Below are 113,056 nucleotides of genomic sequence, written 5' to 3'. Positions count from 1 at the left end.
CCAGGTAGAACATGACCTCGGAGTCCGTGGTGCCGTGGATGAGCGGGTAGAGCGACGGGTCGACCGCGAACGTCAGGTCGCGCTTCATCTTCGCGAAGCCGCCGAGGAAGCCGTTGTGCATGAACAGCCAGTTCTCGTAGCGGAACGGGTGGCAGTTCGTCTGCTGGATGGGCGGCCCGGCCGCCGCGCGCACGTGCCCGAAGAACAGCGGGCTCGCGATCGAGTTGGTGAGCTCGCGCAGGTTCTCGTCGTTCCAGGCGGGTTCGGTCGAGTGGAACAGCGCGGGAATGTTGCCCGCCTTCGAGCCCTCCGGGTACCACCCGAACCCGAAGCCGTCGCCGTTCACCGTCTCGGCGCCGAGTGGCGAGTTCAGCGATTGGGCGACCAGCGAGTGTTGCGCGTCCAGGATCAGTTCGGCGGGTTTCAGCGCCTCCCCGGAGTACGCGAGCCAACGGCACATGACGTCTTCCCCTCCCGGATCGACGGGCTCGATCCGGGAGCACCATAACGCCGCGGGGCCTCCCCCGGGAATGGTCGCCGCAGCGACTCTCAGGCTTCCCTCACGGTGATATGCCACACTGGAGATACGGCATGCCCGGCGTGTGACCGTACTCCCACCCCGACCGAATGAGGTGCCCCGTGTCCCCGTTCCGACCGCTCTCGCACACCCTGATCGCCGGCGGGCTCGCGCTCGGCCTGGCCGCCACATCGTCCCTCATCGCGTGCGCCGCCCCGGCGACGGCGGCCTCCCTCGCGGGCGACCTCGCACCCGCGCAGGACCTGGTGGTGCCGGCGTCGTTCGGCGCCGACTCCTTCGGGCTCGCCCGCGAGGCGCCGGCCGTGCATGTCGCGCCCGGGGTCGTCTGGCCCGTTCGGGACGGCGCCGCCATCTCGGACGGGTTCGGTCATCGGGACGCTCCGGTCGAAGGGGCGTCCACCGAGCATCCCGGCATCGACTTCGCCGCGCGCGCCGGCGTCCCCGTCCACGCGGCCGCGTCCGGCGTGGTGAGCCGGGCGGTGACCGTGGACCGCGGCGGCTGCGGCATCCAGCTCGCCATCGACCACGTCGTGCGCGGCGAGGCGGTCACGACCGTCTACTGCCACCTCGCGGAGGGATCGGTCCGGCTGCGTCCGGGTCAGCGGGTGGCCGCGGACGAGGTGATCGGGGCCGTCGGCAGCACGGGGGTCTCGACGGGAGCGCACCTCCACTTCGAGGTGCGCCCGGGCGGCGGCGCCCCGATCGACCCGCTGCGCTGGCTGAACGCGCTCGCCGCGTGACCCTCCGCCCGCGGGCCCGGCGTCAGGCGGTCGGCGCCGCCCCCGCGATGTTCACCAGCCACTGCACGCCGAACCGGTCGACCAGCATCCCGAAGCTGTCGCCCCACGGCGCCTTGGAGAGCGGCTCGACCACGGTGCCGCCGTCGACCAGCTTGTCGTAGTAGCCGGAGAGCTGGGCTTCGTCGTCGCCGCTCAGGGACACCGAGATCTGGGAGCCCTCCTTGAGGTCCATGTGGGCGGGCACGTCCGCCGCCATGAGCGTGAAGCCCGCGTCGGTGGTGAGCTGCGAGTGCATGATCAGGTTCGCGTCGTCCGGGTCCTGGCTCATCCCGAACTCGGCGAAGGTGCTCTGCTGCAGGGTGCCGCCGAAGACGGACTGGTAGAAGTCCATCGCCTCGCGGGCCTGCGTGCGGAAGTTGAGGTACGGGTTCAGGATCGACGGCATCGTGGGGACTCCCTTCGTGCGCGCGCACGGTGCGCGGCTCAGGGTTCAGGCTAGCCAGTGGGCCGCCCGGGCGGGAAGGCCGCGGGTGCGGCGGCGCGTCAGGCGAGGTACGCGGCGACGAACAGCTCGCCGCGGATCGCGCCCAGCGCGGCGAGGACGCGCTCCACCACCGCGTCCGTCACCCCCGACGCCACGACGTCGTGGGGGCCGAGAGGCGCGAGCGGCGAGCAGCGCACCCGCACGACCTCCCAGCCGGCGGCGCGCAGGAGGCGGTCCTTGCGTCGGTCGGAGGCCTCCCGCGGGCCGACGTGCTCCAGCCCGTGCCGGCCGATGGTGTCGTATTCGATGGCGACGCGCAGCTCGGGGACGACGATGTCGGGCCACACTTCGAGCTGGTTGTAGAACGGCCGCGCGACGCGCACCGCGTTGAGGCTCAGGTCGACCGCGAGCCTCGCGGCCACGCGGCGCTTCAGCTCCGGCTCGGCCGCCGACGCCGGGCGCGGGGCGAGCTCGCTGAGGAAGGCCTCCCCGACCCGCACGCGGTCCGCCCCGCGGCGAGCGTTCCGGCAGACCGGGCAGCGGCGGCCGCCGAGGATTCGCTCGACGGTGGCGGAGTAGCTGGGATGCCCGTTCGCGCACTGCCACGAGTAGCGCGTGGCGGTGCCGTTCTCGTGCGAGAGGGCGACGCGCGAGCCGGGCGCCGCCAGCGCGATCAGCTCCTCCCTTGTCATCGACGTGCGGTCGAGCCTCCGGCAGAGGTAGCAGCGGTCGTCGTCCGGGTCGTTCTCGATGCGCCGCAGGTCGCGCGCGTGGCCGCAGACGTGCAGGCCGGCGTCGGGCTCCGGCGTCCTGATGCGGCGCGGGACGGCCTCCTCGCTGCACCACGGGCACCAGGCCGACCGCCGGCGCGTTCCGCCCGGACGGGAGCGCTGCTCCTCCGGCGTGGCGATGAAGCGGTGGCCGGCGTCGCACTCCCACTGCACGTAGACGTCGGCGGCGGGCGGGATCTGGCTGAGCACGATCCCGCCGTTGAGCTCGGGATGGAACTGGCGCACCACGGTCGGATAGCGCTGCCAGTCGGCGCGGTAGGCGCCGACGGCGTACGGCACCGGGAGGCCCTTGGACCACTGCCGGCGCGCCCACCACTGCGCGACGTTCTCGGTCACGTCACCCCGTCCTTCACACGCCAACGGTACGGCGGGCCTCCGACAGCGGCGGATTCACAGCACGAACGGCAGCAGGGCACGGCGGTCGGGCGGATAGTCGGGGAAGGTCTCCCGGTACCAGCGGTGGTTCGCCATCGCCCGCGGCGCGAGGTTGGCGACGGTGTAGAGCGCGAAGGCGAGCCCCGCGAGGGACCAGGTGGCGACGGCCCAGCCGGTCCACTCCACCAGCTCGCCGAGGTAGTTCGGGCTCGACACGAACCGGAAGCCGCCGCCGTACGGGATGCGGTAGCCGTCGCCGCTACGCCGCAGCCTCCGGAGGATGCGGTCGGAGCCGACGTTGAGCGCGTACCCCGCCGCGAAGAGGACCACGCCGATCCAGAACCGCGGATCGCGCAGCCAGGACACCGGGTAGTGGCCGTACTCGGAGATCCAGCGCGCGTTCACCCACGCGTTGAGAACGTTGAACAGGATGGCCAGCAGCATGACGAGCACCGGCATCCGGGAGCCGGAGCGCATGAGCAGCGGGTAGACGAAGGCGCGCTGCACGTAGTGCGCCTGCCAGAGCAAGAGGAATAGCAGGGGCACGAGGTCGGCGCGGTGCGAGCCGAGCAGGTAGAAGGCCAGGAAGGCGAGGCTCGCGGGGGCCTCCATCACGATCCAGCCGACGCGCGCGGGGACGGTCGGGCCCCAGCCGGGGCGGCCGTGGCGGCCGCCGTAGGGGGCGACGACGAATTGCAGCGCGACGAAGGTCACGGCGGCCAGGATCAGCTCGGCGACGACGAACCAGCGGTAGGGGCCCGAGGGCATGGGTGGGAGTCTAATTGGTGGGCCCTGCCGGGATCGAACCGACGACATCCACGGTGTAAACGTGGCGCTCTACCAGCTGAGCTAAAGGCCCTGACCTCACCAGCCTAGCGGGCGAGGCGCGGCGCTCACACGTGCGCAGGCAGCAGCTCCAGCGCGGCCCGGTACGACTCGATCGAGCGGGCCTCCCCCGGCGCGGTGATGAACGACGCGCGGATGATGCCGGACTCGTCGATCAGGAACGTCGCGCGGTTGGCGAAGCCCTTCTCCGGCAGGAAGACGCCGTACTCCTTGGCGGTCTCGCCGTGCGGCCAGAAGTCGGCCAGCAGGCTGAAGTCATAGCCTTCCTGCTCGGCCCAGGCGCGCAGCGTGTACTTGGAGTCCACGGAGATCGCCAGCAGCTCCACCCGGTGGTCCTGGAACATCGCCAGGTTGTCGCGCAGCGCGCACAGCTCGCCCGTGCAGGTGCCCGAGAACGCCAGCGGGAAGAAGACGAGGGCGACGGCCTTGGAGCCGCGGAAGTCGCTGAGGCGGACCGAGCGGCCGTGCTGGTCGAGCAGTTCGAAGTCGGGAGCCTGGGTGTCGTTCTCCAGAGCCATGTGACGTGTCCTTTCACGCGCTCCGGGGACGATTCCACCCGGCCGGCGCACGAGGACACAGCATAGACCCGGACGCGGTGAGCGCCAACCCGTGGCCTGGCTCCGAGCGGTCACCGGTCGTCCCGACTTGCGGCTAGGCTGAACGATGGTGCCCGCGGATTTGTCGTGACCCGACAAGCGGATGCGCGCCTTCCACGATCCATCCGACACAAGAAAGAGGTCGAGGGTGACTGTAAACGACCAGGACCCGTACTCGGTGAATAACATCGACTCGGACCCCGAGGAGACCGCCGAATGGCGCGAGTCCCTCGACGCACTGGTTGCGGCACACGGCCATGAGCGCGCTCGCGAGATCATGCTCAGCCTGCTGAAGCGCTCGAAGGAACTCCACCTCGGCGTCCCGATGGTGCCGACCACCGACTACATCAACACCATCTCCCCGGAGAACGAGCCGGACTTCCCCGGCGACGAGGAGATCGAGCGCCGCTACCGCGCCTGGATCCGCTGGAACGCGGCCATCCTCGTGCACCGCGCGCAGCGCCCCGGCATCGCCGTCGGCGGACACATCTCGACCTACGCGTCGAGCGCCGCCCTGTACGAGGTCGGCTTCAACCACTTCTTCCGCGGCCAGGACCACCCGGGCGGCGGCGACCAGATCTTCGTCCAGGGCCACGCCTCCCCCGGCACCTACGCCCGCGCCTTCCTCGAGGGCCGGCTGAGCGCCGACCAGCTCGACGGCTTCCGCCAGGAGAAGTCGCACGCCGGCGGCGGCCTGTCCTCCTACCCGCACCCGCGGCTGATGCCGGAGTTCTGGCAGTTCCCGACCGTGTCGATGGGTCTGGGTCCGATCAACGCGATCTACCAGGCGCAGCTCAACAAGTACCTCACCAACCGCGGCATCAAGGACGCCTCCGACCAGCACGTCTGGGCGTTCCTCGGCGACGGCGAGATGGACGAGGTGGAGTCGCGCGGCCAGCTCCAGGTCGCGGCGAACGAGAAGCTCGACAACCTGACCTTCGTCATCAACGCGAACCTGCAGCGCCTCGACGGCCCGGTGCGCGGCAACGGCAAGATCATCCAGGAGCTGGAGAGCTACTTCCGCGGCGCCGGCTGGAACGTCATCAAGGTGATCTGGGGCCGCGAGTGGGACGACCTGCTCGCCCGCGACACCGACGGCGCGCTGGTCAACCTGATGAACCAGACGCCGGACGGCGACTACCAGACCTACAAGACCGAGAACGGCGCCTACGTGCGCGAGAACTTCTTCGGCCGCGACCCGCGCACACTGGAGCTCGTCAAGGACTACACCGACGACGAGGTCTGGGGCCTCAAGCGCGGTGGCCACGACTACCGCAAGGTCTACGCGGCCTTCAAGGCGGCCGTCGAGCACAAGGGCCAGCCCACCGTCATCATCGCCAAGACCATCAAGGGCTACGGCCTCGGTCCGTCGTTCGAGGGCCGCAACGCGACCCACCAGATGAAGAAGATGACGCTGGACAACCTCAAGACGTTCCGCGACGCGATGCGCATCCCGGTGACGGACGCGCAGCTCGAGGAGAACCCGTACCTGCCGCCGTACTACAACCCGGGGCCGGACGACGAGGCGATCCAGTACCTCCACGAGCGCCGCCGCGCGCTCGGCGGCTACGTCCCGGAGCGCCGCGTCAAGTACACGCCGCTGAACCTCCCGGACGACTCGGCCTACGCCATCGCCAAGAAGGGCTCCGGCACGCAGGAGATCGCCACCACCATGGCGTTCGTCCGCCTGCTCAAGGACCTGCTGCGCGCGAAGGACTTCGGCCACCGCATCGTCCCGATCATCCCGGACGAGGCGCGCACCTTCGGCATGGACGCGTTCTTCCCGAACGCGAAGATCTACAACCCGAACGGCCAGCACTACACCTCGGTCGACCGCGAGCTGCTCCTGGCCTACAAGGAGAGCCCGCAGGGCCAGATCATCCACGTCGGCATCAACGAGGCGGGCGCCCTCGCGGCGTTCACCAACGTGGGCACGTCGTACTCGACGCAGGGCGAGCCGCTCATCCCGGTCTACGTCTTCTACTCGATGTTCGGCTTCCAGCGCACCGGCGACGCGATGTGGGCGGCGGGCGACCAGATGGCGCGCGGCTTCATGATCGGCGCCACCGCCGGCCGCACCACGCTGACCGGCGAGGGCCTGCAGCACGCCGACGGCCACTCGCTGCTGCTCGCCGCCACGAACCCGGCCGTCGTCGCCTACGACCCGGCCTACGGCTACGAGATCGGGCATATCGTCCGCTCGGGCCTGGAGCGGATGTACGGCGAGTCGCACCCGAACCCGAACGTCATGTACTACCTGACGGTCTACAACGAGCCGATCGTGCAGCCGGCCGAGCCGGAGGGCGTGGATGTGGACGGCATCGTCCGCGGCATCCACAAGCTCCGCGACGGCGAGACCGGCGGCCCGAAGGCGCAGCTGCTCGCGTCCGGCGTCTCGGTGCCGTGGGCGCTGGAGGCCCAGCACCTGCTCGCGCAGGACTGGGGCGTGTCGGCCGACGTGTGGAGCGTCACCTCGTGGGGCGAGCTGCGCCGCGACGGCCTGGCGGCGGAGGAGCACAACTTCCTCTACCCGCAGCAGGAGAAGCAGGTGCCCTACGTCACCCGCAAGCTGCAGGGCGCCGAGGGACCGTTCGTCGCCGCGACCGACTACATGCACGCGGTGCCGGACCAGATCCGTCAGTTCGTGCCCGGTGAGTACGCCACGCTCGGCGCCGACGACTTCGGCTTCTCCGACACCCGCGCCGCCGCGCGCCGGTTCTTCAAGATCGACGGTCCGTCGATCGTGGTCCGCACCCTGGAGCTGCTCGCAGCGCAGGGCAAGGTGGACCCGAACGCGCCGGCCTGGGCGATCGAGAAGTACCTGCTGCACGACGTCAACGCCGGCACCACCGGCACCGCGGGCGGCGAGTCCTAGACCGCACGCCCGTGCCGACGACACCGGAGAGGACGAAGTCCGAGACGCTTGCGTGGCTGCGCAAGATCTCGGGCGAACTCGCCACGACCACGCTGAAGCGGCTGGAGGACACGCTCCCCTGGTACCGGGACATGCCCCCCGGCCGCCGCAGCGCGGTCGGGCTGGTCGCCCAGGCGGGCATCTCCTCCTTCATCTCGTGGTTCGACGACCCGCGGTCGACGCCGTGGATCGCGGCCGACGTCTTCGGGGCGGCTCCGCGTGAGCTGCTCCGGAGCGTCAGCCTGCAGCAGACCCTCCAGCTCATCAAGATCACCGTGGAGGTGGTCGAGGAGCGCGTGAAGAGCGGCGGCAACGAGTCGCTCAAGGAGGCCATCCTCCTGTACTCGCGCGAGATCGCGTTCGCCGCGGCCGATGTGTACGCCCGCGCCGCCGAAGCCCGCGGCCTCTGGGATGCGCGCCTGGAGGCCCTGGTGGTCGACAGCATCCTCACCGGCGAGTACGACGACGAGCTGCCCAGCCGCATCGCCGCGCTCGGCTGGCACGGCCACGGCGAGGTCAGCGTCCTGGTGGGCACCGCCCCCAAGATGCTCGATGTGGACCAGCTGCGGCGCACGGCCCGGCACATGTCCGCGGACGTGCTGATCGGCGTGCAGGGCAGCAGGCTGGTGCTCGTCATCGGCCGCGCCGTTCCGGCCGATGCGGCGAACGAGGAGGCCATCGGCGCCGCGCCCGCGGTCAGCTTCCTGGAGATCGCGCAGCAGCTGGAGCCGGGCTTCGGACCGGGTCACCTGGTGCTCGGCCACGAGGTCGCGAGCCTGGTGGACGCCTCCAAGAGCGCGAAGGCGGCGCTGGCCGGCTTCGCCGTCGCCAAGGCGTGGCGCAACTGCCCGCGGCCCGTCCACGCCGACGATCTGCTCCCCGAGCGGGCGCTCGCGGGCGACGGTCTCGCGCGGGCCACGCTGATCAGCCGCATCTACCGGCCGCTGCAGGCGTACTCCACGGAGCTCCTCACCACGCTGTGGTGCTACCTGGACAACGGGAGGTCGCTGGAGGCCACCGCGCGCGAACTGTTCGTGCACCCCAACACGGTGCGCTATCGGCTGAAGCGCGTCTCCGAGGTGATCGGCTGGGACGCCACCGGGGCCAGGGAGGCGCTCATCCTGCAGGCGGCGCTGATCGTGGGCTCGATCAACGAGCCCGACGCGCCGCGACGGCACTGATCTCCGCTCCTTGTAGACATCCACAAAGCTTCGACGCATAGTTCATCCACATCCGACACATCCGCTCGGCGGAAGATTGGCAGACTTGAACCCGTGATCGTCATCGTGTGCCCGGGGCAGGGCTCCCAGACCCCCGGCTTCCTCGACCCGTGGCTCACCGAACCGTCGTTCCGTGACCAGCTCACCCGCATCTCCGACGCGGTCGGCATCGACCTCGTCGCGCACGGCACGGTGAGCGACGCGGACACCATCCGCGACACCGCGGTGGCCCAGCCGCTGATCGTGTCCGCCGGCCTGCTGACCCTGTCGGCGCTCCTGGCCGACGGCCGCCGCGAGAAGGTCGGCGGCATCGCCGGTCACTCGGTCGGCGAGCTCACGGCCGCGGCCGGCGCCGGCGTGCTGTCCGAGACCGACGCTGTCGCGTTCGTCCGGGAGCGCGGCGCCGCGATGGCCCGCGCCGCGGCGGAGGTCCGCACCGGCATGAGCGCGGTGATCGGCGCCGACGAAGACGAGTTGCTCGCGAAGCTCGACGCGCTCGGCCTCTCCCCCGCCAACTACAACGGCGGCGGCCAGATCGTCGTCGCGGGCGACCTCGACGCGCTCGCGAAGCTGGCCGAGGAGCCGCCGGCCCGCGCCCGCGTCATCCCGTTGCAGGTCGCCGGCGCGTTCCACACCCGCTACATGGCCCCGGCCGTCCCGGCGCTGGAGGAGTTCGCCGCGACCCTCGCCACGAACGACCCGACGCTGCGGCTGTGGACGAACAAGGACGGCTCCGAGGTCACCGACGGCGCCGCGTTCCTGCGGCTGCTCGTGGGCCAGGTCTCCTCGCCGGTGCGCTGGGACCTCGACATGGCGGCGTTCCAGGAGGCCGGCGTCACCGGCATCATCGAGGTCGCTCCCGCCGGCGCCCTCGTCGGACTCGCCAAGCGCGGGCTGAAGGGCGTCCCCGCCGTCGCGGTGAAGACCCCCGACGACCTGCCCGCCGCGTTCGACCTCATCGACCAGGCCGCCTAGGAGGACCGCAGACCATGACCCACCCCACCCTGCAGCAGTCCCACGGGCCGCAGTACACCCGCATCCTCTCCATCGGCGCCGCCCGCGGCGACCTGGTGGTGCCGAACGACGACCTGGTCGGGCCGATCGACTCCTCCGACGAGTGGATCCGCCAGCGCACCGGCATCATCACGCGCACCCGGGCCAGCCACGACGTGTTCGCCGTCGACCTCGCCACCGAGGCGTCGAAGGAGGCGATCGAGAAGTCCGGCGTCGACCCGAAGCTGATCGACGCGGTGATCGTCGCGACGATCTCCAACCCGCAGCAGACCCCGTCGCTGGCCGCCGTGCTCGCCGACCGCGTCGGCGCCAACCCCGCCGCCGCCTACGACATGAACGCGGCGTGCGCCGGGTACGCCTACGCGGTCGCCCAGGCCGACGCGCTCATCCGCACCGGGCAGGCGCACTACGCGCTCGTCGTCGGCGCCGAGAAGCTCTCCGACGTGGTGGACCCGACCGACCGGACCATCTCGTTCCTGCTCGGCGACGGCGCGGGCGCCGTGGTCATCGGCCCGAGCGAGTACCCCGGCATCGCCAAGACGGTGTGGGGCTCGGACGGCTCCAAGGCCGGCGCGGTCGGGATGGACAGCACGCTCACCGCGTTCCGCGACGGCGAGGCCCCGTGGCCGACCCTGCGCCAGGACGGCCAGACCGTCTTCCGCTGGGCGGTCTGGGAGATGGCGAAGGTCGCCAAGCAGGCGCTCGACGCCGCCGGGGTCACCCCGGACCAGCTCGCGGCCTTCATCCCGCACCAGGCGAACATGCGGATCGTGGACGAGTTCGCCAAGCAGCTCAAGCTGCCGGAGACGGTCGCCATCGCGCGTGACATCGAGACGACGGGCAACACGTCGGCCGCCTCGATCCCGCTCGCCACGCACCGGCTCCTGCAGGAGCACCCCGAACTGTCCGGCGGCCTCGCGCTGCAGATCGGCTTCGGCGCCGGTCTGGTATTCGGCGCACAGGTCGTCGTGCTCCCCTAGGGCCTGCCCTAGACTGATCAACGGTCAAAACGACACCCCCTCAAGGAGAAAACAATGGCATTGTCCACCGAAGAAGTTCTTGCCGGCCTGGCCGAGCTCATCAACGACGAGACCGGCATCGCGACCGACACGGTTGAGCTGGACAAGTCGTTCACCGACGACCTCGACATCGACTCGATCTCGATGATGACCATCGTGGTCAACGCCGAGGACAAGTTCGACGTGAAGATCCCGGACGAAGAGGTCAAGAACCTGAAGACCGTCGGTGACGCCGTCGAGTTCATCGTCAAGGCGCAGGACGCCTAAGCACCGCACGAAGAAACTTCCTACGCGCGGGCGGGCCTCCCCCGAGGTTCCGCCCGCGCGGGTGGCAGCGCGCTGCGCGTTGCACCGTTGTTCCTACCACACGGAGTTGCCGTTATGACCAAGAAGATCGTCGTCACCGGCGTGGGCGCATCCTCCCCGCTCGGTGGCACCGCCCCCGAGAGCTGGGCCGGCCTGCTGGCCGGGAAGTCCGGCGCCCGCAGCCTCACGCACGAGTGGGTGGCGGAGCTCGAACTGCCCGTCACGTTCGCCGCGGAGGCGCTCGTGCGGCCCGACACCATCCTCGACCGGCCGACCGCCAAGCGCCTCGACCCGTCCAGCCAGTTCGCGCTGGTCTCGGCGATGGAGGCCTGGGCCGACGCCGGCTCGCCCGAGGTCGCCCCCGAGCGCCTCGGCGTCGACTACGCGACCGGCATCGGCGGCGTGTGGACCCTCCTCGACGCGTGGGACACGCTGCGTGAGCGCGGCCCGCGCCGCGTCCTGCCGATGACGGTTCCGATGCTCATGCCCAACGCCGCCTCCGCAGCGGTGTCCATGCACTTCGAGGCCCGTGCGTTCGCCCGCACCGTCGCCTCCGCCTGCGCGTCGAGCACCGAGTCGCTCGTCAACGCGTACGAGCACCTCCAGGCCGGCCTCGCCGATGTGGTCATCGCCGGCGGCACCGAGTCCGCCATCCACCCGATCACGATCGCGTCGTTCGCGTCGATGCAGGCGCTGTCGCGTCGCAACGACGACCCGGCGACGGCCTCCCGCCCCTACAGCGTCGACCGCGACGGCTTCGTCATGGGCGAGGGCGCGGCCAGCCTGGTGCTGGAGACCGAGGAGCACGCGCTCGCCCGCGGCGCCCGCATCTACGCGGAGATCGTCGGCGGCGGCGTGACGGCCGACTCGTACCACATCACCGCGAACGACCCGGAGGGCCGCGGCGCCATCCGTGCCCTGCGGCTCGCGCTGGAGCAGGCGGGCGCCTCCCCGGAGGAGGTCACCCACATCAACGCGCACGCCACCAGCACCCCGGTCGGCGACCCGGCCGAGTACGTCGCGCTCCGCGAGGTCTTCGGCGACCGCGTCCACGACATCCCGGTGTCGGCCACGAAGGCGTCGACGGGCCACCTGCTCGGCGGCACCGGCGCGCTGGAGGCGGTCTTCACGATCTTCGCGCTGCGCGACCGCGTCGCCCCGCCGACGATCAACATCACCGAGATGGACCCGGCGATCCCGCTCAAGGTGTCCAGCACCCCCCAGCCCCTCGGCGACGCGCCCCAGCTCGCCGTCAGCAACTCCTTCGGCTTCGGCGGCCACAACGCCGTCGTGGCCATCCGCTCCGTCTGAGCGCCGGCGTTGAAGAAGGCCCCGGTCGCATGACCGGGGCCTTCTTCTGTCACCGCGTGCGGACGGCTGGGCCTGGCCCGTCGCGGGAGCTCTGCTAGCCGACCTTGTGCAGCCAGATGACCGAGGTGTCGTCGTGGGCGCGCCGGAACGGCTCCAGCTCGTCGTCCCACGCCTGGCCGAGCGCCAGGCGCAGCTCGCGCTGCAGTTCGAGCGGGTTCGGGCCGGCGACCTCCATCGCATAGCGGATACGGTCCTCCGGCACCACGGTGTTGCCCGCGGTGTCGGTCTGGACGAAGAAGATGCCGAGATCGGGGGTGTGCATCCAGCGGCCGCCGTCCGTGCCGAGGCCGGCGTCCTCCGTCACCTCGTAGCGGAGATGCTCCCAGCCGCGGAGCGCCGTCGCCAGGCGTGCTCCGGTGCCCTGGGGGCCGTCCCAGAAGAACTCGGTGCGCTGGGCGCCCTTCAGCACCGGCTGCGTCTCCCAGGTGAAGTTGACGGCGCGACCGAGAGCGCGTCCCGCCGCCCACTCGATGTGAGGGCAGAGCGCGCCTGGAGAGGAGTGCACGTAGAGCACTCCTCGAGCTGCGTGAGCCGTCATGGTTTTCCTCCTTCGTCGGTACGTCTTCCCCTACGACCGCGAACGAGTGCCATGACTCCTATGAAGTTGACTACCGCGATTATGCCGGACAACGCGCACGAGTTACAAGATTGTGATTCGGCGATTCCTGCGTGCCACACGGGAGGGAGCGGAATAGCATACCGGGTATGTCGGTCCAGTATGGTTTCCTCGCGGTGCTGACCCAGGGCCCCGCCTACGGCTCGCAGCTCCAGAACGAGTTCCTCCTGCGCGCGGCCAACCGCCGCACGCTCAACGCCGGGCAGGTCTACTCCACGCTCGACCGGATGACCGAGCAGGGGCTGATCGAGTCGGCGGGTGAGACCGACGACGGCCTCCCGCTCTACCGGCTCACCGACGCGGGAGCGGAGGAGGCCACGGCCTGGCTGACCGCCGGCCCGCGGGACGTGCGCCCGGACTGGGACGAGATGCAGGACCAGGTACTCGTCGCCGCCTCGCTCGACGGCGCGGACGCGGCCGTGGTCGTCGCGGACTACCGCGCGGCGTTCGCGGAGCGCATCCGGGAACTGACGCACGACGCGGACTCGCGGGCGGTGCTCGCCGCGAACCGCGCGGCCGAGCTCGGTGCGCGCGCCGCGATCGAATGGCTGGACGAGGTCGCCAAGGCCCTCGCCGCGCACCCCGGCGCGCTGGTGCAGCCGCGCTGCCCCGAGCGCCCGCGCCGCGGCCGGAAGCCCGCCGCCGCCCTCGACTGAGCGCGCCTCCCCCCAATCGCCGAAGGGCACGTAAACGCCCCTAAAACCGCGTTTTAGGGGCGTTTACGTGCCCTTCGACCGATGGGGTCAGTGCAGGAGGGCGCCGTCCTTGTTCAGGACGTTCTTCTCGCCGGCCTCGATCGGCACCGCGAAGCGGTTCTGCGCGGGAGGCAGCGGGCAGTTGAAGTTGTAGCTGAACGCGCACGGCGGCAGCACGGCGAGGTTGAAGTCGAGCGTCACCGTGCCGTCCTCGTTCGGGACGACGAACAGGAAGCGGCCGACCGAGTAGGTGCTCTCGCCGTTCGTGGTGTCCGAGAACACCAGCTGCAACGCGCGGCCCGCCTTGAAGGCGGCGAGGTTGTAGTCGACGCCGTCCTTGCTGAAGGTGATCTCGCCCGGGATGACCATGTCCCTGGTCGCGCCGTCATCCTTGAGGTGCTCGAAGCCGACCGTCTTGCCGCCCTCGATCGGCGAGAACGTCGCCGTGATGATCCACTCGGGGTTGAACGGGAAGGCGTCGATCGAGCCGAAGTTCTGGATGTCCTCCGACTGGGCGTCCCACACCCGCAGCGCGTACTCGCCCTGCTCGTTCGCGATGACGAAGCCGGTGACCGTGTCGCTGAACCGGATGGCGGACGGGTTCGGGTCGTCCTTGCCGCGCACGATCGCGGAGCCGTCGACCAGCACCTCGTCCACGAAGACGTTGTCCGTCGCAGCCGCGGTGACCTTCAGACCGGACTGGCCGGCCGGCAGCGGCGACCAGAGGCCGGGAACGCCCCAGACCGGCTGCTCGGAGCCCGGCTCACCCGTGATCCACTGGGTGTTCACGAGCGCCAGGTTGCCCTGCGGCGCCGTGACGGCCTGCTCGCGGCGGGAGTGGTAGCGCGCGAGGACGGCGTCGGGATCGGCGGGGGCTGCGATGTCGGTCATGGTCTCCATCCTCTGTCAGGTCGGTGGATGCAACCAAGCGCGACACTCCCCCATTCCCGCCGCCCGCCGCTCACTTGGCCTCGCCGTAGCTGTCGACCACGGCTGCCGTGACCGGGAAGTCGACGGGGAACCCGCCGAAGAGCAGTCGCCCCGCGGCCTCGGCCGAGGCGCGGACCTCGGCGGCGACGGCCTCCGCCGACTCCGCGGGGGTGTGGACGATGACCTCGTCGTGCAGGAAGTACACCAGATGCGGTCCGGCGGTGAACTCCGCGCCCTCCGGGGTCAGCCGGGCGAGCCGGTTGCGCAGCTCGGCCATCCAGCACAGCGCCCACTCGGCGGCGCTGGCCTGCACGACGAAGTTGCGGGTGAAGCGGCCCCAGTCGCGGGCCTGGCTGCGCGCCCGGCGCTCCTCGGCGGCCGTGGACTCGGCTCCGGAGGCCGCCGACTGGGTGGCCTGCCAGCTCCCGCCAGGCCGTGGCGAGCTGCGGCCGAGCCGGGAGGTCACGATGTCGCCCCGCTCCCCTGTGCGCGCCGCGTCCTCGACGAGCCGCACGGCACGCGGGTAGGCGCGCGCCAGCCGCGGCATCAGCCGGCCGCTGTCGCCCGTCGTCGCGCCGTACATGGCGCCGAGCATGGCCACCTTGGCCTGGGCGCGCTCCTCCACCGCCCCGCTCGCCACGATGCCCGCGTAGAGGTCCCGGCCGCGCCCGGCCTCGGCCATCGCCGTGTCGCCGGCGAGGCCGGTGAGGATGCGCGGCTCAAGCTGGGCGGCGTCGGCGACCACGAGCTTCCAGCCCGGGTCGGCGACGACCGCGCCGCGGACCTCCTTCGGGAGCTGGAGGGCGCCGCCGCCGCGCGTGGCCCAGCGCCCGGTGACGACGCCGCCGGGGATGTAGTCGGGCCGGAAGCGCCCGTCGCGCACCCAGGCGTCGAGCCAGCTCCAGCCGTTCGCCGCGTGCAGCCGGGCGAGCTTCTTGAACTTCAGCACCGCCGGGATCGCGGGGTGGTCGAGCTCGCGCAGCTCCCACGACCGCGTCGAGGTCACCATCAGGCCCGCGCGCTGCAGCGCCTTGAGGAGCTCAGGCGGGCTGTCGGGGTTGAGGTCGGGCGCCTCCAGGGCCGTGCGGATCTCCGCCGCAAGCGTCTCCAGCGCCTCCGGTCGGCCGTAACGCGGGCGCGGGCCGAGGACGGCGCGCAGCAGCTCGTCGTGCCGCTCGACGCTGTACGGGAGGCCCGCGTGCTGCATCTCGGCCGCGATCAGCGCCCCGGCCGACTCGGCGGCGAGCAGGAGGCGCAGCCGGCCGGGCTCCGCGCTGCCCGCGACGGCCTCCTGCTGCGCGGCGTACTCGTCCTCGCTGGAGGGCCGGGTCGTCTCCGCGGGATGGTCGAGGTCGAACAGGGTCGCGGCCGCCGGCTCCGGCGCGTCCTCCGGCACGCGGGCGGCGTCCCACGGTCCGGGCGCGGCGGTGGCGAGCGTGGAGCCCGCGCTGAGCGTGGAGGCCCGCAGGATCGCGTGGCTGAGCCGCAGGTCCACGCAGCGTTCAACGCGGACGCCCGCCTGCAGCAGCCGGGGGTACCACGCGCGGGTGTCGTCCCAGACCCAGCGCGGGCGCGACGCCGCCTCCTCGCGCCGGACGAACTCCGGCAGCTCGGCCTCCGCGAGCTCCGTGCGGCCGGGGTCGTCGCCGTCCGGACGGATCGCCGCGACCCGCCCGGGAGCGACGCGGTCGAGAAGGAGCTGCACGCCTCAATTCTGCATGCGACGGACGACACTTCCCGCTATAGTGAGAAAACGTCACTTTAAGCGATGCCGACCCGAAAGGCGAGCGACGATGACAGAGTACCTGCACGACTCCCAGGGAGTGTGGATCGCATACCGAACCGATCCGCAGTCGCGCTGGCTGTTCAACTCCGAAGGCGACTGGATCGGCTGGTTCCCCTGGTCGGACGACATCGCGGTGACCCCGGGCGGCTCCTACCTCGGCACGGTGCACGGCGACCGTCTGTTCATGGACGACGAGCACCCGTACCGCGGGAATCCGGGCTACCCGGGCGCGCCGGGCTACCCGGGACAGGCGCCGTATCCGGGAGCAGGGCCGTACGTCGGGCTGCCGGATGGCTGCGACGACGTCGCACCCGCGCTGCTCTGGCCGCGCATCGCGTCCTGAGCGGCCGTCAGCCCGCCAGCGCCGCCAACCGCGACCGCAGCTGCGGCCACGCCGCGCCGAAGCCGGGATGCAGCGGCAGGTCCGCGACCTCCGGCACCGACACCCAGCGCAGCTCGATGCTCTCCACGTCGGCCATGTGCGGCTCGAACGCGCGCACCGCCTGTGCGACGACGGTCGTGTACGACCAGAAGCCGAGGTCGAGCACGCTTTCGAACAGCACCTGCACCGCGTCCGCGGGCACCGCCGCCTCCTCCGCGGCCTCCCGCAGCGCGCCCTCCACCGCCGTCTCGCCCTCGTGCCTGGCGCCGCCCGGGAGGCCCCAGGTGCCCCCGAAGTGGCTCCAGTCGGCGCGGTGCTGGAGCAGCACGCCGCGCCGCAGGTCGTGGACGAGCAGGCCCGCGGCGCCGAAGCGGCCCCAGAACCGCTCGCCGTTCGGACCTTCCACCCATGCGTCGCCGGAGTTCACGTCTCCACGTTAGCCGCACGGCCGAACCCGGTGACGCCGCGTGACGGTTCTCGCAGACGGTCCTACTGTGTGGACATGACACTCCAACGCTGGCGCCACCTCACCGAGTGGCCACTCACCGCGGCCGCCGCGGTGTTCCTCGTCGCCTACGCCTGGGAGGTCATCGGCGACCTCCACGGGCCGCAGCTCGTCGTGGCGGAGACCGTGATCTGGATCACCTGGGCCGTCTTCCTGCTCGACTACTTCGTGTGCCTCGTCCTCGCCCCGCAGCGCTGGCGCTGGTTCTACACGCACCTGTTCGATCTCGCCATCGTGGTGCTGCCGATGCTGCGGCCGCTGCGGCTGCTGCGGCTGGTGACGATCCTCGCCATCCTGCAGCGGAGCGCGGGCGCCGCGTTCCGCGGCCGCGTGATCGTCTACGTCGTCGGCGCCGGCAGCCTCTTGATCTTCACGGCCGCGCTGGCGGCGCTGGACGCCGAGCGCGGGATGCCGCACGCGCACATCGAGACCTTCCCGCAGGCCGTCTGGTGGGCTTTCGAGACCATCTCGACGGTCGGCTACGGCGACTACGTGCCCGTCACCGAGGTGGGCAAGCTCGTCGCGGTCGGCCTGATGATCGGCGGCATCGCGACGCTCGGCATCGTGACGGCGACGCTGGCCTCCTGGATCGTCGAGCGGGTCGCGCAGACCGAGATCGACATGCGGGCGGCCACCCGCGGCCAGATCCGCGAGCTGTCAAGCCAGGTGGCGGAGTTGAAGGCCCTGCTCGAGAAGCGGTCGGCCTGATGGCGGTGCGCAGCGCGGCGATCCTGCTGCACCGCCGAGGGGCGCGCGGCAGGGAGGTCTGGATCGCGCACATGGGCGGCCCGTTCTGGGCGCGCAAGGACGAAGGCGCCTGGACGCTGCCGAAGGGGCTGGTCGAGGAGGACGACGTCGACGACCTCGCCGCGGCCCGGCGCGAGTTCGCCGAGGAGATGGGCGCGCCCTCCCCCGACGCCGTGTACGTCCCGCTCGGCGAGTTCCGCGCCTCCGGCAAGACGTTCGTGGTGTTCGCGGCGGAGGCCGACTTCGAGCTCGCGGAGCTGGTCAGCAACGAGTTCGAGGTGGAGTGGCCGCCGCGCTCCGGCGTGATCCGGACGTTCCCCGAGGTGGACGACGCCGGCTGGCATCCGCTCGCGGTGGCGCACACGAAGCTCGCAAAAGGCCAGCGGCCCATTCTGGACGCGCTCGTGAGGCTCCTCGACGAATACGGATCCGACTAGCGCGCAGGGCACCTCCTCGGTCGTATCGTTGGCTGCACGTGCCGGACGGGACGAAGGAGGAGCAGGTGGCGAAGAAGAAGGCGGAGAAGGACGCCGAGAAGGCCCTGATCACCGCACGAGCCGCAGTCGACGAGGCGCAGCGGCTGGTCAAGAAGCTCGACAAGAAGACCCGCAAGGAGGCCGAGGACCTCGCGGCCGCGCTGGAGCAGGCGGCGAAGGACGCGAAGAAGGCCTCGCAGCGCGCCCGCAAGACCGCGGAGGCGGCGGCGAAGGACGCCAAGGAGAAGGCCCAGGCGGCCCGCGAGCGTGCGCGCACGGCCGCGTCGGCCCCGGCGGCGAGCACGGGCATCCCGACGTTCCGCGACCTGCGCGACCGGGCGAAGGCGCAGGGCATCCAGGGCTACTCCCGGATGAACAAGGCACAGCTCCTGCACGCGCTCGGTGAGGGCTGATGTTCACCGGCCGGTAACCGGCTGCTTCTACGGTTGCCGCCGTGACTGACACCACCGCCGAGCCCGCGATCCTCTCGGCGCTGGACCGCGCGCCCGCGCCGCGGACGCTCATCGACATCCTGCGGGAGTCCGCCGCCGCCAACCCGCAGGGTTCGGCGATCGAGGACGCCCGCGGCGCGCTCAGTTACCGCGAGCTGCTCGCGCGCGTGCTGGCCACGGCGGCGCGGCTGCGGGAGGCCGGGGTGCGCCGCGGCGACCGCGTCGGTGTGCGGATGACGTCGGGCAGCCGGGATCTCTATCTGGCGATCCTCGGCGTGCTCGCCGCGGGAGCCGCCTATGTGCCCGTGGATGCGGACGACCCGCAGGAGCGCGCCGACCTCGTCTTCGGCGAGGCGGAGGTGCGCGGGGTCATCACGGACGACGGGTATCTGGCCACGGCCTCCGCGGAGGGCGAGGACGCCGTCGACGTGCCGGCCGGACCGCTCGCCGTGCAGGGCCAGGAGCCGCACCCCAGCACCTCCGGCCTCCCGGTCGTCGACCCGCCGACACCCGAGGACGACGCCTGGATCATCTTCACCTCCGGCTCGACCGGGACGCCGAAGGGCGTGGCGGTGCGGCACCGGTCCGCCGCGGCGTTCGTGGACGCCGAGTCGCGGCTGTTCCTGCAGGAGGAGCCGATCGGCCCGGGCGACCGCGTGCTCGCGGGACTCTCGGTGGCCTTCGACGCGTCCTGCGAGGAGATGTGGCTCGCCTGGGGCCACGGCGCGTGCCTGGTGCCCGCGCCGCGCTCGCTGGTGCGCACGGGCATGGACCTCGGCCCGTGGCTGGCGGCGCGCCGCATCACCGTCGTCTCGACCGTGCCGACGCTCGCGGCGCTCTGGCCGACCGACGCGCTCGACACCGTGCGGCTGCTGATCTTCGGCGGCGAGGCCTGCCCTCCCGAGCTGGTCAACCGGCTCGCCGTGGAGGGCCGCGAGGTCTGGAACACCTACGGGCCGACCGAGGCGACGGTCGTCGCGTGCGCAAGCGTGCTGACCGCGGGCGAGCCGGTGCGGATCGGCCTCCCGCTCGACGGCTGGGACCTCGCGGTCGTCGGTCCGGACGGGTCGCCGGTCGCGAGCGGCGAGTCCGGCGAGCTGATCATCGGCGGCGTCGGCCTCGCCCGCTACCTCGACCCGGCGAAGGACGCCGAGAAGTACGCGCCCCTCCCCTCGCTCGGCTGGCAGCGCGCCTACCGCAGCGGCGACCTGGTCCGTTTCGATCCGGGCGGGCTGTTCTACCTCGGGCGCGCCGACGACCAGGTCAAGGTCGGCGGCCGGCGCATCGAGCTCGGCGAGGTGGAGGCCGCGCTTCAGCAGCTCCCGGGCGTGTCGGGGGCCGCGGCCGCGGTGCGCAGGAGTGCGGCGGGGAATGACGTGCTGGTCGGCTACCTCGCCGTCCCGGAGCGCTCGGCCTTCGACCGCCGTGCCGCGCTGGCGGAGCTGCGCGCCGAGCTCCCGGCCGCCCTCGTGCCGCTGCTCGCGGTGGTGGACGACCTCCCGGTGCGCACCTCCGGAAAGGTCGACCGCGCTGCGCTCCCCTGGCCGCTGGAGGAGGTCGACGAGGACGCGCCGGTCCTCGACCCCGTCTCCGAGCAACTCGCCGCCGACTGGCGCAGCGTGCTCGGCCTGCCGGTGAGCGGCCTGGACGACAACTTCTTCGACCTCGGCGGCGGCTCGCTCGCGGCCGCGCAGATCGTCTCGCTGGTGCGCAGGCGGCACCCGGACATCACGGTCGCCGACATCTACGCGCACCCGCGCTTCGGGTCGCTCGCCTCTGCGCTGGCGGAGAGCTCGCCGTCGGCCTCCGCCGCCTCCACGCACGTCGTGCCGCCGACGCCGCGGCGCATGCAGGTGCTCCAGACCGTGCTCGCCGTGCCGCTGTTCATCCTGAACGGCGTCCGCTGGCTGCTCTACCTGCTGACGGCGGCGGCCATCCTGCGACCGTTCGGCGGGTTCGGGTTCCTCCCCGACGTGAACCTGGTCTGGCTGATCGTCGGGCTGATCGTGTTCGTCACGCCGTGGGGCCGGATGGCCATCGCCGTGGCCGCCGCCCGGCTGCTGCTGCTCGGCGTCGCGGCCGGCGACTACCCGCGCGGCGGCGGCGTGCACCTGCGACTCTGGCTCGCCGAGCAGGTCGCCCACCAGATCGGCGCGGCCAGCCTCGCCGGCGCGCCCTGGATCAGCTACTACGCCCGGGCGCTCGGCGCGACGATCGACCGCGGCGTGGACCTCCACGCGCTGCCGCCGGTGACGGGCATGCTGCGGATCGGCGCCGGCGCGTCCATCGAGCCGGAGGTCGACCTCGCCGGGTACTGGATCGACGGCGACCTCGTGCGGATCGGGGAGATCCGCATCGGCGCGGGGAGCTCGGTGGGCGCGCGCAGCTCTCTGATGCCCGGCGCGAAGATCGGCCGGGACGCGACGGTGGCGCCGGGCTCCGCCGTCTTCGGGCGCGTGCCCGCAGGTCAGAACTGGGCGGGCTCCCCCGCCGTCCGCGTCGGCAAGGCGCGGGAGTGGTGGCCGGGTGAGCGGCCGCCGCGGCGCACCAGGTGGGTCGCCGCGTACGCCGTGGCCTCCCTCGTCGTCTCGCTGGTCCCGGTGGTCGCGCTGGGCGTCGGCGGGCTGATCGTGGCGGCGTTCACGCGCGGCGCGACCACGATCGCCGCCGCGATCCCCGGCGCGGCCGCAGCGCTCGTCCCGGCCACGCTGGCGGCGGGCGTCGTGCTCGCGGGCGTCGTCGTGGTCCTGGTGCGCCTCCTGGGCCTCGGCCTGAAGGAGGGCGTCTACCCCGTGCGCAGCCGCGTCGGCTGGCAGGTGTGGTCCACCGAGCGGCTGCTCGACATGGCCAGGACGCTGCTCTTCCCGCTCTACTCCAGCCTGTTCACCCCCGTCTGGCTGCGGATGCTCGGCGCGCGCGTCGGGCGCGACGTCGAGGCCTCCACCGTGCTCCTGCTGCCCGCCATGACCCGGATCCGCGACGGCGCGTTCCTGGCCGACGACACGCTGGTAGCGTCCTACGAGCTCGGCGGCGGTTACGTGCGCGTCGCGGAGGCGGAGATCGGCGCGCGCGCCTTCCTCGGCAACTCGGGGATGGCCGGCGGCGGCAACCGGGTGCCGCGCGACGGCCTGGTCGCCGTGCTGTCGGTCGCCCCGCGCAAGGCCAAGGCCGGGTCGTCCTGGCTGGGCTCGCCACCGGTCAAGCTCCGGCGGCGTGCGCAGGACGCCGACCTCTCGCGCACCTTCGAGCCGAAGACCTCGCTGCGCGTCGCCCGAACCGCGTGGGAGCTGCTGCGCATCGTCCCGGTGTTCGTGACCTGCGCCATCGGGCTCGCCGTGCTGCTGACGCTGGCGGCGCTCTCCGAGGCCTGGGGCGTCGGCTGGGCGATCGTCCTCAGCGGTCCCGTGCTCCTGGTCGCCGGCGCGGTCGCCGCGGCCGTCAGCACCGCGGCGAAGTGGGCGCTGCTCGGGAGGCTGAAGCCGGGCGAGCATCCGCTCTGGTCGTCGTTCATCTGGCGCAGCGAGGTGTCGGACACCTTCACCGAGATGGTCGCGGCTCCGTGGTTCGCCTGGGCCGCCGCCGGCACGCCCGCGCTGGTCTGGTGGCTGCGCAGCCTCGGCGCACGCATAGGGCACGGGGTCTGGATCGACAGCTACTGGCTCCCGGAGGCCGACCTGGTCGAGCTGGGCGACGCATCCACCGTCAACCGGGGCTGCGTCGTGCAGACGCACCTGTTCCATGATCGAATCATGAGCATGGACCAGGTGATCATCGAGCGCGGCGGGACCCTCGGCCCGCACAGCGTCATCCTGCCCGCGGCCGCGATCGGCTCCGACGCGACGGTCGGGCCGGCCTCCCTGGTGATGCGCGGCGAGACGGTGCCGGACCGCAGCAGGTGGAGCGGGAACCCGATCGGCCCGTGGCGGGACGTGGTGGTACGCGAGTACCGTGCGGTGCGATGACCGAGGCCACCCCTGACACCGACACCGGCGCCGCCGACGCCGCCGTCTCCGCCGCGTCCCACGTCTACCTCCCGCGCTCCGGCACCCATGACTTCTCGGTGCTGTCCTACGACCTCGACCTGTCGTACAAGGTCGCCACGAACCGGCTCGACGGGACGGCCGTCATCCGGGGACGCGCGAACGTGCCGCTCTCGGCGGTCTCGCTCGACCTGGTGCACCTGCGCGCCAAGCGGGTCAAGCTGGACGGCGACAAGCGCACCCGGTTCACGCAGTCCCCGACCCACGTGCGGGTCAAGGCGGCAACGCCGATCCCGGCGGGCGCGGAGTTCACGGTCGAGATCGCCTACGACGGCTCCCCCGTCCCACGCCGGACCCGCTGGGGCACCCTCGGCTGGGAGGAGCTGAGCGACGGCGTCATCGTCGCCTCGCAGCCCTCCGGAGCGCCGACCTGGTTCCCGTGCAACGACCGGCCGGACGACAAGGCCGCGTACCGGATCACGATCACGACCGAGCAGCCGTACACGGTGCTCGCGACCGGAGAACTCGCCGAGCACAGCGTCAGCGGAGGCCGCGGCACCTGGACGTTCGAGCGTCCGGAGCCGACGGCGACCTACCTCGCGGCTGTGCAGATCGGCCGCTACGTGCTGGAGCCCCGGCGCACCGGCGGCGTGGAGTGGGTGATCGCCTATCCCCCGGCGCTCGCACGACGCGTGCTGGCCGACTTCGCGCCGGTCGGGCGGATGATCGAGTGCTTCCAGGAGCGCTTCGGCCCGTACCCGTTCCCGTCGTACACGGTCGTGGTGACCGAGGACCCGCTGGAGATCCCGCTCGAATCGCAGGGCATGGCCACGTTCGGCTCCTCGCACGTCGACGGCCGCGGCGGCTCGGAGCGCCTGATCGCGCACGAGCTCGCCCACCAGTGGTTCGGCAACAGCGTCGGCGTGGCCGGCTGGTCGGACATCTGGCTCAACGAGGGCTTCGCCTGCTACGCCGAATGGATCTGGTCGGAGTTCTCCGGGAGCCACTCCGCGAACACGCTCGCGCGCACCCACCACGCCGTCCTCCGCGTGAAGCCGAAGGACCTCGTGCTCGCAGATCCGGGCGTCGACAGCATGTTCGACGACCGGGTCTACAAGCGCGGCGCCTGCCTCCTCCACGCGCTGCGGCGGAGGCTCGGCGACGACACGTTCTTCGACCTGATGCGCGGCTGGTCGGCCGCGCACCGGTTCGGTACGGCCTCCACGGCGGACTTCGAGGCGTTCGCCGCCGGGTTCTCCGAGGAGCCGCTGGACGCGTTCTTCGACGCGTGGCTGCGCGACACGGCGCTGCCGTCGCTCAGCGACTGACCGGCCGGCGGCTGACGGCTACGGGCGGTCCTGCGGGCGGCGCTCCTCGCCGGTGATCCCGTCGATGCGCGGCCGGTCGTGCGCAGGAGTCGCAGTGGCGTTGGCCGGCGCGGCGGACTCGGCGGCCGGGCGGGGCGGCGGGACGTCGTCGCGGCGGGTGTCGTCCACCGCGCCGTCGGCGACCACGCGGTTGCCGTGCCGGTCGGTCTCGACGTCCGGGTCGACGTCGTCCGCGCGGCTCAGCTTCTCCTGCTGCTCGCCGCGTGCGGCCGCGGCGGCGCGCTCGCGCTCGTCGGCCTCCCGGCGCAACCGCTCCGCGTCGACCTCGGCCTGCTTGGCGTCCGCGGCGGCCCTGGCGGACTTCGCCTCCCGCTCGCGTGCGGCCAGCTCGTCACGGGAGGCGGCCTCCCTCAGCTCGGTCGCCCGCTGCCGGTCGGCCTCCAGCTTGCGGCGGCGTCCCATCGTGGAGACGACGATGACGATCCCCACGACGATGACCACGATGACGACGATCAGCACGATCCATCCGATGGTGTTCATGCCGGGGCATGGTACGCGCGGCACGCGGCGCCGGAAGGGCCTTGCGCTCGGGGGCGGGAGGTGCAGGGCGGTCTAGCCGTCAGCCTCCAGCGACCGCAGCCCGGCCAGCAGCAGCCCCACCATCCGCTCCGCGCGCCCGGAGGCCGCCCCGTCCGTCCGGACCCCGTGGCACAGGTCGGCCACCGCGCCGAGGAACTCCCCCGCGTCGACGTCCTGGACGATGTCGCCGGACTCCCGCGCCGCCGCGAGCAGCCCGGCGAGTGTCGGCGTGAGGTGGGTCGAGAAGTAGGCGGCCAGTGGCTCGTACGCGGGGTCGCCGGAGTGCAGGGCCGCCGCCAGTCCGCGCTTCGCGGCCACGAACTGGGTGTAGCGCATGATCCAGCGGTCGAGGGCCTCCCCCGGTGGATACGCCGCTGCGAGCGGTGCGGCGGCGGCGACGCAGGCGTCCAGCTCGCGCCGGAACACGGCCGAGATCAGGTCGGACCGGAGCGGGAAGTGCCGGTAGAGCGTGCCGACACCGACACCGGCGCGCACGGCGATCGCCCGTGCGGGCACGTCCACCCCGGCCTCGGCGAACAGTGCGGTGGCGGCCTCCACGAGCGTATCGGCGTTCTGGCGGGCGTCGGCGCGGCGGGGCCGGCTCGCCGTCTCCCCGGCGCTCAGGCTGCTCGTGTTCGCGGGCATGCGGCGGTCCCCGATGTCCTTCCTCTGGCGGATCGACGGCGATCGGTGTACCGTCGAAGATGTAAGCGGAACACTGTTCCGCTTAGAGATCCACCGATCCGGAATCATGTTCCGATTGCTCGATCTTAGGCCTGCCGTCGTCCCGGCGCCAGACCGCGAACCCCTCGACTCAGGAGAGAAGTCATGCAGTACCGCACTCTCGGCCGCACCGGCATCAAGGTCACCCCGTACGCGCTCGGCGCGATGATGCTCGGCTCGCTGGGCAACCCCGACCGGGCGGAGGGCGTGCGTATCATCCACCGCGCGCTCGACGCCGGCATCAACTTCGTGGACACCGCCGACCGCTACGGCGACTCCGAGGAGGTCGTCGGCGAGGCGCTCAAGGGCCGCCGCGACGACGTCGTGCTCGCGACCAAGTTCTGGGGGCCGGTGGACGACGACATCAGCCACCGCGGCGCCTCCCGCCGCTGGATCATGCAGGCGGTCGAGCGCTCCCTCCGCCGGCTGCAGACCGACCACATCGACCTGTACCAGCTGCACCGCCCCGACCCGGACACCGACATCGACGAGACGCTCTCCGCGCTCACCGACCTCATCCGGCAGGGCAAGATGCGCGCGATCGGCTCGTCCTCGATGCGCGGCTCCGAGATCGTGGAGGCGCAGTGGATGGCCGAGCGCCGCGGCTTCGAGCGGTTCCGCACCGAGCAGCCCAACTACTCCCTCCTCGACCGGGAGATCGAGCGCGAGATCCTGCCCGTCGCGCAGCGCTACGGCATGGGGACGCTCGTCTACAGCCCGCTCGCCGGCGGCACGCTCACCGGCCGCTACCGTGCCGGAGGCGAGAACGACAACTTCCGCTCCACCCGGACCGGGATGCGCCACTTCCGCGACGAGCGCAGGCTCGCGGCCGTGGAGGAGCTGATCGCGCTCTCCGACGAGGTCGGCGTCCCGCTCACCCACCTCGCCATGGCCTTCGTGATCGCGCACCCCGGGGTCACCTCCGCGATCGCCGGCCCGCGCACGATGGAGCAGCTCGAGGACACCCTCGCGGGCGTGGACGTCTCGCTGTCCGACGAGGTCCTCGACCGCATCGACGCGATCGTCCCGCCCGGCGAGAGCATCGGGGCGATGGACATGGTCTACCGCGGGCCGGAGGTCGGCGACCCGGCGGCGCGGCGGCGTCCGGCGGCGGAGCGGTCGGCGGGCTGAGAGGGTGCCGCCCCGCCTCATCCTGATCAACGGCGTCCCCGCGAGCGGCAAGACCACCCTCGCCCGCGCTTGGTGCGCCCGGCACGCCCCCGGGCTGCCGCTCGCCCTCGACATCGACGCGCTGCGCGCGATGCTGGGCGGCTGGCACGACGACCTCCCCTCCGCGGGCCTCGCCGCCCGCGACCTGGCCGTCGCGGCGATCACGGCGCATCTCGCCAGCGGGCGCGACGTCGTGGTGCCGCAGTACCTGCGCCGCGTGGAGTTCATCGAACGGCTGGAGGCGACGGCGGAGCGGTGCGGGGCCGTGTTCGTGGAGACGGCGCTGCGGATCGACGCGGCCGTCGCGGCGGAGCGGTTCGCGGGGCGGGCGGCGGAGCTGCGCTCCGGCGACATCTACGCGACGCTGCCAGGTGAGATGGGGGCGGTGGTGGCGGAGTTCGAGGAGTTCCTGGTGTCGCGGCCTGGGGTGCTTCGGATCGCGAGCGGCGACGGGGCGCTGGAGGCGCTGGATGTCGCGGTCACGGCCGCGACGGCAGGGTAATGCTCAGGCGGGTGCGAGCACCTGGATGCCTGCCGCTCGGGCGGCGCGTGCCAACTCGTCGTCGTAGGTCACGAGCTCATCTGCACCGATACGCAGGGCGGTCGTGAGGTGGATCGCATCGTTGGACCGGAGTGGAGTCTGCGTGCCGGCAGAGAGCAGATCACCCCGTGTGACATCGACCAGGACCACCGCGTCCAGCACCGCGGTGATCGCCTCGACCGGGACGAACGCGGGATTCCTTCCTGCAGCGCAGTGCAGTTCAGTGTGAAGCAGCCACGAGGATGCCAGCCGGCGACTCGGGTCCGAGAGGGCGACGACGAGCTTCTGGGACTCCCGTTCCTCGACGACGAGCTTCATCGCTGCAGAGGTGTCCAGGTAGGCGACGGTCACCAGCGGCCCCTGCTGTCCTCGATGATCTGCTCGGAACTCAGCGGCGAGACACCGCGCGAGATCCTCGCCAGAGCGTCGGCAGCGGTGCGTGCGGCGCGAGCCTCTCCGCGCGCTACGAGGCTGTCAAGCGGATCGCCGGTCGCAGGAACGATGATGGCGGCTAGGTGGCCGTTGTTGCTGACCCGCACCGACTCGCCCGCCTCCACGCGCCGCAGGATCTCGCCACTGCGGTTTCGCATCTCACGGTGAGTCACGGTTTCCATGCATCCGAGCGTAGCACGCCGTAGCACGCGTTAGTGAGAGTGTTCGAATCAACCCCGTTGTCGTCTCCGTAGGGCGGACGGGACTTGAACCCGTGACCGGCGGATTATGAGTCCGATGCTCTAACCAGCTGAGCTACCGCCCCGTGTCCTCCCCGGTCACTCCGGGGCGGGCACGCCGGGGGCCGCCGCCGTCACCGGGTCGGCCACCGGCTCTCCACGATACAGGCTCTCGAAGGTGCTGATCGTGGTCTGGATATCGTGCGTCGCGACGATCCGCAGCGACGCGTTCTTGAGGACGTCGAGCTCCTCCTGCGGGAGGGTGAGCACGCTCTCCAGCTTGTCCGCCAGGTCCTGCGCGTCGCCCGGGCGGAACAGGTGGCCGTTCTCGCCGTCGTGCACCAGGTGCGGGAGCGCCATCGCGTCGGCCGCGACCACCGGAAGTCCGGAGGCCATCGCCTCCATCGTCGCGATGGACTGCAGCTCGGCGATCGACGGCATCGCGAAGACCGTGGCGCGGGTGTACGCCTTGCGGAGCTCCTCGTCCGTGACGTAGCCGAGGAACTTCACCCGGCCGGCGATGCCGAGGCTCTCGGCGAGCGACTGGAGGTTCCGCAACTGGTCGCCGCCGCCCACGATCTCCAGCTGCGCGTCCAGCGACTCCGGCAGCAGCTTGATCGCGTTCAGCAGCACGTCGATCTGCTTCTCGCCCGTCACCCGGCCGACGAAGAGGATGCGGTTGCCGGTGCGCGGCGTGAAGTCGGGCGTGTAGTTGTGGGCGTCGATGCCGCACGAGATCGCGTGGACGCCGCGGAGGCCGGTGGCCTTCTCCAGGAACTCGGCCGCTCGGCGCGTCGGGGTCGTGATGGCCTCTGCACGGTCGAAGCTCTTGCGCGCGTCCCGCCAGGCGATGCTCACGAAGGTCTTGTGCAGGAACTTCGGCAGGCGGGTGAACTCGATGATGTTCTCGGGCATCACGTGGTTCGTCGCGACGATCCGGATGCCGCGCTTCTGGGCCTCGTAGGCGAGCCCGCGCCCGATGACGATGTGCGACTGGAAGTGCACGACGTCCGGTTTCACCTCGTCGAGCACCCGGCGGGCGTTCGCCTTGCTCATCCACGGCAGCGCGAACCGCAGCCAGTCGTGCGGGTACCAGCGCCAGCTGCGCAGGCGGTGCGCCGTCAGCTTCTCGCCCTCGTGCTCCTCGATCCAGGTCCCGTGGCGGCGGCCGGCGGCGGGGGCGACGATGTGCAGGTCGTGGCCGCGCTCGACCAGTCCGGCTGCGAGGCGCTCGGCGAAGCGGGCGGCGCCGTTCACATCCGGCGGGAAGGTGTCGCAGCCCATGAGGATGGTCATCGGCCTGTGCGCGGCCGGGGCGGGCGGGAGGTCGTTCGTTCCGCTCGTATCAGGCACGTGGTGAGTCCCTCACGGTCTTCGGCCGGGGCGGGTCGCCCGGCGACGGTCTGAGCGCGCCGGACGGGTCGGACCGGCGATTCATCGCTTCAGTCTAGGCCGGATTCCGGGACGGAGCCCGCAAGCGTGCCGGTGAGTGGCGCCTCCCCGTTGGTCTGCGGGTGGTGCTTGGCGAGCTGGAACACGCCGTAGATCGCCACGGCGCCGGTGATCGCGAAGCCGAGCATCGCCCACCACGGCGCCCCCGCGGCCTCGTTGAGGACGACGATGCCGATGGTCACGGCGACCAGCGGGTCGATCACGGTGAGGCCCGCGATGACCAGGTCGGGAGGCCCGGACGAGTAGGCGTTCTGGACGAAGTACGCCCCGAGCCCTGCGGCCGCGAGCAGCGCCACGATGCACAGCACGAGCAGCCAGTCCCACTCCTGGTTGGAGATGCGGTCGATGACCACCTTGGCCAGCGTGGCGACGAAACCGTAGAGGACGCCGGCCCCGACGATGTACATGATCGCCTTGAACCGGTGCCGCAGGAACGCGAACAGCAGCCCGAACACGATGAGGACGACGGCGAGGATGATCAGGATCACGACGAGCGCCTGGGTGGTCACCGGTTGGTCGCGCGCGAAGATCGCGGCGATGATCACGAACGCGCCGACGCCGCCGACGCACAGCGAGATGGCGACGATGGACTGCCGGTTGAGCTTCACGCCGCTCACCCGCGCGTTCAGCACGCTCGTGATGACCAGCCCGACCACGCCGAGCGGCTGCACCAGGATGATCGGCGAGAGCTTCAGGCTGACGAGCTGGAACACGATCGCGAGCCCGAGCAGCAGCGTGCCGATCACCCAGGAGGGCCGCGCGAGCAGCAGCCCGAGCTGCCGGACGCTGAGCCCGGCCTTGGCATCCTGGGTCTGCGCCTCCACCTTGGCGACGCCGTGGTGCTGCAGCTGCGCGCCCAGCGACAGGAACACCGCGCCGACCAGCGCGACCGGGATGCCCAGGAGCTGACTGGGCTGATAAGCCAGCTCGAGCGCGTCCATCAGTTCCGTAGCCACGCCACGACCCTACCCAACATGATCCCGATAGTCTTGCCGAATGGCCGTCCTTCCCATCCGGATCACCGGAGACCCCGTCCTGCACACCCGCGCGGCGGAGGTGACGGAGTTCGACGACGACCTGCGCACACTGGTCGCCGACATGTTCGAGACGATGGACGAAGCGCCCGGCGTCGGACTCGCCGGCCCGCAGGTCGGCGTGCCGCTGCGCCTGTTCGTCTTCGGCTGGACGGACGACGACGATGTGCTGCACCGCGGCGTCGCGATCAACCCCGTCCTGTGGCTGAGCCCGCTGGCTGTCGGCGAGCCGGACGAGGACACCGAGTCGGAGGGTTGCCTGTCGTTCCCGGGCGAGCGCTTCCCGCTGCGCCGCGCCGAGAGCGTCATCCTGGAGGCCACCGACCTGGAGGGCGAGCGGTACACGATCCGCGCCCGCGGCTGGCTCGCGCGCATCTTCCAGCACGAGTACGACCATCTGGACGGCGTGCTCTACGTCGACCGGCTGGAGCACCCGTACGGCAAGGCGGCGCTGAAGGCGCAGCGGAAGAACTCGTGGGGCGTGCCCGGGCTGAGCTGGCTGCCGGGGCGGGACCACCTGGAGGACTGACCTCCTTCGCGGCGGGCCGTCGCGCTCAGCGCAGCGGCACCCCGTGCACGCCGTTGTGGTGCCGCAGCGCCGGGAACACGACGGACAATGAGAACCCGACGCCGGGTACGGTCTTGGCCTCCAGCACTCCCCCGAACAGTGCCGCGCGCTCGCGCAGCTCGTTGAGGTCGGGGCCCTCCACGTACGCGGTCATGGCCCGCAGGTCGTCGTCGGCGCTGTAGGCCGTTGCCTGGTCGACGCCCGCGCGGTCGAGGCCGCGGCGACGGGCAGCGGCGCGGAGGCCGTCGTCGTCGACGGTGACCTGGAGGCCGTCCGGCGTCCACGCCATCGCGACGGCGGCCGTCGTGCCGGGGCCGCCGTGGTCCCGCGCGTTGCCGAGGCTGGTCTGCAGGATGCGGAAGACGACGAGCTCCGCGCCCTGACGGAGCTCGTACGGCTCACCCGTCTCGGAGAACGTCACCCCCAAGCCCACCTCGCGCATCACCCGGAACAGGTCGCGCGCGGAGTGGAGGCCGGGCGCGGGCAGCACGTCGCGGCTGCCGTCCGCCACGGCGTTCTGCAGGCGGCGCAGGTCGGCGAGGGCGTCGCGCGCGGAGGTCTCCATCGCAGCGGCCGAGCGGGAGGCGGCCTCCGGGTCGGCGCCGGCCGCGTAGCGCAAACCCTCCGCCTGGTTCACGAGCCGGGAGACGGCGGCGACCGCCACATCCCCGAGCTCCCCGATGATCCGGAACCGACCGGACTGCTCCGCCAGCTCCAGCTCGCGGTCGATGCGGTCCCACTCGCGCTCCTCCCGCGCGTTCTGCGCACGGCGGCGGAGGGTGCGCTCCCGAATCCAGAGGATCGCGAACACGACGACGGCCGCCAGTGCGGCGGCCGTGAGAGCGAGGGAGAGGGGGGTCATGCTGGTCCTTCCGGGCCGGTGGCGGACCGGTGCGCGGCCCGGACGATCATATCCGGGCCGCGCAACAGGGAGGACCTCAGGGGTCAGGCGCCGTCGCCGCGGTTTGCGCGCAGCACCTCCAGGCGGGCGCGGTACTCCTTCTCGTCGATGTCGCCGTTGGCGTAGCGCTCGGCGAGGGTCTGCTCGGCGGCGCGGGTGGCGCCGTGCGGGCCGTTCGGTCCCCAGCCGTAGCCTCCGCGCGCTGCGGCGGCGCGACGCCAGCGGTGGCCGAAGACGCCGAAGATGAGGAAGAAGATCCCGATCCAGAAGAGCGGGATCAGGAACCACCACCAGCCGAACCAGGGGCCGCCACCCCAGGCGACGACGGCGCAGGGGGCGGCGGCTGCGAGCGAACTGAACATGGTGCATCCAATCGGTGAGCTGTCCGCGGCTTTCGCGGAACCGTATCCAGCCTCGCCGTGCTGGCCGCCGGGCGAATCCGCCACCGGGAGACACTTCCACTACTCCGCCGGGAGCAGCGCGCTCAGCGTTGGCCCGGCTGCACCAGTCCCGTCTCGTAGGCGACCACGACGAGGTGCACGCGGTCGCGCGCCGCCAGCTTGGTCATGATCCGCGAGACGTGCGTCTTCGCCGTCAGCGGGCTGAGGAACAGCCGCTCCCCGATCTCCGTGTTGGTCAGGCCGTGGCCCACCAGCGCCAGCACCTCCCGCTCCCGCTCGGTCAGGTCGCGCAGCGCCTCCGGGTCCGGCGCCGGCCGGAGCCCGGCCGCCACGCGCTCGATCAGCCGCCGCGTCGCGCCGGGCGACATCAGCGCGTCGCCCGCTGCGACCACGCGCACGGCGCGCAGCAGCTCCACGGGCTCGGTGTCCTTGACGAGGAAGCCGCTCGCGCCGGCGAGGATGGCCTGCGCGACGTAGTCGTCCAGCTCGAACGTGGTGACCATCACGATCCGGGTGCCCGCGAGCGCCGGGTCGGCGGTGAGCTCCCCCGTCGCCCACAGGCCGTCGCCGTCCGGCATGCGGATGTCCATCAGGACGACGTCGGGATGCGTCCGCCGGGCGAGGTCGACGGCCTCCCGCCCGGTCGCGGCCTCGCCGACCACCTCCAGGTCGTCCTCGGCCTCCAGCAGCGCGCGGAACCCCGCGCGGACGAGATGCTGGTCGTCGGCCAGCAGCACGCTGATCATGCCGTCCTCGGTCATGCGTCCTCCGCCTTCCGCAGCGGGATGCGGGCCTCCACCGTCAGGCCGCCGCCCTCCGTCTCGCGCGTCTCGAACCGGCCGCCGAGCAGCTCCGCGCGCTCGCGCATCCCGATCATCCCCTTGCCGTCGGTCTCGCCCTCGGGGAGCCCGCGGCCGTCGTCCGCGATCGTCAACACGTACTCGCCGCCGTCCTCGCCGAGCCGGATGGCGACCGTGCGCGCCTGCGCGTGCCGGCCGATGTTGGTCAGGGACTCCTGCACGATCCGGTAGAGCGCGAGCTGGGAGGCGGCGGACGGCGCCGTCGTCAGCGCGTCGTCGTAGCGCACGTCGAGCCCGGCGCGCCGGTAGGTCTCGACCAGCACCGGGATGCGCGCCAGGTCCGGCTCGGGCGCCCGCGCCGCGGGATACCCCTCGGCGCGCAGGAAGCCGAGCACGCCGCGCACCTCCTCCAGCGCCTGACTGCTCACAGATTTGATCGCCTCCAGGCTCTCCCGCGCCTTGTCGGGCCGGCTGTCGAACAGGTGGAGGCCGACCCCGGCCTGCACGCTGATCTGGGACAGCGAGTGCGCGAGCACGTCGTGCAGCTCGCGCGCGATCCGCAGCCGCTCGGCCTCGGCCGCGGACTCCCGGCGCGCGGCGATCTGGCGGGAGACCTCCCGGTAGCGCTCGCGTCGCCCGCGGATCGCCTCGCCGACGCCCACCAGGAGGGTGAGCACGAGCGCGATGACGAGCGGCCGGATGACGGCCTCCGGCCTCCCCACCAGCAGGTACGCGCCCAGCGGCCCGACGACGGCGACCCCCGCCACCGTCCACCAGGCCCACGCCCGCGCCGAGCGCACCACCGCGCCGACGACGGCGAACGCCAGTGGAACGGCCGCGAGCGGCGGCCCCATCGTGAGGGCGATGGCCGGGGTGCAGAGCACCGCGATCGCGACCAGCACCGGGCCCGGGTACGCGCGGGCGAGCAGCAGCAGGAACGACGCCGCGAACGCGACGAGGACCGCGGCCAGCGTCAGCGGGTCGGCCGCCGCGGTGTGAGCGGCGATGAGGACGCCGGGGAACTGCAGCAGGACGGACAGGACCACCGGGAACCAGATCGTCCCGCGCGGCCGCCGCCCCGGCCGGCCCCGGCCCTCGGCCCAGCCCGGCCCGTGCTGACGGGAGTCGGCGGACGGGTTCCAGGGCATCTCCTCATGCTAACGAGCGCACGGGGGCGTGGCGTGGCCCGAGAGGAGTCTTGCGGCTACTCCCCCGGGAGTACCCGGCCGGCGATCACGGATTGTGCTCGGCGTCGAAGATCTCCCCGTCGTCGCCTTCGCTCTTCCCGAACAGCGGCCCGAAGGCAGGGCCGCCGAAGCTCGTCAGTCCGGCCTCGCGCTCCAGCGAGGCACGCCGTTCGGCGTCGTCGTTCTCGTACTCCTCGACCGCGTCGTCCGGCTCCTCGGAGCCGTGCTGGTCCCGTCCCCTGTGTTTCATGGCCGCATCGTAGCGAGTGTCGGGCGGGATGTGGTGTATTCCGTTCGGGGCATGTTGACGCCCGACCGAACGACGAAGGCCCGGAGGTCTCAACCTCCGGGCCTTCGCCTGTTTTTCCGCTCCCCGACTTGGACTCGAACCAAGAACCTGCCGGTTAACAGCCGGCTGCTCTGCCAATTGAGCTATCGAGGAATGCTTGATCAGCGAAGCTACTCTAGCAAGACTTCGCGCACCGAGTGAAATCCGCTCCGCATCCCGCGCGCGTCGCCGTCAGTACCCGGCCTCCGGGTCCACGCGGCCCACGAAATCGCCGTCGCCGAGGAACGCGCGCACGTTCGCGCGGACCCGCTCCGCGAGCAGGGGAGCGACCATCTCGGACGTGTCGGCCTGGTGCGGCGTGATCAGGCAGGCCTCCTCCGACCACAGCGGGTGTCCGTCCGGGAGCGGCTCCGGGTCGGTGACGTCGATGCCTGCCCCGGCGATCTCCCCGGTGCGGAGGGCGCGCAGCAGCGCGTCGCTGTCGACCAGGCCGCCGCGGGCGATGTTCACCAGGTACGCCGTCCGCTTCATGGCGGCGAACTCCGCGTCGCCGAACAGGTGGCGGGTCCCGCCGGTGAGCGCGGCGGCGACGACCACCACGTCGGCGTCCGGGAGGACCTCCAGCAGCCGGTCGGAGCCGACGGTGCGCTCGGCGCCGGCCACGGGGTCGGGCGAGCGGCGCACGATGGTCACGCGGACGCCGAACGGCGCGAGCAGCACCATCAGCTCCAGCGCGATCCCGCCCGCGCCGATGATCACGACGTTCCTGCCGTAGAGCGAACGGCCCTCCTCCACGGTCGACCAGGAGGTCGCGCGCACGCGCTTCGGGAGGACGCGCAGCAGTGCCAGAGTGAGCGCCAGCGCGTGCTCGGCAACGGGCTGCGCGTACGCGCCCTTCGCGCTGGTCCAGATCAGGCCGGGGCGGTCCTCCGACGCGATGATGCCGGAGAAGGCGTCGACGCCCGCGAACGGGAGCTGCACCCAGCCGATGCCGGGATGCGCCTCCAGGACCGGCGGGAAGGCGGCGGCGTCCTTGTTGGACAGCCAGACGACGCCGCGGGTGCGGTCCGAGAGCGGCTCGACGGTCCCGCCCGCGGCCTCCACGGCGGCGACGAAGGACGGTTCGGCGGTCGGCAGCACGGCGATGGGCCCGGGCTCCGGGCGCTCCCCGGCCGCGAGCGGGGCTCCGCCCGGCGCGAGGACGGCGCGGTGCTGAGGCGTGGATTCGGTCATGGTTCCTCCTGTCGGGACGCCCGGCTACTTCGCCGCGGTCTGCGGCCGCCGCTCCCGCCGGCGCTGCGGCGGCTTCAGCGCGTCCGCCAGCCCGCGCACGAACGGGTGCGACGGGTCGGCCAGCACGTCCTCGATCGGCCCGTAGGCGATGGGACGGCCGCCCTGCAGCACCAGCGAGTTGTCCGTCGCGCGGCGCAGCACGGCTAGGTCGTGGCTGACGATCACGGCCGTGAAGCCCTCGTGCGTCCGCAGCTGGGCCAGGAGGTCGATCACCGCGTCCCGGACCGTCGCGTCGATGCCGGCGGTCGGCTCGTCCACGATCAGCACCTGCGGGCCGAGCACCAGGGCCTTGGCGAGGGCGACGCGCTGGCGCTGCCCGGCGCTGAGCTGGTACGGGTATTTGCCGAGCACGCTGAGCGGGAGGTGGACGGTGTCCAGCATGAGCGCGGCCCGCTCCCCCGCCGCCCGGCGGTTGTAGTGCTCGTCGCGCTCGAAGATCGGCAGCGTGACGTTGTCCTGCACCGACAGCGACGGCTCCAGCGTGGCCGCGGCCTCCTGCGGCAGGTAGCCGACGTGGAAGGTCACCTCGGCCAGGTCCCGCTTGCGCGCGTGCCGCAGCGAGTGGCCGAGCACCGTCGCGTCGCCGCCGCTGATCCGCGGGCCGGGCTCGCCGGAGCGGAGGGGAAGCCCCCGCCCGGCGAGCACCGCAGCCAGCGTGCTCTTGCCCGAACCCGTCTCGCCCAGGACCCCGAGCGACTGTCCGGCCTCCAGCTGGAAGCTCACCCCGCGGAGGGCGACGCACGAGGGGCTGACGCCCCTGGCGGGATATTCGACGGACAGGTCGCTGACGAGGATGGCGGGTTCGGAACTCACATGATCGACCCTAGGCGCTCTCGGCTTGGAGAGCGCGCAGCGCCTCCCGCCGGTCGGCCTGTTCCACCGGATCCGGCACCGGCAGGGAGGCCAGCAGCCGCTGTGTGTACGCCTCGCGCGGGTTGCCGAGCACCTCGGCGCCCGTGCCCTCCTCCACCAGCTTGCCGCGGTGCAGCACCGCGATCCGGTCGGCGAGGAGGTCGACCACGGCCAGGTCGTGGCTGATGAACAGCGCCGCGAAGCCGAACTCGCGCTGGAGGTCGGAGAACAGCTCCAGCACCCGGGCCTGCACCGAGACGTCGAGGGCCGAGGTCGGCTCGTCCGCGATCAGCAGGGTCGGCTCCAGGGCGAGGGCGCGCGCGAGGCTCGCCCGCTGCCGCTGGCCGCCGGAGAGCTCGTGCGGGAACCGGTCGCCGTAGCTGCGCGGCAGCTGCACGGCCTCCAGCAGCTCGTCCACCCGGCCGCGCGCGGCGGCGGGCGAGGACGCCCGGCCGTGCACCACGAGCGGCTCCGCCACGCAGTCCGCGATGGTCAGCAGCGGGTTGAAGCTCGACGCCGGGTCCTGGAAGACGAAGCCGATGTCGCTGCGGACCTTGCGGAACTGGCGCTCCTTGACTCCGTTCATCTCGATCCCGAGCACCTCCAGCGAACCGTCGGTGACCTTGCCGAGACCGGCGATGGCGCGGCCGATCGTGGTCTTACCCGAGCCGGACTCCCCGACGAGGCCGAGGACCTCGCCCGGGCGGATGTCGAAGCTCACGCCGTCGACCGCCACGAAGCCCGGACGTCCGAGCCGGCCGGGGTACTGGATGCGCAGGTCGCGCGCCTTCACCACCGGCGCCTCCTGGGGACGCTCGGCGCGGGCGATCGCCCGGTCCTGCGTGGCCACAGCGCCCATGCCGATGCGCGGCACGGAGGCCAGGAGCTTGCGCGTGTACTCGGCCTGCGGCGCGGCGAACAGTGTGCGCGCGTCGGCCTCCTCCACGACCTTGCCCTGGTACATGACCGCGACCCGGTCGGCGAGGTCGGCGACCACGCCCATGTTGTGCGTGATCAGCACGATGGCCGCGCCGAACTCGTCGCGGCAGCGCCGCAGCAGGTCGAGGATCTCGGCCTGCACGGTCACGTCGAGCGCGGTGGTCGGCTCGTCGGCGACGATCAGGCCCGGGTTCAGCACCAGCGCCATCGCGATGACGATGCGCTGCTTCTGGCCGCCGGAGAACTGGTGCGGGTAGTACTTGACCCGCTTCTCCGGCTCCGGGATGCCGACCCGGCGGAGGATGTCGACCGCCTGCTGCTGCGCCTCCTTCTTGGAGAGCTTGCCGTGGGCGCGCAGGCCCTCGGCGATCTGCCACCCCACCTGGTAGACGGGGTTCAGCGCGGTGGACGGCTCCTGGAAGACCATCGCCACATCGGTGCCGCGCACCTCCCTGAGCTCCTTCTTGCTCAGCGTGACGATGTCCGCCTCGCTGGCGCCGTCCTTGCTGCGCAGCACCACGGCGCCCGAGGCCGTCGCGGTCTCCGGCAGCAGGCCGAGGATGGTCTTGGCGGTGACGGTCTTGCCCGAACCGGACTCCCCCACGATCGCCAGCACTTCGCCGGGCGACACGCGCAGGGTGACATCGTCGACGGCCTTGACGGCGCCGGCGTCGGTTGAGAAGGTCACCGACAGGTTGTCGATGGTGACGACGTCGCTCATGGCTTGACCTCGATTCCGTGCTCGTCGAAGGACTCTCCGCCCTCCAGGCCGTCGATGCCTCCGGGTCCCGCCTCCAGCGGACCGCCGGGGACGACCGACGTCTCGGCGACCAGACCCGACGCCTCTGCGGCGCGGCGCCGGCCGCGCAGGCGCGGGTCGGCGAGGTCGTTGAGGCTCTCGCCGACGAGCGTGATGCCGAGCACGACGAGGACGATCGCCAGACCCGGGTAGATGGATGTCCACCAGATGCCGCTCGTGACATCCGACAGCGCCTTGTTGAGGTCGTAGCCCCACTCCGCCGCCGCGGTCGGCTCGATGCCGAAGCCGAGGAAGCCCAGCGCCGCGAGCGTCAGGATGGCGTCCGACGAGTTCAGCGTGAAGATCAGCGGCAGGGTGCGGGTGGAGTTGCGCAGCACGTGGCGGAACATGATCCGGCTGTTGCTGGCGCCGACGACCTTGGCCGACTCGACGTAGGCCTCCGCCTTGATCCGGACGACCTCCGAGCGGATGACCCGGAAGTACTGCGGGATGTAGACCACGGTGATCGAGATCGCGGCGGCGAGGATGCCGCCCCAGAGGCTGGACTGACCTCCCGAGATCACGATCGCCATGACGATCGCCAGCAGCAGCGACGGGAACGCGTAGATCGCGTCGGCGATCACCACGAGGACCCGGTCGACCCAGCCGCCGAAGTAGCCGGAGACCAGGCCGAGGATGACCCCGGCGAAGATCGACAGGATGACCGCGACGACGATCACCAGGATCGCGGTCTGCGCTCCCCAGATCACGCGGGAGAACACGTCGTAGCCGCCGACGGTGGTGCCCCAGATGTGCGCCGCGCTGGGCGGCTGCTGGGAGCCGAACTGGCCCTGCGCGTCCTTGAGCTGCGCGAAGCCGTACGGCGCGATCGCCGGGGCGAAGATCGCGACCAGGATGAACAGGGCGGTGAGCACGAGTCCCGTGACCAGCATCCCGCGCTGCAGCCCGACGGACTGGCGCAGCTGGTGGACGACGGGGAGCCGGCTCCAGATGGTGCCCTTGCGCGAGGCCATCTCAGTACCTCACTCTCGGGTCGATGAGCGCCGCGATGATGTCGACGATGAAGTTCGTGACCGCGACGATGACGGCGAGCAGGACGACCATGCCCTGCACCGCGACGAAGTCGCGCGCCTGAAGGTAGTGGGAGAGCTGGAAGCCCAGGCCCTTCCACTCGAAGGTGGTCTCAGTCAGGATCGCGCCGCCGAGCAGCAGGGCGATCTGGAGGCCCATGACCGTGACGATCGGGATGAGCGCCGGGCGGTACGCGTGCTTGCGCACCAGGCGGCTCTCGCTGACGCCGCGCGAGCGGGCCGCGTCCACGTAGTCGGTGGAGAGCGTGCCGATCACGTTCGTGCGCACCAGCCGCAGGAAGATGCCCGCGGTCAGGAGGCCGAGCGTCACGGCGGGCAGGACGGCGTGCAGCAGCACATCGCCGACCACCGCGGGGTCGCCCGTCATGAACGCGTCGATCAGGTAGATGCCGGTCTTGTTCGGGAGGGTCTGCATCTCGATCTCGGAACTGGTCGAGGCGCGGCCCGCGACGGGGAGCACGTTCAGCCAGATCGAGAAGATGAGCTTGAGCACCATGCCGACGAAAAACACCGGCGTCGCGTAGCAGAGGATCGCGAAGATGCGCAGCGACGCGTCGCCCCACTTGTCGCGGAAGTAGGCCGCGAGCAGGCCGAGCGGGATGCCGACGATGAACGCGACGATGAGGGCGTAGAACGCCAGCTCCAGGGTCGCCGCGCCGTACGTGATCAGCACCTGGGTCACGGGCTGGTGGTCGGTGAAGGTCGTGCCGAAGTCGCCGCGGAGGATCTGTCCGAGGTACTCGAAGTACTGCACGATGAGCGGCCGGTCGTAGCCGGCCTCGTGGATGCGCTGCTGGAGCTGCGCGGGAGGGAGCTTGCCGCCGAGTGCCGCCGTGATGGGGTCGCCGGTGGACCGCATCAGGAAGAAGACGACGGTGACGAGGATGAAGATCGTCGGGATGATGAGAAGCGCACGGATGAGGATGTAGCGGCCCAGGCCGCCTCCCGTCCGTCGACGCGCCTTGGTTCGTTCGGGCCCGGCAGTGGGGGCTGCCGGGGTACTGACCATCGCTGTCATGGGAGCAATGGGGGGGGGTAGGGGGGGGGGGGGGGGCGCGCGCAAGACGCGAGCCGCCCCCTTTCGGCCGTGAGGTGCGGCCTAGCCCTTCGAGAGGGCCGCGTAGCGGAACTTGAACGACGGGTCGAGCGTCTTGTCGGCGCCGTTCACGTTCTTACCGACCACGGCGACCTGCGAGCCCTGGAGGAGCGGCAGGGTGGACAGGTCCGCCCCGACCTTCGCCTGGATCTCCTCGATCAGCTTGGTGCGCGCGGCCTTGTCGGTGGTGCCGAGCTGCTGGGTGATCAGCGACTGCACCTCGGGGTTGTCGTAGTGGTTCGCGAGGAAGTTGTCCTTGCTGAAGAACGGCGACAGGTAGTTGTCCGCGTCGGAGTAGTCCGGGAACCAGCCGAGCTGGTAGGCCGGGTACAGGTCCTTGACGCGGTCCTTGGAGTACTGGACCCACTCGGTCGACTGCAGGTTGACCTTGAACAGGCCGCCGTTCTCGAGCTGCTCCTTCACGAGCGCGTACTCGTCACCGGAGGACGGGCCGTAGTGGTCCGGGTTGTACTGCAGGTTCAGGGCGACCGGGGTGGTCACGCCGGCGGCCTGCAGCGCAGCCTTCGCCTTGTCGAGGCTCGGGCCTCCGTTGCCGTCGCCGTAGAGGTCCTTCAGCACCGTGGTGGCGCCGGTCAGGCCCTGCGGAACGTAGGAGTACGCGGGGGTGTAGGTGTCCTTGTAGACCTGCTTGGCGATGGTGGCGCGGTCGACGAGGTCGGCAGCGGCCTGGCGCACGGCGAGGGCCTTCTTGGCGTCGGCCTGCGGCGTGGTGGCGCCGTAGGGCTGCGTGTTGAAGTTCCAGACGATGTAGCGGAGCTCACCGCCCGGTCCCTTGACGACCTTGACGTTCTTGTCCGTGCCGAGGCTCTCGATGTCGGTCGCCGACAGGCTGCGGAACGCGACGTCGATCGCGCCCTTCTGGATGTCGAGCTTCATGTTCGACGACTCGGCGTAGTACTTGACGTTGACCTTCTCCGTGGCCGGCTTGCCGAGCAGGCCGTCGTAGTTCGGGTTCGCCTTGTACGCGATCAGGTTGTTGAAGTCGTAGCTCGTGATGTCGTACTGGCCGGCGAACGCGTGGCCCTTGACGATGGTGTTGTCCGGGGTGACCTTGTCGGCCGAGAAGACCTGGTGGTCGACGATCGGGCCGGCGGGGCTGGACAGCACCTGCGGGAAGGTCTGGTCGTTCGGGACCTTGAGCTTGAAGACCGCGGTCGTCTTGTCCGGCGTGCTGACGCTGTCGAGGTTGCCGAGCAGCGACGCGGGACCGTTGGGGTCGTTGATCTTGAGCTGGCGGTCGAAGGTGAACTTGACGTCCTCGGAGGTCAGCGGGTGACCGTTCGCGAACTTCAGGTTCGGCTTCAGCTTGACGGTGTACTCCGTGGGCGACGTGAACGCGGCGCTCGCGGCGATGTCCGGCTTGACGTCCGGGCTGCCGTACGGCGAGTTCAGCAGGAACGGGTACACCTGGTTCATCACGGCGAACGAGCCGTTGTCGTAGGAGCCGGCCGGGTCGATCGACGTGATCTTGTCGGTCGTGCCGATGGTCAGCGTGCCGCCGCCGCCGCTGGAGCCGTTGTTGGCCCCGGAGCAGCCCGCGAGCACCAGCGCCGCGGCCGCGAATGCGGCCGACACGGCGAGCAGGCGCCGTCCGCCGATCTTTACGGATCTCATATCCGATTACCTCTTCCTTGGTGGGGTCACCGATCGACGGAGCGCACACGCGTGCCACATCGCCGAATCGCGTAGCCACAGTCCTAGCACGAATGCCGCGCCGAGTACGCATCTTGCCGCGGATCGCGGCGCAATCTTTACAACGGCGCAACAATTCCGCGCGCATTTGCGCACACTGCCCTGGATTCCGTCGTCGGACGGTGGCGATGATCTATTGTGCCGCGTTACTCGCCGCGCAGCCGCATCCGCTCACGATCGATCGACGCCAGCGCCACCTGCAGCGACCGCCGCAGCTCGGCGTTCTGCGGGTCGGTGCGCGCCAGGCGGGAGGTCAGCTCGGCCTTCTCGCGCAGCAGATCGCGGTCGATCAGGCCGTCCAGGATGGAGCGCGCGTAGCGGCCCACATCGGTCCCGGCCTGAGGGAGGGCGCCGACCGCCAGGGCGTTCACGGTCGGCGCGTACGCCTGCGGCACCTCGGCGAGGATGCGGTCCACCCAGCCGGGGTCGGCCATGGACGGCAGTTGGATGGCGATCGCGTCGCGGACGACCGCGTGGGTCGGGTTCACGAACGGCACCTGCACGACGCGGGCGGCGCGCTCGGCTCCGACCTCGGCCGGGAGCTGGAGCAGCACCATGAGGCTCTCGCGCTCGGTGCGCTGCGTGAGGTCGGTGGGGTCTGCTTCTCTTATCGGCGCGGGCGCGTCGGGCGGCGCGGGAGTGGAGGCCGGCCCGGCCTCAGGTCGCCGGCCCCCCGCACGGACCGCCTTCCAGACATCGCGCTGCTCGGCGCCTGTGAGCTTCGCGAACAGCCGCACGTATCCGTCACGGGAAGCGTCGTCGCGGATGCTCGCGAGGATCGGCGCACCTGCGCGTACGGCGTTCGCCTTGCCCTCAATGGTCTCGAGGTCGTGTTCGGAGGCGATGCGACGGAGCATGAACTCGAAGAGCGGGCGCTTCTGCTCCACCATCGACACGACGGCCGAGTCGCCTCCCTTGAGCCGCAGATCGCAGGGGTCCAGCCCATCCGGAGCGATCGCGACGTAGGTCTGGGCGACGAAGCTCCGCTCTTCGGCGAAGGCCTTCGCAGCCGCGTTGAGACCGGCCGAGTCGCCATCGAAGGTGAATACCACCGACCGCTGCGTGCTGTCGTAGTCTTGGTCGCCCAGGACCCTCCGCAGGACCCGGATGTGCTCGCTTCCGAAGGCCGTTCCACAGGTGGCGATCGCAGTTGTCACCCCGGAGAGATGACACGCCATGACATCGGTGTATCCCTCTACGATCGTCGCCGTCCCGTTGCGGGAGATGTCCCGCTTGGCGAGGTCGAGCCCGTAGAGCACCTGCGCCTTCTTGTAGACCGCGGTCTCTGGCGTGTTCAGGTACTTCGGGCCGTTGTCGTCCTCCAGCAGCCGGCGGGCGCCGAAGCCGATCGTCTGCCCGGTCACGTCGCGGATCGGCCACACCAGGCGGCCGCGGAAGCGGTCGTAGACGCCGCGGTCGCGCTGCGAAACGAGGCCGGCGGCCAGCAGCTCGTCCGGGCTGAAGCCCTTGCCGCGGAGGTGCTTGGTGAGCTCGTCCCAGCTCTTCGGGGCGAAGCCGACGCCGAAGTGCGAGGCGGCCGCGGCGTCGAAGCCGCGTTCGCCCAGGAACCGGCGGCCGGGGTCCGCGTCCGGCGCGGCCAGCCGCTCGCGGAAGAACTCCTCCGCCGCGTTGTTCGCGGCCAGCAGCCTGGCGCGGTTGCCGCTCGACTCGCTCGGGCCTCCCCCGCCCTCCTCGTAGTGGAGCTGGTAGCCGATCCGGCCCGCGAGCCGCTCGACCGCCTCGGTGAAGGAGACGTGGTCGAGCTTCACCAGGAACGCGTAGACGTCGCCGCCCTCGCCGCAGCCGAAGCAGTGGTAGCGGCCGACGCCCGGGCGGACGTTGAAGCTCGGGCTCTTCTCGTCGTGGAACGGGCACAGGCCCTTGAGCGAGCCGACGCCGCCCGGCTTCAGGCTGACGTAGTCGCCGATGATGTCGGCGATGTTGGTACGGGCCTTGACCTCTTCGATGTCGCTCTGTCGAATCCGGCCTGCCATGCAGTCGATTCTAGTGAGCGCAGCCGACGTCAGTCGCGCGGAGGGCGCCTGCGCCGCGTGTTCTGGGCGATCTCGATGATCGCGCAGAAGACCTCGATGGTCACCCGGAGCAGCAGCACGCTCAGGATGGCGGCCACGAGCGTCACCAGGATGCCCAGCAGGAACGCGAACGCGCCGGCCGGGGAGTGGGTGGCGATCGCGATGCCGAGGCTGTTGGCGAAGCCCACGACGATACCGAGGCCGATCAGCACGAGCCCGACGACGTAGACGGGACCGGCGAGCTTGCGCGTCACGTAGCTGGTGAAGGTGAAATCGAACAGCGACGAGAAGAACCGCGAGTCGTCGAGGCGGTCGGCGAGGTCGTTCATGGTGCGGCCGGGCCGCGGGGCGTGCGGGCCGGCGGCGGGAGGCGGCGGGGCGTCCTCGCCGACGGCGGCGCCGTTCGCGTGCGAGGCGGCCGCAGCGGGGGCGTCCGCGGCGGCGGCATCGGCCGTGGCGTCTTCGGAGACCGCTCCGACCGGCACCGGCTCGGCCGCTGGCGACGTGGGCAGCAGCTCGGTCTCGGCCGGCTCCTCGCCCGCCGCAGCCGCAGGGTTCAGGAGCTCCGTCTCGGCGGTCGGGACGCGGTAGAAGTCGTCGGCGGTCGGGAGGACCGCGGTCGTGGCCTCCGTCTCGTGCGGCTCGGCTGCGTCCTCCTCGACGGGAGGCTCCACCGGCGACGTGGAGGTGTCGGGCGCCGTCGTAGTCTTCGCGCGCGATGCGGCCGGGCGACGGCGCGGCTTCGCAGGCGTCGTCGCCTCCACCGTGTCCTCCGTCGCGGCCTTGCCGAGCATGGCGTCCAGGATCTCCGGGGCCTCGCCGTTCGGCGAGATGGGCTCCGTCTTCGGGGTGCGCTTGCGCGGGGCCGGCGTGCGCTTCGCAGCCGCGGGCCGCGAGGCGGGCGCGGATCCGTCGGGGGCGGGCGCGTGCTCCGCCGCCGCGCCGGACTCGGCCTCCGTGGGCCGGTCACCGTCCGCCGGTGGCTGTGGGCTGCTCATCGTCTCTCCTCCGTCGCCGTCCCTCAAGCATTCTGCACCCGGGCTGTCTATTCAAGCCCAGGCCCGGCGCGCCGGATCAGTGCTGCACGAGACGCTCGAACCAGCTCAGCGCGGACTGGTCGGTCAGGCTCGCGACCTGGTCCACCACCACGCGCTTGCGCTCCGCGTCGCTGCCGGCGAGCCGCCAGTCCTCCTGGAATCCCGGGTCCAGCTCCTCCGGACCGCGCGAGAGCAGCACGTCGGCCAGCGCCATCAGCACCTGCCGCTGCTGCGCGTAGATCGGCTGGCGCGTGTTGCGCGACATCACGAACGTGGCGACGATGCCCTTCAGCACCGCGATCTCCGCCCGGATGGCGTCCGGCACGACGACGTCGGCGCCGAACCGGCGCAGCTCCACGCCGCCCGCGCGGTGCTTCGTCTCGTGGACGGCCGCGTGCGCGAACCGGCCGATGAGCTGGCTGGTGAGGTTCTTCAGGTGCGCCTGCGCGCGCCGCGAGCCGTCCCAGCGGTCGAGCCAGATGTCGAGGGTGTCCAGCCGGTCGAAGGCCGCGATCAGCTCGTCATGGCTGAACTCGCCGCCCACCCACTCGTACATCGAACGGACCAGGTCGTCGTGGTCGACGCGGCTGCCGAGCGCCGCCACGTCGATGTAGCCGTTGACCACGGCGTCCTCGAAGTCGTGGACGGAGTAGGCGATGTCGTCGGAGAGGTCCATCACCTGCGCCTCGATGCAGCGCTGGCGCTCGGGCGAGCCGTCCCGCATCCACTCGAACACCGCGTGGTCGTCGGCGTAGAAGCCGAACTTGGCGCGCCCGCTCGGGTCGGCGACCGAGCTGGTCTCCGGCCACGGGTACTTGCAGCTCGCGTCGAGACTGGCGCGGGTCAGGTTGAGCCCGTAGGGACGGCCGTCGCGGCCGAACACCTTGGGCTCCAACCGGGTGAGCAGCCGCAGCGTCTGCGCGTTGCCCTCGAAGCCGCCGATGTCCTCCGCCCAGGTGTTGAGCGCGCGTTCGCCGTTGTGACCGAACGGCGGGTGGCCGATGTCGTGCGCCAGGCAGGCGGTGTCCACGATGTCAGGGTCGAGCCCGAGGCTCGCCGCGAGCTCGCGGCCGACCTGCGCGACCTCCAGGGAGTGCGTCAGCCGGTTGCGCGCGAAGTCGAGGCCCGCCGTGGGGCTGAGCACCTGGGTCTTCGCCGCCAGGCGGCGCAGCGCGCTGGAGTGCAGCAGGCGCGCCCGGTCGCGGGCGAAGTCGCTGCGGCGGCTCGAGTGGTGCTCGGGGAGCCAGCGCTCCCGGTCGCGCTCGCTGTAACCGTCGGCCGGGACGCTGTCGAGCGTCGCCGTCGCGCTATCCGCCACTGTTGTGCACCTCCGCCTCGGCGACCTCCGCACGGGCGCTGCCCGCGAGCTCGCGGCTGTCGAGCCAGCCTTCGGGGAGGGCGGGACGCTTGGGCGAACCCGCTCGGCCACGCTGGCCCTCCGCCGCCTCCCCCGGGTACACCTGGCTCCAGTCGAGCGTCGCCAGCAGGTCGTCCAGGTGGGCGAGCGTGTCGACCGTCGCGAGACTGGCGCGCAGGTCGCCGCCGACCGGGTAGCCCTTGAAGTACCAGGCGACGTGCTTGCGGATGTCGCGGCAGCCGCGCTCCTCGCTCTCGAAGAACTCGACCAGCAGCTCGGCATGCCGGCGGAACGTCGCCGCCACCTGCCCGAGCGTCGGGTGGGCCTGCGCGAGCGCGGCCTCCTCGGCGCTGATCTCACCGGCGCGGGCGCGGAACGCCGCCGCCAGGTCGCCGAACAGCCACGGCCGGCCGAGGCAGCCGCGGCCGACGACGACGCCGTCGCAGCCGGTCTCCTCCACCATGCGGATCGCGTCGGCCGCCGACCAGATGTCGCCGTTGCCGAGCACCGGCGTGCCGGTGATGGTCTCCTTGAGCTTCGCGATGGCGGACCAGTCGGCGTGGCCGGAGTAGAACTCGGCCGCCGTGCGGGCGTGCAGCGCGATCGACGCGACGCCCGCGCCCTCCGCGGCCTTGCCGGCCTCCAGGTAGGTGAAGTGGTCGCCGTCGATGCCCTTGCGCATCTTGACGGTGAGCGGGATGTCGCCCGCCGCCGCGACGGCGCCCTCCACGATCTCCCGGAAGTGGTTCAGCTTCCACGGCAGCGCCGCGCCGCCGCCCTTGCGGGTGACCTTGGGCACCGGGCAGCCGAAGTTGAGGTCGATGTGGTCGGCGCGGTCCTCCGCGACGAGCATCGTGACGGCCTCGCGGACGGTCTTGGGGTCGACGCCGTAGAGCTGGATGCTGCGCGGCGTCTCCGACTCGTGGTGGGTGATGAGGCGCAGCGACTCTGGCGTGCGCTCGACCAGCGCGCGGGACGTGATCATCTCGCTCACGTAGAGGCCGGCGCCGAACTCGCGGCAGAGCCGGCGGAAGGCGGTGTTCGTGATCCCCGCCATGGGCGCGAGGACGACCGGCACGTCGAGCGCGAGCGGCCCGATGCGCAGGGCGGGGCTCGTCTCCGTGCGGGGAGCTAGGGTGGCGGTAGTAGACATCTGTGTCGATTCTCCCAGAAAGCGTGCTGATACATGGCCGAGAGCCCCGAAGCTGTGGAAACCGGCGGTGGACGCCGACGTGTGGAGGAGGATGCCCGGGCCCGCGGCATCCCCGTGCGGATCGTCGAGCGGCCCGCCGCCCGGAGCCTGGAGGAGGCTGCTGCGCTGCTCGGCATCCAGCCCGGCGACATCGTGAAGACGCTCGTGGTCAAGCGCAGCGACGACACCTTCGTGTTCGCGCTGGTCCCGGGTGGCCGCAAGATCTCCTGGCCGAAGCTGCGCGCCGTCCTCCACGTCAACAAGCTGCAGCTCCCGGACGCGTCGGTGGCGTTCGCCGCGACCGGCTACGAGCGCGGAACCATCACGCCGTTCGGCAGCTCGACCGCGTGGCCGGTGATCGCGGACACGACCGTGGCCGGCCGCACCGTGTCGATGGGCGCCGGCGAGCACGGCTACTCCCTCTTCGTGGACGCCGACGCGCTCCTGGCCGGCTTCGCCGCCACCCTCGCCGACATCACCGACCCCGAGTAACCGAGACCGGGGTCGCAATACGCCGTTACCGCCGCGCGTTCGCGGCATGTTGCGACCCCGTTCCGCGACGGCGCCTGTGGATAAGTCGGAGGGCGCGTCGGGCGCCTGGCAAGGTGTGGGGATGCGTCGTCCTGAGCCCCTTCCGCCTCTGCTGCGTTCGCCCGCGTTCTCCGTCGCGGCGGCGACCGCCGCCGGGGTACCGTCGGCCCGGCTACGCAGGTCGGATCTCGTCGCGCCTTTCCACGGGGCGCGGGTCCCGGAAACCGAATACGACGGTGGCTTTCGGTCGCGATGCGTGGCGTACCGGGCGGTCATGGCACGGTCTCAGTGCTTCAGCCACCAGACGGCGGCGATCATCTACGGTCTGTCGCTCCCCCGTCGACTGCACGAGAGCATCGAGCTCCACGTCGCGTCCCTCGAGGGGCGCCGTGCACCCCGCGGTCAGGGCGTCATCGGCCATAAATCCAGCCTGACCGCGGACGATCTCCGACTCCACACGGGCCTGCGCGTGCCCGGAGTCGAACACGTGTTGTGCCAGCTCGCCGCAACGCTGACCGTCGATGAGCTCATCGTCGCGGGCGACTCCTGCCTGCGACGTAAGAGCCCGCTCTCCACGTCGGCCATCCTGCGCGCTACCGCCGACGCCGCCCGGAATCGGCCGGGTGTGAACAGACTCCGCGGCGCGCTCGCGCACGTGCGCCCGGACACCGACTCCGCGATGGAGACGGTGCTGAGGATGTCTCTCGTCGGCGCCGGGCTCCCTGAGCCGGTCGTGAACCGTCCCATCCGCGTCGCATCCGGAAGGGAGCTGCACGGCGACCTTGTCTATGCGGAGCCGCAGATCGTCGTCGAGTACGACGGCGACCACCACCGCACCGACGCCCGCCAGTACTACGGCGACATCGATCGGATCTGGGCGCTGGAAAGCTCCGGCTGGCGGGTCGTCCGCATCAACCGCTCTCATCTCGACAACGGAGCCGCCGTCGCTATCGCCCGCGTCCGCGCCGCCCTGGCGGAACGGGGACGCAACACGACGTTCTGACCCAAACGTTACGGCGTGTCGGGACCCCGGTCCTGCACGCCACCGGGGAGGACGCACGCGTCGCCGTCGCAGGCAGCGGCGGCCGGGTCGCCGAGGACGGCGAGCGTCGGGCGCGGCGCAGGCGCCGGCGCGTCGGACGCGGCGCTCACGCGTCGACCTCCGCCGGAGTCGCGGCGCGCTCGGACCAGACCTGCTCCAGCACCTGCGCGAACGTCGCCGCGTCCTGCGCGCCCGAGACGCCGTACTTCCCCTCGATGACGAAGAACGGGACGCCGTTGATGCCGTACTCGGCGGCCGTGCGCTGATCCTCACGCACGGCGTCCAGGTACTCACCGGAATCCATCGCGGCCAGCGCCGCCTCCCGGTCGAGCCCGACCGAGGCCGCGAGGTCGGCGAGCGACTCGGCGCGGCCGACGTGGCCGCCCTCGATGAAGTAGGCCTGGAACAGCCGCTCCGCCAGCTCCAGCTGCTTGCCCTCCGCCTTGGCGAAGTGCAGCAGCTCGTGCGCCTTCACCGTGTTGGTGTGCTGGAGGGCGCCGAAGTCGTAGTCGAGGCCGACCGAGGAGGCGATCGCGGTCACCCGGTCGAGCATCTGGTGCACCTGCTCGGCGGGGATGCCCTTGTGCCCGGCGAGGAAGTCCACCTCGCTGCCGTCGAAGTCCACCGGGGTATCCGGCGACAGCTCGAAGGAGTGGTACTCGACCTCCACCGCGCGGCCCTCGCCGGCGCCGGAGAACAGCCCGCTGCCCGCCTCGAACTTGCGCTTGCCGATGTAGCACCACGGGCACGCGATGTCGGACCAGATGTCGATCTTGATGGGTTCGCTCACGTCAGGGGACAACGGTGCAGCGCTGCAGTTATTCCGCGGCTACAGCGCCACGTCGTCCGGCGTGTCCACCGCTCCCCCGAACCGCCGGTTGCGCCGCGCGAAGATCTCGACGGCGTTCCACAGGTCGGTCCGCGAGAAGTCCGGCCACAGCGTGTCGAGGAACACCATCTCGGCGTACGCGCTCTGCCAGAGGAGGAAGTTGCTGGTGCGCTGCTCCCCCGAGCTGCGCACGAACAGGTCGACGTCCGGCATGTCCGGCAGGTAGAGGTGCCGCTGGATGGTCTTCTCCCCCACCGCCGACGGCTTCAGCCTCCCGGCGGCGACGTCCTCCGCGATCGACCGCACGGCGTCGGCGATCTCGGTGCGGCCGCCGTAGTTGACGCACATCGTCAGGGTGAGGACGTCGTTGCCCGCCGTCAGGCGCTCGGCGTACTGCAGCTCCTTGATGACCGACGACCAGAGCCGCGGCGTGCGGCCGGCCCAGCGGACCCGCACGCCCCACTCGTTGAGCTGGTCGCGCCGGCGGTGCAGCACCTCCCGGTTGAAGCCCATCAGGAAGCGCACCTCGTCGGGCGAGCGCTTCCAGTTCTCGGTCGAGAACGCGTAGACGCTGAGGTGCTTGACGCCGACCTGGATGGCGCCGGCCACCACGTCCAGCAGGGAGGCCTCCCCGGCGCGGTGCCCCTCGATGCGCGTGAGGCCCTGGCGGTTCGCCCAGCGGCCGTTGCCGTCCATCACGATGGCGACGTGCTCGGGCACCGCCTTCGCCGGGAAGGCGGGCGGGTAGAGGCCCGTCCAGTCGACCGGCCGGTAGGCGACCGCGTCCTTGTGCGTGTAGGGCTTGGGCGTCATCCACTCGCCTTCTGATCGTGCTGGACGTGCTGCAGGGAGCGCAGGCCGCGCTCCAGATGCCATTGGGTGTACGCGGCGACGAGGCCGTTCGCCTTCGAGCGGGTGGAGTCGTCGGAGGCGTCGGCCAGCTCCCAGTCGCCGGTGAGCAGCGCGCCGAGCAGCGCGATGGTCCCGGCGTCGATCCGCGGGGCGCCCTGCGGCGCGCAGTCGTCGCACACGACGCCGCCGAGCTGCACCACGACGTGGTCGTGCGGGCCAGGGGCGCCGCAGCGCGAGCAGTCCAGGAAGCTCGGCGCCCAGCCCGCGAGCGACAGCGCGCGAAGCAGGTACGAGTCCAGGGTGAGCTGCGGTCCGTGCTCGTGCCGCGACAGCGAGCGGAGGGCGCCGACGAGCAGGAGGTACTGCTGCAGGGACGCCTCGGCCTCGGTCAGCCGGTCGGCGGCCTCCACCATCGCGTTGGCGGCCGTGTAGCTGGCGTAGTCGTCCGCGATCAGCGCGCCGTACGAGCCGATGGTCTCCGCCTGCGTCACGATGTCGAGCGTGCGGCCCTCGTAGAGCTGGACGTCGGCGACCATGAACGGCTCCAGCCGCGACCCGAACTTGGAGGCGGTGCGCCGGACGCCCTTCGCCACCGCGCGGATCTTCCCGTGCTGCCGGCTGAGCATGGTGACGATGCGGTCGGCTTCACCCAGCTTGTGGGTGCGCAGCACGACGACTTCATCACGGTAGACAGGCACGACTCCAGTATCCCGCGTGATACAAGTGACTGGTGACATCCGCGGCCTTCACGATCCCCCTCTGGGGCGACCTGGTCGCCGTCGGCGTCGGCAGCCTGCAGGGCGCCATGTTCGCCTCCGGCTTCCGCGACCGGAGGCTCGACCTGCTCGGCATCGCGATCATCGGCGTGGCCACGGGTCTCGGTGGCGGCCTGCTGCGCGACATCCTGCTCAACGTCACGCCCGTGGCGCTGCAGTCCAACTGGTACCTGCCGGCCACCGTCGTCTCTGCGCTGCTCGGGATGCTGCTGGTGCGGCTGTTCCGGAGGCTGGACCCGATCATCACCTTCCTCGACGCGCTCACGATCGGGCTGTTCGGCGCGATCGGCGCGACGAAGGCGCTCGCGCTCGGGCTCCCGGAGGTGCCCGCGGTGTTCGTCGGCGTGGTCTCGGCGGTCGGCGGGTCGATCCTGCGCGACGTGCTGCTCACCCTCCCCATCGCGCTGATGCATGTCGGCTCGCTCTACGCGGTCGCTGCCGGCGCGGGCACGATCGTGCTCGTCGTGCTGGTCGACCTGAAGGTGCCCTTCGCCGTCGCCGTGCTGGTCTGCGTGATCGTGACGCTGATCATCCGCCTCCTCGCCGTCCGCTTCGGCTGGAGCCTGCCGGAGCAGCGCGAGCTCGGCCGCCTGCGCGCGCCCGCCTGGATGGCGTTCGGGCGCCGCCCGAGCCCCGAACGGACGATCGAGCGGACCGACACCGGTGCCATCCCGCGGTATCGCATCGAGGACAGGCCTGTGGACAACGGAGGAGATCTGCGCGCGTGACTGCTTGAACGGCGGTTAACGGAGGAGATCCCGGTCGGTTGGACCGGGATCTCCTCCGTTGTCTGCGGGTCAGGCGCCGACGAGCTCAGCCTTCTCCGCGGTGTGGCCGGCCGACGCCCGCACCGCACGGTTCACGGCCGACACGACTGCCTTGAACGACGCCGTCGTGGTGTCGCCGTCGATGCCGACGCCCCACAGCCGGACACCGTCCACATCCACCTCCACGTAGGCCGCCGCCTGCGCCGACTCGCTCGCCGACAGCGTGTGCTGCGAGTAGTCGTAGAGGTGCACGTTGATCCCGCGGGCGTTCAGGATGTCGAAGAACGCGGCGATCGGGCCGTTGCCCTCCCCTGTGGCCTTCGCGACCGTGTCGCCGTCGCGCAGCGCCACCGTGAGGGTGACGTGCTCGCCGGTCTCGTTCGTGGTGCTCGTGCTGCCCAGCTCGAACCGTCCCCACTTGGCGTCGGGATCGGTGGCCGGGGCCGGCAGGTACTCGTCCTGGAAGATGTCCCAGATCTGCGCGCTCGTGACCTCGCCGCCCTCGGCGTCGGTCTTGGCCTGCACGACGCCGGAGAACTCGATCTGCAGCTTGCGCGGCAGGTCCAGCGCGTGATCGGTCTTCAGCAGGTACGCGACGCCGCCCTTGCCGGACTGCGAGTTCACCCGGATGACCGCCTCGTAGCTGCGGCCCAGGTCCTTCGGGTCGACCGGCAGGTACGGGACGGCCCACACCAGGTCGTCCACGGAGACGCCCTCGCGCTCGGCCCGCGCGGCCATCGCCTCGAAGCCCTTCTTGATCGCGTCCTGGTGGGAGCCGCTGAACGCGGTGAAGACCAGGTCGCCGCCCCACGGGCTCCGCTCGCCGACCGGCAGCTGGTTGCAGTGCTCGACGGTGCGCTTGATCTGGTCGATGTCGCTGAAGTCGATCTGCGGGTCGATGCCCTGCGTGAACAGGTTGACGCCCAGCGTGACCAGGTCGACGTTGCCGGTGCGCTCGCCGTTGCCGAACAGGCAGCCCTCGATGCGGTCGGCGCCGGCCATGTAGCCCAGCTCGGCCGCGGCGACCGCGGTGCCGCGGTCGTTGTGCGGGTGCAGCGACAGGATGACGTTCTCGCGGTGGTTCAGGTGCCGCGACATCCACTCGATCGAGTCGGCGTAGACGTTCGGCGTCGCCATCTCGACCGTGGCGGGCAGGTTGATGATGACCTTGCGCTCCGGCGTCGGCTCGAAGACCTCCAGCACCTGGTTGCAGATGTCGGCGGCGAACTCCAGCTCGGTGCCGGTGTACGACTCCGGCGAGTACTCGTAGTAGATCTCGGTGCCGGGCACCAGCGACTCGAACTGCCGGCACAGCCGCGCGCCGGCCAGCGCGATGTCGACGATGCCCTGCTGGTCGGTGCGGAACACGACGTCGCGCTGCAGGATGCTCGTGGAGTTGTAGAGGTGCACGATCGCCTGCTTGGCGCCGACCAGCGACTCGTAGGTGCGCTTGATCAGGTGCTCGCGCGACTGCGTCAGGACCTGGATGGTGACGTCATCGGGGATCGCGCCCTCTTCGATGAGGCTGCGGACGAAGTCGAAGTCCGTCTGGCTGGCCGACGGGAAGCCGACCTCGATCTCCTTGTAGCCGAGCCGCACCAGCAGGTCGAACATGATGCGCTTGCGCTCGGGGCTCATCGGGTCGATGAGGGCCTGATTGCCGTCGCGCAGGTCGACGGCGCACCAGCGCGGCGCCTGGGTGATGCGCTTGGACGGCCAGGTGCGGTCGGGCAGGTCGACGGTGATCTGCTCGTGGAAGGGCCGGTACTTGTGGATCGGCATGGCGCTCGGCGCCTGCGTGTTCTTCATGGTCTGTCTTCTCCTCGCGGTGTGGTGTGGAGAGCCAACGACGAACTCCGCGACGAGGGAGGCCCGGAACTAGGACTCGTCGCGGCAGCTAAGAAGGAGCAGACCGTACACAGAAACCACGGTACCACGACGCCGCATCAGCCGCGTCCCACCGCCAGCGCGGCAGCCTGCCGCACGGAGAGGTCGGGCAGGTAAGCGCGGACCAGGCCGACGCCGATCGCCGGGAGCGCGACCGGATCGGGGTAGGCCATGATCAGCGGGTGCAGCTCGGGCTGGAACTTCTGCTTGAACTTGAGCAGCGAGCGGAACCCGTACACCGGCTCCAGTGACGTGCTGAGGTAGCCGAGCACCCGGTCCATCCCGCTCTTGGCGTCGTCGGGCGTGCCGGCGGTGTGGGCGAGCGGAGCGGCGGAGAGGCTCATGAACTCGACGCCGTCCTCCTTCATCCGGGTGGCGGCCTCCGCGATCAGGAACTCCATGACGCCGTTGATGCTGCCGGGGCGGCGGCGCATGAAGTCCAGCGTCCAGCCCACGACGTGGCCGTCCCGGTAGCTCGGCAGCCAGGACGTCACGCCCTCGATACGGCCGGACTCGTCCACCGCGAGCATCAGCCGCACGGCCGGGTCGCGCAGCTCGTCCAGCCCACCGAGGGTGAAGCCCATCTCGGGCAGGTCCTTCTCGGCGACCCACTGCTCGGAGATGTCCGAGAGCTGCACGGCGGCGCTCAGCGGCAGCGCGCCGAAGCTGGTCCACTCCGAGCGGATGCCCGCGCGCTGGGCACGGTTGATCGAGCTGCGGACGTCCTGCCACTTCTTGCCGGTCGTCGCCCACTGCTGCGGGCGGATGACCGTCTCCTCCGCGACCGTCATCGTCGACCAGCCCATCCGGTCGAAGACCGGCTGGTACGCGGCGTCCACGCTGTAGAAGGTCGGGATCCAGCCGCTGTCGTCGCAGAACCGCGCGAAGCGCTCGATGACGCCGTCGTGCACGGCCTCGTCCGCGCCGAACGGCGCGCCGGTCGTGAGCGCCACGCGCCCGACGATGCGGTACGCCACGGCGCCTCCCGTCGCGGAGTCGAACCAGTAGCTGTTGCCCGGCCAGGTCACCATGAACGAGATGGCGTCGCCGCCGCCGCGCTCCAGCAGATTCCGGACGCGCCCGGCGTCGCCGATCGAGCGCCGCCACGCGCCGCGGCCGACCATGAACGGGACGGCGGCGAGGATGACGACCAGCCAGAACACGGTGCCGATGTTGTGGTAGACCACGGTCGCCAGCGGCGTCGTCGGCAGATACTGCAGCGGCTCGCGGCGCAGGAAGCTCACAGGGATGAACCGCTCCAGCACGTCGTTGAGGAGGTCGGTGATGTCGATCGGCCGGGTGAAGCCGGTGTCCTTCTGCAGCCAGCCGACCAGAACGTACAGCCCGATCAGGCCGACGCCGGTCAGCGCCACGGTGAGCACGTAGCGCCGCACCGACCGGGCGGTGGCGAGCACGGTGAAGTGCCGGCGGTAGGCGACCAGCAGGATCGCCATTGTGACGGGCACGAGCGCCGACAGCGCCAGGATGAAGGTGACCTCCCAGTACCGCGGCGACACCGTCGGGCGCGGGTCGGCGAACGGGAGGATGCCGAAGTAGAGCCCGGAGAGCACGGCGAGCAGCGCGTTGACCGACACGGCCATCCAGACCGCGAAGCGTCGTCCGCGCAGGAGGCCGTACGCGGCGACCAGCAGCGCGAGCAGCGGCAGCACCGAGATGAGGACAGGCCCGATGCCGTTGATCCGCTCCAGGGTGAGGTCGTGAACGCAGTCGCGGGTGACCGCGAACGCCTGGCAGCGCTCCAGCACGCTGCCGGTGGCCGGGACGTCGTTGGAGAACAGCAGGCCGATCGGCGACAGCATCCCGTAGCGCGACTGGCTCAGCAGGCCGATGACGGGGCCGAGTGCGCTGATCGTCACGGCGGACGCGAGCAGCACCCTGACCTCGTGATGGGACGAGCGGCGCCAGCCGAGGCGGAGGTGCTCGTGCGGCCGCAGCAGCACGCCTAGGCCGAAGCCCGCGAGCACCGCGAGAAGCCGGTACAGGTCGGACGGGTCGCCCGAGTACAGCAGGTACATGATCGCGATGAGCATCGTGATGACGCGGATGCGGCGGCGCCAGAACGCGCCGGCGAACGCGCTCGCAGTCATGATCGTGCCGGCGATTCCCGTGAACACGTCGAGGACGACGAGGTGGTGGACGTTGCGCGACCACATCTCCCCCGTCTGCGAGCCGAGGAGCTGGACGGCGACGCCGGCGGCGATCCCCACGGCCGACGTCGCGAAGAAGGCGAGCGCCGTGCGCCACGCGCCCATCAGCTGCTCGGAGACGCCGACGAGCAGCACGGTGAGCACGAGCACCACGATCAGCTCGGCGAGATTGTTCGTGAACAGCACGGCGGTGACCGGCGCCCACCAGTGGCCGTCGATGAGCTGGTCGGGCCCGACGCCGAGCCAGACGCGCAGCGGTCGGTGCGGGCCGTGGATCGGGCCGGTGACCAGCGCGAGCACGAGGATCAGCGCCGTCAGGCCGGCAGTGAAGGGGTGCGTCGCGATCAGCCGGCCGAGGCGTCCCATCGCGCCGGCGAAGCCGCCGGCGCGCGCGGGAGGCTCCGGCGGGCGTGCAGGAGGCTCCTGCGTGCGCACAGCGGCGTCCTCCGGCGCGCCGCCGTTCGCCGGCGCGCCGCCCCCCGTTGTCACGGCATCGGTCACGGAGCCAGCCCCATGTGAGCGGCGACCGCGGGGAAGCCGTCCGTCAGCGTGTAGCGCACCGTGTTCCAATCGTGTGCCGTCCCGGGCGAGATCAGGAGGTCGCTGCGGATCCCGGCGGAGACGGCGTCCGAGTGCAGCGTCTTCGCGAATGCAGTGTACTTGGCGTCGTTCTGACCAGCGCCGAAGACGATCAGCGTGTTCTTGTAGGGGGCGTGCGCCTTCATCGTAGGCCCGAGCTGGGCGTCCTCGAAGGCGCTGTGCGAGCCTGCGAAGCCGGTCGCGATCGTGAGGGTCACGTTGCCGAGCGTCGGGCCCAGCTCGCTGGAGGAGGCCAGGGCCGAGCCGAACAGGTCCGGCCGGCTCACTGCGAACTGCGCGGCGCAGGTGGCGCCCTGCGAGTAGCCGAACACGCCCCACGCCGCCGGGTCGCTGCTCACCCGCAGGTGCGTGGTGATCCAGGAGCGCACGTCCTTGAGCAGGTACGTCGCCGAGTCGCCGAAGGCCCGGGAGTCGATGCACATCGGGTTGCGGCCGGGGCCGCCGAGCTGGTCGGGCGCCACGACGATCGGCGCGTAGCCGTTGTGCTTGGCCGCGTAGGCGTCGAGATAGCTGCCGATCCGGCCCGCCGTGAACATGTCGGCGGGAGCGCCGGGCTGGCCGGAGAGGGCGTAGAGCACCGGGAGCGCGGGCGGGTTCGGGCCGAGGGCGACCGGGGGGAGGTAGACGACGGCCTCCCGCGCCGGAAAGCCCGACAGGGTCGCGGGGATGGTGACCTTGCCGATCTCGCCCTTGACCGGCGGGTCCGCCTGCGTGGTGGAGGCCGACCACGCGGTCCCGGCGATGACCTCGCCGCGCTCGTGGTGCAGGTTGAGCGCCTTGTACGGCACGACGCCGATGGCGTCGTTGAGGTTGCGGTACGCGCCGAAGTCGACGTTCACGCCCGCGAAGGCGGCGATCAGGAACACCGGGATGCTGACGCCCGCGATCACCTTGCGCCACCACCGCGACCGGAAGAAGTTGGCGATCGCGAGGCCGATGCCGGCGAACCCGAGGGCCACCCACATCGTCGTCACCGGCGTGAGCCCGACGCCGAAGAGGTTGTAGACGTCGTCCGTCAGCCACACCAGGAACCAGCCGACAAGCGCGCCGCCGACGGCCGCGATCGCCCCGGCGAGCACGCGCTTCCACGTCGGGCGCACGAGCAGGTACACCGCCAGGATGACGGCGACGACGTCGATCGCGATGAGGAACGGCGGTTTGTCGATCCTCAGGGTCATGAGCCAGTTCAGGGTGGGTCCTCTCGAAAGTGCAGGAGGCGCTCCGGCACGGATGGTGGGCACGTCACCGGTGCGCCAGTCCCTCAGTATCGGATACCCAGCCTGCGGATAGCTGAGGCTTGATGAGCGTCCAGGAAACCTGGAGGCTCGCTACTCGACCGCGAGGGCCTCCACCGGGGCGACGCGGGTGGCCCGGCGGGTCGGCGCGACCGAGGCGCCGACGGCGAGCACGGCCGCCGCCGCGACGATCAGGCCGATGAACAGCCACGGGATCGCCGGCGGGATGAGGCCGCCGCCCGGGAGCTGCCCGAGCAGGGTCTGAGCGCCGATCCAGCCGTACAGCGTGCCCAGCACCAGCCCGGAGAGCACGGCCGCGACGGTCAGCTGCGCGCTCTCGGCCAGGATCATCCGGCGCACCTGCGCGGCGCTCAGCCCGAGCGCCCGGAGCAGGCCGAGCTCCCGGCGGCGCTGCAGCACGCTCAGCGACAGGCTGTTGACGACGCCGACCGCGGCGATCACCGCCGAGAAGCCGACCAGCCCGCTGAACACCAGCATGATGACCGTGAGCACACTCTCAGCGCCCTGGTAGAGCTCCGGGTCCTTCGCAGCCGCGCCGCGGATGATCGTGAGCCAGGTCTGCGTCGCGACGACGAACATCGTGATCAGGGTGACGCCGATGACGAGGCCGATCGCGGTGCGCGAGCTGCGCTCCGGGTTCCGCACCGCGTTGGCCGCCGCGAGCCTCCCGGCCGCACCCGCGCCGAACAGCAGTCCGACGCCGCGCAGCACGGCGGGCAGGAAGAGCGGCGCGGCGACGATGACCCCGGTGAAGGAGAGCAGCCCGCCGAGCATCGCGATCAGCACACCGTAGCGGCCGAACTCCACGAGCCCGGAGTCGCCGGACTTCGCGAAGGCGCCGAGGCCGAGCAGGAGGCCCAAGCCGAGCAGCGCCGCGCCCGGCAGGATGAGCAAAGCAGCGGCCACGATCCGTCCGGTGCTGCGCACGGCCGCGGACGGCCGCTCCTGTGCCGCGCCCAGCGCCTCCACGGGCGCGACCGTCAGCACGCGCCGGCTGCCGATCCACGACGCCGCCCAGGTGGTGAGCACCACGACGACCGGAGGCGCGAGCAGCGACGGCGTGATCACCGGGTACAGCGTGTTCGGGAGGACGCCCCACCAGATGAACGCGCGCACCGCTACGAGCGCGAGCACGGCGGCGATGACGCCGCCCGAGAGCGAGCCGATGACGCCGACGCTGAGGCCCTCCCCCGCGACCGAGCGGCGTTGCGCCTTCGACGTCGAGCCGAGCAGGCGCATCAGCGCGATGGTGCGGGTGCGCCCGGCGATGACCGTCGCGAACGTGTTCGTGGTGACGATGGCGCCGACGAACACGGCGATCACGAAGAAGATGCCGGCGACGAGCGCGAGCGCGAACCGCGCCGAGCCGTGCGCGCCCATCGGCGACGCCGCGATGTACGCGCCGAGCACGTTGGTGCAGGCCAGCAGAGCGACGCCGAACGCGGAGCTGAGGGCCGAGACGAGGACGCTGGCGCGGTGGTCGCGCGCGTTCGCTCGGAACGCGCGGATCACGCGCGCGCCTCCGAACCCTGGACCCGGAGTCCCTGGGCCTCCATGCCGAGCATGAACGCGGAGATCTCCTCCGCGGTCGAGCGCTCCCGCTCGGCGACCACGCGCCCGTCGGCGAGGAACACGATCCGGTCCGCATAGCTCGCCGCGACCGGGTCGTGCGTGACCATCGCGATGCTCTGGCCGTAGCTGCGGGAGGCCTCCTGCAGGACGCCGAGGACCTCCCGGCCGGTGCGCGAGTCGAGGTTGCCCGTCGGCTCGTCCGCGAACACCAGGTCGGGGCGGGTGGCCAGCGCGCGCACGATCGCGACGCGCTGTTGCTGGCCGCCGGAGAGCTCGTGCGGACGGTGGGTGAGGCGGTCGGTCAGGCCGAGCAGGTCGATCAGGCCGTCGATCCACTCGCGCTGGACGAGGGTCGGCCGGCGGCCGTCGATCTCGAACGGGAGGAGGATGTTGGCCCGCACATCCAGTGTCGGGACGAGGTTGAACGACTGGAAGACGAAGCCGACCCGGCGGCGGCGCAGGACGGTCAGCTCGCCGTCGCCCATCCCGCTGATCTCGGTGTCCCCGAGGAAGACGCGCCCGCCGGTGACCGTGTCGAGCCCGGCCATGACGTGCATGAGCGTCGACTTGCCGGAGCCGCTCGGCCCCATGATCGCGGTGAACCGTCCGGCCGGGATGCCGACCGTCACGTCGTCGAGGGCGATGACCCGGTTGGTGCCGGAGCCGTAGGTCTTCGTCGCGCCGTCGACGCGAGCCACCATGATGTCGGGGTTGTCCATACGCTCAGGCTAGGAAGCCGGCGGCGCCGCCGGATCGGGCTGAGGAGCCACAGGGGATCAGCCCAGAGGATGATCTGCGGGTGACATCCCCGCCGCCGTCACTCCGCCCGCTCCGGCGCTCCCCCGGTCAGCCCGTGCTCGAACGCATACACCACCATCTGGACGCGGTCGCGCAGCCCCAGCTTCGCCAGGATGCGGCTGATGTGCGTCTTGACCGTCGCCTCGCTGAGGAACTCGGACCCGGCGATCTCGGAGTTGCTGAGCCCGCGCGAGGCGAGCACGAAGATCTCCCGTTCGCGGCTGGTGAGCGTGGCGAACGCCGGCGGCGTCTGCTTCGCCCGCTGGGTGTCTGAGAAGTACTCGAACAGCTCCCGCGTGGCCCCGGCGGCGATGACCGCGCTGCCGGCGTGGACGGTGCGGATCGCGGCGAGCAGGAACTCCGGCTCGGCGTCCTTCAGCACGAAGCCGCTGGCGCCGCTGCGGATCGCGCGCGCCGCGGCCTCGTCCAGGTCGAAGGTGGTGAGCACGATGATGCGCGCGGGCGCCCGGCCCTCCCGCTCGGCCTCCTCCATGATCCGGGCGGTGGCGGCGATGCCGTCCATGACCGGCATCCGGATGTCCATGAGCACGACGTCGGGCCGCTTCTCGCGCACCAGCGCAACGCCCTCCCGGCCGTCCGACGCCTCGCCCACGAACTCCAGGTCGGCCTGCGAGCCGATCAGCATGCGGATGCCCGCGCGGAACAGCGCCTGGTCGTCGACGAGGGCGACCGTGATCGGGGCCGTCATGCGCGGACTCCCGAGACCACCGGCAGGAACGCCGTGACCACGAACCCGTCGCCGGCCGGCCCCGCGGACAGCGAGCCGCCCGCCAGGGTCGCGCGCTCCCGCATCCCGGGCAGGCCGTGCCCGATGCGCGGGAGGCCGCCGGTGGCGAGTGGTTCCGGTGTCGGTGTCTTCATGCTGTTCCTCACGGTGATGACGATGCCCGGTCCCGCGTCGGCGCCGCCCGCCTGGGCGAGCACGACAGAGACCGGGCGGGTGGTGTCCCCGTGCCGGAGGGCGTTGGTCAGCGCCTCCTGCACGATGCGGTACGCGGCGATCTGCTGCGCGGAGCCGAGCCCGTCGAGCTCGCCGCGACGCTCCATGACGACGGGGAGGCCGGCCGCGCGCACCTGCTCGACCGTCTGGTCGACGTCGGCGAGCGACGGCTGCGGGCCTTCCGGCTGACTCTGCCGCAGCTCCGCCAGCAGCACCCGCACGTCGACCAGCGCCGAGCGCGCGGTCGCGGCGATGGTCTCCAGCGCGGTGTCGACCGCGTCCGGGTCGGCGTGCCTGGCGTAGCGGGCGCCGTCCGCCTGCGCGATGACGACGGCGAGCGAGTGCGCGACCACGTCGTGCATGTCGCGCGCGATGCGGGTGCGCTCCTGCTCGACCACCACGACCTCCTCGGCGCGGTTGCGGTCGAGCTCCGCCGCGATCTGCGCGTGCCGGGAGGCCCGGGCGTTGCGCCAGGTGCGGACCAGGAGGCCGAGCACCCAGGACAGCCCGAGCACGGTCGCGCTCACGACGAAGAGGAACGCGAACTGCAGCGCCATCCCGGTGAGCTGGGACGACAGCAGGTCGAAGTAGCCCTGCGCGAGCGCGGAGGTCAGCGTCAGGTACAGCGAGGCGACCAGCGCGCCGACCCCGGCCGAGATCAGCCCGGCATAGCGGACCACCTTGTCGCCGTACAGCGCCGTCGCGTAGAGCACGATGAGCACGGCGATGTCGCTGACCAGGATGTTGTGCCCGGTGGTCATCTGCACCGCGGCCGCGAGCCACGCGATCGCGAGCGAGACCGCGGGCGACATCCTGCGCAGCGCGACGGCGACCGCGAACACGATCAGGACGAGGAACGTCGACCGCCCGCTCGCATCCGGCACCAGGCTGGACGTGAAGTCGGTCACCAGGCAGAAGAAGACGTAGGCCACGGCGCCGGCGATGTCGAACGTGAGCTGCGGCCGGGTGAGCCGGCGCACGAGCCGCGGGCTGTCGCCCTCCTCCGCCGCGGCCTCCGCGCCCCCGCCGGGCGACGCGAGCCAGACCAGCAGCGACGGGACGGGCCCGGAGGTCGCGGTCGCCCGCTGCCGCGCAACGAGGTAGCCGAGCAGCCAGGCGCTGACGAACACGACGGCCAGCAGCAGGCTCATCATCAGCAGGCCGACGCCCTGGCTCGTGTAGTAGCCGCCGATCACCGGCCCGAACTGCGGGAACTTGAGGTCGCCGCGCACGGTGAAGAGGTAGGCCATCGCCGGCGCCCACAGGATGGCGGAGCCGAACCCGAACCACCGGACGACCCTTCCGCCGTGCGACGCGATCCCGAACAGCGCGATCGCGACGGCGACGGCGGAGATGATCCGGTGCGGCAACGGCAGCGCTGACGACTCGCTCAACTCGGCGACGACCGCGAGCCACGCGATCTCCAGCGCCACCACCGGCAGCACCCGCGAGAGCGCGACGGCCGCGCAGTACAGGAGCACCGCCAGCGCGCCGGCCAGGTCGAACGGGAGGCCGGTGACCAGCCACACCCCGAACAGCACCACGGCCAGCGCGGGCTCGAGCACCCAACGGTGCGGCGCGAGCGCGCTCAGGACGCGGGTGCGATCTGGCATATCTCTACGTTACGGGGCCGGAGGGCGCTCGCACGTATCCGCGGGGCGGAATCATCCTGGGGATGTACGCCGCTCCTCCCTAGAACCCCAGCCGCCCCAGCTGCTTCGGGTCCCGCTGCCAGTCCTTCGCCACTTTCACCCGCAAGGACAGGAACACCTTCCGCCCGAGCAGCTCCTCGATCGGCTTGCGGGCCTCGGCGCCGACGTCGCGGATGCGGGAGCCGCCCTTGCCGATGACGATCGCCTTCTGGCTGTCGCGCTCCACGAACAGGTTCGCGTAGACCTCCACCAGATCCTTGTCGTCGCGCTCGATGATGTCGTCGATGGTCACCGCGAGCGAGTGCGGCAGCTCGTCCTCCACACCCTCCAGCACGGCCTCGCGGATGTACTCCGCGATGCGGTCCTCCAGGCCCTCGTCGGTGATCGCGTCGTCCGGGTAGAGCGGGCCGGGCGAGACCGGCAGCAGCTTCATCAGTTCGGACGTCAGGGTGTCGAGCTGGATGCGGCTGGTCGCGGAGAGCGGGATGATCGCCTCCCACTCGCGCAGCGCCGACACCGCGAGGAGCTGCTCGGCGACCTGCGTCTTGCTCGCGGCGTCGATCTTGGTGACGATCGCGACCTTCTTCGCGTTCGGGTAATCGTCCAGCTGGTCGTTGATGAAGCGGTCGCCCGGGCCGATCTTCTCGTCCGCGGGGACGCAGAAGCCGATCACGTCCACATCGCCCAGCGTCGACTGGACGAGGGTGTTGAGCCGCTCGCCGAGCAGCGTCCGCGGGCGGTGGATGCCGGGGGTGTCGACCAGGATGAGCTGGCCGTCGCGCTGGTGCACGATGCCGCGGATGGCGCGGCGGGTGGTCTGCGGCTTGGAGCTGGTGATCGCCACCTTCTCGCCCACGAGCGCGTTGGTCAGGGTCGACTTGCCCACGTTGGGGCGCCCGACGAACGAGACGAATCCGGCGTGGTACTCGCTCATGCGCGGGCCTCCTTGTGCTGGCGGTCGGATTTGGGATGTTTCGGCGACTTGTGCGGCTTGTCGCGCCGGTCGTGCTTTTCCGCCGCGTCCTCGTGCGGCTCCGGCAGCAGCGCGGTGTCGCGCTCCACGAGCACCGTGCTCACGTGCTTGTGCCGGCCGTCAATCCGGTCGACGGTGAAGCGGAGGCCGTGCACGGCGACGGTGGAGCCGACCTCCGGCAGGCGGCCGAGCGCCTTCGCGACGAGGCCGCCGACGCTGTCCACGTCCTCGTCCTCGATCTCGATGTCGAACAACTCGCCGAGGTCGTCGATCGGCAGCCGGGTCGCGACGCGGAGCCGGCCGCCGCCGAGCTGCTGCACCAGCTCGACCTCGTGGTCGTACTCGTCGGAGATGTCGCCGATGAGCTCCTCGATGAGGTCCTCCAGCGTGACCAGGCCGGCGATGCCGCCGTACTCGTCCACCACCATCGCGAGGTGGTTGGACTCCAGCTGCATCTGCCGCAGCAGCGCGTCGGCCTTCTGCGACTCGGGCACGAACAGCGCGGGCCGCGCCAGCTCGCCCATCGTCAGCGCGTCGGCGCCGAGCGCGCTCTCGTAGCTGAGCTTGGCGACGTCCTTCAGGTAGAGGATGCCGGCCACCTCGTCGGGGTCGCCGACGATCACGGGCATGCGCGAGACGCCGGTGGAGAAGAACATCCCCATCGCCGTGCCGAGCCCCGCCGAGCTGTCGATCGTGATCATGTCGGTGCGCGGCACCATCACCTCGCGCACGACCGTGTCGCTGAACTCGAAGATCGAGTGGATGAGCTCCCGGTCGTCCTCCTCCAGCACGTCGAACTCGGTCGCCTCGTCCACGATGCTGAGGAGCTGCTCCTCGCTCGTGACCGGCGCCGACCGGGCGCGCGACGGGGTCACCCGGTTGCCGAGGGCGACCAGGCCGCCCGGGATCGGGCCGAGCACGACGCGGATGCCGTGCACCAGCGGCGCGGTGAGCTGCAGAAGGATGCGCGAGTTGGCGCGCCCGACGCTGCGCGGGCTGGCGCCGACCAGCACGAAAGAGACGCCGGTCATGATCGCCGCCGACAGGATCAGCGAGATCCACCACTCCGCGAAGATCTGCGTGAAGGCGAGTGTCACGAGCACGGCTGCCGTGGTCTCCGCGATGATGCGGCTGAAGTTGATCGCGTTGAAGTACGCTCCGGGATCCTCCGCAATCGCCGCGAGGGACTTCGTGGCCCGGGAGGTCTCGGCCAGGTCCGCGATGTCGCCGCGCGACTGCACCGCCAGCGCCGAGTCGACGGCGGCCATGAGCCCGCCGAACGCGACCAGGAGGAACGCGACGATGAAGAACAGCGTTGCGAGCATCCGGCGCCTAGCGCTGTCGGTCGTAGCGGGCGAAGCCCACCAGGATGTCGCGCTGGATGCCGAACATCTCCCGCTCCTCCGCCGGCTCCGCGTGGTCGAAGCCGAGCAGGTGGAGGATGCCGTGCGTGGTGAGCAGCAGCAGCTCCTCCTGCAGGGTGTGCCCGGCGGTCTCGGCCTGCACCTGCGCGACCTGCGGGCAGAGCACGACGTCGCCGAGCAGCCCGGCGGGGGCCGGCTCCTCCTCGGTGCCGGGGCGCAGCTCGTCCATCGGGAAGCTGAGGACGTCGGTGGGGCCGGGCTCGTCCATCCACTGCACGTGCAGCTGCTCCATCGCCGCCTCGTCCACCAGCACGATCGCGAGTTCGGCGTCGGGGTGCACGTGCATGATGTCGAGCGCGTAGCCCGCCAGCCGCTGCAGCGCGGACTCGTCCACCTCGATGGAGGACTCGTTGTTGATCTCGATGCTCATCGTGTCGGGCCCTGTCGTTTCGGGAGGTGGTCGCGCGGCATGCCGGAGCGGCGTTCGGCGCGGTTCGCGAACTCGCGGGCCTCCTCGCGCTCGTACTGCCGGGCCTGCTGCTTGGCGTCGTACTCGGTGTAGGCGTCCACGATGCGGCCGACGAGGCTGTGCCGCACCACGTCGTCGCTGGTGAGCCGCGAGAAGTGGATGTCGTCGATGTCGTTGAGCACGCGCGTCACCAGCCGCAGGCCGCTCGCGGCGTTCGGGAGGTCGATCTGCGTGATGTCGCCGGTGACGACCATCTTGGAGTTGAAGCCGAGCCGGGTGAGGAACATCTTCATCTGCTCGGGCGTGGTGTTCTGCGCCTCGTCCAGGATGATGAAGGAGTCGTTGAGCGTGCGGCCGCGCATGTACGCCAGGGGCGCGACCTCGATCGTGCCGGCCGCGAGCAGCTTCGGCACGAGCTCCGGGTCGAGCATCTCGTTGAGCGCGTCGTAGAGCGGGCGCAGGTACGGGTCGATCTTGTCGGTGAGCGTGCCGGGCAGGTAGCCGAGCCGCTCGCCGGCCTCCACCGCGGGGCGGGTCAGGATGATGCGGCTGACCTCCTTGCGCTGCAGCGCCTGGACGGCCTTCGCCATCGCGAGGTAGGTCTTGCCCGTTCCGGCCGGCCCGATGCCGAACACGATCGTGTTGTGGTCGATCGCGTCGACGTACTGGCTCTGGCCGAGCGTCTTCGGGCGGATGCTCTTGCCGCGCGCGGTGAGGATCGCCTGGCTCAGCACGTCGGACGGGCTGAGGTTCAGGTCGCTCCGCATCATCCGCGCAGAGCTCGCGACCTCGGCCGGGCCGAGGTCCTGGCCGTTGCGGACCATCTGCAGCAGCTCCTCCAGGAGCGCGCGGGCCGCGGCGACCTGCGTGGGGTCGCCGGTGAGGCTGATCTCGTTGCCGCGCACGTGCACGTCGACGAGCGGGTACTGCCGCTCGAGCGTGGTGAGCAGGCGGTCCTGGGGGCCGAGCAGCCGCACCATCTGGATTCCGTCGACGCTCAGGCGCGCCTCGGCCGAACCTCCCGGCGTGGTCGTTCCATCCGGGGTCGTCGGGTCACTCGCTGCCAAGGCTTCCTTCCTCGAGCCCGCCGGAGGGCGAGCCCAGAATGTGGGCGTGGACGTGGAACACGGTCTGTCCCGCTCCGGCGCCGGTGTTGAAGATCAGGCGGAAGTCGCCGTCCGCGTGCTCGTCGGCGAGCTTCTTGGAGGTCGCCACCAGCTCCGCGAGCAAGGCGGGGTCGCCCGCGGCCAGCTCCACGACGTCGCGGTACTCCTCGGTCTTGGGCACGACCAGCAGGTGCACGGGCGCCTTGGGCGCGATGTCGCGGAACGCGATGATGCGTTCGCTGTCGTACACGACGTCGGCCGGGATCTCCCCCGCGATGATGCGCGAGAAGATCGAGCGCTCCCCTGTCTCCATGTGGTCCATCCTATTCGTCCGGTGCGACGCCGTAGCGGGCTACCAGCGCCCCAGCGCCGCATTGAGCACCGCAAGCGCCGCCGGCCCCGCCGTCGACGTGCGCAGCACCGTGTCCCCGAGCCGCACCACATCGGCCCCGGCGGCGCGGAACTCCTCCAGCTCCTGCGGCGCGATCCCGCCCTCCGGCCCGACCACCAGCACAAGCGGCCGCCCGTCCGGTCGCACCTCCGTCAGCGCCTCCGTCGCGCCCGGCTCCAGCACGAGCACCCGGTGCGTCGCCGCCAGCGCCGCCACCTGCTTCGTGGTCGCCAGCTCGCCGACCTCCGGCGTCCAGGCCCGGATCGACTGCTTGCTCGCCTCGCGGACGATCGCCGCCCAGCGGTCGCGGCCCTTCGCCACCTTGGCGCCCTCCCAGCGCGAGACCGACCGGGAGGCCGACCACGGCAGCACCGCGTCCACCCCGAGCTCGGTCGCGGCCTGGACGGCGAGCTCGTCGCGGTCGCCCTTCGCCAGCGCCTGCACGAGCGTGATCGCCGGCTCGGTGCGCGGGACGCGCTCCACGGCCTCCACGTCGATCGTCAGCTCCGTGCTGGTCGCGACCAGCACCTCTCCCGACGCGACCAGGCCGCGGCCGTTGCCGATGAGGACGCTCTCGCCGGGGCGCGTGCGGTTCACCGTCGCGGCGTGCTTGGCCTCCGGGCCCGTCAGCGTGAGGCGGGCGCCCACCTCGACGTCGGCGAGGTCTTCGCGCAGGTAGAGCGAGCTCATCCGTCCGCCCGTCAGAGGTTGAGGAACCGGTCGCGGAGCTTCGCGAACAGGCCCTGCTGGAAGCGCGCGAGCGACGGCTCCGGGTTGTGGTGGGTGGAGGCGAACTTCTTGATGAGCTCCTTCTCCTTGTGGTCGAGCTTCGTCGGCGTGACCACCTGGATGCCCACCCGCAGGTCGCCGCGGCCGCTGCCGCGCAGGTGCGTGATGCCGCGATCCTTCACTGAGACGATGTCCGCGCTCTGGGTGCCGGGCTTCAGCTCCAGGCGGATGTCGCCGTCCAGCGCCTTCACGGTCGCGGTGGTGCCGAGGATGGCGTCCGTCATCGAGAGCTCCAGCGTGCAGAGCAGGTCGTCGCCGTCGCGGCTGAACACCTCGTGGTGCTTGACCTTGATCTCGAGGTACAGGTCGCCGTTCGGGCCGCCGGCGGGACCGGCCTCGCCCGAGCCCGGCATCTGCAGCCGCAGGCCGGTGTCGACGCCGGCGGGGATGTCCACCGGCACCGAGCGGCGCGCGCGGACGCGGCCCTGGCCCTGGCAGGTGACGCATGGCGTGGCGATGACGGTGCCGTAGCCGCGGCAGCTCCCGCACGGGCTCGAGGTCATCACGTTGCCGAGCAGCGAGCGCACCGAGCGCTGGATGCTGCCGGTGCCGTGGCAGATGTCGCAGGTCACAGGCGCCGTGCCGGGCTGGCAGCAGGAGCCGCCGCAGGTCTCGCAGACCACCGCGGTGTCGACGTCCAGGTCGCGGTGGGTGCCGAAGACGACCTCCTCCAGGTCGACCTCCACGCGCAGCAGGGCGTCCTGGCCGCGCTCGCGACGGGAGCGCGGGCCGCGGGTGGCGCCGCCCCCGCCGCCGAAGAAGGTCTCGAAGATGTCGCCGAAGCCGGCGAAGTCGCCCGCTCCCCCGCCGCTGAAGCCGCCGGAGCCGCCCAGGTCGTACTGCTGCCGCTGCTGCGGGTCGCTCAGCACGTCGTAGGCGTGAGTGACGAGCTTGAAACGCTCCTGCGCCTCGGAGCTCGGGTTGACGTCCGGGTGCAGCTCGCGCGCGAGCCGGCGGTACGCCTTCTTGATCTCGTCGGGGGTGGCGTTGCGGTCAACGCCGAGTACTTCGTAGTGGTCGGCCACGTAAGGCTGTTCCTTCTGTTCGGTGCGTCGGAGTTCGTGAGGTCTGGGGTCAGTCGCCGAGGAGGCGGGAGAGGTAACGTGCAACGGCGCGGACCGCCGCCATGTTCCCCGAGTAATCCATTCGGAGCGGGCCGAGCAGGCCCACGCGGGCCAGGTCGGAGCCGGAGCTGTACCCGCTCGACATGACGGAGGTCTCGGTGAGGCCGATGACGGCGTTCTCGCGGCCGATGCTGACCGCGACGCCGTGCTGGTCGAGCGCCATCTCGTCGAAGAGCCGCAGCAGGACGACCTGCTCCTCGATGGCCTCCAGGACGGGTGTGATGGATCCGGGGAAGTCGGTCTCGGTGCGCGCGAGGTTGGCGGCGCCCGCCATGACCAGCTTGTCCTGCCGGTTGGCGGCGATCTGGTCGAGCAGGGCGCCGGCGACCGGCGCCACGAGAGCGCGGGTGCGGTCGGTCAGGTGCTCCGGGAGGTCGCGCAGCCGCACCGCCGCGTCGGTCAGCGAGAGGCCTGCGGCCGCGCCGTTGATCGCGCCGCGGATCTCGGCGATCTCGGCGTCGTCCAGCTCCTCCTGCAGCTCGATCACGCGCTGCTCCACCGCTCCGGAGTCGGTGATCAGCACGCTCAGCAGCCGGCGGGAGCCGAGCGCCACCAGCTCGATGTGCCGGATGCGCGAGCGCGCCACCGACGGGTACTGCACCAGGGCGACCTGGTTGGTGAGCTGGGACAGCAGCCGGACCGTGCGCGAGAGCACGTCGTCCACGTCGACCGACTGGCCGAGGAACGCCTCGATCGCGGTGCGCTGCGCCGCCGACAGCGGCCGGGCCTCCGCGAGGTGGTCGACGAACAGCCGGTAGCCCTTGTCGGTCGGCACCCGGCCGGACGAGGTGTGCGGGGCGACGATCAGCTCCTCCTCTTCCAGGAGGGCCATGTCGTTGCGGATGGTCGCCGCCGAGACGCCGAACGCGTGCCGCTCCACGATGCTCTTGGAGCCGACCGGCTCCCGCGAGGCGACGTAGTCCTGCACGATGACGCGGAGCACTTCGAGACTGCGTTCCGAGACCATGCGAACCGCCTCCTGTCGTCGCTTCGGCACCCGAGGATCGAGCACGGGAGGACATCGGGCGCGCTGGCACTCGATGAACCTGAGTGCTAATCATATCGCGTCGTCGTGGGAGGGCGGTCATGACGCGACACGGATCATTTACCGCGCGGCTCCCGAGCAGTACCCTGTGCGCACCGGCTCAGGAAAGCCCCCGCAGCCGCCCACGAAAGGGTTCTCCTCATGTCAGACCCGAACCAGCCCCCGGCCGACGGCCAGGGCGAACAGCCTCCGCAACAGCCGTACGGGCAGCAGCCGTCCGGAGCCGCTCCCGGCCAGCCCGGCGCCGTGCCTCCGCAGCAGCCCTACGGAGCCCCGGCCGGTCAGCCCGCCGGCGCCGTCCCGCCGCCGCAGCAGTACGCGAGCGCCGCGGCCGCGCCCCTCGACCCCGCACAGGACAAGCAGTGGGCGTCGTTCGCCCACCTCGGCGGGATCCTCTGGTTCCTCCCCTCCCTCATCATCTGGCTCGTGTTCAAGGACAGGGGCCAGCTGACCAACCAGGAGGCGAAGGAGGCGCTGAACTGGCAGATCACCTGGATCCTGGCCTGGGTCGTCTCCCAAATCCTCGGCGTGATCATCGGCACGTTCACGTTCGGCATCGGGTACCTGCTGTTCAGCCTCCTCATCCCGTGGGTGCTGTACATCATCAACCTGGTGTTCTCGATCCTCGGCTTCGTGCGCGTGAACAGTGGAGGGACCTACCGGTACCCGCTGAACTTCCGCTTCATCAAGTAGTGCGCCGCAGCGACGGGCGCGGGCGGCCGATCCCGGAAAAGGCTCTCGGCTCCTTCTCAGGATCACCGTCCGCCCCCTAGGCTGAGACCCGTCATTCCCACTCACCGGAGGAGAACACGACCATGTCCGCAACGCCCCCGCCCCCGCCGCCGCCCCCGCAGCAGCCGTACGGAGGTCAGCAGCCGCAGTTGAGCCCGGCAGACGAGAAGCTGTGGGCGACGCTCATCCACGTGGGCGGCATCCTGTTCAGCTTCATCCCCGCGCTCGTCGGCTACCTCGTGCTGAAGGACCGCGGCCCGTTCATCCGCTCGCACACCGCGACGGCGCTGAACTTCCAGATCACGCTCGCGATCGCGTACGTGGTCGGGCTCATCCTGAGCATCGTCGGCATCGGCGTCATCATCCTGCTGGCCGTGTGGGTGCTGAACATCGTCTTCAGCATCATCGCTGCGATCAAGGCGAACCAGGGCCAGTTCTACACCTACCCGATCGCGATCCGCTTCCTCAGCTGACGCGCTCGTCCTCGGCGAGCAGCCGTCGCACGACGGCGTCCGCCAGCAGCCGCCCTCGCAGGGTCAGCACCACCGACCCGGCGAGGGCGGCTTTCGCGTCCACCAGGCCGTCGGCGATCAGGCCGGCGACGGAGCGGCGTCCCTCGGCGGTGAGCTCGTCGGTGCGCAGCCCCTCGCGGATGCGGGTGAGCAGCAGCACGCGCTCCACCCGCCGGGTCTCGGCGTCGAGGGTCTCGCGGCCGGCGGCGGGCGACTCCCCCGCCAGCACGCGCTGCGCGTACGCGGCGGGATGCTTCACGTTCCACCAACGCACGCCGCCGACGTGGCTGTGCGCGCCGGGTCCGACGCCCCACCAGTCGTGCCCGAGCCAGTAGGCCAGGTTGTGCCGGGAGCGGTGTGCTTCATCGGTCGCCCAGTTGCTGACCTCGTACCAGCCGTACCCCGCCGCGCCGAGCCGGGCGTCGGCGAGCTCGTACATGTCGGCCTCCAGGTCGTCGTCCGGCTCCTGGATCGCGCCCGAGTGGATCTGCCGCGCCAGCTTCGTGCCGGGCTCCACGATCAGCGCGTACGCCGAGACGTGGTCGGGCTCGCACGCCAGCGCGGCGTCGAGGGAGCGGGACCAGTCGTCGAGGGTCTCGCCCGGCGTGCCGTAGATGAGGTCGAGGCTGACCTGGAGGCCGGCCTCCCGCGCCCAGCGCACGACGAGCGGGACGCGCTCGGGATCGTGCGTGCGCTCCAGCGTGGCGAGCACGCTCGGCACCGCGGACTGCATCCCGAACGACACGCGCGTGAAGCCGGCGTCGGCCAAGCGCCGGAGGTCGTCCGCGTCGACCGAGTCGGGGTTGGCCTCGGTGGTGACCTCGGCGCCGTCCGCGATGCCCCACGCGTCGCGCACCGCGCCGAGCATCGCGCCCAGGTCGTCGGGCGGCAGCAGCGTCGGAGTGCCGCCGCCGAAGAACACGGTGGACACCTCCCGGGCCGGGACCCTGCTGCGCTCCAGCGCCTCGCGCGCGAAGCCGACCTCCCGGACAGCGTGGCCGGCGTAGTCGGACTGGGCGACACCGCGCAGCTCGGTGGCGGTGTACGTGTTGAAGTCGCAGTAGCCGCAGCGCACCCGGCAGAACGGGACGTGCAGGTAGACGCCGAAGTCGCGCCCGGCGGCGCCGTCGGCCGTGCTCGCCGGGAGGAGGCCGTCCGCGGGAGCCGGATCGCCGAGCGGGAGGGCGCCGGGCATCAGGCCGCCCGCGCGGGCAGCAGCGAGCGCAGGTACCGCTTGGTGAACCGCGCCTGAACGGCGCGCAGGACGGGAGAGGTGAGCCGGTAGAACGCGTTGGACGGCCGGGAGAAGGCACGCAGCACGAACCACACGGTCCCGTCGTCGCGCATCTCGACCAGGAAGGCCTCCTCGCCGCTCTCGGGGTGCCCCTTCAGCGTGCCGTACGCGAACCCGCGCCGGTGCGGCTCGTCCACCACGTACACGACGCGGCAGGGCGCGGACACCTTGAACGGCCCGAACGGCACCTTCAGCACGGCGGTCATCCCGTTCTGGATGAAAGGGGTGCCGTCGTCGGCGAACACCGCCTCCGCCTCCTTGTGCTCCCGCATCCGCTTCGGGGTGCCGTCCGCGTCGAACTCGATGCCCTCATACTGGACGCCGGTGCCCTCGTTGACCTCGGTGACGCGGATGCCGCTGTTGCGCTGCACGCCCCAGGTCATCAGCACGGCCGCCGCGGTCTCGAACCGCTCCTCGCCGCTTCCCAGCCGCACCTTCCGCTCCAGCGGCCGGTAGCCCTTCGGCGGATAGTAGAGCAGGTCAGCGGCCTGCGTGCCGCCGATGAACCCGTACGTGACGGGCTGGTCGGTGAAGCTGGTGCGGCGCATGCCTTCTATCCTGCGGCAAACGTGCCCCAACCGCGAACCCGGGCTACTTCTTGTCCTTTTTCTCGGTGTCGCCGGAGAGGGCGGCGATGAAGGCCTCTTGGGGGACTTCGACGCGGCCCACCATCTTCATGCGCTTCTTGCCCTCCTTCTGCTTCTCGAGGAGCTTGCGCTTGCGGGTGATGTCGCCGCCGTAGCACTTGGCGAGCACGTCCTTGCGCATCGCGCGGATGTTCTCGCGCGCGATGATCCGGGCGCCGATCGCGGCCTGGATGGGGACCTCGAACTGCTGGCGCGGGATGAGCTCCCGCAGCCGGCCGGCCATCATCGTGCCGTACGCGTACGCCTTGTCGCGGTGGACGATCGCGCTGAACGCGTCGACCGTCTCGCCCTGCAAGAGGATGTCCACCTTCACCAGGTCGGCCTCCTGCTCGCCGAACGGCTCGTAGTCCAGCGACGCGTAACCCGCGGTGCGGCTCTTGAGCTGGTCGAAGAAGTCGAAGACGATCTCGCCGAGGGGCATCGTGTAACGGATCTCGACGCGATCCTCGCCGAGGTACTCCATGCCGAGCAGAGTGCCGCGGCGGCCCTGGCAGAGCTCCATGATGACGCCGACGTAGTCCTTCGGCGCGAGGATGGCTGCCTTCACGACCGGCTCCTCCACCTTGTCGACCTTGCCGCCGGGGAACTCGCTCGGGTTGGTGACGGTGACGACCTTCTTGTCCTCGGTCGTCACCTCGTAGACCACGCTCGGCGCGGTGGTGATCAGGTCGAGGCCGAACTCGCGGGACAGGCGCTCGGTGATGATCTCCAGGTGCAGGAGGCCGAGGAAGCCGCAGCGGAAGCCGAAGCCGAGCGCGACCGAGGTCTCCGGCTCGTAGACGAGGGCGGCGTCGGACAGCTTGAGCTTGTCGAGCGCCTCGCGGAGCTCCGGGTAGTCGCTGCCGTCGATCGGGTACAGGCCCGAGAAGACCATCGGCTTGGGCTCGGTGTAGCCGGGGAGGGCGTCGGTCGCGGGCTTCGCCGCCGTGGTGATGGTGTCGCCGACCTTGGACTGGCGGACGTCCTTCACGCCGGTGATCAGGTAGCCGACCTCGCCGACGCCGAGGCCCTTCGAGGGGGTCGGCTCGGGGGCGGATACGCCGATCTCCAGGATCTCGTGCGTCGCCTTGGTCGACATCATCTGGATGCGCTCGCGCGGGCTGAGCTTGCCGTCGACCATCCGGACGTACGTCACCACGCCGCGGTAGCTGTCGTAGACGGAGTCGAAGATCATGGCCCGGGCGGGAGCGTCGGCGACACCGACGGGCGCGGGGATCTCCTGCACGACCCGGTCGAGCAGCGCCTCCACGCCCATCCCGGTCTTGCCGGAGACGCGCAGCACGTCCTCCGGGCGGCCGCCGATCAGGCTGGCGAGCTCCTGCGCGTACTTCTCCGGGTCCGCGGCGGGGAGGTCGATCTTGTTGAGCACCGGGATGATCGTGAGGTCGTTCTCCAGCGCCAGGTACAGGTTCGCGAGCGTCTGGGCCTCGATGCCCTGCGCCGCGTCCACGAGCAGGATGGCGCCCTCGCACGCGGCGAGCGACCGGGACACCTCGTAGGTGAAGTCCACGTGCCCCGGAGTGTCGATCATGTTGAGCGCGAACGTGCCGCCCTCGACGGCCCACGGCATCCGCACGGCCTGGCTCTTGATCGTGATGCCGCGCTCGCGCTCGATGTCCATGCGGTCGAGGTACTGCGCCCGCATGTCACGGTCGGAGACCACCCCGGTGATCTGCAGCATCCGGTCGGCCAGCGTCGACTTACCGTGGTCGATGTGCGCGATGATGCAGAAGTTGCGGATGGAGGCCGGGTCGGTCGCGGCGGGCTCGAGGGGCTTCAGGGCTCGTGGTGACATTGTGCGCTCATTCTCCCACGAACCGCACCCGCGCCCCGAACCGCCGAGTACGCGCGAAATCAGCCGAGAACCGCCGAGTACGCAGAGAATCCGCGTACTCGGCGGGTGGGGTCAGGCGAAGCGCTCGGTGACGTGCGGGGCGCCGTCCTCCCAGCGGTAGACCTCGGCGCCGTCGATGACGACCAGCTCGGCGCGGGAGTTCACATCCAGCGGGTCCCCGGACCAGACGACGATGTCGCCGTCCAGGCCCGGCTTCAGGGCGCCGACGCGGTCGTCCAGGCCGAGGAACGACGCCGGATTCACGGTCAGGGCCTCCAGCGCGGTCTCCCGGGGCAGCCCCTCCTTGACCGCGAACGACGCCTGATGCACGAGGAAGTTGATCGGGACGACCGGGTGGTCGGTCGTGATCGCGACGCGGACGCCGGCGGCGGCGATGTGGGCGAGGTTGCCGATGGCGCGGTCCCGCAGCTCGACCTTGGAGCGGGAGGTGAACATCGGGCCGAAGATGACCGGGATGTCGCGCTCGGCGAGCACGTCGGCGATCTTGTGCGCCTCGGTGCCGTGGTTGACGACGAGCTTGTAGCCGAACTCGTCGGCGAGCCGGATCGCGGTCGCGATGTCGTCGTGACGGTGGGTGTGCTGGTCCCAGACCAGCTCGCCGTCCAGGACGCGGGCCAGGGTCTCCTTGGTGAGGTCGCGCGCGAACGGCTTGCCGTCCCGCTCGGCCTCGGCCCGGGACGCGGCGTAGTTCTGCGCCTCCACGAACGCCTCGCGGATGATCATGGCGACGCCGAGACGCGTGCTCGGGGTCTGGTTCTTGCCGCCGTAGACGCGCTTCGGGTTCTCGCCGAGCGCGGACTTGACGCTGACGGCCTCCTTGATCACCTGCTCGTCGATCGTCCGGCCGCCCCAGCTCTTGATCGCGACGGTCTGGCCGCCGATCGGGTTGCCGGAGCCGGGCTTCACGACGATCGCCGTCACGCCGCCCGCGAGCGCGTCGCGGAAGCCCTCGTCGTCGATGTTGACCGCGTCGATCGCGCGCACGGCAGCCGTGTTCGGCGTGGTCATCTCGTTGGTGTCGTCGCCGGCCGGACCGTTGGCCTCCTCGTGGATGCCGACGTGCCCGTGCGCCTCCACGAAGCCAGGGAGCACCCACTTGCCGCTCGCGTCGACCACCCGGACGCCGTCCGGCACGGCGACCTCGGCCGCCGGGCCGACCGCGGTGATCGTGCCGTCCTCGACGAGAACCGTGCCCTTCTCGATCGGGTCTCCGGCGACCGGGACGACGTAGGCGTTGACGATGGCGATGCTGGCACGAGTCATGGGGTCGAGCCTACGCTCCGCGGGAGGCCCGGCGCGGGCGTCGGGAATGGGCGCGGGCCCGCTGCGTTGTCCCCTGACATGACCATTCTCCTGACCGGCTCGACCGGCTACATCGGATCCTCCGTCCTCCCCCGCCTCCTCGAAGAGGGCCACGGTGTCACCGCGCTCGTCCGCGGCGAGGCGAAGGCCGACGCGGTGCGGGCCGCCGGCGCCACCGCCGTGGTGGGTGACGCGACCGACGTGGAGCTCGTGACCCGGCTGGCGCGCGAGAGCGACGGGGTCATCCACCTGGCCTCCGGCCACGACGTCGACCCGGTGTTCATCCCGGCCGTGCTGGAGGGGCTCGCGGGCTCGGGCAAGCCGTTCGTGCACACCGGCGGCGTCTGGACGTACGGCTCGAACGCCGACATCGCCGAGGACTCCCCCGCCGCGCCTCCGGCGATCACCGCATGGCGCGGTGCGACGGAGGCGCTGGTGCTCGGCGCGGCCGGCGTCCGCGGGACGGTCGTCGTCCCGTCGATCGTCTACGGGCACGGCGCTGGGCTCGCCCGCGTGATCGTGGACGCGCCGCGCGACGCCGGCGACGACGCGCCCCTGCGGCTGATCGGCGACGGGACGCAGCACTGGCCGACCGTGCACGTGGACGACCTCGCCGCCCTCTATGTGCTCGCGCTGGAGAACGGGACGGCAGGCTCCGTGTACATCGGCGCGAGCGGCGCCAACCCGACCGTGCGGGAGCTCGGGGAGCTCGCCGCGGCCGCCGCGGGGGCCTCCGGGGTCGCGGCGGAGACCGTCGCCGAGACCGAGGCACGGCTGGGCGCGGGCCTCACCGAGGCGCTGCTGCTCGACCAGCAGGCGCGCGGCACGAAGGCGCGGATCGACCTCGGCTGGGAGCCGAACGGCCCGGCGCTGGTGGACGAGATCGCGACCGGGAGCTACGCGCCGGAGTTCGCGCGCTCCTGAGCGGCGAGGCTCTCCTCTCAGGCGTTTTGGTGGAACTGTCGGCCGCTGGTAAAGTGGTTTGTTGGCTTGCGTGTGGGTGTCCCGCACGAACGCCGCAAGGCGCCCTCTCTCGCTGAGCGGCAACATCCGATTACTCACTTCGAACGAAAGTAACCATTCGTGGCAAACATCAAGTCGCAGATCAAGCGCAACAAGACCAACAAGAAGGCGCAGGAGCGCAACAAGGCGGTCAAGAGCCAGCTGAAGACCGCCATCCGCGCCACGCGCGAGGCCGTCGTCGCCGGCGACAAGGAGAAGGCGACCGCGGCGCTGCGTGTCGCGGCCAAGCGCATCGACAAGGCGGCCAGCAAGGGCGTCATCCACAAGAACCAGGCGGCGAACCGCAAGTCGGCCATCGCCAAGCAGGTCGCCGCGCTCTGACGCAGTGACCGCTCGCGGGACCTGTCCCGCGCCGCGACGAGCCCCCGCCCCGTACCCACGGGAGCGGGGGCTCGCTGCATGTGCGGGGTGGGCGCGGGCTCGCGCCTCAGGCGCGGCCGCGGGCGCTGACGATGCGGATCATCCGCTCCAGTGCGAACACCGGGTCGCGGCCGCCGCCCTTCACGTTGGCGTCGGTCTCGGCGAGCACCTCGATGCAGCGGCCGAGGCCGTCCTCGGTCCAGCCGGACAGGTCGCGCCGGGCACGGTCGACCTGCCACGGCGCGAGTCCGAACTGCTGTGCGAGCTGACCCGATCCGCCGCGCGCGCCCGAGATCTTCGCCATCGTCCGGATCTTGCTCGCGAACGCGGCGACCATCGGAACCGGGTCCGCGCCGGAGGCCAGCGCGTGACGCATCGTCACCAGCGCCTCGCCGTAGCGGCCGGCGATCGCCTGGTCCGCGACCTGGAACGCGTTGGTCTCGACCCGTCCGCCGTAGTACTTGTCGACCGTGGCCTCGGTGATCTGCTCGGCCGCGTCGGAGATGAGCTGCTGGCAGGCCGCGGCGAGCTCGGCCAGGTCGTCCGTGAACGCGGATGTCAGCGCCCGGAGGGCGCCCGGCGCGATCTTGCGGCCGGCGGCGGCGAACTCCGCCTGGGCGAAGTCGTACTTCTCGGTGTCCTTCTTGAGCTCGGCGCAGACGACTTCCACGCCTCCGCCGCCTCCCGCGCGGATCGCGTCGAGCAGCTTCTTGCCGCGGACCCCGCCCGCGTGCCGCAGGACGACGACCGTACCGTCGGCCGGAGCCTCGAGGTAGTCGAGCATCTCGGTGAGGAACCCGTCCCCGGTCTTCTCCACCGCGTCGACCCGGATCAGCCGCGGCTCGCCGAACAGGGAGGGGCTCGCGAGCGTGAGCAGCTCCCCCGGCGCGTAGTCCGCCGCCGAGATGTCGCTGACCTCCAGGCTCGGGTCCTCCTGCTTGAGGCGGTCGCGCAGCAGCCGCGTGGACCGGTCGGCCAGGAAGCCCTCCGTTCCGGAGACGAGGACCACCGATGCCGGGCGGATCTGGTTCCAGGCGAGCTGCGGGATCGCGCTCTTGGCGGGGGCACCGCCCGCCCGGCCTCGCGAGCCGCCGGAGCCGCCCCTGCTGTTGCTTCGTGTCGCCACGTTCCTCCTCGTCCGTATAAAGGATAGAGGGGACCACCGGCAGAGGCCGTCGTGGCGGAGTCCTCCCGCTCGCCCCAGAGCCGCGGGCCGTCCGTGCCGGCGGACACCAGCAGGAGGCCCGACCGGTCGGTGCGGGCGGTGACGGTGCCGGACTGGGCGAGCAGCTCGAAGGCCCGGCGCGTCGGGTGGCCGTAGCCGTTGTCCTCCCCGACCGAGAGCAGACCGAGGCGCGCCTGGATGGCGCCGTAGAGCGCCGCGCTCTGGTCGGCGGACCCGTGGTGGGCGACCTTCACCACGTCGACCGTGCCGAGCGCGCCCGTCGCCTGGAGCTGCTCCTGCTCGGGTTCGCCGAGGTCGCCGAGGAACAAGCCGGTCAGGCCGGTCCCCTCCGTGCGGACGACGAGGCTCCCGGGGTTCCCGCTCAACGCGGTCTCCCCCGGCCCCGGCGATGGAGGCCAGACGATCCGCCAGCGCAGCGCGCCGAGCGCGCCTCCCGTCCCCGCGTGGGCGTGCTCCACCGCGAGCCCGGCTGCCGCCAACCGGTCGATCAGGGCGTGGTCGGACGGACGGCCGGCCTGGCCGACGATCGCGCGGCGGGTCCGGCCGAGCACCGCGTCGGCGCCGCCCACGTGGTCGATGTCGAAGTGCGTCAGGAGGACCCAGTCGAGCCGGCCGATTCCGAGCGTGTCCAGGCAGTCGGTCACCGGCTGGGGATGCCGCCCGACGTCGATGAGGCCGATGTGGTCGCCGTCGCGCAGCAGGAGGGCGTCGCCCTGGCCGACGTCGCACGCGGCGTACACCCAGTCCGCCGGGCGTCCCCAGGCGCGTCCTGCGCCGATCCCGCCGAGCGCTCCCGCGTAGACGGTCGCGCCGCCGAGGAGTCCGGCCGCGGCCACGGCTACCACGGCTCGCGGAAGCCGAGCACGGGCGGCGAGGAGCGCGACCGCGACGAGGGCCAGCACACACAAGGTCACGCCCACGATCCCGTCGGGCCACGGCAGCGCCGCTCCGGGCAGGCCGGCCGCGAACCGGGCGACGGCCGCGATCAGGGCGGAGGGCAGCCACGCCAGCCACACGACGACCTGGCCGAGCGCCGGCGCCCAGGTCAGCGTCAGGCAGGCGACGCAGCCCAGCACGGTGGCGACGGGCGCGGCAGGCTCGGCCACCAGGTTGGCGAGGACCCCGAACAGCGGAAGAGTCGGCGTCAGGAGGATCAGCACCGGCTGGCACGCGAGCTGCGCGGCCAGCGGCACCGCGAGCGCGAACGCCGCGCCTCGCGGCAGCCACCTCCCGAGGATGCCGGCGAGCGGCCGGGCGAGGACCAGGAGACCCGCGGTGGCGAGCACCGAGAGCGCGAAGCCGTAGTCGCGCGCGAGCCAGGGGTCGTGGACGAGCAGTACGACCACCGCGAGGGCGAGTGCGGGGAGGCCGTCGGCGACGCGGCCGCGCGCGAGGCCCACGAGGACCACGGCGGCCATCGTCGCGGCACGGATCACGCTCGCCCCCGGCCCGACCAGCACGACGAACGCCGCCAGCGACGCACCCGCCACCAGGATGCGCCCACGACGGCCGACGCCGGCCAGCCGTGCGAGCAGGAAGACGAGCCCGGTCACCAGCGCGCAGTTGGCCCCGGAGACGGCGGTGAGGTGGCTGAGCGCGCTCACTTTCATGGCGTCGTCGAGGTCGGGGCCGACGTTCGTCTCGTCGCCGATGGCGAGTCCGGGCAGGAGTGCGCCGCCGTCGCCGGGGGTCTCGGAAGCCGCGGCGGCGAAGGCGGCGCGGATCGGCGCCGGCCAGGCGAGCCACCACGGCGGGGGCTCGCGGACGTCGGGCGCGGCGGTGGCGCGGAGGGTGAAGGTGGTGGCCTCCCCTGGCTCGTTCGGGCGGACGCTCATGCTGCCGGCGATGATCGTGCCGAGGGTGAAGGCGCGGACGGAGTGGGACGTGCCCGGGATGAGGACGGAGACCGGGACGCCGGCGTGGATCGGGTCGGGATCGGCTGCGGTGTGTGACGGGGTGGCGCCGGCGACGGTGGTGCCGCGCAGGCGCCAGCGGTCTGCGCCGTCCAGGCCGGGAGCCGCGCGCTTCGGGGCGCTTTCGACGCGGAGCGCCACGTCGACGGTGCCGTGGCGGGTGGAGGCGGCTTCGAGCGTCGGGTCGGTGCGGCCGGGTGCGAGTGCTGTGATGGAGGCGGCGCCGAGTGCGACGGCCACCAGGGAGATGGCGACGGCGGGCCAGGGGCGGCGGGAGGCTCGCCGTGGCCGTCTCCCCGGGATGCTATCCACGCTCCGTCTCCCACCCCGGCGGCCACCCACGATCGCCACCGCCAGCGCGGCCACTGCACCCATCCCGGCCACCAGCGCCACTCCCGGCATCGCCCCCGCGACCCCCACACCCACCCCGCAGCACACCCACAAGGCGGCCGCCGGGATCGCCAACCGCACGTCCGGCATCAGACCGTCACCTTGTCCTTGAGGCCGTCGAAGAGTTTCTGGCCGATGCCGGTCACCTTCAGGAGGTCGGTCACTGCTGCGAAGCGGCCGTTCGACGTTCGCCAGTCGATGATGCGCTGGGCCATCGCGGGGCCGATCCGTGGGAGGGACTCCAGCTGGGCGGTGGAGGCCGTGTTCAGGTCGACCAGGGCGCCATCGCTCGCGGGGCCGCCTGCCGTGTCGGAGGCGGGGCCTTCCGCGACGGCCTCCCCGACCAGTGGCGCGCGCAGCTGCTCGCCGTCATGGAGACGGCGTGCGAGGTTCAGGCCGGCGGGGTCGGCTCCGTCAGCGAAGCCGCCCGCGGCCTCCACCGCGTCGACCACCCGTGCGCCGGGGGCGAGCCGGATCAGGCCCGGCTTGTTCACGGCGCCGGAGACGTGCACGAAGAGTTCAGTTGAGGAGCCGTCCGCGGCGGCGCCGGGCGTCGTCGCGGAAGAGGGATACGACGACGCCGGCGATGTGCCCGCCGCCACCGGCAGCTCCCGGCCGCCGCTCAGTCCCGACACGATCGCCGCCACCACGAACGCGCCGACCAGCAGCACCGTCGCCGCTCCGATCCCGACCTTCAGCCGGCGCGACGGCGCCCGTTCCGTGTCCTCGTCCCGATGTCGCATCCCCTCACGCTACGAACGCGGCAGGCGCGTGAACGGGCGAAGTACGAATCAGTGGATAAACGGCGGCGGCGGCCCTCCTGTGGAGGACCGCCGCGCAACGAGAAACCGGGACTCAGCCCCGCGTCGCGATGTTCACCAGTCGCGGCGCCCGCACGATCACGTTCACGATCTCGCGGTCGCCGATCGAGCGGACCACGGCCTCAGACCCGCGGGCCAGCGCCTCCAGGTCGTCGGACGCGATCTTCGGGGACACCTCGGCGCGGTCGCGGACCTTGCCGTCGACCTGGAAGACGGCGGTCACCGACTCCTCGATCAGCAGCGTCGGGTCGGGCTTGCGCCACGGCACCAGCGCGACCGACGGCTCGTAGCCCAGGGTCGCCCACATGTCCTCCGCGGTGTACGGCGCGAAAAGGTTCAGCGCCATCGCGGTGACCTCTGCGGCCTCGCGGACCGCGGCGTCGGCCGGGCCGGCGGCGCCGTCGATCGCCTTGCGGGTGGCGTTGACCAGCTCCATCAGGCGTGCGACGACGACGTTGAACTTGAACGCCTCGATCAGGCCGGGGGCGTCGGCCAGGAAGCGGTGCGTGACGCGTCGCAGCGCCGGGTCGCCGGTCTTCCAGACCACATCGGGCGCGCTCGTGACGTCGTGCGCCACGCGCCAGGCCCGCGCCAGGAACTTCGCGCTGCCGGACGGCGAGACGTCCGCCCAGTCGATGTCGTCCTCCGGAGGCCCGGCGAACGCCATGGTCAGGCGGACCGCGTCGACGCCGTGCTCGTCCAGCTGCTCCGCCAGCTTCACCAGGTTGCCGCGGGACTTGCTCATCGCGGAGCCGTCCATCAGGACGAGGCCCTGGTTCAGCAGCGCGGTGAATGGCTCGGTGAAGCTGATCGAGCCCAGGTCGAACAGCACCTTCGTGATGAACCGCGCGTACAGCAGGTGCAGGATGGCGTGCGTCACGCCGCCCACGTACTGGTCGACCGGCGCCCACTTCTCCGCCTCGCGGGGGTCGAACGCCTGGGTGGCGTCGTTCGGGTTCAGGAAGCGCAGGAAGTACCACGAGCTGTCCACGAAGGTGTCCATCGTGTCCGTGTCGCGCTTGGCCGGGCCGCCGCAGTTCGGGCAGGCCACGTTGACCCAGTCGGTCGCGCCGCCCAGCGGGCTGGTGCCCTTGGGCTGCAGGTCCAGGCCCTCCGCCGGCGGCAGCAGCACCGGCAGCTCGGACTCGGGCACCGGCACCTCGCCGCACTCCTCGCAGTGGATGATCGGGATGGGCGTGCCCCAGTACCGCTGGCGCGAGATCAGCCAGTCGCGCAGGCGGAAGTTCTTCGCCGGCGCGCCCAGGCCGGAGCCCTGCAGCGCCTCGGTGACGCGGCGGATCGCGTTCGACTTGCTCAGCCCGTCGAACGGGCCCGAGTTGATCAGGCGGCCCTCGCCCGTCAGCGCGACGCCGGTCTCGGCCGGGCTCTCCAGCGGTGCGTCCTCCGGCAGGATCGGCTCGCCGGTCTCCGGGTCGGTGTGGATGATCGGGATGGCGCCGGTGACCGGCTGCGTCGTGTCCACCACGACCCGCACCGGCAGATCGAAGGCGCGCGCGAAATCCAGGTCGCGCTGGTCGTGCGCGGGCACCGCCATGATCGCGCCGTGGCCGTAGTCGCTCAGCACGTAGTCGGCGGCCCAGATCGGGATGCGCTCCCCGGTCAGCGGGTTGACCGCGTGCCGCTCCAGGAAGACGCCCGTCTTCTCGCGATCGGTGCTCAGGCGGTCCATCTCGGTGGTGCCGCGCACGGCCTCCAGGTACTCGTCGAAGCGCTCCTTGACCTCCGGGCGCACGTCGGCGACCAGCTCGGCGGCCAGGTCGGAGTCGGGAGCGACGACCATGAAGGTCACGCCGTACAGCGTGTCGGGGCGGGTCGTGTAGACCGTCACCGGCTCCTCGCGGCCCTCGATCGCGAACTGCACGTCGGCGCCGGTGGAGCGGCCGATCCAGTTGCGCTGCATGGACAGCACCTTGGACGGCCAGGCGCCCTCCAGCTGGTTCAGGTCGTCCAGCAGCCGGTCAGCGTAGTCGGTGATGCGGAAGTACCACTGGGTCAGCTTCTTCTTCGTGACCAGGTTGTCGCAGCGCTCGCAGCGCCCGTTCACGACCTGCTCGTTCGCCAGCACGGTCTGGTCGAAGGGGCACCAGTTGACCTGGGAGGCCTTGCGGTAGGCCAGGCCCTTCTCGTGCAGCTTCAGGAACAGCCACTGGTTCCAGCGGTAGTAGCCGGGGTCGCTGGTCTGCAGGACGCGGTCCCAGTCGAAGCTGGGCGCGTAGCGGCGCATCGACGCCTTCTGCTGGGCGATGTTGTCGTTGGTCCAGCCGGCCGGGTCGAGCCCGCGCTTGATCGCGGCGTTCTCGGCGGGCAGGCCGAAGGAGTCCCAGCCGATCGGGTGCAGGACGTTGAAGCCCTGGTGCCGCCAGTACCGGGCGATGACGTCGCCCAGCGCGTACGCCTCGGCGTGACCCATGTGCAGGTCGCCGGAGGGGTACGGGAACATGTCGAGCACGTACTTGCGCGGACGCTTGTCGTCGGGGTCGGCCGTGGAGAACGGCTTCAGCTCGTCCCAGACCGGGAGCCAGCGGTTCTGGATCTCGGTGAAGTCGTAGTGCGCGCCGGCCTCGCGGACCGGTGCGGGTGCTGCATCGTGCTCGTGTGCCACTGGACTCTCTCTCGGATGTCGCCGCGGCCCGGACGGGCGTCGCGACGAGAAGGCATCGGGCGCGCGGCCCGAGCTTCCAGGTTACTAAACGTTGGAGGGGTCCGGTCCGTTCCCGGGAGGGCGGAGGCCGGCGGCGCGGAACAGGGCGGCGGCCTTGATGGCGACCTCCTCCAGCTCCTCGGCCGGGACCGAGAGCGCGGTGATCCCGCCGCCCGCGCCGATCGTGACCAGTCCGTCGCGGAACCGCAGGCTGCGGATCACCATCGCGACGTCCGCGGAGCCGTCGGCCGCGAGCACGCCGAAGCAGCCGGAGTAGACCCCGCGCGGGCCGTCCTCCAGCCCGGCGAGGATGCGCATCGCGGACAGCTTGGGCGCGCCGGTCATCGAGCCGGCCGGGAAGGCAGCCGCCAGCGCGTCGACCGCGGTCAGGCGGGGGCGCAGCCTCCCCTCGACCGTGCTGACGAGCTGGTGCACCTGCGCGTAGCTCTCGACCTCCAGCAGGTGCCGGACGCCGACACTGCCGACCTCGCACACCCGCCCGAGGTCGTTGCGCATGAGGTCCACGATCATGACGTTCTCGGCCTGCTCCTTCTCGCTGGCCTCCAGCTCGGCGCGCAGCCGGAGGTCCTCCGCGATGGTCGCGCCGCGAGGGCGGGTGCCCTTGATCGGCTTGGTGCGGACGTGGCCGTCGGGGGTGACGAGGAGGAACTGCTCGGGCGAGGAGCTCACCATGGACTCGCCGGCGATGCGGAGGAACCCGGCGTGGTGGGCCGGGCTGTCGCGGCGCAGGCGGAGGTGGACGGCGAGCGGGTCGGCGGTGGTGGCGGCGGTCGCGGTGTTGGTGAGGCAAAGCTGATAGGCGTCGCCGGCGCGGATGGCGTCCTGGCAGGCGGCGATCATGGCGAGGTATTCGGGGGCGGAGTGGCGCCAGGTGGGGGCGGCGTCGTCCACCACCGGATGCGCGGTCGCATACCGCGCCGCCGCTCCCTCCGCGTCGGCCAGCACAGCGACCGCCTCCCGCAGCCATTCGCCCTCCGCCGTCGCGTCCACTACGGTCGCCGAGCCGTCCGTGTGGTCGAACACCACGAGCCGGTCCACGTGCAGGAACGCCGCGTCCAACCCCGGCCCCGCCGCGTACGGCACCCCGAGCGCCGCGGCGCCGGTCTCGTAGCCGAGCCAGCCGATCCAGCCGAGCGGGTAGCCGTGCGTTGCGGTCGGCTCCGCGCGCAGCGCCTCCAGGATGCTTGCGTCGACACTCCGGCCGTCGACCGTCACCCTCGCCCCGGCCACGGACGCCGTGGCCATGCGCGTTCCCGTGCCGATGACGCTGCGGCCGGTCTCCGCGTCGGGGCCGCTGTCCAGCCAAACCGCGTCGCCGGTCGCGAACAGCGCCGCGAAGGCGTCGGCCGGGTCGACGGGGGCGCGCAGGCGGTGTGTTCGGGGGGACGGAAGCACCCGACCAGTCTGCACCAGGCCGCATCGACAGCGCGGCTGGCGTTAGCCTGAGCGGATGGACACCACGGCCACCCTCTACGACTGGGCCGACGGCGCGCTCACCGTCCGCGACGACTGCGAGGTCGTGGAGACCGAACTGCTCGCGGCCGACTCCTACCTGGTGGCGGAGGGGCGCGTCCTGGCCCTCGGGCTCCACCGGGAGCGTTTCGCCGAGACGGCGCGCGAGCAGGGCTTCCGCGACGCCGGCGCGCTTGCCGCGTTCTGGGAGGCGGGGGTCGGGATGCTTCCCGGCGACGGACGCTGGTTCCCGCGCTTCGAGCTGGTGCGGGCGCGGGACGCCCTGCGGCTCCGCTTCCGGCTCCGCACCGCGCCCCCGCTCGGCTCCGACCTGGTGGTGGCGACCGCCGCGACCGACCCGCGCAAGATGCCGCACCTGAAGGGCCCGGACATCGACCGGCTGAACGCGCTCCGCCAGCAGGCTCAGAAAGTGGGGGCTCAGGAGGCGGTCATCCTGGACGACGGACGGGTGTCCGACGGCACGACCACGGCGCTGCTCTGGTGGCGCGGCAACACGCTCTGCGCGCCGCCGTTCTCCCTGGCGCGCGTGGACAGCGTGGCCGCGCGGACCGTTCGCGGGATCGCCGCCGCCGTCGGCGTGCCGGTCGAGGAGGAGGCGGTGCGGCCGTCCGAGCTCGACGGCGTCGCGCTGTGGGCGGTCAACGCGCTCCACGGGATCCGCGACGTGACGGTGTGGGTGGACGGCCCGGCGCTCGGCCACGACCCGGCGCGCACGGCGGCGTGGCGGTCGCGCTTCGGGGCGCTGGCGCGGCCGATCCGCTGACGGGCGGGCGCGCTCACACGAGCGTGCCCGCCTCCATCCGGATGCGCCGCGTCACCAGCCCGTCCGGCACCGCGGTGTGCGAGATCAGCAGCACCGTGCGGCCGTCGTCCGCGGCCGTGGTGAGGATGTCGCGCACGATCCGGCCGGCGACGGCGGCGTCCACGTTGGCTGTCGGCTCGTCGACGACCAGCACCGGGAAGTCCGCCAGCAGGGCCCGCGCGAGCGCGATCCGCTGCGCCTGACCTCCCGAGACCAGTGCGCCGCGCTCGCCGACCGGGCTGGTGAGGCCGCCGCGGGCGCGGGTCCACTCCCCCAGGCCGACCCTGTCGAGCACGGCGAGCAGTTCCTCGTCGGTGGCGGTGTCGCGCGCGAACAGGAGGTTCTGCCGCAGGTCGGAGTCGAACAGGTACGGCTGCTGCTCGACCAGGCCGACCACGCGCCGCACGTCGTCCTGGCGCACGCCGCTCACCTCCACGCCGTCGATCGCGTAGCCGCCGTCCAGATCGAGGAACCGGGTCAGCACGTGCGCGAGCGCCGTCTTGCCCGCGCCGGTCGGGCCGGTGAGCACCACCCGCTCCCCCGCATGCAGCACGAGGTCGATGTCCCGGAGGACCGAGGTGTCCTCTCCCGGCCAGTGCGCCGTGCGGAGGCTCAGCGCCACGTCGGGCGCAGACGTCACGGTCAGCGCAGCCGCGTCGGGCGCGTCCACCGGCACGCCCTGCGGCACCGTCGCGGGCACGGTGTCCGCGATCCGCTCGGCGCTCGCCCGCACCCGCCGCAGCGCGCCGAAGGCCAGCGGGAGGGTGCCGAACACCTCGAACACCGCCAGCGGCAGCAGCGCGACGACCGCGAGGGTCGGCGCGTCCAGGTGGCCGGCCTCCAGCGCGCGGATGCCGGTGGCGAGCGCCAGGACGGTCGCGACGCCCGCGAGGAGCGACACGGCGCCCGCCGTCAGGCCGAGCCCGGCCGCCCGGGTGCGCGCCGCCGCGGTGAGCCGCGCGCTCGCCGCCCGGACGCGCTCGCGCGCCTGGGGCAGCGCGTCGAAGGCGATCAGGAGGTCGAGTCCGGTCACCAGCTCGTGCAGCGCGGAGGCGAGCGCGGCGCGCAGCGGGGCGATCCGGCGCTCGGCCGAGCCGGCCGCCCAGCGGTTGACCAGCGTGCCGACCACGAAGGCCGCTGCGAGGGTGAGCAGCAGGGCGACCCCGGCGGCGGGCAGCAGCACGAACGCGGCGACGGAGCTCGCCAGTACGACAACGCCTCCGGACACCAGCGGCTGGACCACCCGGAGCGCGTAGTCGGGGAGCTCGTCCACGTCGTCCGCCAGCCGCGCGAGCAGCTCGCCGCCGCGTGCCTGCCCGTCGCTCCGGTCGCCTGCCCCCACGCCGTCCGGGCCGAGCGGCACCAGGCGGGCGAACAGGTCCGCGCGGATGTCGCCGAGCCGGCGGAAGGCGGCGTCGTGGCCGGCGAGCCGCTCCAGGTAGCGGAAGAACGCACGGCCGAGCGCGAAGGCGCGCACGCCGACGACGGCCATCGAGATGTACAGCAGGGCGGGCTGCTCGGAGGCGCGCGTGATCAGCCACGCCGAGACGCCGAGGAGGGCGACCGCGCTTCCTCCGCTCAGCGCGCCGAGGGCGATCGCCGCCCACAGCCGTCGCGCCGGAGGCAGCGCGAGCCGGAGGATCCGGCGGGTCCGGTCCCGGTCGGTCGGCACGGTGTCAGAGCCGGACATCGGACAGCACCCCCACCGTGAGAACGTCATCGGCGGCGGCCACGACCGCCTCCCGGTGGCTGACCACCAGGACGGCCACCCCGTCGTCGGCGACCGCCCGCAGCGACGCCAGCAGCGCCCGCTCCGTCGCCGCGTCGAGGGCGGAGGTCGGCTCGTCCAGGATCAGCACCCGACAGGACCGCGACCGCAGCCGGTACAGCGCCCGCGCGACGGCGACCCGCTGCGCCTGCCCGCCCGACAACCCCGTGCCGCCCGCCCCGACCGGGAGGTCCGGGTCGAGCTCCGGCGCGGCGGCCGCGCGCAACGAGGCGACGACGAGGGCGTGGTCCGGCGCCGGGTCGCCGAGCGCGACGTTCTCCGCGATGGTGCCCGCGTGCAGCCCCGGCTTCTGACCGGCCCAGGCGATGGCCTCCCGTCGCCCCGCGGCGTCGGCGCGACCGCCCGCCGCGATCGTCCCGCTGTGCGCTGCGAACCCCAGCGTCGCCGCGACGAGGCTGGACTTGCCCGCCCCGCTCGGCGCGCTCAGCACCGCGAGCGTGCCCGGCCGCACCGCCGCGGAGAACGGCCCGACCACCGCCCGTCCGTCGTACGACACCGCGACCTCCGAGAACACCAACCCGGTCGCCTCCGCGCGCGCGGCCGGCTCCGGAACGACGTCCTGCGCCGCGTCCAGCACCTCGAACGCCTTCGACGCGGCCTCGATCCCCTCTGTCGCCGCGTGGTAGCTCGCGCCGACGTTCCGCAGCGGCAGGAACGCCTCCGGCGCCAGCAGCAGCACGAACAGCCCGACCGACAGGTCGAGCGAGCCGCCGAGCAGCCGCAGTCCGATCGCGACGGCGATCAGCGCGACAGAGAGGCTGGCGGCGAGCTCCAGCACGAACCCGGACAGGAACGACATCCGGAGCACCTTCATCGTGCGCGCCCGGTACGCCTCGCTGACCTGCCGGATCCGCGCCTCCTGCCGGTGCTGCCGACCGAACAGGGTGAGCGTCGGGAGGCCGGCGACGACGTCGAGGAAGCCGCGCGAGAGCGTCGAGAGCGCCGTCCACTGCTTCTTCTGCGCCGCCTGCGTCGCCCAGCCAACCAGGACCATGAACACCGGGACGAGCGGGAGGGTGAGCACGAGGATGATCCCGCTGGTGAGGTCCTGCCAGCCGATCACGAGCACGAACAGCGGCATCGCGACCGCCGTGCCGACGAGCTGCGGGAGGTACTTGGCGAAGTAGCCGTCGAGCGCGTCCATCCCCCGGCCGGCGACGAGCGTCAGGTCGGCGCTGCTCCGTCCGGCGAGGCCCTGCGGCCCGAGCCGTCCGAAGGCGTCGACGAGTTGCTCGCGGAGCTGCCCGACGACCGTCGCACCGCCGCGCGCCGCCACCGACTCCGCCAGCCAGAGCAGCACGCCGCGCACGACCACCACCAGCACGAGCCCCGCGAAGAGGGCGCTCAGCTCCGCGAACGGCGCCCCGGCGATCGCGCGCACGACCAGCCGGGTGACCAGCCAGGCGAACGCCACCACGGCCGCGGTCTGCAGCACCGTGACGAGCGCGCCGGTCGCGAGCGTGACGCGGGTGGCGGCCGCGTAGCGGAGGAGGCGGGGATCGAGCGGGCGCACGTCAGGCGGCCGCCGGTTCGGGATCGACGGGCTTCGCGGGCTCGGCCGGGATGCTCGCGCGCGTCACCCGCTTGCGGAACACCCAGTAGGTGAACGCCTGGTAGGCCAGGATCAGCGGCAGGAAGATGACCGCGACCCAGGTCATGATCGTCAGCGTGGTGTCCGTGCTGGACGCGTTGGCGATGGTCAGGCTGTTCTGCGGGTTGGGCGAGGACGGCATCACGTTCGGGAACAGCGCCACGAACAGCGACACCACCGCGAGCGCGATCGTGGCGGCCATGAACCCGAACGACCACCCTTCCGCCCCGCGCAGGTTCAGGATCCAGGACACCACGAGGGCGACGGCGGTCACCACCGCGAGCACGACCAGCGCCACCGAGAAGTGCGCGATGACGGTCCAGAGCAGGAAGGCCGCGGCCACCACGATCGCGGCGAGCCCCGCGCGTGCCGCCAGCGTCCGCGCCCGCGCCCGGATCTCCCCGTCCGTCTTCAGCGACACGAAGACGACGCCGTGCGTGAAGAACAGCAGGAGCGTGGTCAGGCCGCCGAGCAGCGCGTACCCGTTCAGGAGGTCGAACAGCGTCCCGGTGTAGTTGTGGCCGTGGTCGAGCGCGACGCCCTGCACGATGTTCGCGAAGGCGACGCCCCACAGGAACGCCGGCAGCGCCGAGCCGACGACGATCATCCCGTCGAACCAGCGCTTCCACTGCGACTCCGGCCGCTGGTGCCGGTACTCGAACGACACCCCGCGCACGATCAGGGCGAGCAGGATGAGCAGGAGCGCCAGGTAGAAGCCGCTGAACAGCGTCGCGTACCACTCCGGGAACGCCGCGAAGAGCGCGGCGCCGCCGACGATCAGCCAGGTCTCGTTGAGGTCCCAGACCGGGCCGATGGTGTTGATGAGCACGCGGCGGTCGGTCTCGTCCCTGCCGAGGAACGGCAGCGACATCCCGACGCCGAAGTCGAACCCGTCGAGCACGAAGTAGCCGATGAAGAAGAACGCGATGATGCCGAACCAGAGGACTGCGAGATCCATGTCGATGCTCCTAGTAGACCGTGGCGACCGGGACGTGGTTGCCCTCGTCGTCGAGGTGCTCCTCGGCGGGGGCGGGTCCCTTCTGGGCCGCGCGTTTGATGAGCTTGAACTCGACCACGGCGAGCGTGCCGTAGACCGCGGTGAAGGCGATCAGCGAGATCAGGACCTCCAGCCCGGTCGTCCCCGGCGAGACGCCGTCCTGGGTCTTCATCAGGCCGAACACCAGCCAGGGCTGCCGGCCCATCTCGGTGAAGATCCAGCCGACGATCATGGCGGCGAGCGAGAGCGGCATCGCCCAGATCGCGACCTTCCACATCCACGCCCACGGCGGCGTCCGGCCCTTGCGCGTGAACCAGAGCCCGACGACGGCGATCAGGACGTGCAGGAGGCCGAGGCCGATCATCCAGCGGAACGCCCAGTAGGTGACCCAGATGACCGGGGTGTAGTCGCCGGGGCCGTAGAGCTGCTGGTACTGGGCGTTGAGGTCGTTGATGCCCTCGACCGTGCCGGTGAGCGTGTGCGTCGAGAGGAACGACAGCAGGTACGGGATGCGGATCGAGAACAGCTCGTGGACGCCGTCCGGCGTGCCGAGCGTGAAGATCGAGAAGGAGGCGTCGGCGCCGGTCGAGGTCTTGTAGAGCGCCTCCGCCGCCGCCATCTTCATCGGCTGTGTCTGCACCATCGCGAGGCCCAGCTGGTCGCCGCTGATCACGCTGCCGATGCCGGCGACGACCATCATCCAGAGCCCGAACTTCAGCGCGGGGCGCATGGTCTCCAGGTTCCTGGTGCGCGAGAGGTGCCAGGCGGCGACCGCGATGATGAGGCCGGCCGACACCATGAAGCAGCCGAAGATCGTGTGCGGGAACGCGGCCAGGGCGACCTTGTTCGTCAGCACCGCCCAGAGGTCGGTGAGCTCGGCCCGGCCCCGCGCGTGGTTGAGCGTGTAGCCGACCGGGTGCTGCATGAACGCGTTGGCCGCGAGGATGAAGTACGCCGACAGGATGGAGCCGATCGCGGTGATCCAGATGCAGGCCAGATGGATGCCCCTGGGCAGCTTGTCCCAGCCGAAGATCCAGAGCCCGATGAAAGTGGCCTCCAGGAAGAACGCGAGCAGGCCCTCCAGCGCGAGCGGCGCGCCGAAGACGTCGCCGACGAACCGCGAGTAGTTCGACCAGTTCATGCCGAACTGGAACTCCTGCACGATGCCGGTCACGACGCCCATCGCGAAGTTGATCAGGAAGAGCTTGCCGAAGAAGTGCGTGAGCTGGAGGTAGTGGACCTTGCCGCTGCGGTACCACGCGGTCTGGAAGATCGCGACGACCGTGACGAGGCCGATGGTGAGGGGAACGAACAGGAAGTGGTAAATCGTCGTCAGTCCGAACTGCCAGCGTGCCAGCAGCAGCGGATCGAGGATCTCGTTCACGCAGCCCACCTTTCCGGTCGATGTTCTACAGCTTGTAGAAGACTACTTCTACAGAGTGTAGAACATTCACAGCCTTCTCGCGCTACCCTGGATCCGTGGCCAATCTCGGAGAGCTCGAACGTGCGGTGATGGACGCCCTCTGGTCGGGCGACGCCCCGATCACCGCCAACGAGTTGCGCGACAAGCTAGCGGCCACCCGCGACGGCGGCAAGACCCCGGCTCTGACCACCGTGCTCACGGTGCTCTCCCGCCTGGAGCAGAAGGGCTTCGTCGACCGCGACCGCGACGCCCGCCCGCACCTCTACTTCGCGAGCCTCACGCGGGCCAACCACGTCGCCGACCTCATGCGCGAAGTCCTGGAGACCTCCACCGACCGCACCGAGGCCCTCGCCTACTTCGTCGGCTCGGTCGACGAGTCGGAGGCGGCCATGCTCCGCCGGCTGCTCGACGCGCGCAGCTGACACCGATGGCCGTCGACTCGACCGCCGTCCTCCTCGGCGTCCTAGCGGTCGCCCTCGCCTGGCCCGTGCCGCTGCTGCTGGCGCGCGCGAAGTGGCCGCCCGCCGCGCCCGGGCTCGCGCTGGCCCTCTGGCAGTCGATCGCGCTGGCCGGAGGCATCTCGATGATCGGCTCGCTGCTGCTGGCGGGGCTGGAGCCGTTCGGGTACGACCTCTCGAGCCGGATCGCGGGCGCTGCCGCCACGCTCTTCAGCGGACCGCTCCCCGCCGGGGTCTCGCTGCTGCACACCTTCTTCCTCAGCGCCGCTGTGCTGCTGACCGCACACCTCGTGCTGAACCTCGCGCTCACCTCGGTCCGCAGCCGTCGCCAGCGGCACCGGCACATGGAGCTGCTCCGGCTGCTCAGCTCGCCGCTGCCCGACGAGCCGGCCACCCGGATCATCGACCACCCCGCGCCCGCGGCCTACTGCCTCCCCGGAGCGCGCAGCGTCACCGTGCTGTCGGAGGGGATGATCGAGCTGCTCACCCCCGAGCAGCTCGACGCCGTGATCGCCCATGAGCGCGCCCACCTCCGCCAGAAGCACCACCTCCTGCTCGACGCCTTCCGGTCCTGGAAGCGTGCGCTGCCGTGGTTCCCGATCGCGACGCGCGCGCAGGACGCCGTGGCGCTCCTGGTGGAGATGCTGGCCGACGACACCGCCCGTCGCACCTCCGGCGACGCCGTGCTCGCGGACGCCATCCGCATCGTGGACGCGACCGGGTCGGCCGGCGCCGCCCTCGGCGCCCCCAAGGACCCGCGCACACCCGAGCAGCGCCGGTCGGCCCTGGTGGCCCGCGAGGAGCGCCTCACCTCCGGCCACCGCACGGTCGGCCCGGGCCTCCGGCTCCTGGTGGTGGTCGCCGCCGCGCTGCTCGTCATCGTGCCGCCGGTGCTCGTGCTGACGAGCTGAGCGGCCGCCGCCCAGTAGCCTGGCTACATGCCGGAGAAGCGCGGATACGCCAAGGGAATCGCCAAACGCGAGGAGATCCTCGCCCGCGCGCTGGAGGTGTTCGCCGACAAGGGCTACCGGAAGGCGTCGCTGCGCGAGATCGCAGCGTCCGTCGGGCTCAGCCAGGCCGGCCTCCTGCACCACTTCTCCTCGAAGGAGGAGCTGTTCGCCGAGGTGCTGCGCAAGCGCGACGAGGTGGACTCCGCCGGCGGCGAGCTCGGCGCGGAGTGGGCCGGGGCGGCCGACGGCCTGGTCCGCATCGTGCGGCACAACGCCGAAGTGCCGGGGCTCGTCCAGCTCTACGCGACCATCTCCGCGGAGGCGGCCGACGCCGACCACCCGGGTCACGACTACTTCGTGTCGCGCTACCAGCAGATCGTCGCGGGCCTGGAGGGGTACATCCGCTCGGAGCAGGAGGCCGGCCGGGTGCGCGAGGGCGTCGACGCGCGCATGCTCGCGCGCCTCGCGGTCGCCGTCGCCGACGGAATGCAGGTGCAGTGGATGCTCGACCCGTCCGCCGACATGGGCGACGCGATCGAGGCGTTCTGGTCGCTCCTGCGCACGCCGTAAGGTCCCGCACACACGGATGCGGCGGCCCGGTCGCCCGAGCCGCCGCACGCGGAGTCCGTCAGGAGGTCGCCCTCCCGTCGATCTGTCAGCCCTTGATCGGGTGCTCCTGCAGCCACTTCTTCGCCACGGCGTCCGGCTGGGTCTTGCTGGCGCCCTGGTTCTCGCTGTTCATGGTGATCAGGTCGTCCGTGGTCAGCTCGGCCGAGACCTTATTGAGCACCGACTTGACCTTGTCGGAGGCCTTCTTGGTGTTGATCAGCGGCACGATGTTCTGCGCGGCGATCAGGTTCTTCGGGTCCTTCAGCACGACGAACCCGTTGTCCTTGATGGCCGGGGTCGTGGTGTAGATGTCCGCGAGCTGAACGCTGCCGTTCTTCAGCGCCGCGACGGTCAGCGGGCCGCCCGAGTCGCTGATCGGGGTCAGCGACGCCGTCACGCCGTAGGTCGACTTCAGGCCGGGAATGCCGTACGGCCGCGTGCCGAACTCGGGGTTCGCGCCCACGGTCAGCGGCACGGTGACCTTCTTGAGGTCCTCCAGGCTGGTGACCTTGTACTTGTCGGAGAACTCCTTGGTGACGTTGTAGGCGTCGGCGTCCTGCGCCTTGGCCTGGTCGAGCACCTCGAAGCCCTTGGGCAGGGCGTCGTTGAGCGCGGCGTAGACGTCGTCGCTGGAGGAGGCCGTGCTGGTCTTGTTGTAGAACTGCAGCAGGTTGCCGGAGTACTCCGGGACCAGGTCGATCGAGCCGTCCTGCAGCGCCTTCAGGTAGACGTCGCGCTGGCCGATGCTCGGCTTGTAGCTGACCTTGACGCCGTTGGCCGCGAGGGCCTGACCGTAGATCTGCATCAGGATCTCGGACTCGCCGAACGCGGCGGACCCGACGGTCACCGTGTCGCCCGAGGAGCCGCTGCCGCTGCTGCTGGTGTTGAACGCGCCGCCGCCGCCGGACGAGCACGCGCTGAGGGCGATGAGCGCCCCCGCCGCGAGCACACCGGCCGCGATACGGCCCTTCTTGGATCCGAACATGTGATTCTTCTCTTTCTACTGTGTGCGTTGGGTCTCGGGTGAAACGGACAACCCCCGGAGGGGTGGATCAGGGAGCGGGCTGCCGCCCGGGAACGGCGGCGCCGACCGTGCGCCGCGGCTCGGTCGCCACGTCGGCGCGGACCTTGCCGGCCGTTACACCGCGCGGCACGACGAGCTTCTGCGTGATCGCGAACAGGCCGTCGACGACCAGCGCGAGCACGACCACGATGATCGAGCCGCCGAGCATCTCGGGATAGTTCTGCACGGCCAGCCCGTCGAACAGGAACCGCCCGAGGCCGCCGACCGGAAGGATCGCGGCCACCGTCCAGGTCGCGATCACCTGGAGGGCGCCGGAGCGGATGCCGCCGATGACGAGGGGCAGCGACAGCGGCAGCTCCACCTTGGCGAAGATCTGCCACTCGGTCATCCCGACCGCGCGCGCGGCGTCGATCGTGCTGCGGTTGACCGACTCCAGGCCCGAGTACGCGCCCGCCAGGAGCGGAGGGATGGCGAGGATGGTCAGCGCGATCAGCGGCGGCAGGATGGTGATGTTCGCCATGATGAGCGCGAGGTAGACGACCAGTCCCAGCGTGGGCAGGGCGCGCAGGGCGCCCGAGACGCCGACCGCGAGGCCGCGGAAGCGCCCGGTGTGCCCGATCGCGAAACCGATGGGCAGCGCGATCGCGCAGGCGATCAGAAGGGTCAGCAGCGTGTAGAGGATGTGCTCCCCGGTGCGCGCCGGGATGCCGCCGGGCCCGGCCCAGTTCACCGGGTCGAAGAGCCAGCCGAAGGCGGCCGCGAAATCGGTCATCCGCCGGTCACCGCCTTCATGGCGGCGGAGCGGCGCAGCCGGCCCGTGCGCTTGTCGAGTCGCGACCAGGGCAGCAGCAGCCGGCCGAGCAGCACGAGGATGAGGTCGAACACGAGGGCGACGACCATGATCAGGACGATGCCGACCGCGACCTCCTCCGGGTAGTACCGGTTGAGGCCGTCCGTGAAGAGCTGGCCCAGGTTCGGGACGCCCAGCAGGGCGCCGACGCTCACCAGGCTCACCGTCGACACGGACACCACGCGCAAACCCGCGAGCAGCACGGGGCCGGCCAGCGGCAGCTCCACGGCCCAGAACCGCCTCCAGCCCGAGTAGCCGATCGCCGTGGCGGACTGCACCACGTCACCCGGCACCGACGCAAGGGCGTCCGTCGTGGTGCGCACCAGCAGCGCCACCGCGTAGATGCTGAGGGCGACCACCACGTTCGCCGGGTCGAGGATCTTGGTGCCGATCAGCGCCGGCATCGCGAAGAACAGCGGGAGCGACGGGATCGTGTACAGGATGCCGCCGATCGTCAGCAGCACGGGACGGCTCACCGAATACCGGTTCGCCACCCAGCCGATCGGCAGCGACACGACGAACCCGACCACGATGGGGATGGCGCTCAGCCACACGTGGGAGACCGTGAGATTCCAGACCAGGCCGAGATTCGACCACAGGAAGTTCACTGCGGAAGCCGTGGAGGGGCGCCACCCTGCGTTACGGCGTCCGCACCACCCGCGACGGACACCGTCGCGGCCTTTGAATCTTCGGATGGGGAGCGCTCGTCGCTGAGGACGCCCGCTGTGCGCCCTTCGCTGTCGACGAGCACGGAACCGGTCTCGGTCCGTTCGATGTGCAGTGCCCGCTTGCCGCGGTCGGCGCCGACGAACGACGCCACGAACTCGTCGGCGGGCGACGCGAGGATCTCGGCCGGCGTGCCCTGCTGGGCGACGATCCCGCCCTTGCGGAAGATCACCACCTGGTCCCCCAGCCGGAACGCCTCGTCGATGTCGTGCGTGACGAACAGCACCGTCTTGCCGAGCTCGCGCTGGAGGCGCAGCAGCTCGTTCTGGAGGTCGTCGCGCACGATCGGGTCGACGGCGCCGAACGGCTCGTCCATCAGCAGGATGTTCGGGTCGACCGCGAGCCCGCGCGCCACTCCGACGCGCTGCTGCTGGCCTCCGGAGAGCTGGCTCGGGTACTTGTCGGCGAGCGAGCGCTCCAGCCCGACCGTGTCCATGAGCTCCAGGGCGCGCTCCTGAGCGGCCTTGCGCTTGACGCCGGTGAGGAGCGGCACGGTGGCGATGTTCTCGACGACCTTGCGGTGCGGCAGCAGCCCGGAGTTCTGCATGACGTAGCCGATGCGCCGGCGCAGGTGCACGGGCTTCAGGCTCTGCACGTCCTCGCCGTCGATCGCGACGGTGCCGCTGGTCGGGTCCACCATACGGTTGACCATGCGCAGGATCGTCGTCTTGCCGCTGCCGGACGAGCCGACGAGCACGGTGATCTGGCGGGACGGGATGACGAGCGAGAAGTCATCGACCGCCACGGTCCCGTCGGGGAATCGTTTCGTGACCGAACTGAATTCGATCATCGGTCCTCAGCTCTCGGTCGATACCGCAGGGTGGTCTCAGTATTCGGGGCCATCGTTCCTACCCAAACAGCGTTTCGATCAATCCGCAATGAATTGAGTCGGTTTGTGGCAGGAAACCCAGTCACGATGAACCCGGACACCATGAGACAACCCTGTCCCATACCGCCGACATTCCCCGAAGAGCCTCAGCTCTTCGGGTCGTACCGCCGCTCCAGGTACTCGCGGGCCACGACGCGCGCCTCGTCGATGTAGCGCTCGTCTCCCATCGGGTCGTCGAGGAAGGCCCGGTTGATCAGGCCGTCCATGATCTCCACGACGATCCCGAGGCGGAAGGCCAGGTCCTCGCCCGCCGGGAGGCCGTACTCCTCGGACAGGATGGAGGCGAACTGTGACGCGAACGACACCGTCTGCTCCGGCTCCTCCTCACCGGGCAGCCCGGAGCGCTCGGCGTCGGTGAACCGGATGATCCGGAAGCCGGGCTCGGTGCGGAACATCGCGACGAACGCGTCGATCGCGCACTCCACGGCGTTCCACCAGTGCTCGGGGCTCTCGGCGTGGATCGCGGCGACGACCGAGTGGCGGTAGCGCAGCAGCGCACGGTCGCGCAGCGCCTGCAGCAGGACGATGCGGTCCGGGAAGTACCGGTAGACCGTGCCGATGGACGCGCCAGCGCGCTCGGCGACCATCGCGGTCGTCAAGCGGTCGAATCCGATCTCGTCCACCACCTCCGCGGCGGCGTCGAGGAGGGCGTCGATCCGGGCGGCGCTGCGCTCCTGGATCGGCTCCGTACGGACGAGCGGCGCTCCGGCAGTGTTCTGTGCAGCGACCAGGTCGTTGATGGGCACGAGGGCGACTCCTTCTTTCTGTGTTCCACGATACGCGTGCGGGTCCCCAGCCCGGCGATGGTCCATTCCATCGCTCTCATCGGATCATATTGTGGAAATCTCACCTTTGCTGGGGAAATTCCTCCGACACACCGAAGAATCCTCACCCCAGATTTGGGGGCTGCGTCTGAGAGGCCCCTCACTCCGTGAGAAACTGGTACCTCTATGACTGCCACCCGAGCCAAGCGCGGCGCGAGCGTCGAACCGATCATGCACCGAGCAGCGCGCGTCGAGGACGCGTTCCACCAGTTCCGCGCACGCCGAGCACGCAAGCGCGGCTTCCTGGCGACGGTCGTCCCGTACGCCGGTTACGGCTCCCCCACCTGGGTGCGCATCCTCGGCAGAGTGGTGCTGGCGAAGGAGCCGCGGCCGGGCAGCCGCGCCGAGCGCAAGCACCGCAAGCGCGAGGAGTCCATCCGCGGCTGGCGCTCGTTCATCAGCGTCCCGGTCGGCGACGTCACCGTCACAATCACGGTCGACGGGGCCCACCACGAGGTGCAGCCGGACCGCGGCGGCGTCATCGACACGGTCCTCCCCGTCCAGCTCAAGCCCGGCCTGCACACCGTGCGGCTCACGACGCCGGAGTCCGCCCGCGTGTTCGAGGCGCCGGTCTACATCGTCGACCCCAAGGCCACCTTCGGAATCATCTCCGACGTGGACGACACGGTCATGGTCACCGCGCTCCCCCGGCCCCTGCTCGCCGCGTGGAACACGTTCGTCCTGGACGAGCACGCCCGCGTCCCCACGCCGGGGATGTCGGTGCTGCTGGAGCGCCTCGCGACCGCGCACCCGGGCGCCCCGGTCATCTACCTCTCGACCGGCGCCTGGAACGTCGCGCCGACGCTCACGCGCTTCCTCTCGCGCAACCTCTTCCCCGCGGGCCCCCTGCTGCTCACCGACTGGGGACCGACCCATGATCGGTTCTTCCGCTCCGGCCGGGAGCACAAGCGCACCAGCCTCGCCCGGCTGGCGGACGAGTTCCCCGGGCTCCAGTGGCTGCTGATCGGCGACGACGGGCAGCACGACGAGGCGCTCTACCGCGAGTTCACGACCGAGCACCCCGGGAATGTGGCGGGCGTCGCCATCCGGCAGCTCTCCAACGGGGAGGCCGTGCTGGCCGGTGGGCGCTCGAAGGCCGAGAAGCACAGCGAGATCTCCGGCGCGCCGTGGGTGTACGCGCCGGACGGTGCCGGCCTGAGCGACCAGCTCAAGGAGCACGGCCTGCTGCCCTGAGTCCGTCGCCCGTCGCCCGTGCTCGGCATCGAGGACGGAAACTGTCCGCTTTCTGGGCCAGACTGGCTCCATGACCTCCCGCGCCGACCTGCTGCGCCTCCGCCGCCTCGCTCACGCGATCGACGGCGACCGCGAGGCCTCCCCCGCCGACGTCGCGCGCCGGATGCTCGCCGTTCAGGCCCAGGACTTCGCCGCGGGCTCGTGGGCGCTCGGCCTCCGCACCACCGGCTCGACGCGCTCCGACGTCCTCGCCGACCTCGACGCCGGCCGGATCGTCCGCTCCTGGCCCATGCGCGGCACCCTGCACTTCGTCCCGCCGGAGGACCTCCGCTGGATGCTGGGGGTGACCACCGGCCGCATGATCGCCGGCCTCACCGCCCGGCACAAGCAGCTCGAACTCGACACCCCCGACTTCGCCCGCGCCCGCGATCTGATCACCGAGGCCCTCGCCGGCGGCGGACGCATCGGCCGCGCAGAGCTGATGGAGCTGTGGGAGGCGAACGGCATTGCGACAGCGGGCCAGCGCGGCTACCACCTCATCTACTACCTGGCGCAGACCGGGCTGATCTGCTGGGGTCCGACGCTGCGCACGCAGCAAGCGCTGGTGCTGCTGGACGAGTGGGCGCCGCACTCGCGGGATCTCGAGCCGGACGAGGCGTGGGGCGAGTTCCTGCTCCGCTACCTCCGCGGCCACGGACCCGCGACGGTCAAGGACTTCGTCTGGTGGACCAAGGGCACCGTCGCGGGTGCGAAGACGGCGCGGGCCGTCCTGGGCGACGCCATCACCACGCTGGAGGTCGACGGGGTGGAGTACCTGCTCACGTCCGAGCTGGCCGACCGGGCCGCCGGGCTCGCCGAGACCCGCGGTGAGCGGGAGGCCGTCCAGCTCCTCCCGGCCTTCGACGAGTACCTGCTCGGCTACCAGCAGCGCGACCTGGTGCTCGACGACGACCACTTCCAGCGCATCGTGCCCGGGGGCAACGGCGTCTTCCAGCCGATCCTGGTCGCCCGCGGCCGGGTGGTGGGGACCTGGCGGCGCAGTGCGGTGGAGATCGAGTCGTTCGCGCCGCTCACCGCGGGCCAGCAGCGTGCCGCCGAGCGCGCGGCGGCGGCGTACAGGCGGTTCGCGGACTGAGTCGGCGCACCGGCCGCACGGCTACGCTGGAGTCGTGCGTTCGCTGTCCCCGGTCAAGCTCTCCCTCCCCGTGAACATCCGCTCGACCACCCGCACCCCGTTCCTCCAGGTGGCCAAGACCGCCACGGCGATGATCATCTCCTGGGGCCTGGCGACGCTGATCTTCCCGGGCGAGCTCCCGGTGTTCGCGACCATCGCCGCGCTGCTCGTCGTGCAGCCGAGCGTGAACCAGTCGGTCGGCCGCGCCTTCGAGCGCTCCCTCGGGGTGATCCTCGGCGTGGTCATCGCGTACGGGGTCGGCCTGGTCTTCGGGGACAACACCTGGATCGTGCTGCTCGCGATCGTCGCGTCCCTGGTGATCGCCTGGGCGTTCAAGCTGACGCCGGGCACGGCCAACCAGATCCCAATCAGCGTCATGCTGGTCCTCTCTCTCGGCGCCACGAACTCCGAGTACGCCGTCGCCCGCATCGTGGAGACCGTGCTCGGCGCGGCGATCGGCGTCATCGTCAACATCGCGATCGTCCCGCCCGTGCTCACCGGGCCTGCGCGTACCGCGGTGCTCGACCTCGGCCGCGAGATCGCCTCCACGCTCGACCGGCTCGCCGTCGCGCTCACCAGCCGGCCGACGTCCGGCGAGCGGGACGCCCTGCTCATCGAGGCAAGGCTGCTGCGCCCGATGGAGAAGAAGGCGGAGGCCGCGCTCACCGCCGCCGACGAAAGCCTCACCCTCAACCCGCGCCAGGCGAAGCACCGCGTCGTCCTGGAGCACGACCAGCAGCTGTTCGCGCGCCTGCGGCCGCTGATCACGCGCTCGCTCGGCATGACCCGGGCCTTCCACGACCACTACGACGACAGCCTCGCCGACGAGCCGACCATCGCGGCGATCGCGGACGAGCTGGAGCGCTCCGCCCACGACCTGCGGCTGCTGTCGCGCGACCCCGACGCGCACGTCGTGGAGCCGGGCACCGAGACCGCGGGCATCCCGGTGCTCACCGCGCCGCTCGTCATCAGCACGCCGAACCCGCGGCACTGGGTCCTGATCGGCTCGCTCATGGAGGACCTGCGCCGCATCCACGCGGAGATCACCGGAGACGACGACGCCGCCTGACCCCGTGATGCGGTCAGGCGGCCTCGTGACGCTCGCTCAGGCTGCGAGCGCCGCCACCGCCTCGGCCAGCGGGACGGTCGACCGCTCGCCGGTGCGGCGGTCCCACAGCTCGACCTCGCCCTCGGCGGCCCCGCGGCCGGCGACGAGCACGCGCGGGATGCCGATGAGCTCGGCGTCGCCGAACTTCACCCCGGGCGACACCTTGGGGCGGTCGTCCAGCAGCACCTCCAGGCCGGCGGCCTCCAGCTCGGCGGCGGCCTGCTCGGCCACCTCGAACGCGATCGCGTCGCGGCCCGCGGCCACCACGTGCACGTCGAACGGCGAGACCGCCGCGGGCCAGACCAGGCCCTTGTCGTCGTTGTTCTCCTCCGCGATGATCGCGAGGATGCGGGTCACGCCGATGCCGTAGGAGCCCATCGTCACGGTGACGAGCTTGCCGTTCTCGTCCAGCACCTTGAGCCCCAGCGCCTCGGCGTACTTGCGGCCGAGCTGGAAGACGTGGCCGATCTCCATGCCGCGCGCGAGCTCGACGGGGCCGGAGCCGTCCGGGGCGGCGTCGCCCGGCTTGACCTCGGCGACCTCGACGGTGCCGTCCCAGGCGAAGTCGCGGCCGGCGACCAGCCCGAAGACGTGCTTGCCCTGGACGTTCGCGCCGGTGATCCAGCCGGAGCCGTCGACGACGCGGGGGTCGACCACATAGCGGATGCCGGTGGAGGCCTCCTCGCCGAGCACGGGGCCTTCGGCCGACCAGGGGCCGATGTAGCCCTTCACGAGGCCGGGGTGCTTGCGGAAGTCGTCCTCGGTCGCGGCCTCGATCTCGGCCGGCGCGAAGGCGACCTCGGCGCGTTTGAGGTCGACCTCCCGGTCGCCGGGCAGGCCGACGACCACGAGCTCGCGCGTGCCGTCCAGGTGGGTGAGCGCGAGGACGACGTTCTTGAGGGTGTCCGCGGCGGTCCAGGCCCGGCCGTCCGGGCGCGGGTGCTTTGCGTTGGCGACGTCGACCAGGGTCTGGATGGTGGGGGTGTCCGGGGTGTCGAGCACCTCCTGGGGCGTCAGCTTCTCGTAGCCGCGCGTGGGCGGGGCGAGCGTCGTGAAGGCCTCCACGTTGGCCGCGTAGCCTCCGGCCGAGCGCACGAAGGTGTCCTCGCCGACGGGGGTGGGGTGCAGGAACTCCTCGCTGCGGGAGCCGCCCATCGCGCCGGCGTCGGCCTGCACGATGACGTAGTCCAGGCCGAGGCGCGTGAAGATGCGCTCGTAGGCGTCGCGCTGCGCCATGTAGCTGGTGTCGAGGCCCTCGTCCGTGTAGTCGAACGAGTAGGCGTCCTTCATGGTGAACTCGCGGCCACGCAGCAGCCCGGCGCGCGGACGGGCCTCGTCGCGGTACTTGTCCTGGATCTGGTAGATCGACAGCGGCAGGTCCTTGTACGAGGAGTAGAGGTCCTTCACCAGCAGGGTGAAGACCTCCTCGTGCGTGGGGGCGAGCAGGTAGTCGGCGTCCTTGCGGTCCTTGAGCCGGAAGATGCCGTCGCCGTACTCCTCCCAGCGGCCGGTGGCCTCGTAGGGCTCGCGCGGCAGCAGCGCGGGGAAGTGCACCTCGTGCGCGCCCGCGGCGGTCATCTCCTCGCGGATGATCTGCTCGATGCGCGCCTTCACCCGCAGCCCCAGCGGCAGCCACGCGAAGATGCCCGGCGCCTGGCGGCGGATGTAGCCGGCGCGCACGAGGAGCTTGTGGCTGGTCACCTCCGCGTCGGAGGGGTCTTCACGGAGGGTGCGGAGGAAGTAGTTCGTCAGGCGAGTAGGCACCGTTCCATGTTAGTGGTGCGGTGATGCGGCGCCCGCCGCGCGGGTCAGTGGCCGACGGTGACGGTGGGCTCGCCCGAGGCGACCTGGGCGTCCTCCATCTCGGCGGCGATGCGGTTCGCCTCCTCGATCAGGGTCGCGACGATCTCGGCCTCGGGGACGGTCTTGATGACCTCGCCCTTGACGAAGATCTGGCCCTTGCCGTTGCCGCTGGCGACGCCGAGGTCGGCCTCGCGGGCCTCCCCCGGACCGTTGACGACGCAGCCCATGACCGCGACGCGCAGCGGAACGCTCATGCCCTGCAGGCCCTCGGTGACGCTGTCGGCGAGTGTGTAGACGTCCACCTGGGCGCGGCCGCAGCTCGGGCAGGACACGATCTCCAGCTTGCGCTCGCGCAGGTTGAGCGACTGCAGGATCTGCAGGCCCACCTTGACCTCCTCGGCCGGCGGGGCGGACAGCGAGACGCGGATGGTGTCGCCGATGCCCTCCGAGAGCAGGATGCCGAACGCGGTCGCGGACTTGATGGTCCCCTGGAACGCGGGGCCGGCCTCCGTCACGCCGAGGTGGAGGGGCCAGTCGCCCCGCTCGGCGAGCTGGCGGTAGGCCTTGACCATGACGATCGGGTCGTTGTGCTTGACCGAGATCTTGAAGTCGTGGAAGTCGTGCTCCTCGAAGAGGCTGGCCTCCCAGACGGCGCTCTCGACCAGGGCCTCCGCGGTCGGCTTGCCGTACTTCTGCAGCAGGCTCGGCTCCAGCGACCCGGCGTTGACGCCGATGCGCAGCGAGACGCCCGCGGCCTTCGCGTAGGCGGCGATCTTGCCCACCTGGTCGTCGAACTTGCGGATGTTGCCCGGGTTGACCCGGACGGCCGCGCAGCCGGCGTCGATCGCCGCGTACACGTAGTTGGGCTGGAAGTGGATGTCCGCGATGACCGGGATCTGGCTCTTCTTGGCGATGATCGGCAGCGCCTCGGCGTCGTCGCGGCTCGGCACGGCGACGCGCACGATGTCGCAGCCGGAGGCCGTCAGCTCGGCGATCTGCTGGAGGGTCGCGTTGATGTTCGTCGTCGGCGTCGTGGTCATGGACTGGACGCTGACCGGGGCGTCGCCGCCGACCAGGACCTTTCCGACACGGATCTGACGGGACTTGCGACGGGGTGCGAGGGTCTCGGGGACCTTGGGCATCCCCAGGTTGATTGCTGCCACCCGATAATCCTACGCGGCCGTTTGGGAAGCGGCTGGGCGTCCGGTGAACGGCGGGTATGCCGTGATCAGCCGAACAGGTTGACCGGCTTGACGATGTCCGCGTACATCAGCAGCAGGCTCATCCCACCGAGCACGACGACAACGGCCATCGTCAGCGGCATCAGCTTGGCCATGTCGACCGGGCCCGGGTCGCGGCGCTTGAACAGCTTCGCGACCGAGCGGCGGAAGCCCTCCCACAGCGCGCCGGCGATGTGCCCGCCGTCGAGCGGCAGCAGCGGGATCAGGTTGAAGACGAACAGCGCGATGTTCAGCGACGCCAGGATGCCGATCATCGTGTAGACCTTGTCGACCACCGGCACGCCGTCGAGGGCGGTCAGCTCCCCCGCCGCACGGCCGACGCCGACGAGGCTGATCGGGCCGTTGGGGTCGCGCTGCCCGGAGCCGAACGCGGCGTTCCAGACGTCGACCATGCGCTGCGGCAGGTGGATGACCACGCCGACGACCGCGGCGGTCTGCGCGCCGACGGCCGGGAGGACGGACGTGATGGGCTGCGGGACGAGCTCCTGCACCGGTCCGATGCCGACGAAGCCGGCCTTCACCGTCTCGATACTGCCATCGGCCGACTTCACGGCCTGGCCGTTGGCGTCGAGCTTCGCGACCGTGTTGGTCATCGGAGTGAGGACGACGGTCCGCTCCTGGCCATCGCGGCGCAGGACGACGGTCAGGGGCGTGTTCTCGGACGCGCGGATGATCGCCGTTGACTGCGCCCAGGAGGTCATCTTCTTGCCACCGATGCTGACGATGGTGTCCCCCGGCTTGAGGCCGGCGGCCGCGGCAGGACCCTGCTTCGCGTCCGAACCGCACGTCTGGGAAGCGCTGGTCGTCGGCTGGACGCACTGGCTGACCGTCCCGATGGTGAGCGAGTTCTGCGCGGTCCCGAACCCCATCAGCAGCACCCCGAACAGCACCACCGCGATCAGCAGGTTCATGAACGGCCCGCCGAACATGATGACGATGCGCTTCCACACCGGCAGGCGGTAGAAGGTGCGATCCTCCTCGCCCTCGCCGACCGTCTCGGCGCTGGAGGTTCGGGCGTCCTGCACCATCGCCTGCATGAAGCCGGTGGTCGCGTTGCGGCCGCTGCCGCCGTCCTTGCCGGGAGGGAACATCCCGATCATCGAGATGTAGCCGCCGAGCGGGATGGCCTTGACGCCGTACTCGGTCTCGCCGCGCCGGAACGAGAACAGCGTGCGCCCGAACCCGATCATGTACTGGGTCACCTTGACGCCGAACAGCTTCGCCGGCACCAGGTGCCCGATCTCGTGCAGCGCGATCGAGAGCGCGACGCCCACCAGGATGATGACGACGCCGAGGACGAACAGCAGCACGGAATCCACGTGCCCAGGCTAGTCGCGGACGCTTGGAGGCAGCCGCACGGTTCCTATGCGGGAGCGATGGCTACCGGGCCGCCAGGTGCGCATCCGCCGTCGCGCGCGCCCAGCGCTCGGCCTCCGCCAGCGACTCCAGGGTCAGTTCGGCGGCCGGCTCGTGCTCGTCCACGACGCGCTCCACTGTGTCCACGATGTCCAGGTAGCCGATCGTGCCCGCGTGAAACGCCGCCACCGCCTGCTCGTTGGCCGCGTTGAACACCGCGGGGTAGGTCGCTCCCGCGGCGCCCACGCGCTTGGCGAGAGCGACGGCCGGAAACGCCTCACCGTCCAGCGGCTCGAACGTCCAGGTGTGCGCCGTCGTCCAGTCCAGCGGTGCGCCGACTCCCGGCACCCGGTCGGGCCAGCCGAGGCCGAGCGAGATCGGGAGGCGCATGTCGGGCGGCGATGCCTGGGCGATGGTCGAGCCGTCCACGAACTCGACCATCGAGTGGATGACGGACTGCGGGTGCACCGTGACGTCGATCCGGTCGTAGGGGACGTCGAAGAGCAGGTGCGCCTCGATGACCTCCAGGCCCTTGTTGACGAGCGTGGCCGAGTTGGTCGTGACCACGAGTCCCATGTCCCAGGTGGGATGCGCGAGCGCCTCGGCGGGTGTGACGTTTCGCAGGGAGTCGCGGGAGCGGCCGCGGAAGGGGCCTCCCGACGCCGTCAGCACCAGCCGCCGGACCTCGCCCGTCGTGCCGGAGCGCAGGGCCTGGGCGAGCGCCGAGTGCTCGGAGTCGACCGGCACGAGCTGGCCGGGCGCCGCCGCCTGCTTGACCAGCGCGCCGCCGACGATCAGCGACTCCTTGTTGGCGAGCGCCAGCATGGCGCCGGTCTCCAGGGCGGCGAGGGTCGGACCGAGCCCGACCGACCCGGTGATGCCGTTGAGCACCACGTCCGCCTGCACGGAGTGCAGGAGCCGCACCGCGTCGTCCGCGCCGAGCGCCGTGTCGCGCACCCCGAACCGCTCCGCCTGCTCGGCGAGGAGGTCCGCGTTGCGCCCCGCGGTCAGCCCGACGACGTCGAACCGGTCGGGGTTCGCCGCGATGACGTCGAGCGCCTGCGTGCCGATCGAGCCGGTGGACCCGAGGAGGACGACGCGGCGCGCGGGCATCAGCGGGTTGTTCCCAGGATGTCGACCACGAACACCATCGTATCGGTGCCCTTGATCTCGCCCTGACCCGCGGTTCCGTAGCCGTCGGCCGGCGGAACGATCGCGATCACCTGCGAGCCGACAGTCTGGCCCTCCAGAGCCTTCTGGAAGCCCTTCACGACCTGCGTGGTCTGGAACGACGCCGTCTGGCCGCGGCTCCAGCTGGAGTCGAACATCTGGCCGTTCCGCCAGAGCACGCCCTTGTACTGGACCGTGACCGTGTCCCCGGGCAGCACGGTCTCGCCCGATCCCTTCTTGAGCTCGGCGATCCGGGTCTCCGTCGGCGGGTCGGCCTTCGGGACGGTGATGGTCGGCTCACCCGTCTTGCTGAGCTTCACCGTGGGGAAGCCCGGCGTGGGAGGAACAGGCGTTCCGTTCGCCTTGGTCGGCAGCGGGGGCGCGATGTTGACGATGTCGGCCAGCAGGACGACGGGAGCGTTCTGCTTGAGACCCAGCTGCGAGAAGGCCTGCCCGAACGCCTCCTCGGCCGTCGCGGTCACGACCACGCGGGAACCGACGTTCAAGCACTCGACGCCGCGGACGAAACCGGGAAGCCACTTCTTGTCGTCGACCGGCGCGTCGACGACGGCCTGGCTGCCGAAGCCCTCGGGCGCGGCGAGCTGCTTGCCCGTGGTGCCGTCGTAAGCGGCGAGCGCCAGTCCGGCCGTCGCTCCCGCATTGACCTTCTTGCCGGTGCCTTTGGTCACGACGGTGCGCTGGAGATCGGTGACCTTGAGCGGCGTCGCGAAGGTCACCGTCGGGGTCTGGTGGAACGCGCCGGAGACCTTGATCGAGTCGGAGGAGGACCCCGCCTTCGCGTTCTGACAGGTAGCTGCCGCAGCGGTGCTGGACGCCGTGGGACTGGGCGACGAGGAGCTGCAGGCGGCGAGGCCGGCGACGACGAGGGCGGCTGTGAGGACGGAGAGGGATCTGCGCACGAGGAGCCAGTCTGCCTCATCCACCTCTGTCCCCGCTGAACGGGCGCCTGAACATCGCCCATACGATGGAGGTCATGACCCGCGACTTCTCCGTCCCCCAGTCCCGCCACGTCGTCACCGAGCTCCCCGGCCCGCGCTCGGTGGAGCTGCAGCAGCGGCGTGTCGCGTCGGTCAGCCGCGGCGCGGGGACGCTTGCGAACATCTACATGGAGTCCGGCTCCGGAGCGATCCTGGTCGACGTCGACGGCAACCGCCTGATCGACCTGGGCTGCGGCATCGGCGTGACCACCATCGGCCACGCGCACCCCGCCGTCGCCGCGGCCGCCGCCGAGCAGGCCGCGAAGCTGACCCACACGCTCTTCACGGTCACGCCGTACGAGAACTACGTGCGCGTCGCCGAGAAGCTCGCCGAGATCACCCCCGGCGACTTCGAGAAGCACAGCATCCTGGTCAACTCCGGCGCGGAGGCCGTCGAGAACGCGGTCAAGATCGCGCGCAAGTACACGGGCCGCCGCGCGATCGCGACACTCGACCACGCGTTCCACGGCCGCACGAACCTGACGATGGCGATGACCTACCGCCCCTGGCCGGAGCGCGCGGGCATGGGACCCTTCCCTGGCGAGATCTACAGCCTCCCGATCAGCTACCCGTTCCGCGACCCCGAGGGGATGACGGGCGAGGAGGCCGCCGAGCGCACCATCGACTACATCGAGACCCACATCGGCGCCACGGAGCTGGCGGCGCTGTTCGTGGAGCCGGTGCAGGGTGACGGCGGCGTCATCATCCCGGCGCCCGGCTACTTCAAGCGGCTCTCGGAGTTCTGCACCGAGAACGGGATCGTGTTCGTCGCGGACGAGATCCAAGCCGGCATCGGCCGCACCGGCACCTGGTACTCGATCGAGCACCACGGCGTGGTCCCCGACCTGATCACCTCCGCCAAGGGCATCGCCGGCGGGTTCCCGCTCGCCGCGGTGACCGGCCGCGCCGAGATCATGGACGCGGTCCAGCCCGGCGGCATCGGCGGCACGTTCGGCGGAAACCCGGTCTCCACCGCCGCGGCGCTCGCGGTCTTCGAGGCGTTCGAGCACGAGGACCTGCTCGGCGAGGCGAAGCGCGTCGAGAAGGCGCTGTGGGCGCGGATCGGTGACTGGGCCGAGCGCTTCCCGGTCGTGGGCGAGGTCCGCGGCGTCGGCGCGATGTTCGGCGTCGAGCTGGTCGTGCCCGGCACGAAGAAGCCCAACCCCGAGGCGCTGAAGGCCGTGCTCGCGCACGCGACCGCCAACGGCGTCATCCCGCTCGACGCCGGGAGCTGGGACAGCGTCCTGCGGCTGCTGCCCTCGGTCGTCATCAGCGAGGAGCTGATCGACGACGCCGCCACCGTGATCGAAGAGGCGCTCGGCCGGCTCGGCTGACCGCCCGGAGACGCAGCCCGTGCGCCTGCCCCTGCGCCCGTCCCTCAGGCGGCTCGCTGCCGCGGTCCTCGTGACCGCGGCGGTGCTCGCGGCGCTGCCCGCGGTCGGCGGAGCTCCGGCGGACGACGCCAGAGCGGCCTCCGCTCCGGGAGCAGTGGCGACTCTCGCGGCGAAGCCCCAGCCGACGTTCGACCCCGGCGACATCATCAGCGACGACAGCTTCTACAACCCGTACGCGATGACGGCGGCCCAGGTGCAGCGCTTCCTGGACACCCGGAAGTGCAAACCCAAGGACGCCTCCCCCTGCCTGGCGGACTTCCGCATAGACGTGCCGCGCACCCCGGCCTCCGCAGAGCGCTGCGCCGCCATTCCCGCGCGAAAGGGCGAGCGGGCCAGCAGCATCATCGTGAGGATCGCGCAGGCGTGCACGATCAGCCCACGGGTGCTCCTGGTGCTGCTGCAGAAGGAGCAGTCGCTGCTCACCACGCCGAGCGCGACCGGCTACCAGAAGGCCACCGGGTACGCCTGCCCGGACACCGCCGCCTGCGACACGCGCTACTTCGGCTTCTTCAACCAGGTCTACCGCGCCGCGTGGCAGTTCCGGGAGTACACCGCGCATCCCACCGACTGGCGCTACCGGGTGGGTGCGAACCGCATCCAGTACCACCCGGACGCGGCCTGCGGGGCGAGCACGGTCCGGGTGGTGAACCAGGCGACGGCGAACCTCTACAATTACACGCCGTACCAGCCCGACAAGACGACGGTCGCCCGGCCGACCGGCCCCGGCGACAAGTGTTCGGCGTTCGGCAACCTCAACTTCTCGCGGCTCTACAACTCCTGGTTCGGCGACCCGCGCAGTGTGCGCTACCCCGGGCTCCAGCTCCCCTGCCTGATCTACGCGGGAGGCTGGGGCTGCACGCCGCTGCGGCCGTTCGGCGAGTGACGAGACGCATGCCGGTCGTGGCATACGACCGGGACTACCCTCGTTCTGTGAGTCAGACAGCACCCGACGACGGGACCCCGGCCGAGGCGGAGGTCCTCCCGCGCCCGGGACTGACCTACTTCATCGGACGCCGGGTGGTCGCGCCGCTGCTGCGCCTCATCTACCGGCCGCACGTCATCGGCGCCCGCAACGTCCCGCGCCACGGCAAGATCATCCTGGCCAGCAACCACCTGTCGTTCATCGACTCCCTCGTCATCCCTATGATCTCGCCGCGCCGCGTGCAGTTCCTCGCCAAGTCGCACTACTTCGAAGGCACCGGCTTCAAGGGCGCGATCTCGCGGTCGTTCTTCACCGCGATCGGCGCGGTCGGCGTCAAGCGCGGCGCCGGGCAGGCCGCCCAGGAGGCCCTGGAGCAGTCCCGCCGGATCATCGACACCGGCGCCGCGTTCGCGCTTTACCCGGAGGGCACCCGCTCGCTCGACGGCCGCCTCTACAAGGGGCGCACCGGCATCGGCTGGCTGGCGCTGACCACGGGCGCCAAGGTCGTCCCGGTCGGGCTGATCGGCACGAACGAGGTGCAGCCGGTCGGCGCGAAGTTCCCGCGCGTTCGCCGCATCACCATCGCCTTCGGCGAGCCGATCGACGTCGCGCACTACGGTCCTGCGGAGTCCGGCCGCGCGCGGCGCCAGGCGACCGACGAGATCATGGCGGCCATCCACGGCCTCACCGGCCAGGAGCTCGCCGGCACCTACAACGAGTCCCCGCCCGCGAACACCGTGGAGCGCGTCAAGCGCGCGCTGCGCCCCGAGCGCCTCTAGATTCGTGGGGGCGGGGGGGGGGGGCGGCGCCGGGGGGCCCCGACCGCGCGCC

105 protein-coding genes, 3 tRNA genes and 1 pseudogene (1 of these 109 cut by a window edge) are annotated in these 113,056 nt (G+C 71.4%); 34 read left to right on the top strand and 75 right to left on the bottom strand.

Annotated elements, in window-relative coordinates; genetic code table 11:
• On the bottom strand, window positions 1-460 hold the 5' portion of the coding sequence (locus tag ABCS02_RS08225) for a class II glutamine amidotransferase (RefSeq protein ID WP_345835095.1). 386 nt of this gene lie to the left of the window's left edge; the window shows 460 of its 846 coding nt (coding positions 1-460); it begins with the start codon at window positions 458-460; its stop codon lies beyond the left edge, outside the window.
• A 179-nt stretch (window positions 461-639) separates the two neighbouring features.
• Here ABCS02_RS08225 and ABCS02_RS08220 point away from each other — a divergent pair, with 179 nt between their 5' ends.
• Complete coding sequence (locus ABCS02_RS08220) at window positions 640-1,278, top strand: M23 family metallopeptidase (RefSeq protein ID WP_345835094.1); 639 nt, start codon at window positions 640-642, stop codon at window positions 1,276-1,278.
• A 22-nt stretch (window positions 1,279-1,300) separates the two neighbouring features.
• On the opposite strand, the gene ABCS02_RS08215 is transcribed toward ABCS02_RS08220, so the two are convergent.
• The 5 genes from ABCS02_RS08215 to ABCS02_RS08195 all read right to left on the bottom strand — a co-directional run bounded on the left by ABCS02_RS08215 (window position 1,301) and on the right by ABCS02_RS08195 (window position 4,292).
• Complete coding sequence (locus ABCS02_RS08215; RefSeq protein ID WP_345835093.1) at window positions 1,301-1,723, bottom strand: VOC family protein; 423 nt, start codon at window positions 1,721-1,723, stop codon at window positions 1,301-1,303.
• A gap of 98 nt (window positions 1,724-1,821) precedes the next feature.
• The gene (locus tag ABCS02_RS08210; RefSeq protein WP_345835092.1) at window positions 1,822-2,889 is read right to left on the bottom strand and encodes a hypothetical protein; all 1,068 of its coding nucleotides are present in this window, start codon (window positions 2,887-2,889) and stop codon (window positions 1,822-1,824) included.
• Between the two features lie 54 nt (window positions 2,890-2,943).
• On the bottom strand, window positions 2,944-3,696 hold the full coding sequence (locus ABCS02_RS08205) for a methyltransferase (RefSeq protein ID WP_345835091.1): 753 nt from the start codon (window positions 3,694-3,696) through the stop codon (window positions 2,944-2,946).
• A gap of 15 nt (window positions 3,697-3,711) precedes the next feature.
• Window positions 3,712-3,787, bottom strand: a tRNA-Val gene (locus ABCS02_RS08200).
• Between the two features lie 34 nt (window positions 3,788-3,821).
• Window positions 3,822-4,292 carry a peroxiredoxin gene (locus tag ABCS02_RS08195; protein ID WP_345835090.1) on the bottom strand — a complete coding sequence of 157 codons (471 nt, stop codon included), beginning with the start codon at window positions 4,290-4,292 and terminating at the stop codon, window positions 3,822-3,824.
• 226 nt (window positions 4,293-4,518) lie between these two features.
• On the opposite strand from ABCS02_RS08195, the gene aceE reads away from it, so the two are divergent.
• The 6 genes from aceE to ABCS02_RS08165 all read left to right on the top strand — a co-directional run bounded on the left by aceE (window position 4,519) and on the right by ABCS02_RS08165 (window position 12,154).
• Window positions 4,519-7,245, top strand: coding sequence for a pyruvate dehydrogenase (acetyl-transferring), homodimeric type (aceE, locus tag ABCS02_RS08190; RefSeq protein ID WP_345835089.1), 2,727 nt, complete (start codon window positions 4,519-4,521; stop codon window positions 7,243-7,245).
• Window positions 7,246-7,256: 11 nt separating this feature from the next.
• The gene (locus ABCS02_RS08185) at window positions 7,257-8,465 is read left to right on the top strand and encodes a helix-turn-helix domain-containing protein (RefSeq protein WP_345835088.1); all 1,209 of its coding nucleotides are present in this window, start codon (window positions 7,257-7,259) and stop codon (window positions 8,463-8,465) included.
• A gap of 93 nt (window positions 8,466-8,558) precedes the next feature.
• Window positions 8,559-9,479, top strand: coding sequence for an ACP S-malonyltransferase (locus ABCS02_RS08180; RefSeq protein WP_345835087.1), 921 nt, complete (start codon window positions 8,559-8,561; stop codon window positions 9,477-9,479).
• 14 nt (window positions 9,480-9,493) lie between these two features.
• The gene (locus ABCS02_RS08175; protein WP_345835086.1) at window positions 9,494-10,498 is read left to right on the top strand and encodes a beta-ketoacyl-ACP synthase III; all 1,005 of its coding nucleotides are present in this window, start codon (window positions 9,494-9,496) and stop codon (window positions 10,496-10,498) included.
• A gap of 54 nt (window positions 10,499-10,552) precedes the next feature.
• Window positions 10,553-10,804, top strand: a complete 252-nt coding sequence (locus ABCS02_RS08170; protein WP_021765217.1) for an acyl carrier protein — start codon at window positions 10,553-10,555, stop codon at window positions 10,802-10,804.
• Between the two features lie 114 nt (window positions 10,805-10,918).
• Complete coding sequence (locus ABCS02_RS08165) at window positions 10,919-12,154, top strand: beta-ketoacyl-[acyl-carrier-protein] synthase family protein (protein ID WP_345835085.1); 1,236 nt, start codon at window positions 10,919-10,921, stop codon at window positions 12,152-12,154.
• Between the two features lie 94 nt (window positions 12,155-12,248).
• Here the strand turns inward: ABCS02_RS08165 and ABCS02_RS08160 are convergent, their stop codons facing one another.
• Window positions 12,249-12,752 carry a DUF3145 domain-containing protein gene (locus tag ABCS02_RS08160; protein WP_345835084.1) on the bottom strand — a complete coding sequence of 168 codons (504 nt, stop codon included), beginning with the start codon at window positions 12,750-12,752 and terminating at the stop codon, window positions 12,249-12,251.
• 167 nt (window positions 12,753-12,919) lie between these two features.
• On the opposite strand from ABCS02_RS08160, the gene ABCS02_RS08155 reads away from it, so the two are divergent.
• On the top strand, window positions 12,920-13,486 hold the full coding sequence (locus ABCS02_RS08155) for a PadR family transcriptional regulator (RefSeq protein WP_345835083.1): 567 nt from the start codon (window positions 12,920-12,922) through the stop codon (window positions 13,484-13,486).
• 87 nt (window positions 13,487-13,573) lie between these two features.
• Here ABCS02_RS08155 and ABCS02_RS08150 read toward each other — a convergent pair whose 3' ends face one another.
• Window positions 13,574-14,416: a DUF1684 domain-containing protein gene (locus tag ABCS02_RS08150; protein WP_345835082.1), complete on the bottom strand. Its 843-nt coding sequence runs from the start codon at window positions 14,414-14,416 to the stop codon at window positions 13,574-13,576.
• A 70-nt stretch (window positions 14,417-14,486) separates the two neighbouring features.
• Window positions 14,487-16,115 carry a bifunctional 3'-5' exonuclease/DNA polymerase gene (locus ABCS02_RS08145; protein WP_345835198.1) on the bottom strand — a complete coding sequence of 543 codons (1,629 nt, stop codon included), beginning with the start codon at window positions 16,113-16,115 and terminating at the stop codon, window positions 14,487-14,489.
• A 133-nt stretch (window positions 16,116-16,248) separates the two neighbouring features.
• Between ABCS02_RS08145 and ABCS02_RS08140 the strand changes: the two genes are divergently transcribed.
• Window positions 16,249-16,584 (top strand): hypothetical protein, encoded by a 336-nt coding sequence (locus ABCS02_RS08140; protein WP_345835081.1) that lies wholly within the window; start codon window positions 16,249-16,251, stop codon window positions 16,582-16,584.
• A 7-nt stretch (window positions 16,585-16,591) separates the two neighbouring features.
• Here ABCS02_RS08140 and ABCS02_RS08135 read toward each other — a convergent pair whose 3' ends face one another.
• On the bottom strand, window positions 16,592-17,050 hold the full coding sequence (locus tag ABCS02_RS08135; protein ID WP_345835080.1) for an NUDIX domain-containing protein: 459 nt from the start codon (window positions 17,048-17,050) through the stop codon (window positions 16,592-16,594).
• Between the two features lie 75 nt (window positions 17,051-17,125).
• On the opposite strand from ABCS02_RS08135, the gene ABCS02_RS08130 reads away from it, so the two are divergent.
• From ABCS02_RS08130 to ABCS02_RS08110, 5 genes are all read left to right on the top strand, one after another.
• On the top strand, window positions 17,126-17,836 hold the full coding sequence (locus ABCS02_RS08130) for a potassium channel family protein (protein WP_345835079.1): 711 nt from the start codon (window positions 17,126-17,128) through the stop codon (window positions 17,834-17,836).
• The gene (locus ABCS02_RS08125; protein ID WP_345835078.1) at window positions 17,836-18,312 is read left to right on the top strand and encodes an NUDIX domain-containing protein; all 477 of its coding nucleotides are present in this window, start codon (window positions 17,836-17,838) and stop codon (window positions 18,310-18,312) included. Before ABCS02_RS08130 ends, ABCS02_RS08125 begins: the two co-directional genes overlap by 1 nt.
• A gap of 65 nt (window positions 18,313-18,377) precedes the next feature.
• Window positions 18,378-18,764: a hypothetical protein gene (locus tag ABCS02_RS08120; protein WP_345835077.1), complete on the top strand. Its 387-nt coding sequence runs from the start codon at window positions 18,378-18,380 to the stop codon at window positions 18,762-18,764.
• Between the two features lie 41 nt (window positions 18,765-18,805).
• Window positions 18,806-22,765 (top strand): Pls/PosA family non-ribosomal peptide synthetase, encoded by a 3,960-nt coding sequence (locus ABCS02_RS08115; RefSeq protein WP_345835076.1) that lies wholly within the window; start codon window positions 18,806-18,808, stop codon window positions 22,763-22,765.
• Window positions 22,762-24,111, top strand: coding sequence for a M1 family metallopeptidase (locus ABCS02_RS08110; protein WP_345835075.1), 1,350 nt, complete (start codon window positions 22,762-22,764; stop codon window positions 24,109-24,111). Before ABCS02_RS08115 ends, ABCS02_RS08110 begins: the two co-directional genes overlap by 4 nt.
• Window positions 24,112-24,129: 18 nt before the next feature.
• Here ABCS02_RS08110 and ABCS02_RS08105 read toward each other — a convergent pair whose 3' ends face one another.
• Together ABCS02_RS08105 and ABCS02_RS08100 are read right to left on the bottom strand one after the other, a co-directional pair.
• Window positions 24,130-24,651: a hypothetical protein gene (locus ABCS02_RS08105; protein ID WP_345835074.1), complete on the bottom strand. Its 522-nt coding sequence runs from the start codon at window positions 24,649-24,651 to the stop codon at window positions 24,130-24,132.
• A gap of 72 nt (window positions 24,652-24,723) precedes the next feature.
• Window positions 24,724-25,335 carry a helix-turn-helix domain-containing protein gene (locus ABCS02_RS08100; RefSeq protein ID WP_345835073.1) on the bottom strand — a complete coding sequence of 204 codons (612 nt, stop codon included), beginning with the start codon at window positions 25,333-25,335 and terminating at the stop codon, window positions 24,724-24,726.
• A gap of 183 nt (window positions 25,336-25,518) precedes the next feature.
• On the opposite strand from ABCS02_RS08100, the gene ABCS02_RS08095 reads away from it, so the two are divergent.
• Together ABCS02_RS08095 and ABCS02_RS08090 are read left to right on the top strand one after the other, a co-directional pair.
• Window positions 25,519-26,544, top strand: a complete 1,026-nt coding sequence (locus ABCS02_RS08095; RefSeq protein WP_345835072.1) for an aldo/keto reductase — start codon at window positions 25,519-25,521, stop codon at window positions 26,542-26,544.
• A gap of 4 nt (window positions 26,545-26,548) precedes the next feature.
• Window positions 26,549-27,085 (top strand): AAA family ATPase, encoded by a 537-nt coding sequence (locus ABCS02_RS08090; RefSeq protein ID WP_345835071.1) that lies wholly within the window; start codon window positions 26,549-26,551, stop codon window positions 27,083-27,085.
• Window positions 27,086-27,088: 3 nt separating this feature from the next.
• Here ABCS02_RS08090 and ABCS02_RS08085 read toward each other — a convergent pair whose 3' ends face one another.
• The 5 genes from ABCS02_RS08085 to ABCS02_RS08065 form a co-directional block, all read right to left on the bottom strand.
• Entirely contained in the window at window positions 27,089-27,475 is a 387-nt protein-coding gene (locus tag ABCS02_RS08085; protein ID WP_345835069.1) for a type II toxin-antitoxin system VapC family toxin, read from the bottom strand.
• Window positions 27,472-27,738 (bottom strand): type II toxin-antitoxin system prevent-host-death family antitoxin, encoded by a 267-nt coding sequence (locus ABCS02_RS08080; protein ID WP_345835068.1) that lies wholly within the window; start codon window positions 27,736-27,738, stop codon window positions 27,472-27,474. Before ABCS02_RS08080 ends, ABCS02_RS08085 begins: the two co-directional genes overlap by 4 nt.
• Window positions 27,739-27,807: 69 nt before the next feature.
• A tRNA-Ile gene (locus ABCS02_RS08075) sits at window positions 27,808-27,881 on the bottom strand.
• 13 nt (window positions 27,882-27,894) lie between these two features.
• Window positions 27,895-29,148, bottom strand: coding sequence for a glycosyltransferase (locus tag ABCS02_RS08070; RefSeq protein ID WP_345835067.1), 1,254 nt, complete (start codon window positions 29,146-29,148; stop codon window positions 27,895-27,897).
• 89 nt (window positions 29,149-29,237) lie between these two features.
• The gene (locus ABCS02_RS08065; RefSeq protein WP_345835197.1) at window positions 29,238-30,188 is read right to left on the bottom strand and encodes a DMT family transporter; all 951 of its coding nucleotides are present in this window, start codon (window positions 30,186-30,188) and stop codon (window positions 29,238-29,240) included.
• A 55-nt stretch (window positions 30,189-30,243) separates the two neighbouring features.
• Between ABCS02_RS08065 and def the strand changes: the two genes are divergently transcribed.
• Window positions 30,244-30,810, top strand: coding sequence for a peptide deformylase (gene def / locus ABCS02_RS08060; protein ID WP_345835066.1), 567 nt, complete (start codon window positions 30,244-30,246; stop codon window positions 30,808-30,810).
• Between the two features lie 25 nt (window positions 30,811-30,835).
• Here the strand turns inward: def and ABCS02_RS08055 are convergent, their stop codons facing one another.
• The 16 genes from ABCS02_RS08055 to dusB form a co-directional block, all read right to left on the bottom strand.
• A complete protein-coding gene (locus tag ABCS02_RS08055) occupies window positions 30,836-31,711 on the bottom strand; it encodes an ATP-binding protein (protein WP_345835065.1) in 876 nt (291 codons plus the stop codon).
• 83 nt (window positions 31,712-31,794) lie between these two features.
• Window positions 31,795-32,112, bottom strand: a complete 318-nt coding sequence (locus ABCS02_RS08050; protein ID WP_345835064.1) for an SHOCT domain-containing protein — start codon at window positions 32,110-32,112, stop codon at window positions 31,795-31,797.
• A 122-nt stretch (window positions 32,113-32,234) separates the two neighbouring features.
• Entirely contained in the window at window positions 32,235-32,897 is a 663-nt protein-coding gene (locus ABCS02_RS08045; protein WP_345835196.1) for a response regulator transcription factor, read from the bottom strand.
• An 11-nt stretch (window positions 32,898-32,908) separates the two neighbouring features.
• Complete coding sequence (locus tag ABCS02_RS08040; protein ID WP_345835063.1) at window positions 32,909-34,099, bottom strand: sensor histidine kinase; 1,191 nt, start codon at window positions 34,097-34,099, stop codon at window positions 32,909-32,911.
• An 85-nt stretch (window positions 34,100-34,184) separates the two neighbouring features.
• On the bottom strand, window positions 34,185-34,388 hold the full coding sequence (locus tag ABCS02_RS08035; protein ID WP_345835062.1) for a hypothetical protein: 204 nt from the start codon (window positions 34,386-34,388) through the stop codon (window positions 34,185-34,187).
• A 119-nt stretch (window positions 34,389-34,507) separates the two neighbouring features.
• A tRNA-Asn gene (locus ABCS02_RS08030) sits at window positions 34,508-34,580 on the bottom strand.
• Between the two features lie 78 nt (window positions 34,581-34,658).
• Window positions 34,659-35,660, bottom strand: coding sequence for a D-isomer specific 2-hydroxyacid dehydrogenase family protein (locus ABCS02_RS08025; RefSeq protein WP_345835061.1), 1,002 nt, complete (start codon window positions 35,658-35,660; stop codon window positions 34,659-34,661).
• Between the two features lie 24 nt (window positions 35,661-35,684).
• The gene (locus ABCS02_RS08020) at window positions 35,685-36,533 is read right to left on the bottom strand and encodes an ATP-binding cassette domain-containing protein (RefSeq protein WP_345835060.1); all 849 of its coding nucleotides are present in this window, start codon (window positions 36,531-36,533) and stop codon (window positions 35,685-35,687) included.
• Between the two features lie 10 nt (window positions 36,534-36,543).
• Window positions 36,544-38,232, bottom strand: coding sequence for an ABC transporter ATP-binding protein (locus ABCS02_RS08015; RefSeq protein WP_345835059.1), 1,689 nt, complete (start codon window positions 38,230-38,232; stop codon window positions 36,544-36,546).
• On the bottom strand, window positions 38,229-39,284 hold the full coding sequence (locus ABCS02_RS08010; RefSeq protein WP_345835058.1) for an ABC transporter permease: 1,056 nt from the start codon (window positions 39,282-39,284) through the stop codon (window positions 38,229-38,231). The genes ABCS02_RS08015 and ABCS02_RS08010 overlap by 4 nt, the downstream gene beginning before the upstream one ends.
• Window position 39,285: 1 nt before the next feature.
• Entirely contained in the window at window positions 39,286-40,380 is a 1,095-nt protein-coding gene (locus ABCS02_RS08005) for an ABC transporter permease (RefSeq protein WP_345835057.1), read from the bottom strand.
• An 81-nt stretch (window positions 40,381-40,461) separates the two neighbouring features.
• The gene (locus ABCS02_RS08000; protein ID WP_345835056.1) at window positions 40,462-42,093 is read right to left on the bottom strand and encodes an ABC transporter substrate-binding protein; all 1,632 of its coding nucleotides are present in this window, start codon (window positions 42,091-42,093) and stop codon (window positions 40,462-40,464) included.
• A gap of 224 nt (window positions 42,094-42,317) precedes the next feature.
• On the bottom strand, window positions 42,318-44,165 hold the full coding sequence (gene dnaG / locus ABCS02_RS07995; protein WP_345835055.1) for a DNA primase: 1,848 nt from the start codon (window positions 44,163-44,165) through the stop codon (window positions 42,318-42,320).
• A gap of 29 nt (window positions 44,166-44,194) precedes the next feature.
• Entirely contained in the window at window positions 44,195-45,202 is a 1,008-nt protein-coding gene (locus tag ABCS02_RS07990) for a DUF4282 domain-containing protein (RefSeq protein ID WP_345835054.1), read from the bottom strand.
• A gap of 76 nt (window positions 45,203-45,278) precedes the next feature.
• Window positions 45,279-46,559 carry a deoxyguanosinetriphosphate triphosphohydrolase gene (locus tag ABCS02_RS07985; protein WP_345835053.1) on the bottom strand — a complete coding sequence of 427 codons (1,281 nt, stop codon included), beginning with the start codon at window positions 46,557-46,559 and terminating at the stop codon, window positions 45,279-45,281.
• Window positions 46,549-47,751: a tRNA dihydrouridine synthase DusB gene (dusB, locus tag ABCS02_RS07980; RefSeq protein ID WP_345835052.1), complete on the bottom strand. Its 1,203-nt coding sequence runs from the start codon at window positions 47,749-47,751 to the stop codon at window positions 46,549-46,551. The genes ABCS02_RS07985 and dusB overlap by 11 nt, the downstream gene beginning before the upstream one ends.
• A 33-nt stretch (window positions 47,752-47,784) precedes the next feature.
• Between dusB and ABCS02_RS07975 the strand changes: the two genes are divergently transcribed.
• On the top strand, window positions 47,785-48,282 hold the full coding sequence (locus tag ABCS02_RS07975) for a YbaK/EbsC family protein (RefSeq protein ID WP_345835051.1): 498 nt from the start codon (window positions 47,785-47,787) through the stop codon (window positions 48,280-48,282).
• Window positions 48,283-48,595: 313 nt separating this feature from the next.
• Window positions 48,596-49,324 carry a DUF559 domain-containing protein gene (locus tag ABCS02_RS07970; RefSeq protein WP_345835050.1) on the top strand — a complete coding sequence of 243 codons (729 nt, stop codon included), beginning with the start codon at window positions 48,596-48,598 and terminating at the stop codon, window positions 49,322-49,324.
• Window positions 49,325-49,332: 8 nt separating this feature from the next.
• Here ABCS02_RS07970 and ABCS02_RS07965 read toward each other — a convergent pair whose 3' ends face one another.
• The 4 genes from ABCS02_RS07965 to recO are packed head-to-tail and all read right to left on the bottom strand — an operon-like array spanning window position 49,333 to window position 51,742.
• Window positions 49,333-49,473 (bottom strand): hypothetical protein, encoded by a 141-nt coding sequence (locus tag ABCS02_RS07965; protein WP_345835049.1) that lies wholly within the window; start codon window positions 49,471-49,473, stop codon window positions 49,333-49,335.
• Complete coding sequence (locus tag ABCS02_RS07960) at window positions 49,470-50,153, bottom strand: DsbA family oxidoreductase (RefSeq protein ID WP_345835048.1); 684 nt, start codon at window positions 50,151-50,153, stop codon at window positions 49,470-49,472. Before ABCS02_RS07960 ends, ABCS02_RS07965 begins: the two co-directional genes overlap by 4 nt.
• 39 nt (window positions 50,154-50,192) lie before the next feature.
• Window positions 50,193-51,005, bottom strand: a complete 813-nt coding sequence (locus tag ABCS02_RS07955) for an isoprenyl transferase (RefSeq protein WP_345835047.1) — start codon at window positions 51,003-51,005, stop codon at window positions 50,193-50,195.
• The gene (gene recO / locus ABCS02_RS07950) at window positions 51,002-51,742 is read right to left on the bottom strand and encodes a DNA repair protein RecO (RefSeq protein WP_345835046.1); all 741 of its coding nucleotides are present in this window, start codon (window positions 51,740-51,742) and stop codon (window positions 51,002-51,004) included. Before recO ends, ABCS02_RS07955 begins: the two co-directional genes overlap by 4 nt.
• Before the next feature lie 32 nt (window positions 51,743-51,774).
• Here recO and ABCS02_RS07945 point away from each other — a divergent pair, with 32 nt between their 5' ends.
• Window positions 51,775-52,548, top strand: coding sequence for a TRIC cation channel family protein (locus ABCS02_RS07945; RefSeq protein WP_345835045.1), 774 nt, complete (start codon window positions 51,775-51,777; stop codon window positions 52,546-52,548).
• Window positions 52,549-52,617: 69 nt separating this feature from the next.
• On the opposite strand, the gene leuA is transcribed toward ABCS02_RS07945, so the two are convergent.
• The 15 genes from leuA to hrcA all read right to left on the bottom strand — a co-directional run bounded on the left by leuA (window position 52,618) and on the right by hrcA (window position 70,664).
• Window positions 52,618-54,396: a 2-isopropylmalate synthase gene (gene leuA / locus ABCS02_RS07940; protein WP_345835044.1), complete on the bottom strand. Its 1,779-nt coding sequence runs from the start codon at window positions 54,394-54,396 to the stop codon at window positions 52,618-52,620.
• A 137-nt stretch (window positions 54,397-54,533) separates the two neighbouring features.
• Window positions 54,534-57,143 carry a DUF2156 domain-containing protein gene (locus tag ABCS02_RS07935; RefSeq protein WP_345835043.1) on the bottom strand — a complete coding sequence of 870 codons (2,610 nt, stop codon included), beginning with the start codon at window positions 57,141-57,143 and terminating at the stop codon, window positions 54,534-54,536.
• Complete coding sequence (locus tag ABCS02_RS07930; RefSeq protein ID WP_345835042.1) at window positions 57,140-58,420, bottom strand: alpha/beta hydrolase-fold protein; 1,281 nt, start codon at window positions 58,418-58,420, stop codon at window positions 57,140-57,142. The genes ABCS02_RS07935 and ABCS02_RS07930 overlap by 4 nt, the downstream gene beginning before the upstream one ends.
• A 150-nt stretch (window positions 58,421-58,570) precedes the next feature.
• Window positions 58,571-60,010: an ABC transporter permease gene (locus ABCS02_RS07925; protein WP_345835041.1), complete on the bottom strand. Its 1,440-nt coding sequence runs from the start codon at window positions 60,008-60,010 to the stop codon at window positions 58,571-58,573.
• Complete coding sequence (locus tag ABCS02_RS07920; protein WP_345835040.1) at window positions 60,007-60,789, bottom strand: ABC transporter ATP-binding protein; 783 nt, start codon at window positions 60,787-60,789, stop codon at window positions 60,007-60,009. The genes ABCS02_RS07925 and ABCS02_RS07920 overlap by 4 nt, the downstream gene beginning before the upstream one ends.
• Window positions 60,790-60,887: 98 nt before the next feature.
• Window positions 60,888-61,577, bottom strand: a complete 690-nt coding sequence (locus tag ABCS02_RS07915) for a response regulator transcription factor (protein WP_345835039.1) — start codon at window positions 61,575-61,577, stop codon at window positions 60,888-60,890.
• The gene (locus ABCS02_RS07910; RefSeq protein WP_345835038.1) at window positions 61,574-63,442 is read right to left on the bottom strand and encodes a histidine kinase; all 1,869 of its coding nucleotides are present in this window, start codon (window positions 63,440-63,442) and stop codon (window positions 61,574-61,576) included. Before ABCS02_RS07910 ends, ABCS02_RS07915 begins: the two co-directional genes overlap by 4 nt.
• Window positions 63,443-63,521: 79 nt before the next feature.
• Window positions 63,522-64,415: a GTPase Era gene (gene era / locus ABCS02_RS07905; RefSeq protein ID WP_345835037.1), complete on the bottom strand. Its 894-nt coding sequence runs from the start codon at window positions 64,413-64,415 to the stop codon at window positions 63,522-63,524.
• Complete coding sequence (locus tag ABCS02_RS07900; RefSeq protein WP_345835036.1) at window positions 64,412-65,779, bottom strand: hemolysin family protein; 1,368 nt, start codon at window positions 65,777-65,779, stop codon at window positions 64,412-64,414. The genes era and ABCS02_RS07900 overlap by 4 nt, the downstream gene beginning before the upstream one ends.
• A 7-nt stretch (window positions 65,780-65,786) precedes the next feature.
• Window positions 65,787-66,248: an rRNA maturation RNase YbeY gene (gene ybeY / locus ABCS02_RS07895; protein WP_345835035.1), complete on the bottom strand. Its 462-nt coding sequence runs from the start codon at window positions 66,246-66,248 to the stop codon at window positions 65,787-65,789.
• On the bottom strand, window positions 66,245-67,267 hold the full coding sequence (locus ABCS02_RS07890; protein ID WP_345835195.1) for a PhoH family protein: 1,023 nt from the start codon (window positions 67,265-67,267) through the stop codon (window positions 66,245-66,247). The genes ybeY and ABCS02_RS07890 overlap by 4 nt, the downstream gene beginning before the upstream one ends.
• A gap of 73 nt (window positions 67,268-67,340) precedes the next feature.
• The gene (locus tag ABCS02_RS07885; RefSeq protein ID WP_345835034.1) at window positions 67,341-67,706 is read right to left on the bottom strand and encodes a histidine triad nucleotide-binding protein; all 366 of its coding nucleotides are present in this window, start codon (window positions 67,704-67,706) and stop codon (window positions 67,341-67,343) included.
• Window positions 67,707-67,745: 39 nt separating this feature from the next.
• The gene (locus ABCS02_RS07880; RefSeq protein WP_345835033.1) at window positions 67,746-68,474 is read right to left on the bottom strand and encodes a 16S rRNA (uracil(1498)-N(3))-methyltransferase; all 729 of its coding nucleotides are present in this window, start codon (window positions 68,472-68,474) and stop codon (window positions 67,746-67,748) included.
• Between the two features lie 11 nt (window positions 68,475-68,485).
• Window positions 68,486-69,598: a molecular chaperone DnaJ gene (gene dnaJ / locus ABCS02_RS07875; RefSeq protein ID WP_345835032.1), complete on the bottom strand. Its 1,113-nt coding sequence runs from the start codon at window positions 69,596-69,598 to the stop codon at window positions 68,486-68,488.
• A gap of 49 nt (window positions 69,599-69,647) precedes the next feature.
• Complete coding sequence (gene hrcA / locus ABCS02_RS07870; RefSeq protein WP_345835031.1) at window positions 69,648-70,664, bottom strand: heat-inducible transcriptional repressor HrcA; 1,017 nt, start codon at window positions 70,662-70,664, stop codon at window positions 69,648-69,650.
• Window positions 70,665-70,883: 219 nt separating this feature from the next.
• Between hrcA and ABCS02_RS07865 the strand changes: the two genes are divergently transcribed.
• Window positions 70,884-71,435 (top strand): DUF4870 domain-containing protein, encoded by a 552-nt coding sequence (locus ABCS02_RS07865; protein ID WP_345835030.1) that lies wholly within the window; start codon window positions 70,884-70,886, stop codon window positions 71,433-71,435.
• Between the two features lie 122 nt (window positions 71,436-71,557).
• The gene (locus tag ABCS02_RS07860; RefSeq protein ID WP_345835028.1) at window positions 71,558-71,947 is read left to right on the top strand and encodes a DUF4870 domain-containing protein; all 390 of its coding nucleotides are present in this window, start codon (window positions 71,558-71,560) and stop codon (window positions 71,945-71,947) included.
• Here ABCS02_RS07860 and hemW read toward each other — a convergent pair.
• The 4 genes from hemW to ABCS02_RS07840 all read right to left on the bottom strand — a co-directional run bounded on the left by hemW (window position 71,940) and on the right by ABCS02_RS07840 (window position 77,045).
• Window positions 71,940-73,181, bottom strand: coding sequence for a radical SAM family heme chaperone HemW (gene hemW / locus ABCS02_RS07855; protein ID WP_345835027.1), 1,242 nt, complete (start codon window positions 73,179-73,181; stop codon window positions 71,940-71,942). The two genes, ABCS02_RS07860 and hemW, sit on opposite strands and share 8 nt — an antisense overlap.
• Window positions 73,181-73,828 carry a DUF1990 domain-containing protein gene (locus ABCS02_RS07850; protein ID WP_345835026.1) on the bottom strand — a complete coding sequence of 216 codons (648 nt, stop codon included), beginning with the start codon at window positions 73,826-73,828 and terminating at the stop codon, window positions 73,181-73,183. Before ABCS02_RS07850 ends, hemW begins: the two co-directional genes overlap by 1 nt.
• Window positions 73,829-73,871: 43 nt before the next feature.
• Window positions 73,872-75,722: a translation elongation factor 4 gene (lepA, locus tag ABCS02_RS07845; RefSeq protein ID WP_345835025.1), complete on the bottom strand. Its 1,851-nt coding sequence runs from the start codon at window positions 75,720-75,722 to the stop codon at window positions 73,872-73,874.
• Window positions 75,723-75,833: 111 nt separating this feature from the next.
• The gene (locus ABCS02_RS07840) at window positions 75,834-77,045 is read right to left on the bottom strand and encodes an amidohydrolase (RefSeq protein ID WP_345835024.1); all 1,212 of its coding nucleotides are present in this window, start codon (window positions 77,043-77,045) and stop codon (window positions 75,834-75,836) included.
• A 78-nt stretch (window positions 77,046-77,123) separates the two neighbouring features.
• Between ABCS02_RS07840 and ABCS02_RS07835 the strand changes: the two genes are divergently transcribed.
• Together ABCS02_RS07835 and rpsT are read left to right on the top strand one after the other, a co-directional pair.
• Complete coding sequence (locus tag ABCS02_RS07835; RefSeq protein WP_345835023.1) at window positions 77,124-78,008, top strand: NAD-dependent epimerase/dehydratase family protein; 885 nt, start codon at window positions 77,124-77,126, stop codon at window positions 78,006-78,008.
• A 159-nt stretch (window positions 78,009-78,167) separates the two neighbouring features.
• Complete coding sequence (gene rpsT / locus ABCS02_RS07830) at window positions 78,168-78,428, top strand: 30S ribosomal protein S20 (RefSeq protein WP_345835022.1); 261 nt, start codon at window positions 78,168-78,170, stop codon at window positions 78,426-78,428.
• Between the two features lie 106 nt (window positions 78,429-78,534).
• Here the strand turns inward: rpsT and holA are convergent, their stop codons facing one another.
• The 5 genes and pseudogenes from holA to pabB all read right to left on the bottom strand — a co-directional run bounded on the left by holA (window position 78,535) and on the right by pabB (window position 86,855).
• The gene (gene holA, locus ABCS02_RS07825) at window positions 78,535-79,476 is read right to left on the bottom strand and encodes a DNA polymerase III subunit delta (protein WP_345835021.1); all 942 of its coding nucleotides are present in this window, start codon (window positions 79,474-79,476) and stop codon (window positions 78,535-78,537) included.
• Window positions 79,477-80,198: 722 nt separating this feature from the next.
• Window positions 80,199-81,488 (bottom strand): annotated as a pseudogene (locus ABCS02_RS07820) (ComEC/Rec2 family competence protein); the annotation flags it as partial.
• Between the two features lie 557 nt (window positions 81,489-82,045).
• A complete protein-coding gene (locus ABCS02_RS07815; protein ID WP_345835020.1) occupies window positions 82,046-82,699 on the bottom strand; it encodes a helix-hairpin-helix domain-containing protein in 654 nt (217 codons plus the stop codon).
• Between the two features lie 112 nt (window positions 82,700-82,811).
• Window positions 82,812-85,400, bottom strand: a complete 2,589-nt coding sequence (gene leuS / locus ABCS02_RS07810; protein WP_345835019.1) for a leucine--tRNA ligase — start codon at window positions 85,398-85,400, stop codon at window positions 82,812-82,814.
• An 84-nt stretch (window positions 85,401-85,484) separates the two neighbouring features.
• Window positions 85,485-86,855, bottom strand: coding sequence for an aminodeoxychorismate synthase component I (gene pabB, locus ABCS02_RS07805; RefSeq protein ID WP_345835018.1), 1,371 nt, complete (start codon window positions 86,853-86,855; stop codon window positions 85,485-85,487).
• 55 nt (window positions 86,856-86,910) lie between these two features.
• Here pabB and ABCS02_RS07800 point away from each other — a divergent pair, with 55 nt between their 5' ends.
• Window positions 86,911-87,696: an aminotransferase class IV gene (locus tag ABCS02_RS07800; protein ID WP_345835017.1), complete on the top strand. Its 786-nt coding sequence runs from the start codon at window positions 86,911-86,913 to the stop codon at window positions 87,694-87,696.
• Window positions 87,697-87,709: 13 nt separating this feature from the next.
• Here ABCS02_RS07800 and cydC read toward each other — a convergent pair whose 3' ends face one another.
• Genes cydC through ABCS02_RS07780 form a run of 4 tightly spaced genes read right to left on the bottom strand, consistent with a single transcriptional unit; the run spans window position 87,710 to window position 93,496 of the window.
• On the bottom strand, window positions 87,710-89,425 hold the full coding sequence (gene cydC, locus ABCS02_RS07795) for a thiol reductant ABC exporter subunit CydC (protein WP_345835016.1): 1,716 nt from the start codon (window positions 89,423-89,425) through the stop codon (window positions 87,710-87,712).
• The gene (gene cydD / locus ABCS02_RS07790) at window positions 89,412-91,037 is read right to left on the bottom strand and encodes a thiol reductant ABC exporter subunit CydD (RefSeq protein WP_345835015.1); all 1,626 of its coding nucleotides are present in this window, start codon (window positions 91,035-91,037) and stop codon (window positions 89,412-89,414) included. The genes cydC and cydD overlap by 14 nt, the downstream gene beginning before the upstream one ends.
• Before the next feature lies 1 nt (window position 91,038).
• A complete protein-coding gene (cydB, locus tag ABCS02_RS07785; protein WP_345835014.1) occupies window positions 91,039-92,073 on the bottom strand; it encodes a cytochrome d ubiquinol oxidase subunit II in 1,035 nt (344 codons plus the stop codon).
• Window positions 92,074-92,083: 10 nt separating this feature from the next.
• Window positions 92,084-93,496, bottom strand: a complete 1,413-nt coding sequence (locus ABCS02_RS07780; protein WP_345835013.1) for a cytochrome ubiquinol oxidase subunit I — start codon at window positions 93,494-93,496, stop codon at window positions 92,084-92,086.
• A gap of 95 nt (window positions 93,497-93,591) precedes the next feature.
• On the opposite strand from ABCS02_RS07780, the gene ABCS02_RS07775 reads away from it, so the two are divergent.
• From ABCS02_RS07775 to ABCS02_RS07765, 3 genes are read left to right on the top strand one after another with little or no spacing between them, the layout of a single operon-like run.
• Window positions 93,592-93,957, top strand: coding sequence for a BlaI/MecI/CopY family transcriptional regulator (locus ABCS02_RS07775; protein WP_345835012.1), 366 nt, complete (start codon window positions 93,592-93,594; stop codon window positions 93,955-93,957).
• Window positions 93,958-93,962: 5 nt separating this feature from the next.
• A complete protein-coding gene (locus tag ABCS02_RS07770) occupies window positions 93,963-94,904 on the top strand; it encodes a M56 family metallopeptidase (protein WP_345835011.1) in 942 nt (313 codons plus the stop codon).
• A gap of 27 nt (window positions 94,905-94,931) precedes the next feature.
• Window positions 94,932-95,513: a helix-turn-helix domain-containing protein gene (locus tag ABCS02_RS07765; RefSeq protein ID WP_345835010.1), complete on the top strand. Its 582-nt coding sequence runs from the start codon at window positions 94,932-94,934 to the stop codon at window positions 95,511-95,513.
• Window positions 95,514-95,598: 85 nt separating this feature from the next.
• Here ABCS02_RS07765 and ABCS02_RS07760 read toward each other — a convergent pair whose 3' ends face one another.
• The 5 genes from ABCS02_RS07760 to ABCS02_RS07740 form a co-directional block, all read right to left on the bottom strand.
• Window positions 95,599-96,537, bottom strand: a complete 939-nt coding sequence (locus tag ABCS02_RS07760; protein ID WP_345835009.1) for an ABC transporter substrate-binding protein — start codon at window positions 96,535-96,537, stop codon at window positions 95,599-95,601.
• A gap of 67 nt (window positions 96,538-96,604) precedes the next feature.
• Window positions 96,605-97,348 carry an ABC transporter permease gene (locus ABCS02_RS07755; protein WP_345835008.1) on the bottom strand — a complete coding sequence of 248 codons (744 nt, stop codon included), beginning with the start codon at window positions 97,346-97,348 and terminating at the stop codon, window positions 96,605-96,607.
• Complete coding sequence (locus ABCS02_RS07750) at window positions 97,345-98,034, bottom strand: ABC transporter permease subunit (RefSeq protein ID WP_345835007.1); 690 nt, start codon at window positions 98,032-98,034, stop codon at window positions 97,345-97,347. The genes ABCS02_RS07755 and ABCS02_RS07750 overlap by 4 nt, the downstream gene beginning before the upstream one ends.
• Complete coding sequence (locus ABCS02_RS07745; RefSeq protein WP_345835006.1) at window positions 98,031-98,942, bottom strand: ATP-binding cassette domain-containing protein; 912 nt, start codon at window positions 98,940-98,942, stop codon at window positions 98,031-98,033. Before ABCS02_RS07745 ends, ABCS02_RS07750 begins: the two co-directional genes overlap by 4 nt.
• A 185-nt stretch (window positions 98,943-99,127) precedes the next feature.
• A complete protein-coding gene (locus ABCS02_RS07740; RefSeq protein ID WP_345835005.1) occupies window positions 99,128-99,787 on the bottom strand; it encodes a TetR/AcrR family transcriptional regulator in 660 nt (219 codons plus the stop codon).
• A 204-nt stretch (window positions 99,788-99,991) separates the two neighbouring features.
• Here ABCS02_RS07740 and ABCS02_RS07735 point away from each other — a divergent pair, with 204 nt between their 5' ends.
• The 3 genes from ABCS02_RS07735 (at window position 99,992) to ABCS02_RS07725 (ending at window position 103,302) form a co-directional block, all read left to right on the top strand.
• Window positions 99,992-101,059: a phosphatase domain-containing protein gene (locus tag ABCS02_RS07735; RefSeq protein ID WP_345835004.1), complete on the top strand. Its 1,068-nt coding sequence runs from the start codon at window positions 99,992-99,994 to the stop codon at window positions 101,057-101,059.
• Between the two features lie 70 nt (window positions 101,060-101,129).
• The gene (locus ABCS02_RS07730) at window positions 101,130-102,194 is read left to right on the top strand and encodes a winged helix DNA-binding domain-containing protein (RefSeq protein ID WP_345835002.1); all 1,065 of its coding nucleotides are present in this window, start codon (window positions 101,130-101,132) and stop codon (window positions 102,192-102,194) included.
• Window positions 102,195-102,228: 34 nt separating this feature from the next.
• Window positions 102,229-103,302 carry an FUSC family protein gene (locus ABCS02_RS07725; RefSeq protein ID WP_345835001.1) on the top strand — a complete coding sequence of 358 codons (1,074 nt, stop codon included), beginning with the start codon at window positions 102,229-102,231 and terminating at the stop codon, window positions 103,300-103,302.
• A 36-nt stretch (window positions 103,303-103,338) separates the two neighbouring features.
• Here ABCS02_RS07725 and ABCS02_RS07720 read toward each other — a convergent pair whose 3' ends face one another.
• The 5 genes from ABCS02_RS07720 to ABCS02_RS07700 all read right to left on the bottom strand — a co-directional run bounded on the left by ABCS02_RS07720 (window position 103,339) and on the right by ABCS02_RS07700 (window position 109,831).
• Window positions 103,339-105,105 (bottom strand): proline--tRNA ligase, encoded by a 1,767-nt coding sequence (locus ABCS02_RS07720; RefSeq protein ID WP_345835000.1) that lies wholly within the window; start codon window positions 105,103-105,105, stop codon window positions 103,339-103,341.
• A 44-nt stretch (window positions 105,106-105,149) separates the two neighbouring features.
• Complete coding sequence (gene ispG, locus ABCS02_RS07715) at window positions 105,150-106,286, bottom strand: flavodoxin-dependent (E)-4-hydroxy-3-methylbut-2-enyl-diphosphate synthase (protein ID WP_345835194.1); 1,137 nt, start codon at window positions 106,284-106,286, stop codon at window positions 105,150-105,152.
• Between the two features lie 86 nt (window positions 106,287-106,372).
• Window positions 106,373-107,704 carry a site-2 protease family protein gene (locus ABCS02_RS07710; RefSeq protein WP_345834999.1) on the bottom strand — a complete coding sequence of 444 codons (1,332 nt, stop codon included), beginning with the start codon at window positions 107,702-107,704 and terminating at the stop codon, window positions 106,373-106,375.
• Between the two features lie 61 nt (window positions 107,705-107,765).
• Window positions 107,766-108,854 carry a 1-deoxy-D-xylulose-5-phosphate reductoisomerase gene (gene dxr / locus ABCS02_RS07705; protein WP_345834998.1) on the bottom strand — a complete coding sequence of 363 codons (1,089 nt, stop codon included), beginning with the start codon at window positions 108,852-108,854 and terminating at the stop codon, window positions 107,766-107,768.
• On the bottom strand, window positions 108,854-109,831 hold the full coding sequence (locus ABCS02_RS07700; RefSeq protein ID WP_345834997.1) for an FKBP-type peptidyl-prolyl cis-trans isomerase: 978 nt from the start codon (window positions 109,829-109,831) through the stop codon (window positions 108,854-108,856). Before ABCS02_RS07700 ends, dxr begins: the two co-directional genes overlap by 1 nt.
• A gap of 65 nt (window positions 109,832-109,896) precedes the next feature.
• On the opposite strand from ABCS02_RS07700, the gene ABCS02_RS07695 reads away from it, so the two are divergent.
• Genes ABCS02_RS07695 through ABCS02_RS07685 form a run of 3 tightly spaced genes read left to right on the top strand, consistent with a single transcriptional unit; the run spans window position 109,897 to window position 113,004 of the window.
• Window positions 109,897-111,243, top strand: a complete 1,347-nt coding sequence (locus tag ABCS02_RS07695; protein ID WP_345834996.1) for an aminotransferase class III-fold pyridoxal phosphate-dependent enzyme — start codon at window positions 109,897-109,899, stop codon at window positions 111,241-111,243.
• A gap of 19 nt (window positions 111,244-111,262) precedes the next feature.
• The gene (locus tag ABCS02_RS07690; RefSeq protein WP_345834995.1) at window positions 111,263-112,186 is read left to right on the top strand and encodes a hypothetical protein; all 924 of its coding nucleotides are present in this window, start codon (window positions 111,263-111,265) and stop codon (window positions 112,184-112,186) included.
• Between the two features lie 47 nt (window positions 112,187-112,233).
• Entirely contained in the window at window positions 112,234-113,004 is a 771-nt protein-coding gene (locus tag ABCS02_RS07685; protein ID WP_345834994.1) for a lysophospholipid acyltransferase family protein, read from the top strand.
• The last annotated feature ends 52 nt before the right edge of the window (window positions 113,005-113,056 follow it).

The sequence above is a fragment of the Microbacterium sp. X-17 genome (assembly GCF_039615055.1).
The sequence above is the reverse complement of the archived record's forward strand: the minus strand, read 5'-3'. Positions and strand labels throughout refer to the sequence as shown.

Coding starts and splice junctions, on each gene's coding strand:
- ABCS02_RS08215 (WP_345835093.1), bottom strand. CDS start 1,723: ATGCCGTCGATCCTGAACCCGTACCTCAACTTCCGCACGCAGGCCCGC.
- ABCS02_RS08205 (WP_345835091.1), bottom strand. CDS start 3,696: ATGCCCTCGGGCCCCTACCGCTGGTTCGTCGTCGCCGAGCTGATCCTG.
- ABCS02_RS08195 (WP_345835090.1), bottom strand. CDS start 4,292: ATGGCTCTGGAGAACGACACCCAGGCTCCCGACTTCGAACTGCTCGAC.
- ABCS02_RS08175 (WP_345835086.1), top strand. CDS start 9,494: ATGACCCACCCCACCCTGCAGCAGTCCCACGGGCCGCAGTACACCCGC.
- ABCS02_RS08170 (WP_021765217.1), top strand. CDS start 10,553: ATGGCATTGTCCACCGAAGAAGTTCTTGCCGGCCTGGCCGAGCTCATC.
- ABCS02_RS08165 (WP_345835085.1), top strand. CDS start 10,919: ATGACCAAGAAGATCGTCGTCACCGGCGTGGGCGCATCCTCCCCGCTC.
- ABCS02_RS08160 (WP_345835084.1), bottom strand. CDS start 12,752: ATGACGGCTCACGCAGCTCGAGGAGTGCTCTACGTGCACTCCTCTCCA.
- ABCS02_RS08155 (WP_345835083.1), top strand. CDS start 12,920: ATGTCGGTCCAGTATGGTTTCCTCGCGGTGCTGACCCAGGGCCCCGCC.
- ABCS02_RS08150 (WP_345835082.1), bottom strand. CDS start 14,416: ATGACCGACATCGCAGCCCCCGCCGATCCCGACGCCGTCCTCGCGCGC.
- ABCS02_RS08140 (WP_345835081.1), top strand. CDS start 16,249: ATGACAGAGTACCTGCACGACTCCCAGGGAGTGTGGATCGCATACCGA.
- ABCS02_RS08130 (WP_345835079.1), top strand. CDS start 17,126: ATGACACTCCAACGCTGGCGCCACCTCACCGAGTGGCCACTCACCGCG.
- ABCS02_RS08125 (WP_345835078.1), top strand. CDS start 17,836: ATGGCGGTGCGCAGCGCGGCGATCCTGCTGCACCGCCGAGGGGCGCGC.
- ABCS02_RS08110 (WP_345835075.1), top strand. CDS start 22,762: ATGACCGAGGCCACCCCTGACACCGACACCGGCGCCGCCGACGCCGCC.
- ABCS02_RS08105 (WP_345835074.1), bottom strand. CDS start 24,651: ATGAACACCATCGGATGGATCGTGCTGATCGTCGTCATCGTGGTCATC.
- ABCS02_RS08100 (WP_345835073.1), bottom strand. CDS start 25,335: ATGCCCGCGAACACGAGCAGCCTGAGCGCCGGGGAGACGGCGAGCCGG.
- ABCS02_RS08095 (WP_345835072.1), top strand. CDS start 25,519: ATGCAGTACCGCACTCTCGGCCGCACCGGCATCAAGGTCACCCCGTAC.
- ABCS02_RS08080 (WP_345835068.1), bottom strand. CDS start 27,738: ATGGAAACCGTGACTCACCGTGAGATGCGAAACCGCAGTGGCGAGATC.
- ABCS02_RS08065 (WP_345835197.1), bottom strand. CDS start 30,188: ATGGACGCGCTCGAGCTGGCTTATCAGCCCAGTCAGCTCCTGGGCATC.
- def (WP_345835066.1), top strand. CDS start 30,244: ATGGCCGTCCTTCCCATCCGGATCACCGGAGACCCCGTCCTGCACACC.
- ABCS02_RS08055 (WP_345835065.1), bottom strand. CDS start 31,711: ATGACCCCCCTCTCCCTCGCTCTCACGGCCGCCGCACTGGCGGCCGTC.
- ABCS02_RS08050 (WP_345835064.1), bottom strand. CDS start 32,112: ATGTTCAGTTCGCTCGCAGCCGCCGCCCCCTGCGCCGTCGTCGCCTGG.
- ABCS02_RS08045 (WP_345835196.1), bottom strand. CDS start 32,897: ATGATCAGCGTGCTGCTGGCCGACGACCAGCATCTCGTCCGCGCGGGG.
- ABCS02_RS08040 (WP_345835063.1), bottom strand. CDS start 34,099: ATGCCCTGGAACCCGTCCGCCGACTCCCGTCAGCACGGGCCGGGCTGG.
- ABCS02_RS08035 (WP_345835062.1), bottom strand. CDS start 34,388: ATGAAACACAGGGGACGGGACCAGCACGGCTCCGAGGAGCCGGACGAC.
- ABCS02_RS08025 (WP_345835061.1), bottom strand. CDS start 35,660: ATGACCGAATCCACGCCTCAGCACCGCGCCGTCCTCGCGCCGGGCGGA.
- ABCS02_RS08015 (WP_345835059.1), bottom strand. CDS start 38,232: ATGAGCGACGTCGTCACCATCGACAACCTGTCGGTGACCTTCTCAACC.
- ABCS02_RS08010 (WP_345835058.1), bottom strand. CDS start 39,284: ATGGCCTCGCGCAAGGGCACCATCTGGAGCCGGCTCCCCGTCGTCCAC.
- ABCS02_RS08005 (WP_345835057.1), bottom strand. CDS start 40,380: ATGACAGCGATGGTCAGTACCCCGGCAGCCCCCACTGCCGGGCCCGAA.
- ABCS02_RS08000 (WP_345835056.1), bottom strand. CDS start 42,093: ATGAGATCCGTAAAGATCGGCGGACGGCGCCTGCTCGCCGTGTCGGCC.
- dnaG (WP_345835055.1), bottom strand. CDS start 44,165: ATGGCAGGCCGGATTCGACAGAGCGACATCGAAGAGGTCAAGGCCCGT.
- ABCS02_RS07990 (WP_345835054.1), bottom strand. CDS start 45,202: ATGAGCAGCCCACAGCCACCGGCGGACGGTGACCGGCCCACGGAGGCC.
- dusB (WP_345835052.1), bottom strand. CDS start 47,751: ATGTCTACTACCGCCACCCTAGCTCCCCGCACGGAGACGAGCCCCGCC.
- ABCS02_RS07975 (WP_345835051.1), top strand. CDS start 47,785: ATGGCCGAGAGCCCCGAAGCTGTGGAAACCGGCGGTGGACGCCGACGT.
- ABCS02_RS07970 (WP_345835050.1), top strand. CDS start 48,596: ATGGCACGGTCTCAGTGCTTCAGCCACCAGACGGCGGCGATCATCTAC.
- ABCS02_RS07955 (WP_345835047.1), bottom strand. CDS start 51,005: ATGACGCCCAAGCCCTACACGCACAAGGACGCGGTCGCCTACCGGCCG.
- leuA (WP_345835044.1), bottom strand. CDS start 54,396: ATGAAGAACACGCAGGCGCCGAGCGCCATGCCGATCCACAAGTACCGG.
- ABCS02_RS07930 (WP_345835042.1), bottom strand. CDS start 58,420: ATGACCCTGAGGATCGACAAACCGCCGTTCCTCATCGCGATCGACGTC.
- ABCS02_RS07920 (WP_345835040.1), bottom strand. CDS start 60,789: ATGGACAACCCCGACATCATGGTGGCTCGCGTCGACGGCGCGACGAAG.
- ABCS02_RS07915 (WP_345835039.1), bottom strand. CDS start 61,577: ATGACGGCCCCGATCACGGTCGCCCTCGTCGACGACCAGGCGCTGTTC.
- ABCS02_RS07910 (WP_345835038.1), bottom strand. CDS start 63,442: ATGCCAGATCGCACCCGCGTCCTGAGCGCGCTCGCGCCGCACCGTTGG.
- era (WP_345835037.1), bottom strand. CDS start 64,415: ATGAGCGAGTACCACGCCGGATTCGTCTCGTTCGTCGGGCGCCCCAAC.
- ABCS02_RS07900 (WP_345835036.1), bottom strand. CDS start 65,779: ATGCTCGCAACGCTGTTCTTCATCGTCGCGTTCCTCCTGGTCGCGTTC.
- ybeY (WP_345835035.1), bottom strand. CDS start 66,248: ATGAGCATCGAGATCAACAACGAGTCCTCCATCGAGGTGGACGAGTCC.
- ABCS02_RS07890 (WP_345835195.1), bottom strand. CDS start 67,267: ATGGTGCGGCTGCTCGGCCCCCAGGACCGCCTGCTCACCACGCTCGAG.
- ABCS02_RS07885 (WP_345835034.1), bottom strand. CDS start 67,706: ATGGAGACAGGGGAGCGCTCGATCTTCTCGCGCATCATCGCGGGGGAG.
- ABCS02_RS07880 (WP_345835033.1), bottom strand. CDS start 68,474: ATGAGCTCGCTCTACCTGCGCGAAGACCTCGCCGACGTCGAGGTGGGC.
- hrcA (WP_345835031.1), bottom strand. CDS start 70,664: ATGGTCTCGGAACGCAGTCTCGAAGTGCTCCGCGTCATCGTGCAGGAC.
- ABCS02_RS07865 (WP_345835030.1), top strand. CDS start 70,884: ATGTCAGACCCGAACCAGCCCCCGGCCGACGGCCAGGGCGAACAGCCT.
- ABCS02_RS07860 (WP_345835028.1), top strand. CDS start 71,558: ATGTCCGCAACGCCCCCGCCCCCGCCGCCGCCCCCGCAGCAGCCGTAC.
- hemW (WP_345835027.1), bottom strand. CDS start 73,181: ATGCCCGGCGCCCTCCCGCTCGGCGATCCGGCTCCCGCGGACGGCCTC.
- ABCS02_RS07850 (WP_345835026.1), bottom strand. CDS start 73,828: ATGCGCCGCACCAGCTTCACCGACCAGCCCGTCACGTACGGGTTCATC.
- lepA (WP_345835025.1), bottom strand. CDS start 75,722: ATGTCACCACGAGCCCTGAAGCCCCTCGAGCCCGCCGCGACCGACCCG.
- ABCS02_RS07840 (WP_345835024.1), bottom strand. CDS start 77,045: ATGACTCGTGCCAGCATCGCCATCGTCAACGCCTACGTCGTCCCGGTC.
- ABCS02_RS07835 (WP_345835023.1), top strand. CDS start 77,124: ATGACCATTCTCCTGACCGGCTCGACCGGCTACATCGGATCCTCCGTC.
- ABCS02_RS07815 (WP_345835020.1), bottom strand. CDS start 82,699: ATGCGACATCGGGACGAGGACACGGAACGGGCGCCGTCGCGCCGGCTG.
- ABCS02_RS07800 (WP_345835017.1), top strand. CDS start 86,911: ATGGACACCACGGCCACCCTCTACGACTGGGCCGACGGCGCGCTCACC.
- cydC (WP_345835016.1), bottom strand. CDS start 89,425: ATGTCCGGCTCTGACACCGTGCCGACCGACCGGGACCGGACCCGCCGG.
- cydB (WP_345835014.1), bottom strand. CDS start 92,073: ATGGATCTCGCAGTCCTCTGGTTCGGCATCATCGCGTTCTTCTTCATC.
- ABCS02_RS07770 (WP_345835011.1), top strand. CDS start 93,963: ATGGCCGTCGACTCGACCGCCGTCCTCCTCGGCGTCCTAGCGGTCGCC.
- ABCS02_RS07765 (WP_345835010.1), top strand. CDS start 94,932: ATGCCGGAGAAGCGCGGATACGCCAAGGGAATCGCCAAACGCGAGGAG.
- ABCS02_RS07760 (WP_345835009.1), bottom strand. CDS start 96,537: ATGTTCGGATCCAAGAAGGGCCGTATCGCGGCCGGTGTGCTCGCGGCG.
- ABCS02_RS07755 (WP_345835008.1), bottom strand. CDS start 97,348: ATGACCGATTTCGCGGCCGCCTTCGGCTGGCTCTTCGACCCGGTGAAC.
- ABCS02_RS07745 (WP_345835006.1), bottom strand. CDS start 98,942: ATGATCGAATTCAGTTCGGTCACGAAACGATTCCCCGACGGGACCGTG.
- ABCS02_RS07735 (WP_345835004.1), top strand. CDS start 99,992: ATGACTGCCACCCGAGCCAAGCGCGGCGCGAGCGTCGAACCGATCATG.
- ABCS02_RS07730 (WP_345835002.1), top strand. CDS start 101,130: ATGACCTCCCGCGCCGACCTGCTGCGCCTCCGCCGCCTCGCTCACGCG.
- ispG (WP_345835194.1), bottom strand. CDS start 106,286: ATGCCCAAGGTCCCCGAGACCCTCGCACCCCGTCGCAAGTCCCGTCAG.
- dxr (WP_345834998.1), bottom strand. CDS start 108,854: ATGCCCGCGCGCCGCGTCGTCCTCCTCGGGTCCACCGGCTCGATCGGC.
- ABCS02_RS07695 (WP_345834996.1), top strand. CDS start 109,897: ATGGAGGTCATGACCCGCGACTTCTCCGTCCCCCAGTCCCGCCACGTC.